The organism is Litoribaculum gwangyangense, from assembly GCF_039543505.1.
Taxonomy (GTDB): domain Bacteria; phylum Bacteroidota; class Bacteroidia; order Flavobacteriales; family Flavobacteriaceae; genus Litoribaculum; species Litoribaculum gwangyangense.
Genome location: NZ_BAABJW010000004.1, coordinates 461372 through 543713 on the forward strand (window position 1 = coordinate 461372; position 82342 = coordinate 543713).

Annotated in this window: 71 protein-coding genes and 1 pseudogene (1 of these 72 only partly in view); 34 read left to right on the top strand and 38 right to left on the bottom strand. The window is 33.2% G+C overall.

Annotated features, from left to right (window positions below):
* From ABD963_RS13315 to ABD963_RS13365, 11 genes are all read right to left on the bottom strand, one after another.
* Positions 1-228 carry the 5' end (the start) of a DUF6090 family protein gene (locus ABD963_RS13315; RefSeq protein WP_345277594.1) on the bottom strand. 534 nt of this gene lie to the left of the window's left edge, so the window shows 228 of its 762 coding nt (coding positions 1-228); it begins with the start codon at positions 226-228; its stop codon lies off the left edge, out of view.
* Between the two features lie 11 nt (positions 229-239).
* Positions 240-995 carry a DUF6090 family protein gene (locus ABD963_RS13320; RefSeq protein WP_345277596.1) on the bottom strand — a complete coding sequence of 252 codons (756 nt, stop codon included), beginning with the start codon at positions 993-995 and terminating at the stop codon, positions 240-242.
* 47 nt (positions 996-1042) lie between these two features.
* Positions 1043-1804 carry a DUF6090 family protein gene (locus ABD963_RS13325; protein WP_345277598.1) on the bottom strand — a complete coding sequence of 254 codons (762 nt, stop codon included), beginning with the start codon at positions 1802-1804 and terminating at the stop codon, positions 1043-1045.
* Positions 1801-2565, bottom strand: coding sequence for a hypothetical protein (locus ABD963_RS13330; protein ID WP_345277600.1), 765 nt, complete (start codon positions 2563-2565; stop codon positions 1801-1803). Before ABD963_RS13330 ends, ABD963_RS13325 begins: the two co-directional genes overlap by 4 nt.
* A complete protein-coding gene (locus ABD963_RS13335) occupies positions 2558-3313 on the bottom strand; it encodes a DUF6090 family protein (protein ID WP_345277602.1) in 756 nt (251 codons plus the stop codon). Before ABD963_RS13335 ends, ABD963_RS13330 begins: the two co-directional genes overlap by 8 nt.
* Positions 3314-3316: 3 nt before the next feature.
* Positions 3317-4612 carry an APC family permease gene (locus ABD963_RS13340; protein WP_345277604.1) on the bottom strand — a complete coding sequence of 432 codons (1296 nt, stop codon included), beginning with the start codon at positions 4610-4612 and terminating at the stop codon, positions 3317-3319.
* On the bottom strand, positions 4609-5856 hold the full coding sequence (locus tag ABD963_RS13345) for a DUF418 domain-containing protein (protein ID WP_345277606.1): 1248 nt from the start codon (positions 5854-5856) through the stop codon (positions 4609-4611). The genes ABD963_RS13340 and ABD963_RS13345 overlap by 4 nt, the downstream gene beginning before the upstream one ends.
* A gap of 23 nt (positions 5857-5879) precedes the next feature.
* Entirely contained in the window at positions 5880-7298 is a 1419-nt protein-coding gene (locus ABD963_RS13350; RefSeq protein ID WP_345277608.1) for an MBOAT family O-acyltransferase, read from the bottom strand.
* Between the two features lie 2 nt (positions 7299-7300).
* Positions 7301-8338 carry a hypothetical protein gene (locus tag ABD963_RS13355; RefSeq protein WP_345277610.1) on the bottom strand — a complete coding sequence of 346 codons (1038 nt, stop codon included), beginning with the start codon at positions 8336-8338 and terminating at the stop codon, positions 7301-7303.
* 95 nt (positions 8339-8433) lie between these two features.
* Positions 8434-9165 carry a hypothetical protein gene (locus tag ABD963_RS13360; protein ID WP_345277612.1) on the bottom strand — a complete coding sequence of 244 codons (732 nt, stop codon included), beginning with the start codon at positions 9163-9165 and terminating at the stop codon, positions 8434-8436.
* A gap of 54 nt (positions 9166-9219) precedes the next feature.
* On the bottom strand, positions 9220-10101 hold the full coding sequence (locus tag ABD963_RS13365) for an ester cyclase (RefSeq protein WP_345277614.1): 882 nt from the start codon (positions 10099-10101) through the stop codon (positions 9220-9222).
* Positions 10102-10686: 585 nt separating this feature from the next.
* On the opposite strand from ABD963_RS13365, the gene ABD963_RS13370 reads away from it, so the two are divergent.
* A complete protein-coding gene (locus tag ABD963_RS13370) occupies positions 10687-11637 on the top strand; it encodes a T9SS type A sorting domain-containing protein (RefSeq protein ID WP_345277616.1) in 951 nt (316 codons plus the stop codon).
* A 53-nt stretch (positions 11638-11690) separates the two neighbouring features.
* Here ABD963_RS13370 and lysA read toward each other — a convergent pair whose 3' ends face one another.
* On the bottom strand, positions 11691-12926 hold the full coding sequence (gene lysA / locus ABD963_RS13375; protein ID WP_345277618.1) for a diaminopimelate decarboxylase: 1236 nt from the start codon (positions 12924-12926) through the stop codon (positions 11691-11693).
* 199 nt (positions 12927-13125) lie between these two features.
* Between lysA and sucC the strand changes: the two genes are divergently transcribed.
* Positions 13126-14316 (top strand): ADP-forming succinate--CoA ligase subunit beta, encoded by a 1191-nt coding sequence (gene sucC / locus ABD963_RS13380; protein ID WP_345277620.1) that lies wholly within the window; start codon positions 13126-13128, stop codon positions 14314-14316.
* 36 nt (positions 14317-14352) lie between these two features.
* Here the strand turns inward: sucC and ABD963_RS13385 are convergent, their stop codons facing one another.
* Complete coding sequence (locus tag ABD963_RS13385; RefSeq protein WP_345277622.1) at positions 14353-14640, bottom strand: DUF1456 family protein; 288 nt, start codon at positions 14638-14640, stop codon at positions 14353-14355.
* Between the two features lie 370 nt (positions 14641-15010).
* Between ABD963_RS13385 and ABD963_RS13390 the strand changes: the two genes are divergently transcribed.
* A complete protein-coding gene (locus ABD963_RS13390) occupies positions 15011-15427 on the top strand; it encodes a TerB family tellurite resistance protein (protein ID WP_345277624.1) in 417 nt (138 codons plus the stop codon).
* Between the two features lie 91 nt (positions 15428-15518).
* Here ABD963_RS13390 and uvrB read toward each other — a convergent pair whose 3' ends face one another.
* The 6 genes from uvrB to ABD963_RS13420 form a co-directional block, all read right to left on the bottom strand.
* Entirely contained in the window at positions 15519-17522 is a 2004-nt protein-coding gene (gene uvrB / locus ABD963_RS13395; RefSeq protein WP_345277626.1) for an excinuclease ABC subunit UvrB, read from the bottom strand.
* 27 nt (positions 17523-17549) lie between these two features.
* Entirely contained in the window at positions 17550-22730 is a 5181-nt protein-coding gene (locus tag ABD963_RS13400; RefSeq protein WP_345277628.1) for a T9SS type B sorting domain-containing protein, read from the bottom strand.
* Between the two features lie 165 nt (positions 22731-22895).
* Positions 22896-27806 (bottom strand): choice-of-anchor L domain-containing protein, encoded by a 4911-nt coding sequence (locus ABD963_RS13405; protein ID WP_345277630.1) that lies wholly within the window; start codon positions 27804-27806, stop codon positions 22896-22898.
* A gap of 138 nt (positions 27807-27944) precedes the next feature.
* A complete protein-coding gene (locus ABD963_RS13410; RefSeq protein ID WP_345277632.1) occupies positions 27945-30665 on the bottom strand; it encodes a T9SS type B sorting domain-containing protein in 2721 nt (906 codons plus the stop codon).
* A 28-nt stretch (positions 30666-30693) separates the two neighbouring features.
* Positions 30694-31521, bottom strand: a complete 828-nt coding sequence (locus tag ABD963_RS13415) for an ABC transporter permease subunit (RefSeq protein ID WP_345277634.1) — start codon at positions 31519-31521, stop codon at positions 30694-30696.
* A gap of 10 nt (positions 31522-31531) precedes the next feature.
* Entirely contained in the window at positions 31532-32434 is a 903-nt protein-coding gene (locus ABD963_RS13420) for an ABC transporter ATP-binding protein (RefSeq protein ID WP_345277636.1), read from the bottom strand.
* 125 nt (positions 32435-32559) lie between these two features.
* Here ABD963_RS13420 and ABD963_RS13425 point away from each other — a divergent pair, with 125 nt between their 5' ends.
* Positions 32560-33621: a hypothetical protein gene (locus ABD963_RS13425; RefSeq protein WP_345277638.1), complete on the top strand. Its 1062-nt coding sequence runs from the start codon at positions 32560-32562 to the stop codon at positions 33619-33621.
* Between the two features lie 2 nt (positions 33622-33623).
* Here the strand turns inward: ABD963_RS13425 and ABD963_RS13430 are convergent, their stop codons facing one another.
* Genes ABD963_RS13430 through ABD963_RS13460 form a run of 7 tightly spaced genes read right to left on the bottom strand, consistent with a single transcriptional unit; the run spans position 33624 to position 39372 of the window.
* Positions 33624-34133, bottom strand: coding sequence for an IS1096 element passenger TnpR family protein (locus tag ABD963_RS13430; protein ID WP_345277640.1), 510 nt, complete (start codon positions 34131-34133; stop codon positions 33624-33626).
* 22 nt (positions 34134-34155) lie between these two features.
* Positions 34156-35190: a COX15/CtaA family protein gene (locus ABD963_RS13435; RefSeq protein ID WP_345277641.1), complete on the bottom strand. Its 1035-nt coding sequence runs from the start codon at positions 35188-35190 to the stop codon at positions 34156-34158.
* Entirely contained in the window at positions 35187-35642 is a 456-nt protein-coding gene (locus ABD963_RS13440) for a GNAT family N-acetyltransferase (RefSeq protein ID WP_345277643.1), read from the bottom strand. The genes ABD963_RS13435 and ABD963_RS13440 overlap by 4 nt, the downstream gene beginning before the upstream one ends.
* Positions 35639-37063 carry a CCA tRNA nucleotidyltransferase gene (locus ABD963_RS13445; protein ID WP_345277645.1) on the bottom strand — a complete coding sequence of 475 codons (1425 nt, stop codon included), beginning with the start codon at positions 37061-37063 and terminating at the stop codon, positions 35639-35641. Before ABD963_RS13445 ends, ABD963_RS13440 begins: the two co-directional genes overlap by 4 nt.
* A gap of 17 nt (positions 37064-37080) precedes the next feature.
* The gene (locus tag ABD963_RS13450; protein ID WP_345277647.1) at positions 37081-37641 is read right to left on the bottom strand and encodes an L-threonylcarbamoyladenylate synthase; all 561 of its coding nucleotides are present in this window, start codon (positions 37639-37641) and stop codon (positions 37081-37083) included.
* Between the two features lies 1 nt (position 37642).
* Positions 37643-38572 (bottom strand): glycosyltransferase family 2 protein, encoded by a 930-nt coding sequence (locus ABD963_RS13455; protein ID WP_345277649.1) that lies wholly within the window; start codon positions 38570-38572, stop codon positions 37643-37645.
* Positions 38572-39372: a glycosyltransferase family 2 protein gene (locus ABD963_RS13460; RefSeq protein WP_345277651.1), complete on the bottom strand. Its 801-nt coding sequence runs from the start codon at positions 39370-39372 to the stop codon at positions 38572-38574. Before ABD963_RS13460 ends, ABD963_RS13455 begins: the two co-directional genes overlap by 1 nt.
* An 87-nt stretch (positions 39373-39459) precedes the next feature.
* On the opposite strand from ABD963_RS13460, the gene ABD963_RS13465 reads away from it, so the two are divergent.
* Positions 39460-40113 carry a class I SAM-dependent methyltransferase gene (locus ABD963_RS13465; protein ID WP_345277653.1) on the top strand — a complete coding sequence of 218 codons (654 nt, stop codon included), beginning with the start codon at positions 39460-39462 and terminating at the stop codon, positions 40111-40113.
* Positions 40103-40870 carry a lipopolysaccharide kinase InaA family protein gene (locus tag ABD963_RS13470; RefSeq protein ID WP_345277655.1) on the top strand — a complete coding sequence of 256 codons (768 nt, stop codon included), beginning with the start codon at positions 40103-40105 and terminating at the stop codon, positions 40868-40870. The genes ABD963_RS13465 and ABD963_RS13470 overlap by 11 nt, the downstream gene beginning before the upstream one ends.
* Here the strand turns inward: ABD963_RS13470 and ABD963_RS13475 are convergent.
* Complete coding sequence (locus ABD963_RS13475) at positions 40847-41620, bottom strand: glycosyltransferase family 2 protein (RefSeq protein WP_345277657.1); 774 nt, start codon at positions 41618-41620, stop codon at positions 40847-40849. The genes ABD963_RS13470 and ABD963_RS13475 overlap by 24 nt on opposite strands.
* Before the next feature lie 54 nt (positions 41621-41674).
* Between ABD963_RS13475 and ABD963_RS13480 the strand changes: the two genes are divergently transcribed.
* On the top strand, positions 41675-42496 hold the full coding sequence (locus ABD963_RS13480) for a glycosyltransferase family 2 protein (protein ID WP_345277659.1): 822 nt from the start codon (positions 41675-41677) through the stop codon (positions 42494-42496).
* A 1-nt stretch (position 42497) separates the two neighbouring features.
* Here the strand turns inward: ABD963_RS13480 and ABD963_RS13485 are convergent, their stop codons facing one another.
* Positions 42498-43556, bottom strand: a complete 1059-nt coding sequence (locus ABD963_RS13485) for a glycosyltransferase family 9 protein (RefSeq protein WP_345277661.1) — start codon at positions 43554-43556, stop codon at positions 42498-42500.
* A 59-nt stretch (positions 43557-43615) separates the two neighbouring features.
* On the bottom strand, positions 43616-44431 hold the full coding sequence (locus ABD963_RS13490; protein ID WP_345277663.1) for a 2,3,4,5-tetrahydropyridine-2,6-dicarboxylate N-succinyltransferase: 816 nt from the start codon (positions 44429-44431) through the stop codon (positions 43616-43618).
* A gap of 376 nt (positions 44432-44807) precedes the next feature.
* Here ABD963_RS13490 and ABD963_RS13495 point away from each other — a divergent pair, with 376 nt between their 5' ends.
* The 6 genes from ABD963_RS13495 to ABD963_RS13520 all read left to right on the top strand — a co-directional run bounded on the left by ABD963_RS13495 (position 44808) and on the right by ABD963_RS13520 (position 49014).
* Positions 44808-45077, top strand: a complete 270-nt coding sequence (locus tag ABD963_RS13495) for a hypothetical protein (RefSeq protein WP_345277665.1) — start codon at positions 44808-44810, stop codon at positions 45075-45077.
* A 103-nt stretch (positions 45078-45180) separates the two neighbouring features.
* Entirely contained in the window at positions 45181-45594 is a 414-nt protein-coding gene (ruvX, locus tag ABD963_RS13500; RefSeq protein WP_345277667.1) for a Holliday junction resolvase RuvX, read from the top strand.
* Positions 45595-45676: 82 nt separating this feature from the next.
* On the top strand, positions 45677-46267 hold the full coding sequence (def, locus tag ABD963_RS13505) for a peptide deformylase (RefSeq protein WP_345277669.1): 591 nt from the start codon (positions 45677-45679) through the stop codon (positions 46265-46267).
* Between the two features lie 55 nt (positions 46268-46322).
* Complete coding sequence (locus tag ABD963_RS13510) at positions 46323-46754, top strand: DUF5606 family protein (protein ID WP_345277672.1); 432 nt, start codon at positions 46323-46325, stop codon at positions 46752-46754.
* Positions 46755-46870: 116 nt separating this feature from the next.
* Positions 46871-47542, top strand: a complete 672-nt coding sequence (locus ABD963_RS13515) for a Crp/Fnr family transcriptional regulator (RefSeq protein WP_345277674.1) — start codon at positions 46871-46873, stop codon at positions 47540-47542.
* A 71-nt stretch (positions 47543-47613) separates the two neighbouring features.
* Positions 47614-49014: a hypothetical protein gene (locus ABD963_RS13520; protein WP_345277676.1), complete on the top strand. Its 1401-nt coding sequence runs from the start codon at positions 47614-47616 to the stop codon at positions 49012-49014.
* Positions 49015-49119: 105 nt separating this feature from the next.
* Here the strand turns inward: ABD963_RS13520 and ABD963_RS13525 are convergent, their stop codons facing one another.
* The 5 genes from ABD963_RS13525 to ABD963_RS13545 are packed head-to-tail and all read right to left on the bottom strand — an operon-like array spanning position 49120 to position 53995.
* Positions 49120-50265, bottom strand: coding sequence for a lycopene cyclase family protein (locus ABD963_RS13525; RefSeq protein ID WP_345277678.1), 1146 nt, complete (start codon positions 50263-50265; stop codon positions 49120-49122).
* Between the two features lie 15 nt (positions 50266-50280).
* The gene (locus tag ABD963_RS13530; protein ID WP_345277680.1) at positions 50281-50730 is read right to left on the bottom strand and encodes a sterol desaturase family protein; all 450 of its coding nucleotides are present in this window, start codon (positions 50728-50730) and stop codon (positions 50281-50283) included.
* A 10-nt stretch (positions 50731-50740) separates the two neighbouring features.
* The gene (locus ABD963_RS13535; protein WP_345277682.1) at positions 50741-51580 is read right to left on the bottom strand and encodes a phytoene/squalene synthase family protein; all 840 of its coding nucleotides are present in this window, start codon (positions 51578-51580) and stop codon (positions 50741-50743) included.
* Positions 51564-53048 carry a phytoene desaturase family protein gene (locus ABD963_RS13540; protein WP_345277684.1) on the bottom strand — a complete coding sequence of 495 codons (1485 nt, stop codon included), beginning with the start codon at positions 53046-53048 and terminating at the stop codon, positions 51564-51566. Before ABD963_RS13540 ends, ABD963_RS13535 begins: the two co-directional genes overlap by 17 nt.
* Positions 53049-53095: 47 nt before the next feature.
* Positions 53096-53995, bottom strand: a complete 900-nt coding sequence (locus tag ABD963_RS13545; RefSeq protein ID WP_345277686.1) for a MerR family transcriptional regulator — start codon at positions 53993-53995, stop codon at positions 53096-53098.
* Between the two features lie 466 nt (positions 53996-54461).
* On the opposite strand from ABD963_RS13545, the gene ABD963_RS13550 reads away from it, so the two are divergent.
* The 21 genes and pseudogenes from ABD963_RS13550 to ABD963_RS13650 all read left to right on the top strand — a co-directional run bounded on the left by ABD963_RS13550 (position 54462) and on the right by ABD963_RS13650 (position 76842).
* Complete coding sequence (locus ABD963_RS13550) at positions 54462-55817, top strand: undecaprenyl-phosphate glucose phosphotransferase (protein ID WP_345277688.1); 1356 nt, start codon at positions 54462-54464, stop codon at positions 55815-55817.
* A 27-nt stretch (positions 55818-55844) separates the two neighbouring features.
* Positions 55845-56315 (top strand): UpxY family transcription antiterminator, encoded by a 471-nt coding sequence (locus tag ABD963_RS13555; RefSeq protein WP_345277690.1) that lies wholly within the window; start codon positions 55845-55847, stop codon positions 56313-56315.
* A gap of 284 nt (positions 56316-56599) precedes the next feature.
* The gene (locus ABD963_RS13560; protein WP_345277692.1) at positions 56600-58873 is read left to right on the top strand and encodes a GumC family protein; all 2274 of its coding nucleotides are present in this window, start codon (positions 56600-56602) and stop codon (positions 58871-58873) included.
* Positions 58874-59006: 133 nt separating this feature from the next.
* Complete coding sequence (locus ABD963_RS13565) at positions 59007-60266, top strand: MATE family efflux transporter (protein ID WP_345277693.1); 1260 nt, start codon at positions 59007-59009, stop codon at positions 60264-60266.
* 3 nt (positions 60267-60269) lie between these two features.
* On the top strand, positions 60270-60515 hold the full coding sequence (locus ABD963_RS13570) for a hypothetical protein (protein WP_345277695.1): 246 nt from the start codon (positions 60270-60272) through the stop codon (positions 60513-60515).
* A gap of 33 nt (positions 60516-60548) precedes the next feature.
* Positions 60549-61883, top strand: a complete 1335-nt coding sequence (locus tag ABD963_RS13575; protein WP_345277697.1) for a UDP-glucose dehydrogenase family protein — start codon at positions 60549-60551, stop codon at positions 61881-61883.
* Positions 61884-61955: 72 nt separating this feature from the next.
* Positions 61956-63122, top strand: coding sequence for a glycosyltransferase family 4 protein (locus ABD963_RS13580; RefSeq protein ID WP_345277699.1), 1167 nt, complete (start codon positions 61956-61958; stop codon positions 63120-63122).
* An 85-nt stretch (positions 63123-63207) separates the two neighbouring features.
* The gene (locus ABD963_RS13585; protein ID WP_345277701.1) at positions 63208-64164 is read left to right on the top strand and encodes a glycosyltransferase family 2 protein; all 957 of its coding nucleotides are present in this window, start codon (positions 63208-63210) and stop codon (positions 64162-64164) included.
* A 1-nt stretch (position 64165) separates the two neighbouring features.
* Positions 64166-64990, top strand: coding sequence for a glycosyltransferase family 32 protein (locus tag ABD963_RS13590; RefSeq protein ID WP_345277703.1), 825 nt, complete (start codon positions 64166-64168; stop codon positions 64988-64990).
* 28 nt (positions 64991-65018) lie between these two features.
* Positions 65019-65993 (top strand): glycosyltransferase family 2 protein, encoded by a 975-nt coding sequence (locus ABD963_RS13595; protein WP_345277705.1) that lies wholly within the window; start codon positions 65019-65021, stop codon positions 65991-65993.
* Positions 65994-66127: 134 nt separating this feature from the next.
* Positions 66128-66628, top strand: a complete 501-nt coding sequence (locus ABD963_RS13600) for an acyltransferase (protein ID WP_345277706.1) — start codon at positions 66128-66130, stop codon at positions 66626-66628.
* 15 nt (positions 66629-66643) lie between these two features.
* On the top strand, positions 66644-67876 hold the full coding sequence (locus ABD963_RS13605; protein WP_345277708.1) for a glycosyltransferase family 4 protein: 1233 nt from the start codon (positions 66644-66646) through the stop codon (positions 67874-67876).
* On the top strand, positions 67877-69205 hold the full coding sequence (locus ABD963_RS13610; RefSeq protein ID WP_345277710.1) for a hypothetical protein: 1329 nt from the start codon (positions 67877-67879) through the stop codon (positions 69203-69205). It abuts the gene before it with no gap.
* A gap of 14 nt (positions 69206-69219) precedes the next feature.
* Positions 69220-70374, top strand: coding sequence for a glycosyltransferase family 4 protein (locus ABD963_RS13615; protein ID WP_345277712.1), 1155 nt, complete (start codon positions 69220-69222; stop codon positions 70372-70374).
* Positions 70371-71033 (top strand): acyltransferase, encoded by a 663-nt coding sequence (locus tag ABD963_RS13620; protein WP_345277714.1) that lies wholly within the window; start codon positions 70371-70373, stop codon positions 71031-71033. Before ABD963_RS13615 ends, ABD963_RS13620 begins: the two co-directional genes overlap by 4 nt.
* A gap of 12 nt (positions 71034-71045) precedes the next feature.
* Positions 71046-72257 (top strand): glycosyltransferase, encoded by a 1212-nt coding sequence (locus tag ABD963_RS13625; RefSeq protein WP_345277716.1) that lies wholly within the window; start codon positions 71046-71048, stop codon positions 72255-72257.
* Between the two features lie 170 nt (positions 72258-72427).
* Positions 72428-73642, top strand: a complete 1215-nt coding sequence (locus tag ABD963_RS13630) for a glycosyltransferase (RefSeq protein WP_345277717.1) — start codon at positions 72428-72430, stop codon at positions 73640-73642.
* A gap of 468 nt (positions 73643-74110) precedes the next feature.
* Positions 74111-74230: pseudogene (locus ABD963_RS15360) on the top strand (putative colanic acid biosynthesis acetyltransferase); the annotation flags it as partial.
* A gap of 111 nt (positions 74231-74341) precedes the next feature.
* Positions 74342-75187, top strand: coding sequence for a glycosyltransferase family 2 protein (locus tag ABD963_RS13640; RefSeq protein ID WP_345277721.1), 846 nt, complete (start codon positions 74342-74344; stop codon positions 75185-75187).
* A 6-nt stretch (positions 75188-75193) separates the two neighbouring features.
* A complete protein-coding gene (locus ABD963_RS13645) occupies positions 75194-75589 on the top strand; it encodes a VanZ family protein (protein WP_345277723.1) in 396 nt (131 codons plus the stop codon).
* Positions 75590-75597: 8 nt separating this feature from the next.
* On the top strand, positions 75598-76842 hold the full coding sequence (locus ABD963_RS13650; protein WP_345277725.1) for a WcaI family glycosyltransferase: 1245 nt from the start codon (positions 75598-75600) through the stop codon (positions 76840-76842).
* Between the two features lie 305 nt (positions 76843-77147).
* Here the strand turns inward: ABD963_RS13650 and ABD963_RS13655 are convergent, their stop codons facing one another.
* The 4 genes from ABD963_RS13655 to ABD963_RS13670 all read right to left on the bottom strand — a co-directional run.
* On the bottom strand, positions 77148-79661 hold the full coding sequence (locus ABD963_RS13655; protein WP_345277727.1) for a fibronectin type III domain-containing protein: 2514 nt from the start codon (positions 79659-79661) through the stop codon (positions 77148-77150).
* On the bottom strand, positions 79658-80395 hold the full coding sequence (locus ABD963_RS13660; protein WP_345277729.1) for a hypothetical protein: 738 nt from the start codon (positions 80393-80395) through the stop codon (positions 79658-79660). The genes ABD963_RS13655 and ABD963_RS13660 overlap by 4 nt, the downstream gene beginning before the upstream one ends.
* A 4-nt stretch (positions 80396-80399) precedes the next feature.
* On the bottom strand, positions 80400-80930 hold the full coding sequence (locus ABD963_RS13665; RefSeq protein ID WP_345277731.1) for a T9SS type A sorting domain-containing protein: 531 nt from the start codon (positions 80928-80930) through the stop codon (positions 80400-80402).
* 729 nt (positions 80931-81659) lie between these two features.
* On the bottom strand, positions 81660-82342 hold a 683-nt coding region (locus ABD963_RS13670), incomplete at its 5' end, for a T9SS type A sorting domain-containing protein (RefSeq protein WP_345277733.1).

Consider the following 82342-nt stretch of genomic DNA (forward strand, 5'->3'; position numbering starts at 1 on the left):
ATTGTATTCAATATCTGATAGATCTGAGGATAAAGACTCTTTAAAGGATTGAAGCATTTCTGTTTCAAAGGCTTTTTCCTTACGTTTTTCGTTCCAATTGTTAATCTGTAAGGCAATGAGAATTCCAATGACAACCAGAATAATTTCACCAAGGGCATATTTCAGATAATTGGCCGTTTTGCCTTCGTTGAGAAGTTTTTGACGTATGTTTCTAAAAAATTTAATCATGCTCTCATGTTTTAGTGTTCAATGTCACAAAATTGATTGATTTCCTGAATTAAGGCATTTCCTATATCCATTAATCTTGGGTAGTTTACTAAATAAGTTCTTTCTGATAAAGTTCTATACATGGCAGATTTGTATGCGTTATTTTGAATATAAGGTAAAACATCTTGAAATTCGTTATAGTCAATATTCTCATTATCTCTCCTCTTTTTTGCTAAATTAAAGTAAGGAGTTTTGTCAATACTTATACTTATCTGAGATTCCATACTTTCAATGAAATTGTTATAACTTAGCTCATCATTATAAGTTTTGTCAACACGACTGTAATAAACAGATAGTAAACTATCTACTTTAGTATTGTTAATTTTACCAAGAAAGGGTGAGTTTTTTAGCGCCTCGAAGCCACTTTTATTTGGTATAAAATAAAATTCAACAAAAACAATGCCTCCTTGTAAAATATTTTCAATATTAGAAAAGTCTTGTTTTAATAGTTCATTTGTGCTTCTAATAGCTCTGGCCCTAACGGTATCTCTTCTAACTTTTAAAACTTCAATTTGTTGGATGTCCTGTTTTACATTGCTTGCAATTTTATATAAATATTGATTAAGCTCTTTGCTTTCTTTTTTGTGTTCATTCCAGTTATTGATTTGTAAGGCAATCAAAATGCCAATAACTACCAGCACAATTTCACCCAAAGCGTAACGGGAATATGCGGCCGTTTTATTTTCAGAAGCCAGTTTTTTTCGAATATTTCTAAATAATTTAATCATCTCAATTTTAGTTGATTGTTAGACCATTGTAATATAAACTGTTAGTTTCAGTTGGAAAGTTCTTTATCAATTTCAGAAATAAGGTCAGTTGCAAATTGATTACGGTTATCAAAAAAATAGATTAATCTAATTTTCCTAAAAACCTCAGATTTCAATAGGTTTCTTCCATCAATGGATGTAATGACTTTAATAATGTTATCCCGCAAGGAAATAGAATCTTGAAAAGTAGGTATGTTTTCCATTTCGGTTATATTGTAGTGCTTTGCATCTATTTCAATATTTCCCAAGCTTAATAAATTTTCATACTCTTGTGATGTTGAATTACGTTCCCAGTTATTCATTTCTTCAGATTTTTCTTTAATTACGCTGTAGTAATGGTAAAGTTTTTTATTAAGTGTATCGTTTTTAGATAGCTTGGTAAAACCTTGATTGGTTAGCTTATTAAAGGCTGCTAAATTAAGGGTATATTGACTCGTTCGTTTTCGCATGATTAAGGTTAAAGTATCAAGTGGTAGTGTGTCAAAGTTTTTAAGCATCAAAATTTGCCTTCTAAAATTTAAATAGGTTTGGTTGAATTTGTTAAGACGAGTAGTTTCTTTAATATCGGTTTGTAAATCTAGTTTTATAGCTTCCAAGATGGAGTTCATGTTTTTTTGTTCTAATCTATTGGAATTCCAATTATTTACTTGTAAAGCAATAAGAATCCCAATAACAACCAGTATAATTTCGCCAATGGCGTAAAGAAAGTATTTCTTGAAACTATTTTTAACCAACAGTTTTTGGCGGATTTTACGAAATAATTTAATCATTTATTAAGGTATTTTTCTATACGGTTTGATAGATAAAGGTTTGATTCCTTATAGGCTTTAAGATTATTAAAAACAAGTTCACTTTGATGTAAGAGGTCTGCAAGGAAGTTTAACACATCTGGTTCTTTTATAAACTCTTTAAAATTGGTTGAAAAATCTGTTCTAATATCCAATCTAAAATTTGGAATAGAATGATAACTTTCATCTGATTTAAGTTTATCAAGCGGATTAAATAAGGCATTGTTGTTAAAATTAAATGCGCCAGCTTTTTGTTGGTAAACCTCTAAAGACCATTCCAAAAATTGTTTAGAGTAGTAGGTAATAATTTCTTCTGAAAGTTTTTTTTCTTCGATTTCTTGGAGAAGCCCACTTCCATATAGGGTTTGGTAGTTGGTATTAAACTTGGAAAATTTTCGAATTTCAAGAGTGTTCAAAAAAAACTTTCCAAGTTCTTTATTGGAATTGTTTTCCTTTTCTTGATAATTCAAAATAATCTGCTGAATGCCGTCTGTAATTTTACTGTAATACGCCACCAAAAAGTCAATACGTTCAGCCTCTAGTTTCAAATCAGTTTGAACACCTATTAAAAGCTTTTCAGCAGCTTTAGTTTCTTTAGAATCTTCTCTTCTAATATTTAGTTGTAACGCAATTAAAATCCCAATCACCACAAGAATAATCTCGCCAATGGCGTACAGGAGGTATTTATTAAAACGGTTTTCAAAAACTAGTCTTTGGCGGATTTTACGGAAGAATTTAATCATTTGATAAATCTGGGTTTAATTGTTTTTCAATAAATTCCAATAAGTCCATAATATGCTTTTCTGTTCGTTTGGCTCTATGTTGAAGGGTTGCGTTTTCAAAGGCAATGGCAGAGGCAAGTTTGAAAAAAGATTCATCCTTCCTCAATTTATCGTAATCTTCTTGAGTAATAAAAAACTTGGCATACCATCTAGAATTGACATCAAAATTTTCATAGAAATATTCCAAAAATTTAGCAGTGCAATTATAGTTCTGAAAATCTAATCTTTCATCTTCATATCTTCTGTAGTAGGTATAAGCACGTTCGTATAGAAGTGAAATATTATTTCTCAGGCTATCGTTTGAAATTACTTCCACTCCTTTAGATTGCAAAAGACCATACCCACTTTTGTTAGGATCAAAATGTGGCCTTACCCTTAAGGCTGTTATTAGATAATTAAATGTAGAATCGGGTTTGTCTTTTGTTTTAAGATAAGTAACAACTTCTTTACATGCTTTGTCTATTAAATCCATAGAGGTTATATCTTCCTGAATACCGAATAAATCAATGTTGAGGTTACTATGCAACTCTTTGAGGATTTTGATTTCTAAATGTTTAGTCTTATTTTCTTCATTCCATGTATTTATTTGAAGCGCAATCAATATTCCAATAACTACCAGTATAATTTCCCCAATAGCGTATTTAAGGTATTTGATGTTTTTGCTCTCAGTCAATAAGTTTTTTCGAATATTTCTAAACAATTTAATCATTCTTTATTTTTTAATAAAAATTTTAATTAGCCAAAAAATTAAACTTAAGATACCAATTACAATTACAGTACCTATCATTTCATTTTTAGATAAACTTGATAAAAAGTAAAGTATGATGACTATAGACAAAATAGGAATTATCCTCCCACCTGGAATTTTAAAACCATTTTTATGTTCTTGGTCAGTCTTTCTAAGTTTAATTACAGATAATGCTACTCCTAAATAAAGAATTAGCATAGCGCTGCTAGCTATAATTGCTAATTGCTCAAAACTACCTGAAATAGCTAAAGAAAAACCAATTGTACCATATGTAATAATAGCTATGTATGGCGTAGCATATGATTTGTGAATTTTTGATAAAGCCTTTATTGGAATAACATGATCTCTAGATAAGGCATAAACTATTCTTGGGCTGTTTAATATCGTGCCACTCATGTATCCAAACATTGAGATAATAGCTCCTAAAATTAAAAGCGTATATCCAAAATTTCCCATAACCACTTTGGCAGTTTCTGCCAAAGGAGCTGCTTTAAAATTAGTTAATTCGATTCCCAATACACCTTGAGAAACCGTTTGAATTAAAACATAGATTACCAAAACAGTAGATATGCTAACCAAAATGGCTTTGGGAATCGTGCGTTTAGGGTTAATAACTTCACCACCAACAATAATACCTGTTTCGCATCCTTGAAAAGCGAAAAACAAAATCAGTGATGTTTCACCTAGTGTTTTGAAAGTGGGCAAGTTTTCAAAATACAAATTATGAATAGAAACATCTTTAAATCCTACAATGATGAGCAAAAGCAATGGTATAAGTTTAATAAGCGTGTTGAATTTAACCAAACCAATGCCTTGTTTTAATCCAATGACATTAATGTAAACCATACCATAAAAAAGAACAAATAAAAACAAAAACCGTAACCAGCCAGTCTCAAAAACGGGGTATGCAGAAGCTATAATATTTATTAAGGCATTAGATACGGCAGCATCAGCAAACAAGTTACTACCAATAGCAAAAAAACCAGCTACAAAACCAGCATAATCACCAAAAGCAGTTTCAATATAGGTATAAGGACCACCGGTGTTGGTTACTTTGCTGCCCGCTTCTGCAAAACAAAGCATTATCATAGCCATTAATAATCCGCAAAAAAGATAGGCAATAATACTAGAGGCTCCCATATAACCGGCTACTACAGCAGGTAACACAAAAATACCCGAACCAATAATAATATTAATAATGTTAGCAGATAAGCCTAAAACACCAACATGTCTTTTTAAGCCTTCCTCTTTTTGAATCATTTTTTAATTTTTATGGTGATGCCATAGGTGAGTTTTCTCCATAACCATTCCATGGGCCCGTATTTGAAATGATTTAACCAAAATCTGCTCAATATAATTTGTAAAGCAAATATGATTACTGCTATTCCCATAACAATCGTAAAACCAAATTTTCCAACAAAATTGAAACCAATACCGTAAAAAAGTGTAATTGAAATAATAGTTTGAAGGAGGTAATTAGTTAAAGCCATTTTGCCAATGGGTTTAAACCAATTCAAAAATGATACATTTTTTTTGCACAATAAGGCGATTCCAGCAGCGTAACCCAAAGCCAAGGGCACGGTGCCCAATGCATACGCTATGATATTGTAAAGATACGTTTCGGATGTTTCAGTATAAAATTCCAAATAGGTTCTTATTAAGTTCATTGGTAATCCTACTACCAAACCTATTATGAATACTTTTTTAAGAAACTCACTATTATCTAATAAGTTATCTTTCAATATGTTTCGCCCAGCCCAAATTCCAATTAAAAACACGCCAAAAACCTTAAATTCTCGTCCCTCATCTAAAATTCTGGCGATTCTAACGAAACCATTACCAAGTCCCATTTTAAAATAATCGGAAAGATTTGTGTTTAGCAAAAAGGATGAAAAGTCAGGTTGTAAATTCCCGTTAAATTCGGTAAGCGGCATACCAAAATATTGATAGATTTCATTACTTTTTTGGTAAAAATAACCTGGATAAAATATCCCAGTGAGGTGAACAAAAATCCAATTAATTATTGGAAATAGAATGAGTATGGTAGCTGTAAAAAGGAGTGTCTTGTTGGATTTATTTACAAACCATATTAATAAAAAGCCTAAAAAAGCATACAATGTTAAAATATCCCCAGGCCAAAGTAGGAAAAGATGAATAAGGCCTATTACTAAAAGCCAGAACATTCTTTTTCTAAAAAAGGGAGCGAAGGCCTTACCATGGGAGGTTAAGTTGTTATATTGTATAACACAGCCAATTCCAAAAAGTAAGGAGAATATTGAATAGAATTTCCCATCTACGAGCGCATACATAATAAAGTCAAAAACTTCATCTGTTGGTAGGTTCAGTTCTCTTAAACTACTATCGTTTGGAAAAAACCAAATCCCTGAAAAAAAAGGAATATTGGCTGTGAAAATAAAAAAAATGGCTAAACCTCTTAAAATATCAAGATAATCTATGCGATTCGCCTTTTGAATAGGAGCAATATTTGTGGTTTCTGATGTCATGAAATGGTTTCTATTTACTTATGCTAAAACTGAAAGTATATGAATTGTTCACCGCTTCCTTGAGCTATTACAATCAGGAAAAGCATGATGGCCCAAACCACTCCCAAAACCCAGGAGGGTATTTTTAAGGATACCTCTTTCATAGAAGTATTTCTCATGAACCAATGACATAAAAACATAAAGCCTATAACAACGCTTACTTTGATGATTGCGAATGTATCTAAAATTTTAACACCTTCTGTTTGCATATAGAACATCGATTTAATCATATTCCACGCCGTTTTGAATTCTCTAGCTCTAAAGAACACCCAAGTAATATTAACACATGAGAAAGTAATAAAAGCAAGAAAGATACCATTCCAGGCAGTGATTTTAAAGGGTAAATACCTTCGCTGTAAACGCTCCAATATTAAATAAGTACCATGCAATCCACCCCAAACAATAAAAGTCCAGGCAGCACCATGCCATAAACCACCTAAGAGCATTGTTACCATTAATGCAACATAAAGCCTCAAAATACCATGTCTATTACCTCCTAATGGAATATAGAGATAATCTCTTAACCAACTTGATAAAGAGATATGCCACCGTTTCCATAAATCTGAAAATCCTAATGATGCATATGGATATTTGAAGTTATCTGGAAGTATAATACCTAGCATTAAAGCTATTCCAATGGCACAAGTTGAGTAGCCTGCAAAATCAAAAAATATCTGTCCAGAAAACGCCAAGGTACCAATCCATGCATCTACACCATGCAATAATTCATTTGAACCAAATACAGAATCGGCTGTTTGAGAAAGTAACGTATCGGCCATGACTACTTTTTGGAACAAACCAATGGTTAGTAAAAACAATCCCCAAATAAACTGATTGATAGTAGCCTTTTTTTCTTCATAAAATTGGGTAATCAAATCTTGAGCTCTTACGATAGGACCGGCCACTAGCTGGGGAAAGAAGGTAACATATAAGGCGAAATCTAAAAAGGTTTTTGCCCTTTCTGTTTTACGTTTATACATATCAATAGTGTAAGACATGGTTTGAAATGTATAGAAGGATATTCCCATAGGCAGTATGATATCCATTGGTTGCGACTTATAGCCGTATCCATAAGCTGTATTGACAACAGTTGTGAAATTATCCAGAAGGAAATCGCGATATTTGAAGAATGCCAAAAAACCTAAATTTACCACCATGCTCAATATGAGCCACCATTTTCTTTTTCTTTCATTTTCTTCAATGGCCAAATTTTTACCAGCAACCCAATCAACCACTGTTGAAATCCATAATAAAATTACTAGTGGAGGATTCCAAATGCCATAGAACACATAACTTGCTAGCAATAGCATACGTTTTTTACCCGTCCAACTAAAAATTCTTGAATAATAAAGTGCTAAAACGATAACCAAGAATAGAACAAAACTTAATGAATTAAATAACATACTTAGTTAGTTTTAGAATTAGACAAAACACCATCTTGTATCATAATCTTGCACAATTCAGTAGTAAAATATTGTGCATCTTTTAATGATAAATGCGATTCTTCCGGACAAACCAAATCCTTGAATTGTTCATAATCCTCAAAATGGTAACTAGGCACATTGGCTTGTTTTACCAAATCGTCCCAAAATTCATTTCGTGGCATTACCATTTTTTCACCCATTCTTACTCCACCAGATGAAGGGCATCTCACTAAAATGGCCTTACCTCCTTTTGCTTTAAATTTTTTTAAGTCTTCTAAAAAGAAAGACATCGTGGATTCTTTGTCTGGAGGAGGGGATCCCTTTCCAAAAAAATGCCAAACCTTAATAATAGTATTCGCAAATGCGGTATCTGTTACGGTCCGAGAGGTCATCGCCATATTTCTGCGAATGGAGGTATCACCAAAATAATAAAAAGGTGGCATAATGGGCCCTCCTGTTCTGTTTCCAATTTGAATATTTCTTAATAGGGATTTTAAATCAATATCATCGGCCCATTCTTCTTCGTCGGCAGACATTAGAACTAGATTATTCTGTAATGGAATGGATAACTGATAATTCAATTTTTGTGCGTAAGTTTCGTTTTCATAATAGTCTACCTTAGATTGCGGCCTTCTCCACGGAAAGGCTCCCGGAAACGTTGTAGAAAAGAATAGACCAGGGGCAACCCCAATCACTACGGTTCCATTAAAATCAGTATTTACTACTATGTCATGAAAGGTAGGTAAGGGAGAAGATCCTGTAGATGCCAGTTGTATGGGTTCTTTCCCTGTAGATTCTTTCCATTCGTTTCTTTGAAAATCAAAAAATGTCCTAGAAGAACCCAAGAGTACGATTTCTCCTTTTGATGCATTTTCAACTTTGCCCCTTTCTAAGGCCCAAAGCGCTTTTTCGTCGTTTAGTGTTGGATAATAGCCTTGAGAACGCCAATAAAGTTCCCAACCAGCAATAAAAATTAATCCGATAGTTATTCCAATAATGAGAGATTGTTTGAGATACATTTTCGAGATGTTGATTTATTTAATAGTTTCAAATAAATTAAACTCGGATACTAAAATTATAATACCCGAGTTTATTTAATAGCTATGTAATTAGATTACTGATTTGAAAGGGATTTACTTAAAGAATACATATAAGACCATTCGTTTGATAGGCTATTTCTAAATTTAGCTCTAATCGCTTTGGCTTTTTCCTTACCATTAACTTTTTCATAAATGTCCCAAACATTATCTCGCTCTATATCAAGTTCTGCGAAGTTTTTAAAAGGTACGCTCACAAAATAATCAGCTACCTCTGGTGCTCCACCCACCACACTATACCAAACAGCTCTGGTATCTCCTTCACTTTTTTTCATGGCAGAGGTTAAAGCACCAACCACTTCTCTAAAATCGGATGAATTTGAAGTTTTAAAGTTGAAAACATTTACCAATTCTGTATCGCTGGGCCAAGGTGTTGATCGGCTCATTTCCGGTATTGATCTTGCTATATTGCGATGAATACTTTTTACATGTGGCATGATTAAATTTACAATAATCATTCGGCATTCTTTTCCAGCAGCATCACCACTTTCATCCATTTCTGCCCAATTGGCCATATTACTTGTCATAGTAAATACGGATCCTTCTCCTTGAACTCTGCGCCAAACATTCCATTTATCTTCCCCATTATTTTCTAAGTAACATTCCTTCCATGTTTTAAATCCTTCAATGAATTGTGCAGTATGCCCTTGTTTTACAGTAATTTCTGTTAAGTTCAATAAAAAACTTTCTGTTTCTTGTGAAATTACTACTAGTGGTAATAACAATAATAAATACATTAATTTTCTCATAATTTTCGATTTTTGTTAGTAATGGTTGTTAATTTTGATTATTAAATTTTTAAATTATTTATTCATGGCATCTGCTATGCCTTTAGTATCGGCAAATTGCTGAAATTGAATAACTTTACCATTTTCAAGGGTCCACAAATGTGCCATTTGAAGATTTATTTCAGCGCCATTTTTTTTGTATTTAGCTTGGTAACGACCAGTAGCTAATATTTTGTTATTGGTCATTTCTTGTAAGTTTAGGTCTGTTAATTTCCAATATTCCCATTCACTGCCAATTCTTGCAAAAACCCCATTTAAAATAGCTTCAAAACCAATGTATGGATTTCCATCTGCAAGTGGGAAATTTTCAGCTTCATTCCATATGGCATTCTCTGCAATTGCCTCACCAACCGCTGGTATATCACCTTTTTCAAAATCATTATAAATCTTTTGAATGACCATGATGTTATTTGGATTCAAATACGGGTCTATTCCCAATTGTTCCATAAAAATGAGATTATCCATAAAATCCTGTTCTTGCAAAATCTTTCCATCTTTCATTTTAGCGATTGTAGCTCCTTCTACATTAACCGATTTCCCTGTAGCGGGTATTCCAAAAAAATCACCAGTATGTTTGCCCTCAAATTTCCAATGCTTAACAACCTGATCACCTTGGCCTAAAACGTCTAAAACCGTAAATTTAATATCAGAAAAGCCTGTTATGAAATTTGAATAGTACGCTTTAAAATCCTCAATACCTACTATGTTTTCGGGTTGAGAAATCATGGTGATATCGGTAGAAAAATTACTCTCATTAATTAAGTCTAACTTACCTTGATTTACAATTTCGTCCCATGTATTTGTATATACTTTGATGTTTTTTTCTACCGTAGGATCTTTGCATGAAGTTAGGAAAAGGGTAGTAGCAATAAATAAAAGGGTAATAAAGTGTTTCATAATATAGTGTTTAAGTTAGGTTGTTATTTTAGTTTTTGCAAAATAATTTATGCACCCTTTAAAATGAATGAAGGGTAAATAAGGAATTATAATACCATTGAAAAGTCTATGAAATTGATTTATAAAATCAAAACTCAAATAAATCATATCGTCTTTTTATCATTATAGCGCTAATAAAAAAGACTTAGGGAACTCTTGTAATATTAGATAATTTACAGGGAATTAACAAATATTTTATTGAAAATAAACTTAAATAGAATAAAAACCAATAATTGCTTAACATTTGTTAAGGAAATATTGAAGTTTAAAATTCAAATAAATTTTTCTTTTAGCTATTCCTCTTTTATGCTCAAAAGTCTCAATGAATTTGGTCTTTTGAATATTTCGTGAAAAGTATTTTTTTACTTATTAATTAACTTTGTCATTTCACCTTAAACCAGAAAGGTTTTATTCAGCTTTTTCATTTTTGTAAAAAAACAATAAATAATTTGTTTTTTAAATTTTCTTTATTGTGCTGAATATCAACGATATCAGGCAGCTATTTTTTTATAAATTTGAATTAAATAATTGATTAAAAAATCATAAATGAAAACAAAACTACTCTCACTATTTTTTATATCAACTTTATTGGGTTTTTCTCAAGCAAACATTGAACAACTACAAAGTGCCACGGGATCCCAATATCTAGTTTTAAGCGGTTCTATTGATCAGTCTATTGATGGTGCTAACATATCGTGGGATTTTACAAACTTAACTAATACAACCATTTTATTAACAGACACCTATTCGGTAACGGGTCCTAATTCTACTATTCAAACGAATGAGGGTTCAACCATTATAAGCACCATTGGTCTTAATAATAATGGTGGTGAAATAGCGGTGACTTCTGCGTTATCATCAGGTATTCAACTAAATTATACAAATTTTGCCATTATTGGAACCTTTCCTTTAAGTTTTGGTTATTCCAATACTGATTCTGTTGAAGGTGTTTTTAGTGGTGCGGTTTCGGGAAACGTTTTAAATACGAGTACCATTAATGTTAGTGTTGATGCTTGGGGCAATTTAAAAGTAGGTACTTTTGATGGACCAGTAACAAGGTTAAAAATAATTCAAAATTTAAATTTATTAGTGGGTGGCATTGTTCCGGGAACAGCAACCCAAACTTCGTATTTTTATTATGATGCAAATAGTGATGATTTGATTTTTAGATCAACACGTCTACAAGTACCAGTAGCTGGTATTGATGATACCACTTTGGAAAGTTTATCATCTTATACCTTAAGTACAACTAACAATCAAAAAAATGATTTTGATTTAAAACTTTCAAACAATCCAGTTGAAGATGTTCTTCACTTTGTTGTTACAGATCTAGTTGAAATAAAGGCTATAACCATTTCCGATATGGCTGGAAGGATTGTTTATAAAACAGATACTAGTGCAACTTCATTAAATATTAGTCAATTAGAAACAGGACTGTTTATGGTTTCAGTATCTACAAATAAAGGTTTAGTAACTAAGAAATTTTTAAAGAAATAAATAACAAAGAGTTATGAATAAAAAAGGGTTTCAAAATTTGAAACCCTTTTTTATTAGTTTACCATAGGTTTTTCTTTTTTGATAGAAAAATCAACTTCAATTTGATTGTTTAAAATGTCTTCAAAGGTTTCTCTTTTTCTTATTAAATGAGCTTTGTTATTAAACCATAACACTTCCGCAGGACGGAAACGTGAGTTATAGTTACTTGCCATAGAGAAGCAATAAGCCCCAGCATTTTTAAAACATAAAACATCACCTTCGTTAATTTCATTGATGCGTCTATTGTTTCCAAAAGTATCGGTTTCACATATATAGCCTACAACAGTATAAAAACGCTCACGACCTTTAGGATTTGAAATGTTGGTTATCTCATGATGCGATCCGTAAAACATCGGTCGAATTAAATGGTTAAAACCAGAATCTACCTGAGCAAAAACCGTTGAGGTAGTTTGTTTGATGGCATTTACTTTGGTTAAGAAATATCCAGATTCACTAACTAAAAACTTTCCTGGTTCAAATGCCAGAGTTAAATCCTTGCCATATTCTTTACAAAAGGCATTGAATTTTGTAGATAGTTTTTCACCTAATTCTTCTATATTGGTTTCAATATCACCAACTTTATAAGGAACTTTAAAACCAGAACCAAAATCAATAAAGTCTAAATTTTTAAATTGTTTGGCAGTTTCAAATAAAATTTCGCTGGCGTACAAAAAAACTTCTATATCCAAAATATCACTTCCCGTATGCATATGAATACCATTTATGGTCATTTTGGTGTTTTCAACAATGCGAAGAATATGAGGAATTTGATGTATCGATATGCCAAATTTAGAATCGATATGACCTACAGAAATATTTGCATTTCCTCCAGCCATCACATGTGGATTAATTCGAATACATACTGGCACTTTTGGGTGTTTGGTTCCAAACTGTTCTAAAATGGAAAGATTGTCAATATTTATTTTTACACCAAGTTTGGCAGCCTCTTCAATTTCATCTAATGAAACCCCATTGGGAGTGAAAATAATTTGATCTGCTTTAAAGCCAGCTGCTAAACCTAATTGAACTTCTTGAATTGAAACTGTATCAATACCCGAACCAAAAGAATTAAATAATTTTAAGATGGAAATATTTGATAAGGCTTTTACAGCATAATTAATTTTTAAATGCTTTACAGTTTTAAAAGCATTCGTAAGTCTTTTATATTGAGATTCAATTTTATCAGCATCATAAACATATACTGGGCTACCAAATTCCTCTACAGTCTGAAGCAATTGACTTTCTGTCATAATTTCTAATTTTTTGTCAAATATATTTCTTTAAAGTATATAAATAATAAATCGATTAAAAATTTATTAAAATTAAACAAAATGTTAAATAAATAACATTAAATAGATATTAACTTTAATTGTAAGTTTTAATAATTAAATATTAGGGTAAGTTAACATGATTATTTACTTTTGTGCCTATTAAACTTTTAGGCAAATTATGAATTTACACGAATATCAAGGTAAAGAAATATTAAGCAGTTTTGGTGTACGTATTCAACGTGGTATTGTTGCACAAAATGCTCAAGAAGCGGTGGCAGCTGCTAAACAATTAACTAGTGAAACAGGAACCAGTTGGTATGTTATTAAGGCTCAAATACACGCTGGTGGTCGTGGAAAAGGTGGTGGTGTTAAGCTTGCCAAAAATCTTCAGGAGGTTGAGGAAATTGCAGGAAAGATTATAGGCATGGATTTGATTACGCCGCAAACTGCAGCTACAGGGAAGCGTGTACACCAAGTTTTGGTTGCTGAAGATGTTTATTATCCTGGTGAAAGCGAAACGGATGAGTTTTATATGTCTGTCTTATTAAACAGAGGTACAGGTCGTAATATGATTATGTATTCTACCGAAGGCGGTATGGATATTGAAACAGTAGCCGAAGAAACACCACATTTAATATTTACAGAAGAAATCGATCCAACTGTAGGTTTAATGCCTTTTCAGGCCAGACGTATTGCATTCAACTTAGGCTTGTCAGGAAATGCTTTTAAAGAAATGACAAAGTTTGTTTCTGCTCTATATACTGCCTATGTAAAATCGGACGCTTCTTTATTTGAAATAAATCCTGTATTAAAAACGAGCGACAATAAAATTATGGCGGTTGATGCTAAAGTGACCATAGATGATAATGCTCTTTTTAGACATAAAGATTATGTGAATCTACGTGATATTAGAGAAGAAAGCGCTATTGAAGTTGAAGCCGGAGAAAAAGGTTTGAATTATGTAGATCTTGATGGTAATGTGGGTTGTATGGTAAATGGTGCAGGTTTAGCTATGGCAACCATGGATTTAATTAAACAAGCAGGGGGCGAGCCAGCAAACTTTTTAGACGTTGGGGGAACAGCTGATGCTGCTAGGGTAGAAGCTGCTTTTAAGATTATATTAAAAGATCCAGCTGTAAAAGCCATTTTGATTAATATTTTTGGTGGAATAGTTCGTTGCGATAGAGTAGCACAAGGGGTTATAGATGCTTACAAAAATATGGGTAACATTAATGTTCCCATTATTGTGCGGTTACAAGGAACTAATGCGGATATTGCTAAAGAGTTAATAGATAATTCAGGCTTAGCTGTTTTAAGTGCTACTGAATTTCAAGAAGCTGCTGACAAAGTACAACAAGTATTAGCATAATTACTAAATAGGAAATAAATAAAAAGAGCAACTTTTTTAGTTGCTCTTTTTTTGTTCTTTATAATTCGATTTTGGTTTTTCCTGCTTTTTAATGGTTTCTTTTTTAGGCATAGGTCCTCGTAGATGAATAACCAAACCGTTTAAAAAGTTACGTAATATTTGATCACCACATTCCATATATTTTGGGTGATCTTCTCTTCTAAAAAAGGCTCCAAGTTCACTTTTGGAAATTCTAAAATCAACAAGCTCCAAAATTTTCACAATATCATCATCACGAAACTTCAAAGCAACCCGTAATTTTTTTAAAATATCATTATTTGTCATTATCTTAATTTAAGTCCTTATTTAAGTATGCATTTTATCGATTTTTAAAAATTGATATATCGAAACTAGCGTTTTTATGTTCTTGGTAAAGATACTCTATTTACAATTTTTTTATGGCATCAATTTTACAACGAAATTTTAATTTTAATTAATTGAAAATCAATATTTTATTATTTTATTTATGTGTATAAAACTTTTGGTTTAAAATGATGAAATGCTATTTTATTAGCTGAATAATAATCTTTCAGTGATGAAATAGATAAAATCTACGACCAAATACTATCTACTTTTCGATAAGTTACATTATATCTACGATTATTAAAAGCCTTTTCTGCTTAACTTTATATTGTAATTAATTAATCCCTTAGAAATGGTTAATAGAGTAGAAAAATTGAGTCTTTTATCTGAAATGATTGCTTTTGCTAAATATGATAAAGATATTATAAAAATCGAATATAATTTTTTGTTAGGCGTAGCAAAACAATTAGATATATCTCGAGAGGATTTTGAATATTTATTGGAAAATCCAGTTTCATACACACATTTAAAATCTCATAGTGAGCGAATTGTTCAGTTTCATAGATTGGTTTTGTTAATGAATATTGAGCAAGAATATGGTGAGGAAAACAACAATTCAGCAGGCGCTATAAAATTATATAATTTTGGATTACGAATGGGGCTAAGCCATGAATCTATTACTAAGGTATTGTACTTAATGGAAAGTTTTCCAAATAAAATCGTACCACCTGATGTTTTAATAGATATTTTTAAAACACAATATAATTAGTATATCTATTTTATTGTTGAGTATTTTCAATAATAAAAATTTAAGTGTTGATTTTTGAAATTAGATACTACTATTTTAGAAAAGCTAAAGGTTAAACCTTTAGCTTTTCTAGTTTATTTTGGTAACTTTTAATTTCATCACGTAATTTAGCAGCAACAATAAAATCCAATGCTTTAGCTGCTTCTTCCATGAGTTTTCGCTTATCGCGAATTTTCTTTTCCAGTTCTCCTTTGCTTAAATACTCACTTTCAGGTTCAGCGGCTTTGGCGGCTTCTAATTCATAACTATAGGTGCTTACTGAATTTTTTGATAAGGCATTATCTAAACTTTTATTTAGTGCCTTCGGAATTAAATTATGTTTGGTGTTGTAATCTATTTGCTTTTCACGCCTATAATTGGTCTCATCAATGGTTTTTTGCATGCTGTTGGTTATTTTATCGGCATACATTATGGCTTTTCCATTTAGGTTTCTTGCAGCTCTACCAACGGTTTGGGTTAATGAACGCGCTGAACGTAAAAATCCCTCCTTATCAGCATCTAAAATTGCAACTAATGAAACCTCAGGTAAATCCAATCCTTCGCGCAATAAGTTAACGCCAACCAATACATCAAATAGCCCTTTACGCAAATCTTGCATGATTTCAACTCGTTCCAAGGTATCCACATCACTGTGTATATAGCGACAACGAATTTGAATTCTATCTAAATATTTGGTTAATTCTTCTGCCATCCGTTTTGTTAGGGTAGTAACCAATGTGCGTTCGTCTTTTTCAACACGCTGTTGAATTTCTTCTATTAAATCATCAATTTGATTTAAACTTGGACGCACCTCAATAATGGGATCCAATAAACCTGTGGGACGAATAACTTGCTCCACATAAACACCATCAGTTTTTTGTAATTCGTAATCCGCAGGCGTTGCACTCACATAAATAACTTGGTTTTGTAAGGCTTCAAACTCTTCAAATTTTAAAGGCCGGTTATCCATGGCCGCTGGAAGTCGAAAACCATATTCTACGAGATTTTCTTTTCGGCTTCTATCGCCACCATACATGGCGTGCACTTGCGAAATGGTTACGTGACTTTCATCAACCACCATAAGATAATCATCTGGAAAATAATCTAATAAACAGAAAGGACGTGTTCCTGGAGCTCTTCCGTCAAGGTATCTAGAATAGTTTTCAATTCCAGAACAGTAGCCTAATTCTCGAATCATCTCTAGATCAAACTCCGTCCGTTCTTTTAAACGTTTAGCTTCTAAATGTTTACCTATTTCTTTAAAATAATCGTGCTGTTTTACCAAATCGTCTTGGATATCTTTTATAGCATTTTGCAATACTTCAGGAGACGTCACAAACATATTGGCAGGATAAATATTAAGGCGATCGTATTTTTCAATGACTTCATTAGTTTGAATATTAAAGGCTTCTATATCTTCAATTTCATCACCAAAGAAATGAATGCGAAAGGCATCATCAGCATAACTCGGGAAAATATCAACCGTATCACCTTTAATTCTAAAGTTTCCATGATTGAACTCACCTTCTGTTCTTGCGTATAAACTTTGTACCAATTGATGCAACAATTTTGTTCTTGAAATGACTTGATCACGTTCTAATGTAATGACGTTTTTTTGAAATTCAACAGGGTTTCCAATACCGTATAAGCAAGAAACAGAGGCTACCACCAAAACATCACGACGACCCGAAAGGAGTGAAGAGGTGGTACTCAATCGCATTTTTTCTATTTCTTCATTAATGGACAAATCTTTCTCAATGTAAACACCAGAAACAGGAATGTAAGCCTCGGGTTGGTAGTAATCGTAATACGATACAAAATATTCCACTGCATTATTTGGGAAAAACTGTTTGAACTCAGAGTATAATTGGGCGGCCAGGGTTTTATTGTGTGCTAAAACTAAAGTGGGTTTTTGAACTTTCTCAATAACATTAGCAACTGTAAAGGTTTTGCCAGACCCTGTAACACCAAGCAGAGTTTGATACCTTTCCTTGGAATTCAAAGCATGAACTAATTGTTTTATGGCTTCAGGTTGATCACCAGTTGGACTAAATTCTGATTCTATTTTGAATTTCATCTTGCAAAATTACGCAAAATATAGGAGTTAGCGTTTTAAAGTGAAGTGCCCTGAAAACTCCCTGCCATCTTCTAAATTGAGTTTAAACCAATAATCGTCAGTTGGTAATAGAGCGCCATTATATGTTCCATCCCAACCATTTGATCGTACCGATAATTGTTTTATCAATTTGCCATATCGATCATATATTAAAACACTACTACTAGGTTGTACATTTTGGTTGAGTCCTTTTATTTGCCAAAAGTCATTAATGCCATCCCCATTTGGGGTAAAGTATTTTGGGTGTCCAATAACCGAAATATCTAAGGTCACAAAACCACAAATAGCATCTTTAACATACAAGGTATAAAACCCTGCTCTTACATTATCGAAGAAAGGTTCTTCTTTATAAACTATGAAATTAGAGCCATCCTCTCTTAAGGCAAATTCATAATCACCTCGACCAAGATTTGTTGTGTCAACTGTAACAGAATTATTCTCGGAAAGATCTACAATAGTTATATCATCTTGAGTGATAGTTGCCAATTCTGAAGCGTCAACAAAAACCTCCCTGGTTCTTGAGCATCCTGTACCATCAGTTTTTGTTAACGTAATGGTATAGGTTCCTGGATTTGAAATGGTAATGTTTGAATCGTTTGATAAAAATTGATTTGAAATGGTACCATCTGAACTAGAAAATAGCCATTGGTAGTCAAAATTTTCCGTGGTATTAGTCTCAATAGGATCTAAAACAATTGAAAAAGTGGGGTCTGATGAACATACAATTAGCGGAGTTGCTATGCTAAATTCTGGTAATGGGTTCACTATAAAGTCGATATTGGTTACTGCTCTACAATTTGTATTTATTGGATTTACTACTTCAACCACAATAGTTTGGTTTTCTGAGTTAAGGGGGTTTGGTAAAGTTGAGCTATCTACCACACTATTCCCATTTTCATCGATGTAATTATAATAAATTTCCATACCCGTTTGCGAACCTAAAATAGTACTTGTGAAAGTTGAAGTGTTGAAAGGATAAAATCCATCATCGTCAATATCGCCTGCATCACCATCACAAACTATTTGCTGTGCTACTGGATTGGCGGCAGGTTGCTCATCAACAATAAATTCCAGTGTTGTTTCATCATAACATGGCCCATCTGGAGCTAGAGTAGCATTGTTAGTTACCCGAATGGTTATGGTTTGACTGCCGGTTAAAAATGGATTTGGCAGCGGACTTGGTAAAGCGTTTCCATTTTCATCAAAATAAGTTATAGTAAAGTCAGTTGGGTTTTGAGAACCTAATAAATCGCTTTCAACTTGCGAAGTATCAAAAGGAAAATTACCATCATTATCATCATCACATTGCCTTGGCATATTTATGGGGTTTAAAATAGGTAAGGGTTCAACGGTTAATAAAATATGTGTACCCAAACCAAGACAATCATTGGCAATGGCACTATCAACCCGAACATAGATAAGTTGTGAATTAGGATATCCTATATTTCGATAATTTGAAGTATTGGTTATTTCATTGACTTCAGCTAAAGCATCGGCTTCATTTCTATAATAGCGCGGTGGTAATGGGTTTTGCCCTGACGGGATAAAACTTAAAATAGTAGCTGTTACATTACTAAAATCAAACGTCGCTATACCATCTCTGTTGTTATTATTTGCTGTATTATTTCCATCAATATCTAAAAAGTCATCACATTGATTGAAAGTAGCCAAAAAGTTTGAGGGAATAGCGGTGGTAGAAACATTCAATTGAATTTGTGCAACGCTGGAACAACCAAATGAAGATTCTATTCTTGCCCAAACCACATCAGAATTAATAGTCCTATTTTTAAATACCGTTATATTACTAATATAATCAGGACTTGTAATATCACCAGAAATTGCCGCAACTTCCTCTAAAAAATAAGTGAAAGTTTCATTCGTTGCATTGGTTGAAATTTCATTATTAGCTTCTGTTAAATTAAAGAAACTGAAACCTAAAGTGGCTAAATCGTCATCATCACATTGTATTAAAACAATTGGAGAGTTCACTACAGGTAATGGATTTACTGTAATTTGAATTTCATCAGAATACAATCCACAACTATTACCATTTCTGTTTAAAAAGGCACGATATAAGTTTCCATTGAATGCTAAGGGTGTATTGGTGATTAATAAACTGTTGGTTTGGGAATCACTATAAACCGCATTATCAATTATGTTATTCCAATTTACACCATCTGTAGATACTTGCCATTGTATGGTATCAAAGGTTGAAGAAATCAGCGAAATATTATGGTCTGAACCTTCACAAATTTCAACACTTATAGGTTGGGTTGTTATTATGATGGGTGCAGCGGTAATAAAGTTGTTATTTGGTAACAGTGTGTAACCATCAGTTGCCCCAGCCCCAATAACTTTACCATTCATATCCACATCAGAGAGTGTTGGAGTATTTCCCAATAATCCATTATTATTCAAATCTGTAAAACCAGCTTCAATAACATCATTACAACCATCACCATCACTATCTAAATCTAAATAAGAAAATATACCATCACCATCGATATCATCCGGAGTGTAGGCTATAAGATTACTGTCAGGAGTAGTTTCTGCTCTGTCCGTCCAACCATTCACCCCAAACACTGGACCATCATCTATGCCTAATGTACCAGTATCTGATAAGAAACTAAATAATGGGTCGGCTTCGTTAATATCATAAATTCCATCATTATCACTATCTAAATCATAAAAATCTAAAACACCGTCAGTATCGGTATCAATAGGCAATGCATTAATATCAAAAATATCGTCTAATCCATTACCATCTGCATCAATTCCAGATAAAGCTACCAATGTAGCTTGGTTTTCAATGATATCAGGAATACCATCGTTGTCACTGTCTAGGTCTAGTTCATCTTTTATACCGTCACCATCCTTATCATTTTTGAAACAAGTAAGAGAAACATTAGCTTGAAAATTTGAGGTATCAGTGATGTTCTCCAATCTATGTATGAATGAAAACCCATCCACTTGATTTGCAAAAAAAGCAAAAGGTGTTGTGCCTAATGGTGAAGGGTTATATTTAAAACGAATTTCTGAACCTGAAATTTGTGTGATACCGGTTTCAAAATCATTTTTAAAATTAGAATCAACCAACAGACGGTTATCCGGGTCTATCAAAGTAATATTTTTATTAACAGGGAACACTCTCACAATGAAATATTCACCATCAACCGATGTATGGGTGTATGCAGTATCCTCGGATAGTTTAACGTTTACAGATTCATTAAAAACCAAAGAATAATTCCCTTCAGCACTTGTGGCTGGTGCAACATTGCTGGTGAAGGTTCCAACTGCATTACCAACAAGGGAGACATTTCCACCTGAACTGCTAGTGGGTGTATAAGTTCCTGATGTTATTAATGCATTGGTAGTTGCATCTTGAAATTCGAGGATTGGATTGATTAAATTATTTAGATTAACAACTACATCACCTCTGGACTCTGTACAGTTTAAAATACCATCATTGTCATTGTCTATATCCAAATTATCAATAATACCATCGTTATCAATATCATCTGGACAAATACTAACTGGAACTTCAACAGATTCAAGTGTTTCTCCTGTGCAGGTTATGGTACCCACCAATTTATATCGCGCAGGAATTGTAGGCGTTATAGATGCTACATTTAATGATCCTGGAACGGATTGAAAACCAGAGCCGCTTCCGTCATCAAAAAACCATTCAAAGATATCAAAGTTTTGTGCGTTTGCTGCTTCTAGTGTGATGTTAGGAATACAATTGCCTAAGGCCGCAAGTTGTGCATCGAAGTTTATTTCTGGATTTGTGGGGAATCCAGAGTAGAAACTTCCTGATGTAGCGGCACCATTTTGGTTAAAATAAGCCACATACAATTCGTCATTTCCTTGAACAGAGATATTTCCACTCAATCCAGTAATTCTGTAAGTCACATAATCATTTTTTCCATCTACGTTATTAGGACCAGTAGTACTATAGTTGGATAAAGGTAAATTGTTAATTGTTACCGATGCACCCACTTTTGTAACAACAGAAACACCTCCACTATAAATTGTATTACCAATTAAATCGATATTTGCGATATTGTCAATATTACCTCTGGTTTCACAACTTAAAGGTGGTACAAATAGCATTTCCTGATTCGCTTCACTATTCCCACCAATTCCTTGGTAAGCAAATACGTCTTCAGAGGTGGCTACATACATATTGCCACTTGCATTGTAGTTATTTCCTTCAATGAGGTAATAATCTCCTGCATTTATTGTTGCTATCGGGGCATTACCATTAATGCTAATTGAAGTGTTGTTTGAGTGTGCAACAATGAGTACGTTTTCCCAACCGTCTGCTCCTCCACCTCTAACAAAAATATATTCTCTTCCTACTTTTGATAATCCAGCAATTTGATCTATACCATAGTCCCTTGCTCCTCCATTATGAAAACTTCCATTTGCAGAACCGCAGTTTACAACGATTGGTTTATCTGAAGACACTAAACAACCAATTAAACCATCTCGGTTTACAGGTGTGGCAAAACTATTGGTGGCAATTGTATAACTCTCTCCTTCATTCAAAGAGATATTATTTATAGGAGTTGTACCAGTGTAGTTTAAAATGTTTAAACCAGCAGGTAAATCATTAAAATTAACTACTGTATTGTCTTCTGTAGCCATAACAGAAACAAAATTCAAGTAATTGTCTTGAGGGTTTTCATTAGTAAACGATCCAACTCTAAATGCTGTTCCTAATGCAGAAAGACCTTTACTAACCAAAGCCCCTGCCTGAGCACCAGAAGTGGCACCATTCATTCGTATAGATACATATATAGGGGCTTCTGCTTCAATAATATACCCTCTGTTTGATGTTACCACGCTTGTTTGACCAGAAGGTATAAATAGTTGGTTGTCACCACTGTTATTTCCTGTTATTTCAATTATAGTTGGTATGGCATTAGAAACCGTTCCAGTAATATTTGAAGATATTGGTTGTCCTAATTGCCTTATTACAAAAGGCACATTTTGGCTGGAAGGTGTTGAAATATAAATATATTGATCTTGAGGTAATGAACTGTTAGAATCTGCATAGGTTAGTGGTGGTATATAATGTGTTTTACTTAATTGAGAAAACCCGAAAAAAGTAATAAAAAATGTTATGATAAAGAATACTCTTTTTTTAACTAAAAGTTTTCCCATTGTTGTTGATGTTTCTCTCTGTATTAAACTAAAAATAATCTCTAAAATATGCTAATTAAACATATTAGACTGAAAAAATACTTCATGGTTTATTCTTTTTAGATGAAAGCATAAAAAAGGTAGTTTATAAGTATTTTAGAGAGAAATTTTAGAGTTAAAAAGTATTTATCTTTTTAAGGCAAAATGTCCCTTTACCTCAAAAGATTCTCCATTTTGAATCACATTAGCAACAAACCAATAATCATCTGAAGGCATATTTTGCCCATTAAAAGTACCATCCCAACCAACGGATGTATGCGGTAATGTTTTTAAGAGTTTTCCATACCTGTTATAAATATACACAATGGTTCCCGGTATTTCGCTTATGCCAACTATATGCCATGTATCAAAAATGGCATCATTATTTGGTGTGAAAAATTTAGGGATATCTATCACAACGACTTCGGTGGTAACATCTTTACAACCATTTAAGTCTCTAATTGTAATGATGTGAAGACCATATGTTACATTTTCAAAAACATTGGAAGTTTGTGGTTCACCATCATCTAAAATAAACACATAATCACCTATGCCACTAATATCTATGGTGATGCTATTTGGGTCGGCAAAATCAACTTTAGTCGTAAAGTTTATATTGGCATTTTCCGATTCAATAACGGTAAAGTTTTTTGTATAAGAACAGTCGTTAGAATTACTATTGGGTGTTGTTGCCGTAACAAAATAATCCCCAATTTGGTTTGGATTATCTAATTGAATTTGTGATGTGGTAGCTCCAGTTGACCATAAATACGTGTCATCTGGATTTCCTGTGTAAGCATCAATAATTAAGGGTAAATCGTTGATACATAATGGCACAAAATCGTCTATAGGAATAATTGGTAAGGGGTTTACATAAATTGTAAATTGAGTTACATCGAAGCAACCTGTATTGTTGTTTTCCAATCTAGCAAAAATAATTTCCTCATTGAAACCGGAATGGGTAAGTGACAAGGGATTCGTTTTAGTATTAGCGTCATTAATATCGCTATAGTAAGTGATGGTATAATCTAAAGGACTTAATGAACCTAAAATTGCACTGTTTTGAGATAACAAATTAAAGTCTAAAAAACCATCAAAATCGTCATCGCAATCTATTAAGTCAAAAGGTGTATTAGAAACTGGATTTGGATTTATTTGTAAATTGAAAGAAGTCGTAATATGGCAACCTGTTGAAATATCTGAGACTCTAATATAAATAGTGTGGTTATTTAATGTATAGTTATAAATATTATTTAATGGTGATAAATTGTCATCTGCATCATTAAAAGCATTATGGAACGATATGTTTACTGAAGACGTATCATCTACAACCAAAGCGTTTATTAATGATAAATTATATGTATCTGTTTCATTATCACATATTTCAATGGTTCCTATGGTGTTAATTGGTGGAGGTAAATTGACGATAAGATCGAGGGAGTTAATACTATAACAACCAGTTAATAAATTCACTACTTTAATATAAACTGTTTGGGTATTTGAAATGAATGCCGTTGGATTTGGAATTTCATTTGTATTATCCCTGCCATCGTTTGGGTTGATATCTGATAAATTTTCAAAATAATTGACACTCAAATTACTTTGAACTCTATCTAGAATCTGAAAATCGGCGGTTGTTAAATCAAAAGTTGTAAAACCATCATAATCTGCATCGCATTCAATTAATGGAGCGGTAACTTCAGTTATATCAGGAGTTGCAATAATGTTGATTCCAAGCTCCTCTACTATATAGCATAATGAATCGTCACTTTCTATCCTAACATAAAGACTTTGAGGATTGGTAACATTGGTATAGGTAGCTGGTAAAGGGTTGGAATTATTTCCAGCATCTATGGGATTTAAATGAAAAGAAATATTCAACTCATCAGGCGAGGTTAGTTTTATTTCTTCAGCTTTTGCCGCTAAATCGAATTCATTTCTACCATCATTACTATCATCATCACAAACAAGATAATCTATAATAGGGTCGTAAATAGGGTCTGGAGCTACTTGTATGATTATGGAAGAGGTGTTAAAACAACTTGGATCCGTTGTGTTTTCAACTCGAACATAGATGGTTTGAGGACTGGAAATGTTCTGGTACAAACTATTTTTATCAATAGCATTTGCTAAATTACCATTGGTAGCATCTATTGGATCTTCAAAATAATAAACTTCTTTTCCTGTTTGTCCATTTAAAATTGCAGGGTCATTCTCTACTAGTAAGAAGTCTGCAAAAGAATCTCCATCATCTTCACAAACTTTAAATTCTATACCTGAAGGTATTACAGGTGATGTATTTATAATGGCTTCAAAAAACTCAATAGCATAACATCCAGTACCACTAACAATATCCTCAATACGAATATATATGGTTTGAGTATTCGTGTTATAGGCGTCTCTGTTTGATGTAGGAATCATATTGGTATTATTGTTGGCGTCATCGAGTGAGGTGAAAAAATCAATTTGTAAGCCTGAGGTGCTAGGAACTATCTCAGGTATTTTATCATTAAGGTTTATAATTGAAAAACCATCTGGGTTGCCATCAGTTGTATCACAAATAATGATATCGCTTGGTGTGGTGGTTGATGGTGCAACTAATACTTCAATTTGAAATGGATTAACTGTTGCACATCCAGAATTGATACTTTCTATTCTAGCGTAAAGGGTTTCAATTGAGTTTGTGTTATTATAAAAAGGCGGTAATTGGTTTGCAATGTTATTGATGTCTGCGTCTGTTGGATTATCAAAATAGGTTACAGTAAAGTTTATGTTACCATTTGTTATGATATCATCCAATGAATGTAAATCAATGCTGGCAATACCGTCGTCATCGTTATCACAATAAGGTAAAACAACATTATCAAATAACAATATGGGGTTTACCAATAAAGTTATTTCCGTGTTTTCAATACACTCACCATTATCAATTCTTATATATAAAACTTGTGGACTAACCGCTGGATATAATTGTGATTTATCTAATGCATTTGTATTGCTATCTCTATCGGCCTCAGTTTCAAAAAATGTCACGGTAATTGTACCGGGTAAATCATTTGCTATATTGTTTTGTACAACAAATAAATCAAATAATAATGTGTCATTTACATCATCATTATCATCACAAAGTGCAAAGTCACCTGTATCTGTTCCTGTCAATAATAAATTGGTATGTATTTCAAAAGGAACAATCGAGTAGCAACCAGAGGCATTATCAACAATTCTTAGATAAAGTGTTGCAGAACCAGGTTCATTAATGGCATTGGTGTACTGGTAATTTGATTCGTCAGCAATGATGTTATCACCAGTTTCGGCATCTGCAAAACTAATGTGAAATGTTGTAGTAACACCTGTTAAACCATTTAAGATATCATCAATCACTTCAGTTAAATCAAATGTAGCATTTCCATCAAGGTCGCGATCACAAGCATCAAGGTATTGTGTATCTCTATTTACGATGGGGCTTATGGTAACATTAACATTTAATACGGTGGTAGTTACACAGCCAGTAACAGTATCTACTATTCTTACGTAAACTAAATCTGTAGGGCTATTGGAATTGATATATGGGATAGGTATAGGGTTGTTACCAGAATTGGCATCTAACATATTGTAGTGGTAGGTAACAAATAAGTTGTTGTTTCCATTTGTTATTTCGTCATTCTTTTCAGATAAATATATAACTGCAAAACCATCAGGGAAATCATCAGTATCACAAACTTCCAAAGGGGTTGGGTTTACTATATTGGGTATTGGGTTTACTATTAAATTAAATGTAGTGTATGAATAGCAATTACTGTCCAGATCATCTATTCTAACATAAATGGTTTGAGGATTTGTGGTATTGGCAATTGGTGTAAGTATGGGATTAGTATTGCTCCTTGCATCAGCATCAGAAAAATGATAGGAAAAATCATAATTGGTAAAGGGAATATTAGCAATTAATTCGGAATCTTTTAAGCTAAGGTCAAATATTTCAATTTCATCAGTAGAGTCATCACATAATTCAAAATTACTAATAGCACTTATAGGTTCTTCAGTATTTAAAACAACAATAATTTCATCTTCCTCTAAACAATTTGAACCATTAACTGGCACTGAAACTTCAACTCTATATGTGCCGTCCTGAACAGCATTAAATGTCGCATTAGTTGCTCCAGAAATTAAAATACCATTTCTGTACCAAGCATATGATGCTAAAGGATTTTGTAAATCAGCATTTAATGTCACAGAGCCTGCACAAGTTTCAATATCTGGACCCAAGTCTAGAATCCTAAAACTATCTCCTTCTATAAATACCGCTGAATCAAAAGTCCCATCTGTTTGGTCGGCAATAATTAATTTGATGTGATATGTTACATTAGGGACAATGCTTCCAGAAGCAGTTAACACGGTTGTTCTCCCATTGTAATTGGTATCTCCAATATTGTAACCATCAAAATATTGATCGTTCTCAGCAGCACAAACTCCAAAAATTTCATCGTGAATGGTGTTGGTGTTTACCGGTGTAGTGGTTCCAGGAACTAATGCAATGTTTTGGTAAGGATTTGTAGTACCTGCTTCTCTTATAAGAAAGACAAAACCATCGGAGAATTGGCATGGATTTATACCAAAATATTCTTCAGAAGCCAATAGATAATTGAACTGAAATTGATTTGAGATCGATACAAAATCAAATTCAATAGATGTCGCATTCACCGTATTGGTTATACCTAGGGCGGTTTCCAAATCAGGGTCTGTTCCCCAAGTGGAAGAACCTTCACTTAAAGTTGGTGTTCTAACTGCATTACCTCCAGATGCTGCAGCGCCTGTAGAAAGCATGATACCATTTTCAAAAGGAAAATTGGAGCCAGCTCTTTCAAAATAGGCGTAACTGTTTAATCCTGTTGAATTACCATTAACCGATGAACTAATATTTGAAATATCGACACAACCATCAACCAAATTATTCTGGATAAGAGCCTCTAAACCCACACTATCATCTACAGAAATTTGTTGAGAAAAAGCAAAATTACTACTGCATATACATATAATTAAGATGTAGTAAAAAAATCTCATAGATTGTAGGCTTTTCTATTTGGGTTTATTTGGTGAAAATTAATCCTTTATTAAAGGAAAAATTTAAACGAAATGTAGATTTTTTTTTATTTAAACCCAAAAATATTAGGGTAAATACAATTTAATTGGTTGTTTCGTTTAATATTTAAGAGTAAAATGGTTTTTAAAAATTCGTCCATCTTGCAATTTTACTGAAAACCAATAGTCATCACTGGGCAGTTTACCACCGTTGAAAGTACCATCCCAACCATTTCCAATGGGGTCTAATTCCTTAACCAACTTACCAAACCTATTAAAAATGAGTATTTTGGTGTTAGGTTGAAACATTTCTGAGACTCCATAAACTTGCCAAGTATCATTGTAGCCATCATCATTTGGAGTGAAAAATTTAGGGAAACCAATTACCGAAACACCAGTATTTACCTCTCCACAATCATTTTTAATATCTCTAACATAAATTGTGTAGATGCCTGGAGATACGTTTTCAAAAACATTGCTTTCTTGGTAAGGAGCCACTAATATGTTATTACTATCAACCAAACTGTACTCATAAAGCCCCTCACCCGAGACGAATACGGTAATCGTATTATTAGTGGTAACATCCAAAACTTCTATAGATTCAAAGGAGGCTAGGTTTGATGGCTCAACGTTTATGGTTCTTATTTTGGAGCAACCATTGGCATTGGTTACAGTGACATTAAAAGCACCAGCTTGGTTCACTTGAATTTCATAAGTATTCTCACCGGATGACCAATTGTAACTGTAATTATTTGGTGAATCATTTAATAACGCTGCATTAATGGCAATACTTTCAGGGAATTTGTTTAAACAATAATATACAACATCCTGGGTTGCAATATCGGGCAATTCCAAAACAGTAAGAGTTAATTCGCTAATGCCATAACAATTATTGTCGTTTTCTACTCGGGCAAAAATGGTTTGGCTAAATGGTTTGGTATTGGTGTATGATGTATTTAAGACATTCTGCTCCAGAAGGGCATCATCATAGGTTTCATAATATGAAATATCCAATCCAGTTATAGGTAGGCTATTCAGAATTAAATTATCGGCATCATTTAAATTAAATTCATATAGTCCATCTTCAATACCATCATCATCACATAAAGGAGGAAAAGCAACATCATTTACGTCTGTAACACTTACATCCAGTGTTAATTCAGAATAGCTGCTGCATCCAGTTTCATTATTTATAACTTCAACATATATTATTTGGGGGTTTATGGTATTCCTAAAAAAAGTATCATTGATAGGAATGGTTCTACTGGGGTCTGTATAAAATCTGGTATTTAAACCAGAAACTCCACCATTCAAACTGTTATTGGCCTCAGTGAGATTGAACAAGGTGCGTCCATCAGGAACACCATCTTCATCACATTGTAATAATGTAAAATTAAAAGCTTCGGGATTTGGATTGAATTCAACAAATGCTTGTCCTTCAATAGCACAATCCCCATTGTTTGGATCGATGTATACTTCATATCTACCTGCTTCAAAAACCTCTAAATCAAAATCTGTATCCCCCAAAACTACATTGTCTTTTGTCCATATGTAGGTGGCTCCAGGAATAATTTCTGAACTTAAGATGTAAGTATCCCCATCACAAATTGCTAGGTTGCTAGAGCTTTCACCATTTTTAATAATATCAATTTCTGTGTTGAAAAATGAAGCAATAAATGGTGGTAATCCCTGTGAAGATCTAAAAGGAGACAAATTGATGGCATTATGGATATAATTACACCCCAACCCAACGGTATTTGGGTTTTGTATAACCCCTAAATTTGGTAAGCCTTGATTATAGGTGGCACTCAGAGCTCTATAAATTTTACCATCGGGACCTAATTGCAATCCGCCACGGTAAAGGTCACGATTTTCTAAAGTAATTTGAGTTCCTTGGATATCGGCTTCATTCAAATTAAACTGTGTTAACGTGGATTTATGATTGTTTGGATTTTCTGAACTTTGAGGGTTTTCTCTATCAAAAAAATCATTGGAAGCATGAATATAAAGCAATTGACTATTAGGTGAGAATTCAACACCATAAGGAAATATACCCCCATTACCGGAGTTAATGGTTAATTGTTGCTGATTTAATAATTTACCAGTAGACACGTCAAAATCATAAATATATAATCCACCACCAACATTGGCACTCGCAACTTTAGTGCCATCTGGAGATAATTTTAAATAGCCTCTGGCATCTGTTATAAATAAATTAAAATTTGATTTTACAGAGGAGGTATTTACCCCTTTACTGGTAACCTCGAAAGCGTGGTACGTGTTAAAAGAATCTGTATTACCATTTTCTGAGGCCAAAGTAACTACCCAAATAGATTTAGTAATACAATCTTTTAAAACAGCAGTAATTTTTTCTGAACAGATAGGTAATAGGTTGGTATTTTTAACAACCACAGCACCTAAGCCACCATCTAAAGTCATATCTATTTCAGAATAATTTAGCCCAAAATCAAATCCATCCAAACGATTGTCAACTGTAAAAACGTAATAAATATTTTCGGCTTGTGGTTTCGGAACAATAATAGCAGATTGCGTACTTGAAGAATCGCCATTAAGCCCAAAGCCATTTTGCATTATACTATGGTTTTGGTTCCAAATGGTTATACCGTCAGTGTAGAACAATAAATTACCAAAATCATCAGATATGGAAGCACACCCTTCACGTGTGTTTAATTGGCCATCTTGTGGTCTTGTAATGGTGTTATTTCCAAGATTGAATTTAATGCTTGCATTTTCTCCAAAATACCAGTTTGAAGCTTCGAATTGTCCAAAAACACTCAGGCCTATAATACTAAAAACGGCAAGTAATATTCCTTTTTTCATCTTTACATAGCAAATGCCTGTAAAGATATTACAAATCCCGCTTTTTTAATAATCTGTACGATAAAAAGATAAATACGGCAGTCCAACCTAAAACAATAGCAATTTCATACCAATGAACTGTATAGTCATAAGATAATTCAGCCTTATCAGGAAATTTGGTCATTGCGATTCTTTGAAAAGGTTGATCTATGAGTTTATACATGGATTCCAAAGGCATGAAGTTTTTAATTTTAAAAGCATCACTGGCATTTCCAAAAATTTCATAAGCACCCCAAAATACCAACCATTCTACTAAGTAGAGAATGAACAAGAATGCCAATGCAAAAGCGGAACGTTTCACAAGCATTCCAAAAAACAAACACAAACTAAAAAAACCAACTAGTTTAACCAAATAGGCCACTAGGAAGTTAGTTTCCCTTAGTATGATATTAAATTCATTATAACTGGAATAATAGAGACCAATACATAGTGAAATTAACCCTATTAAAATGGTTGATAACATTGAAAAGAAAACAATAGTATAGAATTTTGACAAAATGAATTCTCTTTTGCTTAACCCATCTATTAAGTTTTGCTTCAGGGTTTTGTTACTATATTCATTACCAATCATGCTTACTACAACAATGGCAAAAAAGAATTTGAATTGGGCCGCAAAAAAGGTAGTTAAATGCCAAATAATTGGAAAGTTAAAAACACCCAATTCACCCAATTCTAAGGTAAAAAAACCAAAAACATTTATTTTTAATGAGGATAGAAGGATTACAAAAAATGGTAATATGAAAGATACAAAAATTAGTATTTTACTAGTTCTATTAAGTAATAGTTTTTGTAATTCTAAATTTAAAAGTCTTAGCATGAGGTTGGGTTTAGTTATTTTGGTTATCGGTTAATTGTAAAAATTGCTCTTCCAAACTTTCTTTGCGTTGTACTAAATGGGTAAGTATAATACCTTTTTCAAATAGAAATTTATTAAAATCATCCGATTTCATAGGTTCATTCAAAAAGGCGGTCACCAAATGGTCGTGTACTTTGATTTTTCCAAAGCTTTTGTTATTTTCTAATAACTTAACTAACTCATCTTGTTTATCACATTTCAATTCAAAAAATCCGTGACTGGAAATCATTTCATCAACGCGTCCAGAATATAATTTCACACCTTTTCTAAGTACTACCACATGAGAACAAACTTTTTCAACTTCATCTAATAAATGTGAAGCCAATAAAATAGTGGTACCTTGCCTAGCAATTTGCTTAATAATTTCCCTAATTTGGTGGATTCCTTGGGGATCTAGCCCGTTGGTAGGTTCATCAAGAATTAAAATTTCGGGGTCATTCAATAGGGCAGATGCAATCGCTAAACGCTGTTTCATACCTAACGAGTAGGTTCTGAATTTGCTATCTTTTCGTTCTAAAAGGCCGACAATTTCAAGTTTTTCATCAATCTTACTCTTGTTTACACCTTTTATTTTGCAAACCAACTTTAAGTTTTGTGAAGCCGTCATGTATGGATAAAAATTGGGACGTTCTATAATGGCTCCAACCTTTTTTAAGGCATTATGTGTGGTAGTATTTCCGTCAAACCAATGAAAACTGCCTTCAGTTTTATTAATCACATTTAAAACAATACCAAGCGTGGTGGATTTTCCACTTCCATTAGGTCCTAAAATACCATATACATTACCTTTGTTTATAGTGAAAGAGAGATCTTTTACTGCGGTTAAATAGCCAAATTTTTTAGTGAGATTGTTAATTGTAAGAATAGGTTCCAAGCTATAATGGTTTTAATGCCAATGGTTAAATTAGCAGTGGTTAGTTACAAAAGTATGACGATGGTCTTCAATTTTTGTTACAATGATATTAATAAAAGCTTTAAATTTGAATAAGTTACAAGTGTATGCAAGATTTAAAAATATCTAAAAAAAAGCCGTCGTTTCCTATATCATCAAAGTTACACGATTATTTAACGGAGTATAACAGAAATATAAAAATACCTATTTTTTATGATGATTTGTTACGTTTTCAAGGGTCCATTGTAGTGTATGATAAAGAGGATAACGACACGCTTTGGATACGGGTTTACTATAGTGATTTTGAAAGGGAAGAAATTGATTTGTCCCTAAAAAAAGTATATACCATTTTACATTCTGACGGAAATGAAGACACCATACCTTTTTTAAATGTGGATGCTATTGATTACTGTACTTTCGGGAATTCTAAACCTTTCCGCATCAAAATCAGAAATATTTTAAACGATAATTACACCTATTTTTATGTAAAAACGGCTGATGCTTCAAGGGTTTATGGGCTGGAATTGGAACATATGCTGTCGCCTTATAACTTGAATTTTTTAGTTTACAAAAATACGTTGATTGAAGAGCATATTGCGGGTATTCCAGGAGACGACTTCATTAAGAATTTTTTGGATAAATGCGATAAATCTGAAAAATCTCAAATAGCGAAAGAGTTTGTTAAGTTTAACGAGCGATGTATGATTCGGCTTTTGGGCGATATGCGATCTTACAATTATGTGATTGTTCCCACGCATGATTTTGACCATGTGGTTTATAAGATTCGTCCTATTGATTTTGATCAGCAGTCCTACGAAGGGAAGTTCAATATTTACCGTCCTCAGTTTTTTAAAGAGAATTTAAAAATGGTGGAGTTGGTTACAGAAAGTATGCAAAAACTATCCATACACCAATATAAAACTGAAGAACGTTCTATTTTGGTAAAACGCTTAAAAAGTTTTCACGATAGAATAGACGAACTCTTGGCCTGTATGTTGGAAGATTCTATTTCTAAAGAAGAAAATATTGATTTACTCAAGACTACCATTTTTGAATACACCCAAGATATCAATTTTAAAAATTGCAAGAATATGGGTGAAATTTTAAAGTTTTCCTTGGAGTTTTTAACGCGTAATTATGAGAATGTTAATTTGGAGAATTTGAAATGAAATTAATTCCAGTTTTCGTCAAAGTCTAGATTATCATAGTCATCCAAATCCAAACCATCTTCAAATTCATCAAAATCGTCATCGTCTGCTTCAAATAATTTTTCGGGAGCATTATCGGGCACTTGCCCTTGAACAAACATGAGGTTAGGGTAGTCATGCCCTTCAGTTTCGTCAACAATTTCAGCAAGTTCTACAAAGAAAGTCCACATGCTTAAAAAGTCGTAAACATATATAAGTTTTGGTGAAATTTCATGAACTACATCATTAATCGCCGTTTCATTCATTAATCGTGCAGAAGCATCTTCACTTAAATCGAATAATGAAATTTCTTCTCCTTGGTTCCATTGATCGTCACTAATATAAAAGGATGCCATTTCGGTGCCATCAAATCCAAAAGACTGTGTGATGATGTTATGTAAATCTTCAAGAGTATCCGTTTCACGAATTTCTAAATCACGAAAAATATCTTCATCGGTGTCATTATCTAAAATAACTCTAAATCTGTAGATCATAATGAAAAATTAAAATGCAAATTTACAAAGTTTGAGGTATGTTTTTGGCATTAAATGTTTCTAAAACAAGATAAAATTGAACACCAAATAAAATACTTGCCAATACTAAATGAACGGTTTGTGACCCAAAAGGGAAATGAAGATAAACCATGGAAATACCTGATACTACCTCTAAAATTAAAATGGAAACAACCCAGTTTAGCTTTTTTAAGTTAAGTTTTGCTCTTTTGAGTAAGTAGAATAAATAGCCATTTACCAACAACACAATTATGGAAAACGATCGATGAATATAAAATGTAATAGTTGGATTGTTTAACCAAAGACTTGTGTTTTCTTCTCCTAAAATTTTAGCCTGTTCATCTACAAATTGTCTTACATGGGTACCTAAAATTATTTGAATCAATGTTAAAAACGATGCAAAAATTAATATGTTTTTAAAAGTTGAGTTGTATTTATAGTTATTGATTTTATTATTTGTTTTGTGGATAATAAATAAAATGGCTGCTACAATAACCAAAGCCATAACCATATGTATGGTTATTTTTAATGGCGCTAGGTTTGAATCTACTACAGTTTTTCCCAACCATGCTTGAAAACCCATACCCAATACTACAAAAACAGATAACAGTGTAATGACTTTGTTTTTTTTCCAATAATTAATGGATGCTATGGCCATAATTAGAGTTGCTAAACCAGCTAAGGCACCCAATAAGCGATTAACATATTCAACCCACGTGTGCCATGGATTAAAAACAGCATAATCATGTTTGGAGTAGGTTTCCCAATTGGATTTTGTAAAAACATCAGATGTTATAAAATCTGTTTTGGCAACTTGTAAAGATTCATCTAAGATGATGACTTGCCCTTTTTTGTATTCATGATTTGGTTTCCATTTGAGTTGCTCATGTTCTGTGGGAGGAATATAATATCCAAAGCATTTTGGCCAGTCTGGGCATCCCATGCCACTTCCGGTCATTCTAACAAAAGCTCCGGCTATAATAACCAAATATGTTAAGACGAGTGTTATTTTTGCTATGTTTCGAAAGTTATTTTTCATTTAATAAGGCATTTTTTAAAACACAAACTATTGTCCATATTTTTATACTGACCAAAATTTGGTATTACTTGGTAATGATTCTTTTTATAGAAATTAACCGCTTCAATTTGTCTTTTACCCGTTTCTAAAATGGTTGAATTGTAACCTATTTCTTTTGCCCAAACTTCAAGTTCTTTTAAAATTTTTGATGCAATCCCCATACTTCTAGCTTCAGGAGATGTAAACATCCGTTTGATTTCTACACAATTTTTATCAAACTTTTTAAAAGCTCCACAACCTACCGGTTTGTTGTTTAAGTAAGCTATTATAGTATGTTTTAAAACATCAATATTGTTATATAGATTGTAAAAATCATGCTCGTCCTCATCAATTATAGTTAAATACTCATCGAGTTGTTTAACTAGATAAACAAAATCAATATTTTCAGAGTTAGCTCTAATAATTTTTATCATTGCGAAACACTTACTTTTAAACCTAAACGCTTTCCTTCTTTAAGCATGAGTTCATAAGCTGCTTCATATTCATTTGGAATATCGCCTTCTAATATAGCTTCTTTAATGGTTTCTTTTATGTTTCCAATTTCCCTAGATGGTTTAATATTGAAGGTCTTCATAATTTCTTCTCCAGAAATAGGAGGTTGAAAATTACGGATGTGATCACGTTCTTCAACTTCTACAATTTTTTCACGAACAATTTTAAAGTTATTATGATATTTATTGAACTTTTTAGCATTTTTTGTAGTGATATCTGCTTCGCAAAGTGTCATTAAATCATCCACAAACTCTCCAGCATCAAACATCAAACGGCGAACTGCGGAATCCGTTACTTCTTCATTAACTAAAGCAATGGGACGAGAACTCATCAAAACCATTTTTTGAACAAATTTCATTTTGTCATTCAATGGCATTTTTAAGCGTTTAAATAAATGAAATACCATTTTAGACCCTTCAAATTCATGCCCATGAAACGTCCAACCTACTTTTTTACTAAACTTTTTAGTTGGTGCTTTTCCAATATCGTGTAGTAAAGCGGCCCAACGTAGCCATAAATTATCGGTATTCTCAGAGATGTTATCTAATACCTCTAAGGTATGATAAAAATTATCTTTATGACGCTGACCTTCAACTTCATCAATCCCTTTTAAAGCGGTAAGTTCTGGAAGTATATAATTCAATAACCCCGTTTTTTCTAATAACAAAAAGCCAATAGAGGGCTTTTTACTTTCAAGAATTTTATTTAATTCGGTAACAATGCGCTCATTGGTGATGATTTTAATTCGATCACTATTTTTTGAAATGGCTTTGAGTGACTGTTCTTCAATTATAAAATCCAATTGAGTGGCAAACCTTATGGCGCGCATCATTCTTAAAGGATCATCACTATAGGTGATATCAGGGTCTAGGGGTGTTCTAATGATTTTGTTTTCTAAATCTTTCACACCTGCAAATGAATCAAGTAAATCACCAAATTGGGCTTCATTTAAATTGAGAGCTAAGGTATTTATGGTAAAATCACGTCGGTTTTGATCATCTTGAAGCGTGCCATTTTTAACAGATGGGTTTCTACTGTTTTCAGTGTAAGATTCTTTTCTGGCACCAACAAATTCAATTTCAATATCATCATACCTTAACATGGCAGTACCATAAGTTTTAAAAACCTGTACTTGAGGATTATTGGGTAGGTTTTTAGCCACCTGTTCAGCCAATTTAATGCCATCTCCAACAGCTACAATATCTATGTCTTTTACTTGTCCACGTTTTAGAATAAAATCACGAACATAACCTCCAATCACATAGCTTTCAAAACCTAATTGAGAGGCTGATTTTGAAATGATTTTAAAGATATTATGTTGAAGTGCTTCTTTGTAATTCATTGATAATTTTTGAGACTTTACTCTCGAATAATCTTAACAATTCCATTGTTACTCAACTTGATGATAGACGATGGTTTGTTACAGATTTTTTCATGGTGCAAATTTACGACATAGTCCACACCTTTTAAAACCTCTGGAGAGATTTCTTTGAATGATTTTGGAGATGGTAGTCCACTGATATTGGCAGAAGTTGAAACCATGGCACCATTAAATTTTCTAGAAAGCCAATAACAAAATTCATCATCAGGTATCCGAATAGCTACACTGCCATCTTCCGCAACTACATTGTATGCTAAATTTTGCCCATCATCATATATAATGGTGGTTGGCTTATCGGTAACTTCAATAATATTTAGGGCAGTTTCAGGTATATGTTTTACATATTTCTTCAACATTCTTTCATCAGCCACTAAACAAATTAGCACTCTTCTATTATCACGTTTCTTTAGTTCATAAACTTTGTTAACAGCTTCAGTATTACTGGCATCACAACCTATAGCCCAAACAGTATCGGTGGGATAAAGTATAAGGCCACCTTCTTTTAATACTTTTAATGCATTGGTAATTTCTTTCTGCATCTTATAGGGGATGAATCTTTTGTTTATGTTTTAGTGACATTGATAATGGTGCTTGTTTAAATAAAGCCATAAAAACAGGCCAGTTTTTTAGTTTTATCAAGCTACTAAAAAAATATTTTATTTGTAAATAGGTTAATAAAATGTAAAAGGAGACTAACCCGTAGTGCTTTCTTATAACGTATAGCAAAGAAATTTTTAGTTCTATTTTTAAATCAACCGATTTGGGTGTGCTAGCACCATGAAAATGTAAAAATTGACCTTCGGGGACTAAATACGCAAACTTGTTTATTTTGCTGAGTCTTTTACAAATATCAGTTTCTTCATGATACAAAAAGATGTTGGTGTCAAAACCGCCAACTTGATTAAAATCTTGCGAAGAAAAAAACATAAAGCTGCCAGCAACATATTGACCTATTTGAGGTTTTTTATAAAGGATTTTACGTTTTGGATATTTTTTTGGATTAACTTTTTCTAATACTTTTCGTCCAAAAAGCTCTCTTCCCAATGATGCAAAATGATCAATTGTAGGAAGTAAATCATGGTTTTCTTTAAAAGCTTGAGGGCCACAAACACCAACATGCTTATGGGTATCCATAAATTTTTTAAGAATAGTTAAACAATCATTTATAAATAACACATCGTTATTTATAAATGCTATATAGTTTCCCCTGGCTTTATTTACCCCAATCATATTGCCTGCTCCAAAACCAGTATTTATATGGCTTCTAATTAGTTTTACTGAAACAGATTTTTCAATTGAGGTTATATAATTTTTTAGAGCAAAGTAGCTTTTCGATTCAGAACCATTGTCAACTATTATATATTCGCATTTTAAATTTTTAGAAGTGAACTTTAAAATGGATTCAAAACAATTAATTGTGTATTGTTCGGTATTGTAATTTATGATTATTACTGAAATATCAATGGCCATTAATTGAGATATTGGTTAACACCTTTTTCAATAAAAGTAATTTTCTTTTCGGTAGTCTCTCTTTCAATAATTTCATTGATATTTATATGACTTTTATCTTGCTCTTTATGATATATATGATATGCCAGTCCAGCAAATTTTAATCGTTTTCCTTTAACGCCAATATTCAATAAACGTTGAATCATTTCGCTATCGTCAATTCCCCAACCAATAAGGTTTTCATTAAATCCATTCACTTTAATGAAGTCATCTTTCCAAAATGACATATTGCAACCTCTTAATTTTGGAGATCTTGTATTTTCTTCTTTATATAGTTTTGAAAGAAACGGAATATGTAAAGTTCTACCCCGTTTTTTAATTCCCTTGGAAAAAAAGTTAAAAGTTATTTGTTTATTGTAGAACAAATCATCCAAATGTTTTTCTTGAATATTTACTCTACTTCCATATAAAAAAGTATTCTTCTTTGCCATTTTTATGTGGTCTTTAACAAAATCTTTGTGCATGATAATGTCACCATCAATCTCAATAATATAATCATATTTTGCCATGGCGATAGCTTTGTTCATGATGGCTGGTTTCTGGTTTTTATTATCTTCATGCCAAACATGATGGAGAGGGACAGGGAAATCATTTTGAAAGCGTTTAATTAAATGTTCTGTTTCTTTTTTTGATCCATCATCTGCAATAATAACTTCATTAGGTAAATAAGTTTGGTTTTTTATACTTAATAATAAAAGTTCTAAAGCTTCTGGCCAGTTATAGGTTGGCGTTACTAAAGAGCACTTAGGAAACGGTGGCATGTGATTATTTTTGTATGCAAATTAATGTATTTTTTATTAAATAGAAATTGTTTAAAATAGGAGTTTGAATTTTTATACTTTTGAAAAATGGATTACGAAAATAAACCTGAAGGCTATTACGACAATGTGCGTTCAGAAATGCTTGAGTTTTTACCTGCTGGAGCGAAACGGATTTTAGATGTTGGTTGTGGTAACGGTGCTTTTGCACAAATAATTAAAGAAAAGAATCAGGCTGAAGTTTGGGGTATTGAGTATATTAATGAGCATGGTTTAGAGGCACACAAAAAACTGGATACCGTGTACATAGGCAAATGTGAAGATTTTATTGAGGGCCTTCCCAATAATTATTTTGACGTTATTTATTGCAACGATGTCTTGGAGCATTTGGTAGACCCTTATTGGGTGCTTAGCATTTTAAAGAATAAATTATCAGAAAATGGTAAAATAATTAGTTCATTGCCCAATGTTAGATTTTATAAAAGTTTTATTAAAGTTTTACTTTATAAAAATTGGGAGTATGAAGATTACGGTATTATGGATAGGACCCATTTAAGATTCTTTACAAAGAAAAGCATAAAAAAAATGTATGAAGATTTGGGGTTTGAGATAGTAACACACAAGGGCATCAATAAAAGTAAATCTCTAAAACCTTATTTATTTTATGCATTGACTCTTTTTACGCAACTCGATATGCGTTATGTTCAATTTGCAACAGTTGCCAAAGTAGCGAATGAAAATTAAAAAGGCGATTCATAACAGTTTTAAAATACATTCTAATTTTTTAGATAATATAATTTTAAATTTTGATACCAAAGGTGAAACCTATGGAAATCAAGATAGGAACTCTTTAAAGTTATTTGATTTAGAGGGGAAATCTATAAATGTAAAGTCATTCCGGGTTCCAAATATCATTAATCAAATAGCCTACAAATTTTTTAGAAAAAGTAAGGCGCATCGTTCTTTTGAATATGCAAATAAATTGTTAGAATTGGGTGTAGAGACACCACAACCCATTGCCTATTATGAGTTTACAACTCCTTTTTTATTTAAAAACAGTTTTTATATAAGCGAACAACAAGACTGCGATTTAACATATAGAGAGCTTACAATCAATTTAAATTATCCAGATCACGAGTCAATACTTCGCGCATTTACCAGATTTACATTTGAACTTCATGAAAAAAGCATTCATTTTTTAGACCATTCACCAGGAAATACCTTAATCGAATTAAATAAAGGCGATTATAAATTTTATTTAGTGGATTTGAATAGAATGGCATTTAAACCTTTAGATTTTAAAACACGCGTTAAAAACTTTGCCAAATTAACCATACATAAATCTATGATTGAAGTGATGAGTGATGAATATGCTAAATGTACTGGTAAAGATTATAATGAAATTTTTAATGTAATGTGGGAGGAAACGCAAGCTTTTCAAGCAAAATATCATAATAAGCAAAGGCTAAAGAAGAGGCTAAAGTTTTGGAAGCGAATGTAATCTTTTTAATTCCTTATATCTAAAAAAAACGCCATACGCATTTAGTCTGCAAACAGTATATCCTGCTTTTCCATCTAAAAAACCAAGCCTTAAAGCATAGTTTGTCAAAAATTTATAAGCTGGTCTAATATAAAAATGAAAGTAATTTGGTTTTTTTCCTCTTTTATAGAGCTCTAATGCTTTTAAAGATGCGTAATGCTCGGTTTTTTTCCTATAGTGTTGTATACTTGAAAAAGAATAGTGTAACATATCATGTTTTAAAACGCCCGTTTTTCCCTTAACATCCAATTGTTCGTGAACAATTTTATTTTCAAAATAGCTAGCATATCCTTTCTTAAATAACCTAAATACCTTATCTGTTTGTAAGCCGCTAAAGCGCAGTATTTTATTTTTAAATACAAACTTTCTTGAAAACTTATAAGCAACTTCATTATTTCTACTTTTTATGACATCAAAAATTTCTTTTTTAAGTTTTGGAGAAATACGTTCATCGGCATCAATAAATAAAATCCAATCCTTTGATGCCTGTTTAATGGCAAAATTTCTCTGGTCTGCAAAATTTAAAAATTCCCGTTGAATAATTTTTATGTTTTGGTAGGTTTTTAATTTTTCAAAAGTGCCATCAGTACTAAAAGAATCAATAACAATAATTTCATCAACAAAGTTTAAATGTCTTATCAATTCATCGATATGATTAATTTCATTAAATGTTATTATTAAAGCTGATATTTTTGATTGAATTTCTTCCAAAATATTATTAAAACAAGTGATTTTCGGTTAGTAAAAATAGTTATTTTTGTTTCAATGAGCGCATTAGATATATCAGTAATCATTAGCACTTACAATAATCCAGAGTGGTTGGAAAAAGTGTTATGGAGTTATGAGTTTCAAACTTTTAAAAATTTTGAAGTTGTTATAGCTGATGATGGCTCTGATGAAAAAACTAATTTATTAATAAAAACCATTAAGTCGCAGGTTAGTTATCCCATTCAACATATTTGGCATGAAGATAATGGTTTTCAAAAAACGATCATTTTAAACAAAGCTACTATAGCTGCAAAAGCTGATTATTTGCTTTACACAGACGGCGACTGTATTGCCAGAAAGGATTTTCTTCAAACACATATTGATTATAGAGAAAGCGGGTATTTTTTATCAGGAGGCTATTTTAAGTTGCCTATGAATGTTAGTGAGCTCATTTCTATCGATGATATTAAAAGCCAACGTTGTTTTGATATTCATTGGTTGAGGAAACATGGTCTAAAAGAATCGTTTAAGAATAATAAAATTACATCTAAAGGCTTTAAGCAGAAACTTTTAAACACTTTAACGCCAACCGCAGCAACATGGAATGGCCATAATGCTTCTGGTTGGAAAACAGATATTATCAAAGCTAATGGTTATGATGAACGTATGCAATATGGTGGAGAGGATAGGGAATTAGGAGAGCGTCTTTTTAATAATGGAATTAGAGCAAAACAAATAAGATATAGTGCTATTTGTTTGCATTTAGATCATGAACGAGGTTATGTAAAACCAGATATGATTGAGAAAAATAAAAAAATAAGAGCTACTACTAAAAGGGAAAAAATAATGAGAACACCTTTTGGTATTGATAAATATTAAATTACTTATTTTTTAAGAAGGCTTTTAACTTTGGAATAATTAATTCTGGTAAAAACATTTTATAAAGTTTATCTGCTTCTTTTTTCATGTTCTTTAAAGGTTTATTAAAGTAAATATTAGGATTTACATCTTTTAAGTGAATAGAAACGTGCATTTTTCCATCTTCAAACATGTTCCAGGCTTCTTTTAAAATCCATGGCGAAAATATGGTAAATGTTGAAATATTGAGCGCTTTTGCCATATTTACAGCACCTCCCTCGTTACCAATTAAAGCATCGCAATGTTTTGTAATGGCAAGAAACGATCTTAAATTTTTCCCAAATACATTAAAATAGATGTGCTTTTGGGTTTCAGGTTTGCATAAATTATATACGTCTTTAGCTTCGGGTTCTTGATTTGGAATGTAATTAAATAAAATTTGTACTTGAGTTTCTTTTACGATGGCATCAATAATTTTGGCCATATAATCCAAAGGATAGGTCTTGTTTTTACCACTTCCTAATACACTAATCATGAATAAAGGCGCACTCAAATTTATTTTATGAGACAACAAGAATTGTTTTGAATCTTCAATTTCTTGTTCTGTTAGATATATTTTAGGTTGAATAATTGGCGGTTGTTTTTCTAAAATAGGTTCCAATAACTGTAAGCGGTTTTCGATGGCTAAACCAGCAATAGTTTTGGGTGTTTTTCCTTCTTTTAACGTGTTAGTGTAGATAAAGGAAGTGTACCATTTGTACTTAGATATTTTCGTTTTTGCTCCGCTTAAGGCAGAAATAAGATTGCTTGAGAATTTTGAATAAACATCTATTACAACATCGTATTGATGTGTTTTAATTAATTTTGCAAGGTTGAAAAGTGCTATTTTACTAGATTCTTCCTTTTTATTAAATAAAATAAAATTATCTATAAACGGATTATTTTCTACAACAGAATAGGTGTGCTCGTTGATTAAAAAATCTAATTGGGCATTTATATACTGTTGGCGAAGTACTTCAAACAGAATACTGCTTGTAAGCACGTCGCCAATCATTTTTTGTTGTATAATAAGGATTTTCAAACTCCAAGAGTTATTATGTTGTTTAGTAAGTTTTTGAAAAACTTAAGAGTGTTTATTATTTAAACAGCTACACTATGCTCTCGAAGGGCATCATTAAGTGATGTTTTTTTATTGGTACTCTCTTTACGTTTTCCAATAATTAAGGCACAAGGTACATTGTAAGTTCCGGAAGGGAATTCTTTAGCATAACTACCTGGAATTACTACAGAACGCGCAGGAACTAAACCTTTATATTCCTTAGGTGTATCTCCAGTAACATCAATAATTTTGGTGCTCATAGTTAGAGTTACTCCAGCGCCTAAAACAGCTTCTTTTTCTACCCTAACACCTTCAACAACAATACATCTACTTCCAATAAAGGCATCATCTTCAATAATAACAGGAGCTGCTTGTAAGGGTTCTAAAACACCACCAATGCCAACACCTCCTGACAAATGGACATTTTTGCCAATTTGAGCACAACTACCAACAGTAGCCCAGGTATCTACCATAGTGCCTTCATCTACATAGGCCCCAATATTTACATAACTAGGCATTAAAATAGTGCCAGCTGAAATATAAGCGCCATGCCTAGCTACAGCATGCGGAACCACTCGAATACCCTTTTCGGCATAACCGCGCTTTAATGGGATTTTATCATGAAACTCTAAAGGACCACACTCGATAGTTTCCATTTTTTGAATAGGAAAGTATAAAACAACGGCTTTTTTAACCCATTCGTTTACTTGCCATCCGTTTTCAATAGGTTGTGCAACTCTTAATTTGCCTTTATCTAATAAATCTATTACTTCTCTTATTGCAGCAATTGTAGTTTCTTCAGTTAAAAGGGCTCTGTTTTCCCAAGCATTTTCTATGGTTTTCTGTAATTCTGTCATCTATATAAAAATTTTGAGCAAATATAAAGCTATCATTTAAAAAATTAAAGTATCCAAACTTTATTCTATCATTTAAAAAAGTCTTTAAAATGTGCTAATGACCACCAAAAAGTTCCTAGTGTTACTTGATTTATTCCTTTAAGTGAATTATTTATATCGATGAAATACATTTTTATTGTATTTCACCCTAAAAAACACACCTTTTAACTATTTATCGATATAAATAAGTCGCTTCTCTAATAATCGAAAATACGCGGTATACAACTAATTTATTGTGCGTTAGCCTTCATCTGGATATATATTTGAATCATCAAACAATAAAACAGAAATGAAAACAAAATTTTACATATTATTAGTCTTATTACTTTCTTTCTCTATGGGAAATGCTCAGAGCAATTCTAAAACAGTAGAAGTTGAAGTAGCTGATACTATTTCTGTTTCCAAATATGATTTAAATTCAACTGACGCGAGTAATGTTAAGGTTAATACAGTTAAGGAAAATGAAAATTTATTGATTGATACTATCCAATTAAGAGCTTCTATAGCGCGTAGTTCAAGTGATATTAGAATTTACCTAATCCGTAAAAGAAATGAAGGAAATATCAGTTTAGTATTTCCTAAAATAAATAAAGCTGTTAAAGCTTAAAAAATAATGTTCAAATATTAATAATTTAAGGTTAACTATTGTTTAAAGGCTATCTGTAAATGGATAGCCTTTTTTTTATTACTATTTTTGCATAAATAAAAATATGGGAAGAATATTAGCAATTGATTTTGGTACTAAAAGAACGGGGATTGCCATTACTGATGAATTACAAATTATAGCCTCTGGCCTTACAACAGTAAACACTAATGATTTGTTGAAATTTTTAAAGGATTACACAAAAAAAGAATCCGTTGAGTTATTTTTAATTGGTGAACCCAAACAAATGAATAATACAGCTTCTGAAAGTGAAATGCACATCGCTACTTTTATCAGTAAATTAGAAAAAGAAATACCAAACATTCCTATTACAAGAGTTGACGAGCGATTTACTTCAAAAATAGCTTTTCAAACGATGATTGATAGTGGCTTAAAAAAAAACCAACGAAAAAATAAAGCATTAATTGATGAAATTAGTGCAACACTTATTCTTCAGAGTTATCTATATTCAAAAAAATAGATTCTAGATAAAGAATAAATGTGATACAAATACTTTCAATAAATTATAAGTTAGTATTTTTGCATTTAACAATAAAAGTATAATGATATTACCGATTGTTGCCTACGGCGATCCTGTTCTAAAAAAGAAAGCTACAGACATAAATAAAGATTATCCACAGTTTGATGACCTTTTAAAAAACATGTTTGAAACCATGTATAATGCTTATGGGGTAGGTCTAGCGGCACCACAAATTGGCTTACCAATAAGAATATTTTTAGTAGATACATCTCCGTTTTCTGAAGACGAGGATTTAACTGATGAAGAACAAAGGGAGTTGAAAGAATTTAAACGTGTTTTTATTAATGCCAAGATAATCCATGAGGAGGGCGATGAATGGGCATTTAACGAAGGTTGTTTGAGTATACCAGATGTTAGGGAAGATGTATTTAGGAAACCAACCATTACCATTGAATATTTGGATGAAAACTTTAAACCACATACCGAAACTTTTAATGGATTGATAGCTAGGGTTATACAACATGAATATGACCATATAGAAGGTATTTTGTTTACAGATAAGTTATCAAGTTTTAAAAAGCGCTTAATTAAAGGAAGGTTGTCCAACATATCAAAGGGAAAGATTAATGTAGATTATAGAATGCGATTCCCAGAGCAAAAAAAGAAACGATAAATTGTTGCATGGCTTGAATAAAGAATTGATATTTGCCTCTTTATAAAAATAATGTATGAGTTTAGATAAAGTATTATCAATATCCGGTAAACCTGGTTTATATAAATTAATAGCACAAACCAGGGGTGGTTTTGTTGCAGAATCGTTAATTGACAACAAACGTATATCGGTAAGTGTTCAAAGTAATGTAAGTGTATTAAGTGAAATCGCCATATATACACTTACGGAAGAAGTTCCTTTAAAACAGGTTTTTCAAAACATAAAGAAGAAGGAAAATGGAAATGAAACCTCAATCAAATCTAATGACAGTAAAGATAAACTTGAAGAATATTTCTTTGATGTATTACCAAATTATGATGAAGATAGGGTTTATGCGAGCGATATAAAAAAAGTTATGCAATGGTATAACTTACTGCAAAAACATAATATGTTAGACTTATTGGATATAGAGGATGAGAAAGTTAATTCTATTGACGAAGAAGAGTAATTAAAAGTTAGATAACTTAAAAAAAACCTCCTACATAGGGGGTTTTTTTATACTTTTTTTTGAAAGTTAAAGCAATAATCATCGACTATTTTCTTACTAACAAAAAATTATTAACCATGAATACACTTTGGTTTTTTGAAGATGTAAATCTTTTTCAAATGCTTTGTCCACACAAATTCAAAGAATATAAAGAGAATCATGATTTTGATTCCTATAAAAAACAAGATTATATATATTTTGAAGAAGACTCATCAAATAAAGTATTTCTTATTGAAAAAGGAAAAGTAAAAATTGGTTATTATAATGAAGATGGGACCGAAGTTACCAAAGCCATTTTATCACGCGGTCAATTATTTGGGGAAAAAGCCATTCTCGGCGAAAGAAAACGCGAAGAGTTTGCACAATCCATAGATAGTTCTACAAGAATATGTCCAATTAGTGTTGATACCATGTACGATTTAATGCGAAAAAATGAAACATTTAGTTTTAGAGTATACAAGTTTATAGGTTTTAAACTTCAAAAACTTGAAAGACAATTACAACTTTTAATGTTTAAAGATACAAAAACCAGACTTTTAGAATTTCTTGATGAGTTATGTTCAGAGTATGGATACGATTGTAATAAAACAGGTGATAAAATTATACAACATCCATACACTCAAAAAGATATAGCAAGTTTAATAGGAACTTCACGACCAACATTAAACATTCTTTTAAATGAATTGAAAGACGAAAAAGTTATTCAATTTAATAGAAAAGAAATTAGAATTCATAAAAATATTGCTTAGTGTTAGCTAGCTAACATTTTAAAAAATTGTCAGATTGTAATTTTGAAGTATGAAACTTAAAAATAATAATTATGATGATTCGAAAAATGACATTAGCTCTATTAACACTGTGTGTTTTTGCTTTATCCTGTAGTGATGATGAAACTTCACCAATAATACCAGATGCAGGGATTATAACAGGAGGCCCTTTTACCTTTTTTGTTGATGGAATTCCTGATTATGTGAGTGGAATTTCTACCGATGCTAACGCTATTGGCACCAATAGTACGTTTGTAATAACAGATGATTTAGGAAATATTCTAGGATTACCACCTACATTAACAGCACTTGAAGGTGTGAATTTTGACGACGCTGGTGAAGGTGTCTGTCTTATCTGGTATTTAAGATATGAAGATGGCTTAACAGGTGCTGAAGTTGGAATGAATGCAAACAATTTAGAGGGCAGTTTTGATTTATCTAACTCCATTTCTGTCTTTAGAAATCCCGAACCAAATGCCGGAGTGCTATCTGGTGGTCCTTTCACATTTATAGTCGATGGAATGCCCGATAATGTAACAGGTATCTCTACCGATATGAATGCGATTGGAACCAATAGTACATTTGTTGTAACAGACGAATCTGGAAATATTTTAGGCTTACCACCAACAGTAACTGCCCTTGAAGGCGTTAATTTCGATGAGGCAGGGGTAGGCGTATGTCTTATTTGGTATTTAAGATTTGAAGACGGATTAATTGGGGCAGAAGTTGGTATGAATGCCAATAATTTACAAGGTATTTTTAATTTATCAAATCCCATAACAGTGAACAGAATAGCCAAGCCAGAGGCTGGTGTTTTATCTGGAGGACCTTTTACTTTCTGCATTGACGGACAAGTAGATAACGTGAGTGGAATAACAACAGATCCCAACGCTGTTGGAACGAATAGTACATTCGTTGTCACAGATGATTTGGGAATTATTTTAGGGTTGCCACCAACGTTATCGGATTTAGAAGGAGTAAATTTTGATGGAGCAGGAGCTGGTGTTTGTTTAATATGGTATTTACGATTTGAAGATGGACTACAAGGAGCAGCGGTAGGGATGAATGCCAATAATTTACAAGGATATTTTAGTCTTTCAAATTCAATAACTGTAACAAGAAATGAGGTTACGGCTGGTACGATTTCTGGAGGACCATTTACTTTTAATGTTGATGGAACACCTGATTTTGTGAGTGGGATCACTTTAGATGGAACGGCATCTGGTACTAATAGCACATGGGTAATTACTGATGATTTGGGTAATATATTAGGCTTACCACCAACTCTGGCAGATGTAGAGGGTGTTAATTTTGATGGGGCAGGAACTGGTGTTTGTTTAATATGGTATTTGCGTTTTGAAGATGGACTACAAGGAGCAGCGGTAGGTATGAATGCCAATAACTTACAGGGTTGTTTCGATTTATCAAACCCAATTACAGTAAATCGAATTTAAAAAAGTTAAGGTTTATTTGTATTTTAATTAAGAAGAAAAATGTTTTAAATTAATTGAAGCGTGTCATCCATATGAGATGATACGCTTTTTAATTTTAATGGAATATTAGAGTGTTTTAAAGAAAGCTTTAATGAAAGTCCATGAAAAAAGGGAATACATTATTTTTAATTCTTCCCAAAAAGTAGATTCCTCATCCAAAAACCTAAACATAGTTTGTGTGGAGTTCTTGCTATAAAATTGTTCAAAAATCCATTCACCTTGGTGGTTTTCATCTTTTAAAACTTTAAGGAAAACGGTGTCATAAAACTTGTATTTTCTTTTGTATAAGTCTTTTGAAGGTCTTTGGTTTGCTTTTAAATTTTCGATAATTTTTGAGACATTTCTCTCTGTATGTTTAAAAGAATAGCCTGTGGAACCTTTTACCCAACCACCGCCAGTGCCTATTTTAGTGATGTTTTGGGTGTTTGATTTTTCAAAAGGATAATTGGTCATAGGTATGTTTCCTTTTTCAGTTTCAATAATCGTATAATCCTCAATGCTTAAGTACTCTTTTATATAGGTTTTTAAGTAGGTGTCATAAGTATTTTCATTCACTAAATTTTCGGTAAAGTAAGTGAACTCCACTAAGGCCTCTGTCTTAGAAAAAGGCAGCACATAAGTGAATGTGGTTTGGTGGCCATCTTTTAAACGATAATCCATCATTATGATTTTATCTTCATTAAAAGCATCATATTTAGTTTTGATGATGTAACCTTTAAAGTGTTGATTTATAAGAAGATATTCTTTGGAATCTTTTGAAAATCCTTCAGGAATTCTACTATCAAAAACATGGGAAGCTTTGAAGGATTGTTTGTTTGTTTTAACAATTATTTCTGGATTTTCTTCAACAGATAATACTTCCTCCAAAAAAAAATGGATGTTGTTATATGCTTTTAATTTTGATTTGGCATCATTGTAAAAGTCAATCGATCTAATGGTTTTGTAAGAATAAGGTTTTAACTCTAAATCAATGTTTTTTTCTAGCGTAATTATGGACGCTTTTTCCCAATTTTTATGAGTAATATCATTCCATTGAGACGGTTCAGTTTCCCAAAAACTCCAAGTTTTATCGTTGGTTTTCTTTTCAGAAGGATCAATTAAGGCTATTTGCTTTTTATCAAAAAAAGAATCCGAAGCCATTTTTAAAGCCAGTTGTAAACCCGCTAAACCATTTCCAATAATGATGTAATCGAAATGGGAACTATGGGTCATGGAAAGCTTTAAGTGTTATTTTTTAAAGTATTTAAAAGGCACAAATAGCATTCCGAAGCATTCACCATCATCTTTTCCTAAATGTTTATGATGTATTTTGTGGGCACGTCTTACACCCCTGGCATACCAATTATTGGCATTTCTAAATAGCTTAAAACGCTGGTGTATAAAGATATCATGAACCAAAAAATACGATAGTCCGTATGCAAAAATACCTGCTCCTATGGGTAAACCCGCCCAAAAAATATCATATTTCCATAATAAAAAACAACCTATACTCACTACGGCATAAAAAATAAAAAAAGCATCGTTGCGCTCAAACCAACTATCGTGGTCTTTATGATGATGGTCTTTATGTAAACTCCATAAAAAACCATGCATAATGTATTTATGTGTAAACCACGCCATGAATTCCATAAAACAATAGGTGGCAATAAAAATGAGTATCCAATATAAGGTTTGCATTATTTGAGATTTACATTAAATTTAATTGATACTTAACATAGCTACGTGCCAATAACTCAATTTTTTTTGGGTTAGAAACGCGTATTCTAGAATCTTTTATTTTTAAAGCTGGTGTTTTCTTTAATTTTTTAAGTAGTTGGCTATAATATCTATAGGCCATAAAAACCCCGAACTTAGCTTCAATGGGTAATTTTTTAATACCACTTAAACCTTTTTCGAAATCTTTCTCAATATCATCTATGATATCTTGTTTAGACAATTCATCAAGATTATTCAAATCGGTATTTGGGAAATAGGTTCTGTTTAAACCATCATAATCCGCTTTTAAATCACGTAAAAAATTTACTTTTTGAAAAGCTGATCCCAATGCCATAGCGGTATCTTTAAGTTCTTCATACTTCTCATCATCGCCTTTAACAAAAACTTTTAAGCACATCAGGCCAACAACATCTGCTGAACCATATATATAGGCTTTAAATTCTTCCTCGGTTAAATAAGTGCTTTTATATAAATCTGTTTGCATACTCTTCATAAAAGCATCTACAAGTGATTTGTCAATGTTGTATTTATGATAAGTGTATTGAAAAGCATTTAAAATGGGATTTAAACTGATTTTATCTTTTAAAGCCAGTTCTAAATCTTCACTGAATCTGTTAAAAAGAGAATTTTTATCAAAATCATGAAACGAATCAACAATTTCATCAGCAAATCTCACAAATCCATAAATGTTGTAAATATCACTTCTTATAGATTTGTATAACATTTTGGTAGCCAAAGAAAAAGAAGTACTGTAAGTTTTCGTTACAATTTTGCTGCAACTAAAAGATACGTTGTCAAATAATACTTTCATGAGTAATATCGTGATGTTTTGTTACTAAATCGGCTACTAATTTTCCAGATATCAGTGATGGCGGAACACCAGGACCTGGAACGGTTAATTGCCCAGTGAAAAATAAACTTTCAACAAGTTTACTTTTCAATTTTGGTCTTAAAAAAGCTGTTTGCAACAAGGTGTTCGCCATTCCGTAGGCATTACCTTTATATGAATTATAATCTTTTATAAAATCGTTTATGCAAAAACTTTCTTTAAATATAATATGTTTTTTGACATTGTGTGATGTTAAATCTTCAAAACGTGTTATTATTTTATCAAAATATAGATTACGTAACTCTGGGGTATCCTCTATACCTGGGGCTAATGGTATTAAAAAAATACCAGCTTCTTTGCCTTCAGGAGCGGCATTAGCATCCGTAATACTAGGAAAACTGGCGTAAAAAAGAGGGTTTTCAGGCCATTGAGGTTTATCATAAATGGCTTCGGCATGTATATCAAAATCAACATCAAAAAATAAGGTGTGATGGTTAACATGTATTAATTTTTTATCAAAACCGACATAGAATAGTAGTGAAGAGGGCGCAAAGGTTTTCTTTTTCCAATAATTTTCAGAGTATTGTCTGTATGGTGAATCTAAAAGAGTTTCAGTGTGGTGATAATCAGCACCACTTACCACAACATCTGATTTATAAATCTCTCCATTGGCTACAACACCTGTTGCTGTGCCATTTTCCACCATTATTTTATCAATGTTAACATTGGTTTTTATGGTAACACCAAGCTCTTTGGCCAAACTTTCCATGGCTAGTATCACTTGATACATGCCTTTTTTAGGATGAAAAGTGCCCAAGCCAAAATCGGCATAATTCATAAAACTGTAAAAAGAAGGTGTGTCGCTTGGTTTTGCACCTAAAAAGAGTACGGGGAATTCAAGGATTTTAACAAGGCGTTCATTTTTAAACTCTTTTCTAACATCTTTCTTTATCGTACTGAAAAATTGGTTTATTTTCTTTATGGTTGCTGGAGTAATCAATTCTAGAGGTGAGACTCCTGGGTTGTAAACCAAGTCTTTTATAGCAATGTCGTAATTGTTTTTTGCGCTGTTAATAAACTTATTAAGCTTTTTGGAACTGCCAGCTTCTTCTTTTTCAAAAGCCAATTTGATTTTCTCTAAAGTGTCTTCTATCGTTATAAAGTCATCTTTCCCAAAATATACGCTATAGGCAGGATTTAATTTTTCCAATGTGTAATAATCAGAAGGCTTTTTGTTGAAATCTGCAAAAAATCGCTCAAAAACATCAGGCATCCAGTACCAAGTTGGACCAATATCAAACGTGAAACCATCTTTTTTAAGTTGTCTGGCACGACCGCCAATGGTCTTGTTTTTTTCAAATACGGTAACTTGATATCCAGCTTTTGCTAAATAGCAAGAAGCTGCTAATGATGAAAACCCTGAACCAATGATGCTTATAGATGACTTCATATTGTTTAACATATATAGTTAAAGACTAAACAAAAAAGAAAATAGTTCTATAATTGTTCAACTAGTTTTTGTATGGAATTATATATACTTACCTTTTTTGGTAGAGTTTTAACGTCAAAGTTAGCTAATTTAGGACCCAGAAGCATAAAACGTGTGTTACTTTTTTGTAAGAGTAATTCATTAAATTTATTAATGTATCCTGGTATGTTTTCTTCTTCAGGATAAACCGTAAAATAAGATAAGAAGGTAACTTCCTCAAAAAAATCAAGAAGATCTGTTAAACTTTCCATAGGGACGCTCTCACCAAGAAATATAGTATGATAGCCTTTACTTCGTAATTGATAATTCACGAATAGCAATCCAATATCGTGTATTTCTGCATCTGGTAAAAACAGTACAAAGGTTTTAGAAACTGGTTTAGGTTCTAGAAGTTGCAATCTTTCTGTATTAAGAAGAATTTTCTGTTTGATATGCACCGACAAAAAATGCTCATGAGCAGGCGTGATGGTATTCGTTTGCCACAGCAATCCTATTTCATTTAGCAATGGTAAAAATACCGAGTAAAAAATTTCACTAAAAGTTTTATTTTCAAGAAGGCTATTGTAAGTACTGTAAAAAAGAACTTGATCAAAATTAATCATAGCCATTTTCAAGGAATTTATGGCATGGTCTTCAACTTTGGCTCTTGAGGCAATTTCTCTAACTTTTATAGGTATTTCTTCTTCTTTGAGACTCGCTATTTTAGAAATTTTAATCCCGTTATTATTTAAATAGGATATATTTAAAAGCTTTTGGAAACTTGCTAGACTGTAGTTTCTAATATTAGTATCACTCCTCTCCGGATTCAGTAAATTATAACGTTTTTCCCATATTCTAATGGTATGGGCCTTGATACCTGTTAAATTTTCTAGATCTTTAATACTAAAGTTTACTTGAATATTGTTCATCAATATTTAATTTAAGTTAAACAAAAGTAGTTATAAATTTTAATTAATTCTTAAAATTCGCAAAGTTTTTTTCTTTTATTCGGGATTTAAAAATGTTTTTTGAATTCAATTACATTTTGTGAAAATTAAATTATTCTCAAAGAGTTTTATCAATCACGATATTTTAACCAAAAAAATCGACGAAATGAAAGAAAAAATTCAATAAATATTTTAATTGGTATTTTAACGATTATTATAGCTATGTACAGAAATTATGATAAAATTTAATTAATTCTGTGTTTTTTTGTATCTGTAAATTGAATTGAACACTCTCATGCCTCAAGATTTGATTAATAGCAAGAATAAAAATCTAAGAGTTGCATTTTATAACATGAGTAAAATATGTTTAAAATGTTAAGGATTTAAATAGAAACTTTTAATGTAGGTTTTAAAGTCTATAAAGTTTTTAAAATTAACTAATTGCTATATGAAAACAAGGAGTTACTCTCATTTAATTATACCTTTCTCTATAATTATCCATTTAACGATAATAAACGGTACACTGTTTATTATGACTCCTGATACGTATTATAATATCCCTAGCATTTTATATTATAATATATCCTGGTTAATAATCACTTACAGTTTAAATTTTTACCCTACCGCTCGTAAGGAAAAATTTATGACCAACATTAAAAAAGTGTTATATCTGTATGTTATTTACGGAATGGCTTACTTTTCATGGTTTGGGATAAGAGCAATTCAACCAAAAGATATTCAATATCATGTTTTGATATTTTTGATAATATGTGCATTGCTTACCATATATCGAGTGATTTTTTATGCGTTCATTCGAAATTACAGGTTAAGTGGTGGAAATTATGTGAATGTTGTGGTTATTGGGCGTGATAAAAACCTAAAGAAAATACGTAAAGTTTTTGATAACCCATATTATGGCTATCGCTATTGTGGTTTTTTCGATGACAGTCAATCAGAAAGCCCTACGTATTTAGGTAATATCATTGATTGTTTTAAGTATATCATAGATAATAGGGTGGACGAGGTATATTGTACGGCTGCTAAGCTATCGAGGTCTGACTTGCAAAATTTAATAAATTTTGCAGATAACAATTTGATTAAGCTCAAAATAATTCCAGATAACAAAGATATTTATACGGCAGCAATGACTGTTCAAAAGTATGATAAAATACCTGTTTTAGATCTCAGAACGGTGCCTTTGGAAGCTGATTTTGGTAGAATGGCAAAACGTGTCTTTGATGTGGTGTTTTCATCTGTAGTTATCATAACCTTGTTATCTTGGTTAGTTCCGTTACTTTATGTGCTAATAAAATTGGAATCACCAGGACCTTTGTTTTTTACACAAAAGCGGCATGGTCTTAAACGACAAACATTCAATTGTATCAAGTTTAGGTCTATGACTTGTAATGGCGAAGCGAATTTAAAAATGGCAACTAAAAATGATAGACGCGTTACTAAAATAGGTAGGATATTACGAAAAACGAGTATTGATGAGTTGCCTCAGTTTTTCAACGTGTTTATGGGCGATATGAGTGTTGTTGGCCCCAGACCACATATGGAGCAGCATACCTCTGATTATGAAATATCTGTTGACAAATATTTAGTACGTCATTTTGTTAAACCAGGTATTACGGGTCTAGCACAAATTAAAGGCTATAGAGGAGAAATTCTTAAGCCTTCAGATATATTAAATCGAATTAGGTTAGATATTTTATATGTAGAGAAGTGGTCATTTTTATTAGATTTTAAAATTATTTTTTTAACAATTTTCAACGCTTTCAGAGGCGAAGAAAAAGCTTATTAAATATTATTGAATAAAAAATTAGAAATTATGAGTTGGTTTGTACTATCAGTAAAAAGAAACAAAGAAAAAAAAGTTGCAGACATATTAAATAAGATGAATATTCAAGTATTTAATCCATTAATTAAGGAAGTTAAATATTGGAGTGATCGTCATAAAGTGGTGGAAACCCCACTATTCAAATCTTATGTATTTGTTAATATTTGCGAAAAGTACAGAGGGATTGTTTTTGGAATATCAGGTGTTAATGGCTACTTGTTTTTGGATGGAAAACCTGCTATGGTGGGTGATGATGAAATCAATATTATAAAAAACTGGATTAAAGAAGATACCTATGATTTAGTGATGCTTTCTAAACTAATTTCTAGAAATGAAATTGGTATTCAAGAGTGGTTAATGAAAAATAATTCTGGTGTTAAATGGATTGGAAAAAGCAACGTATCCGTATTACTTGACGAAATGAATACCATTGTGAAACAAAAACTAAGAGAAGTAGTTTAATTGACTCAAATTAATAGACCCTAAATCAAATACCTATGACTAATCATTTAACGTAATTGAGAAATTTGTATTTAATCGATAAAGATATTATTGATTATATAATTTATTACGCATATTCATCTTAAGCGAACTACATTGCTTTGAATTTTTAAAAAAAAGATGTTCCTTTACTCTAATTTATTGAAATTAAATAATTAAAAGCAATCGTAGCTTTCATTAAAAAATGATTATTAGGTCAAAATGCAATTTGACATAAGTAATCAACCTCATTGTTATTTATAAATATGGAAAAAGATATTTTCAAAATTCTGTTAAATTATTTACGGTATTGGTACTTGTTTTTAATATCAAGTATTATTTGCCTAGTAGGTGCTTATTTCTACGTAAGATACAATGTTACTCCAGAGTATTATGCAAGCGGTAAAATTTTACTAAATGATAAAGAGGAAGGAGAAGGTTTGCAGTCATTTAGTAATTTAGGATTGATAAAGAATTCAAAAAATATTAATGATGAGATTGGTGTTTTGGCATCTTACGATTTGATGCTAAAAACCGTGAAAGAGTTAGAGTATGATGTTTCGTATTATGTTAAGGGCAGATTTAGTGAAATAGAACTTTATGATAAATCGGTTCCCTTTAAAGTTGTTATAAATGACAGCATGCCAATTTTGAAGTATGGAACCTTGGGAACAGTTTCCATTATTGATGAATTTACCTTTCAGATAGAAACCTTTGCGGATGAAGAAAGTGTTAGCAAAGCCACATACAATTTTGGAGAACAACTAAGTACCGAATTTGGAAAATTTCGCATTGACTTAATATCTGATAAATTTAAAACGCAGGACCCCATTTTTGTTAGGTTTAGAAATATTAATAACATAGCTTCCGTTTACAATAATAAAGTTAGAATTAGTAACGTGTATGAAAGTGGTGGAGGACTTTTGAGAATATCTTTAACAGATCCTATTCCAGACAGAGCGGTGGATGTCATCAATAAACTAATTGAAGTGTATGCTAAGAGTTCTGCAGAAAATAAAAACTTCCTTGCGCAATCAACTTTAAAATTAATAGATGAGCGGTTGGATTTATTAACTGGTGAACTTAACGTAGCCGAGAAGGATGTGGAAACCTATAAGCAAAGAAATGATTTGATTAATGTGGAATCTGACGCTTCTCGTTTTGTAAGTTTAGCTGATGAGGTAGAACGTGAGTTGGCTGAATTACGCTCAGAAATTAATACAATAAATGCTCTGGAGAACAGTCTAATACAATCCTCCGATCAATCTTTTTCGCCAATTAGTTCCTATAATATCAATAGTTCTGTACTTGCTGGTTCAATTTTAGCATACAATACCGAGGTTCAAAGACGAAAAAACCTAATTAGTGCCTCGGGTATTGGGAATCCCATGTTGCCAGAACTTGACAGGCAACTCATTGAAAGTAAAAATCTGATATTACAAAATGTAAGAAATATCAAAGCCCAACTTTTAAGAACACAAAGCGAATTAGCCAGTAAATCATCTCAATACCGGTCAAAAATATCCTCAGTTCCAACGGCTGAGCGAGCCCTTTTAGAAATTAATAGGGATCAGGGTATTAAACAAAGCTTGTACCTTTACCTATTACAAAAACGTGAGGAGGAAGCCTTGTCTATCAGCGTGCCCTTTTCCGATACGCGAATCATAGAAACCCCACAGGCCACCAGTTATCCCGTTTCTGGTGCTAAGACCCCCATATACATGGGTGCTTTAATATTTGGATTGTTTATTCCTTTTGTTTGGGTGTTTTTAAAAGATAAACTAAACACTAAAATTTTAGAAAAAGAAGATATTGAAGCCATTACCAATACGCCGATTTTAGGTAAAATTCCTAGTAGTATGGAAAAAGATGTGGTAGTTGTAACGGGACATAAGGCATCAGCTGTTGCAGAACTTTTTAGATTGATGAGACATAATTTAAAATTTCTTTCACAAGGTAAAAATAATCAAGTGATCATGGTTACTTCAGGAAAACCGGGTGAAGGAAAAACATTTGTCTCCATTAATATTGGGGCAAGTTTGGCTATAACTGGTAAAAAAGTGGTTGTTTTAGGATTTGATTTACGCCTTCCCAAACTTATGAAAAATATGAATTTAGATTACGAATATGGTCTTTCCGATTTTATTGTGGATTCCAAAAAAAGTGTTGATGATCTTATCGTACCCTATGAAAAAGAGAAAAACCTCTTTTTTATTGGATCTGGGCCCATTCCACCCAACCCGGGGGAATTAATGCTTCATGAACGTGTAGGTGAATTATTAGAAGATCTGAAAGATAAATTTGATTATGTCATCATTGATACACCACCCATTGGAAAAGTAGCCGATGCCTATTCGTTAAACCCCTATATCGATTCAACTTTGTTTGTAGTTCGGTTTAATTATACCAAAAAAGAGGAATTAAATGTGATTAATGAAATTACAGAAAACAAAAGATTAAAACAGCCTATGATAGTATTTAATGATGTAAAAATGGAAAAATCAGGTGTTTATAGTTATGGTTATGGAAAACCCGTTTAATTGCATATCATGACCTGAATTTAAAAAATAAATTTACGCTAGAACCTACACTATGAAAGATTATTGATTCATAGAAAGCGCTTAAAAATAATTAAAACTGAACCAAATCAAAAATCAAATAAAAAGAATACAATTGCTACCCTATGGTGATAAAATCATGTATTGGGGGAAAGCGGTTTTTATTACTGGATTTGCCCAAATGGTTGTGCAAGTTGTTGGTTTTTTGAGTGGTATTTTAGTAATACGGCTTTTGCCCATTCAGGAATATGCACTATATACATTAGCCAATACAATGTTGGGTACTATGGCTATTCTTTCTGATGGTGGCATTTCTACTGGAGTTACGGCAGAAGGTGGCAAAGTATGGAAGGACCCGGAAAAGTTAGGTGTTGTATTAGCAACAGGACTAGACTTAAGACGTAAGTTTGCTATTGGAAGCCTTATGATATCTATCCCCATATTGTTTTATTTATTAGTTGATAATGGTGCCAGTTGGTTATCATCCGTATTAATCGTTTTGTCCCTTATTCCTGCTTTTTACGCGGCACTTTCCAATTCGTTACTTGAAATAGCGCCTACATTGCATCAATCTATTTTGCCATTGCAAAAAAACGAAATGGTAGTTGGTTTGGGTCGCCTTGGTCTCACAGCTTTAACCTTGTTTATTTTTCCTTGGACATTTGTCGCTATATTAGCCAGTGGCATCCCCGGGATATATGGAAATATTCAGTTGAAGAAGATTTCGCGAAATTTTGTTGATAAAACAGCATTGCCAGATGCACTGATAAGAAAAAAAATTTTAAAAGTGGTTAGTGGAGTGCTTCCAGGTGCCATTTATTATTCCTTATCCGGACAAATAACCATTTGGTTAATTTCTGTTTTTGGAAATGTTACCTCTGTCGCTCAATTAGGTGCTATAGGGCGTTTAGTCGTAGTGCTTACATTATTTAGTTCTGTATTTTTTACTTTATTGGTGCCAAGATTTACCAGATTAGAGGCAGATGCCAACTTGTTGATGAAAAGGTTTTTAATAACACTTGGCTTACTTATTTTAGTATGTATTACAGTAACTGCTTTATTTTGGATTTTCTCCTATCAAATACTTTGGGTATTGGGCGATAGTTATTCAAATTTGAATGAAGAACTAATTCTTTTTATCGTTGGTAGTTGTGCTGGATTGCTTACAGGTATTATTTTTTCTATGAGTTCCAGTAGAGGTTGGATATTAAATCCCTATCTATACATTTCATTAAGTATAGTTACTATCATTACAGGAATCATGTTTTTTAATATAGCGACCCTTAAAGGCATATTAATATTCAATATTTATGTCAATGCAGTTCAGGCAGTGATTTATTTGATATATACTTTTTTAAAAATTCAAAAACAGTAATGCATGAAAGTTATATCAATACAACTTTGTTCCATAAATCAAACCTCTGTTGTAATTAACATGAAAAACCAGTTAGATCAAGAAAAGAAAATGCCCATTATTTTAACCCATTCAGAACCCTATATGAGGTATGTTAATAAAGATATTAAAGATTTTAATATGAACCACAAATTAAATGGTGCTTTTGAGAAAAGAGAAAGAACGCATTTTACTTGTAAAAATTTAAAATATAATAATATTATAAATTAATAGATAAATCGTAAAAATAAAAAATACTTCAATATGAAAATTACAGTTATAGGAACTGGTTATGTTGGCCTAGTAAGTGGCACCTGTTTTGCAGAAATGGGAAACAAGGTAACCTGTATAGACATCGATCAAAGTAAAATCAATAAGTTAAAGCAGGGCGTTATTCCAATTTATGAGCCGGGGCTTGAAGCCATGGTAATAAGAAATTATGACAGAAATACACTTAAGTTTAGCACAAAACTTTCTGAAAATCTGGATGGCTGCGATATCGCGTTTATCGCCGTCGGAACTCCAACAGGTGATGATGGATCTGCCGATCTGAAATATGTTCTGCAAGTAGCCAAAGAGATAGGTGAAAGCATGACAACCCCGCTCATTGTAGTCGATAAATCAACAGTGCCCGTTGGAACTGCCGATAAAGTGAGAGCTACTATTTCTCAGGAGTTGGAAAATCGTCAAGTAACCATTGATTTTGATGTGGTTTCCAATCCAGAGTTCTTGAAAGAAGGGGATGCCATCAGTGATTTTATGAAACCAGATCGTGTGGTCGTTGGCGCTGATAATCCGGCTTCTGCTGAAAAAATGAAGCAACTGTATGCCACCTTTTTTAGAAGTGGTTCAGCGCGTTTCATTGCCATGGATGTACGTTCAGCAGAAATGACCAAATATGTAGCCAATGCCATGTTGGCAACCAAAATTTCGTTTATGAATGAAGTCGCCAATATATGCGAACGCGTTGGTGCTGATGTCAATGATGTTCGTATTGGTATAGGCTCGGATAGCAGAATAGGTTATAGCTTTATTTATCCAGGCTGCGGCTATGGAGGGTCTTGTTTTCCTAAGGATGTGAAAGCATTACATCGCACTGCCAAAGAACACGGATACGAAGCATCATTAATTGGTGCCGTTGAAACGGTTAATGATGCCCAAAAATTGGTTATTGCCAAAAAAGTAGTGAAGCGCTTTGGGGAAGACCTAACGGGTAAAACGTTTGCCGTTTGGGGACTGTCCTTTAAACCTGATACCGACGATATGCGGGAAGCACCAGCCATTTACATTATTAAGGATTTGGTAGCTCGAGGGGCCAGTATAAAGGCTTACGACCCCAAGGCCATGCACGAAGCACAGTCTTTTTATTTAAAAGGCGTATCCAAAGTAACCTATCATAATTCAAAATATGAAACGCTCCCGGGGTCTGATGCCATGATGTTATTAACCGATTGGAAGGAATTTAGAATTCCAGATTTTGAGGAATTGAAAACGCAATTAAAACAACCGGTTGTGTTTGATGGTCGTAATCAATATGATGATAAAGCCATGAAAGATATGGGTTTTGAATATTTCCAGATAGGCAAACAACCCATATAGTTCATGTCATTAAAAGGCAAAATATTTAGTGTTTAAAAATAAATATTTAGATCTCAAATTTAATAAATAAATATGTCAAAATTCAAGATATTATTGGTAATGGGACATCATGCATGGGGAAATACCATGGGTATACCAAAAGTCTTTTTTGACTTAAAAAGAGAATATGAACGCATCGGGCATCATGTTGACACATTATCTTATTATGATTTATATCCTAAAGGGCAAAATAAATTAGCTAGGATATTCGGGCCTACCTTTCCTGAATTAATTTTGAAATATCTAAAAAAGAATGCTTATAAATATGATGTTATTGATGCTAATTTTGAATGCGTTCCATATCCAAAAAAAGCTTTTAATTATGATGGACTTCTTTTATTCCGCTCTCATGGGCTTCCCCAAGTATATGAAATTTATGAAAACAGGCCACCTTACAAAACAATAAATGATAGACTTATAAAAAACATTAAAATAAAAACAAGGTTTGGGAATCTTTACAGATTCTTGGACAGAAAGGTAGGATTAAAAGAACTAAATGCTTCCATAGAGTATGCCGATATTGTACATGTTCTTAATAGTCATGAATATGACTTTTTGTCAAGTGAAGGCGTGCCGAAAGAAAAGCTTGTATTACTCCCTAATGGATTACAAGACACATATATAGAGAAGGCTTCTTCACAAGAGTTGAATAACAAAAAAAATAACATATCGTTCTTGGCATCTTGGACTATTAGAAAAGGCATAACTGAGTTGAATCAAATTTTAAACGAAATTAATTCCCAATTACCCATAGATGAGTTTCATTTGTTAGGTGGAGATCAGCCAGAAAAAGTCGTCTTAAAAGAATTTGAAGCAAACAATTATTCTAAGCTCAAAATCACTCCAAAATTCGAGCAAGATGAATTGATTTCTTTACTATCACCTTCAAAAGTTGGCATTTTTCCTAGTTACGTTGAAGGTTTTGGGTTGGCAGTGGTGGAACAATTAGCCTGTGGCATTCCGGTGGTTGCCTATAATGTTCCTGGTCCTGCTGATATTTTAGGACCCTTAGACTCCTCTTTACTAATTGAATCTGGGGATACTAAGAGTTTGTGTAAAAAAGTTGTGGAGATATTAAATATGACTGATGAAGCATATGAAAAATTAGCACGTCGTTGCAAGGAACGTGCTCAATTTTACAGTATGACTAAAGTTGCTGAAAGTTTTTTGAATGTATACAAAAAACATTTAAAGAATTAGAACATTTTGTTTCAAAGGCTTATTGAGGAGATAATTGATATAACAGGTAAGAATAAAAATGTGTTTATAATATATTTTAAGTTAAATGGTTGAATCAAATTACAGTAGTCCACTAGTTTCTGTGTGTATTCCTATGTATAATGTCTCTGAATACATCGAAGAGACATTGCAAAAAATTTTAAAGCAATCCTACCAAAATATTGAAGTGGTTATAGTGGATGACCACTCCACAGATGATTCTTATCAAAAAGCTCAAAAATTTGAATCAAAAAAAGTAAAGGTATTCAAAAATAAAAAAAAAGGAGGTAATGCCGCCCGTAATTTGGCTTTTGAAAAGTCGAGTGGCGACTATATAAAATTCATGGATTCAGATGATTATTGTTCTGAAACGATGATAGAAAGGCAATTGGAGCGCATGTTAAAAGATGGCACTGAAGAGACGTTGATACACTCACCGTTAAAAATGTTAGAACCAGACGGTCGTATTTATTCGCTTCCCAGATTTATAGATCAAGATTTTGTTCCCGGTATTGAGTTACTAGTGGCTATATGGAACCAAGAAGGATGGAATGTGCCTCATTGTCATTTAATGCATCGTCATCTTATTGTTAAATCGGGTGGTTGGGATGAAACGGTTCTTAAAAACCAAGATGCGGAGTTTTTTGCAAGGGTGGCGGCAGTGGCTGATATGGCATTGTCAGTTGATGACGTTTTTGCCATTTGGAGGCAAACCAAAAAAGGCGTGAGCACACAAATTTCGGTAAAAGCGTTTGCAACTGTAATAGATACATTTGAGATTATAATTAGGCTTTTGTTGAATTACAAAGATACTCCCGAAATGCGTGAAATATGTTCAAAATATGTCGGCGTTTATGTTTTTACAAACTATCCACTAATAAAACCATTAATGCCAAGGATAAACAGGATGTTAACAAAAAACGGTATTAAATTGATTTTACCCGATCGGAAAGCACTTAATGTATTAAGATGGTTGTTCGGTTGGAAATTGTCCATTAGGATAATAAAAGCATTAAATTTATAGCATGATTCCAAAAATAATACACTACTGTTGGTTTGGAGGTGGGGAAAAATCTGCCTTTATAAAAAAGTGCATTAGCACTTGGGAAAAGTATTTACCAGAATATGAGATTAAGTGTTGGTCTGAAAAAAATTTTGATGTTAGGGCTAATGCATTTGTAGAGCAGGCTTATCTTCAAAAGAAATGGGCCTTTGTTTCAGATTATGCGAGATTCTATGTGCTTTACAAAGAAGGGGGGGTTTACATGGATACAGATGTTAAATTGCTAAAACCATTTCCTGATTTATGGTTTCAGCATGGGTTTTTTAGTGCACATGAATATCATCCAGGTTTGTTTGAGCAGGAGGGAATTAAGTATTTAAATGAAGAATTTTTACCCATAGATAAGGAACAATACATTGATGGATTTTGTATTTTATCAGCCATTATGGCCGCTAAAGCAAATCATCCTTTTTTAAAAGACTGTTTGGAAGAATATCATAATATGTCTTTTTTGAATAAGGAAGGTGGTATGAAAGATACCAACGAAGTTATAATAGCCGCCATATTGGGTAGGGTAGCAGTAAAATATGGCTATAGATATATTGATAAAGAACAAATTTTAAGTGAGGATATGCTGATATTGCCTTCCAATGTTTTGGTGGGTAATTTGACGCTTTTAGACAATAATTCGTATGCCATCCATCTAATAAATGGGAGTTGGTTGGAAAAAAAAGGTTTTGATAAGTTTATGCATAATATAAGAAATAATCATCCTAAGTTGTTTCCAATATTAAATATTATCAATAAGATAAGACTCAAGTTTAAAGGAGTAATAAAAGGAAAGTAATGAATGTTTTATAAGATACCACTTAACCATGAGCGGCATTAGCTTGATAATCCCCACATACAAACGGAAAATAGACTTTGAAAGAACGCTTCATTCTGTAAACAAGCAAATTGAAGATATCAATGAGGTGATTACCATCATTGGTCCTAATGATCTTGAAAGTTTCAATTTAGCTAGTTCGTTTAAAAGTAAATTAAGGAATATGAAGGTCATTCAAAGTGAAAAAGCCAGTGTGGTGCATGCTTTAAATCTGGGATTGCAAGCGAGTACACAAGATATTTTGTGTTTGACGGATGATGATATTGAGTTGCCCGAAGGATGGGCCAAAAGAATAAAAAAAGCATTTAAGGAAAATACAGACATGGGTGCCTACGGAGGACCCGATAAACTTATTTCGGAGGAGCTTAAAGACTTGGCCTATAATCCAGTGAAAGAAGTTGGTTTATTTAGATGGTATGGCATGGTAGGGAATCATCATTTAGGAGTTAAGGAGTCACCCGCGGTGGTGGATGTGTTAAAAGGCGTCAATTTTTCTTTTAGAAGAGACTCATTGGAAGATTTATCCATTGATATGTTTTTAAAAGATCGCGGTGCCGAACAATGTTGGGAAATCGATTTGGTTCAAAAAATCCAAGGCAACGGCTATAAGGTCATTTACGATAATGAAAACTACCTGTTCCATTATATTAGTCAACGTCAACAATATGACCAAAGAAGAGATGTTTTTTCAGTTATAAATTATACCAATATAAAAAATATGGCTTATGTATATGCCAAGTTCAGACCTTTTAATGAAATTTTATTTATCATTTTTTATGGGCTATTTATAGGTACAAAAGTTCAACCAGGTATCGTTAGAGCTTTTACCATGATTAAAAACTATGGTTTAAAAGTTGTATTGGTGCCTTTTAAAAATGTGAAAGCTGTAGGGCTAGGAGTGTTTAACGGATTTAGATTTAGAATAAAAAGAAACGTGTTTGCTAAACATAAAAAAAGGTTTTAACGCTAATAATCCTATTAATTAATTTAAAAGTTGTTATAAGAATGGCAAGTTTAAGATATTTATGGAAAAATCGAGCAAAGTTCTCGGTTACGAGCAAAGCTTTTTACCGGGCGTGGGGCAAACGTTTGTTTCTTATGAACGATTTGTTAAAAAAAAATAGGAGGTATAATCATTTGTTAAAGAGAGGAGCCAATATCAGTAAAATGGCTGAAATTGGTGAAGCAGAATTTAAGGGAAACAAAAGTTTGCTGACTATCGGTTCATTTTCATTCATCGGAAAAGCTAATATAGCATTGCATGATAAAGTAATTATTGGTGATAATGTTTGTATTAATGATGGAGTAATAATACTCACGGCATCCCATGATGTATTTGATCCAAAGTGGCCACACAAGAAAGCTGAAATAACCATAGAAGATTACGTTTGGATTGGCACCGATGCCATGATTCTTCCTGGTGTTCGTCTCGGAAGAGGTTGTGTAGTAGGGGCTAGGGCTGTAGTATCAAAGTCGGTAAACCCTGGTGAAATTGTTGTAGGAAATCCGGCTAAAGTATTAAATAAGAATAGAAACATAGCATTTGATTACAACCCGTGTGAGTTTCTAGCAACTAACAGAGCTTGGTTAATTGGTTAAAATAATAATTAAATAATGAAGATACTCGTCAGTCATCCAACCAGCAATCAAAACAATAGGGCGGTTTTAAGAGGTTTAAAAGACCAGAAGCTACTTTATAAGTTTTATACCTGTATTGCTGTTTTTTCTGGAGGCTTTTTAGACAAACTAAAAACTATAGGCCCTTTAAAAGAATTGTCCAGAAGAACTTTTGATGAAGACTTGAAGAAGGTCACCAAGATGCTGCCATTCAAAGAAACGATGCGATTATTAAGCACCAAGTTTAGGCTAAAAAGTTTAGTAAAGCATGAAACAGGACTATTTTCCATTGATGCTGTGTATCATGATATTGATAAAAAAGTAGCAGATAGTTTAAAAAAACATGCCAAAAACCACCTAGATGCTGTGTATGCCTATGAGGATGGGGCGTATTACTCCTTTCAAGAGGCAAAAAAGCACCATATAACATGTTTATACGATTTACCCATTGGGTATTGGCGTTATGCAAGACAGTTATTAGCTAAGGAACGGGAAGCATGGCCCGATTGGGCGGCGACTTTAACCGGCTTTAAAGACTCCGAACAAAAACTCCAACGCAAAGATGAAGAGTTGGCCTTAGCCGATAAAATATTGGTTGCCAGTACCTTTACAGCCAAAAGCTTAAGGGTCTATCCGGGAAAGTTAGCACCGGTACAAGTGATACCTTATGGGTTTCCAACACCGGTATCCAATAGAGTGTATGATATCAGTAATCGCCCTTTAAAGTTATTATTTGTGGGTGGGCTGTCGCAACGCAAAGGCATTGCCAATATGCTTGCAGCTGTTGATTATTTCGTTCCTAAAGTACAATTAACCATTATAGGAAATAAAAGTACTAACGATTGTGAGGCACTGGATAAGGCCTTGTCAAAACATACCTGGATTCCTAGTTTGCCACACTCTGAAATACTTACACAAATGCTAGCACATGATGTTTTGTTATTTCCATCGCTTTTTGAGGGTTTTGGATTGGTCATCACCGAAGCGATGTCTCAAGGAACGCCCGTTATAACAACCGATAGAACGGCAGGCCCCGATCTTATAGAGCATGGAGTGAATGGTTGGTTGGTGGAGGCAGGCTCTACAATGGCCTTGCAAAGCTGTATAGAGTCCTTAGTTGCCAATCCTGAAAAAATCATCGCTGCTGGAAAAGCCGCTCTGGAAACGGCGAAGAAAAGGCCTTGGTCTGTTTATGGAAAAGAATTAGCAGAAGCCCTATTAAAAACCTAAATGAATACCGAATTATCCACACATAAAGACAGTATTTCAAAGGAAGAAGCCCTATTGAACCTCATTAAAAAAGGGATTTGGCTCTACTTTTTCTTGTTGATTTTTGAAGGGGCGCTTCGTAAGTGGTTTTTACCTTTTTTGTCCACCCCACTTTTAATAGTCAGGGACCCTGTGGCTTTGTGGTTAATTTTTATCTGTTGGAAGCACAACATTATAAAGGCGAATGCTTATGTGTTGGTCATTACATTCATTACCATGCTGTCTTTTGCGGCCTCTTTGATGTTTGGCCACGGAAGCCTAACGGTGGCTGTTTTTGGAGCTCGTATTTTAATCCTTCATTTTCCGGTTATGTTTATCATAGGCAAGGTATTTCATTTGGAAGATGTAATTAAAATGGGCAAGGTGCTTTTAGTTATTGCCATAGGCATGGCAGTGCTCATAGGCTTGCAGTTTTACAGTCCCCAAACCGCTTGGGTCAATCGGGGTATTGGTGGTGATACAGAAGGGGCTGGATTTAGTGGGGCCATGGGGTATTTCAGACCTCCTGGTACCTTTTCGTTTACCACGGGCAATGTCATGTTTTTTAATATGGCGGCCTGTTATATCTTTTATTTTTGGATGGCCAAGGTAAAAACCAACCGCGGACTATTAATCTTGGCTACAGTGGCATTATTGGCAGCGGTACCTTTGTCCATAAGTCGAACTTTGATGTTCTCGATAGCGGTTACGTTTATTTTTACGATTATTTCGGTAACCAGTAAGCCAAAGTTAATCCTCCGTATGGTCATTTTTGCCATATTTGTTATGTTAATTTTAGTTGTACTGAGTAATGCTGAATTTTTTGGAACCGCCACGGAAGCGTTTACCGATAGGTTTGAAACGGCCAATAAAGTGGAGGGGGGTATGTCGAACACCTTGTTTGAGCGTTTTTTTGGCCATATGATTCATGCTATCTCGGGTGGTGATTTGCCCTTTTTTGGTTATGGTTTGGGCATGGGTACCAATGCGGGAAGTGCTTTATTAACAGGAAAATCAGCCTTTTTAATAGCTGAGGCAGAGTGGTTAAGACTTATTGGTGAGATGGGCTTTGTTTTGGGTGTTTTGGTATTATTAATAAGGGCTATTTTTTGTGCCGATATTAGCATAAAAAGTTATCAAAACATCAAGATGGATAACATTTTACCATGGTTATTGCTTAGCTTTGGCATCACGGTTATATTACAAGGACAATGGGCGCAACCGACCATCCTTGGTTTTAGTACCTTGATGGGAGGCTTAATATTGGCTTCCTCCAAAAAAGCGGATGCCAAACCCAATCAGGAAATTTAAATGCATTATTAAACATGACAATCATATTTATAGGCAATTACAAACCCGATAAACAAGAAAGTATGGAGCGTTTTACGCTCATGTTATCAGAGGGCTTTACCAATGCTGGTATGGAAATAAAAATTTGGAGACCTTATGTTTTTTTTGGTATAAAATCCCTAGATCCTTACAAGGGACTTGGTAAATATTTGGGTTATCTGGATAAATGGCTCGTGTTTCCTTTAGTATTAAAATTCCGGATCTTAACAAAAGTGAACAAAGCAAACTCTGTTTTTTATCATGTGTGCGATCATTCCAATGCACCTTATTTAAAATATTTACCCAAAAACAATTCAGGAATTACCTGTCATGATGTATTGGCCATTCGTGGAGCTTTGGGCTATGCCGATGCTTATTGTCCGGCAACAAAAATGGGACAGATTCTTCAAAAGTGGATTTTAAAAAATTTATCCAAAGCCCATAAAATGGCCTGCGTATCCCACCATACAATGTTTCAGCTCAAAGAATTATCTCCATCTGCCTCCTGGAAGAATAAAGAATGGCGCGTGATACATAATGCGTTTAATGCGCCTTTTTACCCCATGCTGCCCGAAGAGTATGGTACATTACTCAAACCTTTTGGTATGGACAAAGCGGATGAATTCATATTACATGTAGGATCTTCGCTACCCAGAAAAAATAGAAAGCTTTTAATAGATATGCTTAAAAAATTGGAAGGTAAATGGCATGGTTATGTTTGTTTTGCTGGTGATGTTTTAGAGAAGGAGCTCATGGATTATGCGACACATTTGGGGTTAAGTCACAGAGTCATGTCTATGGAGCGACCAGAACATACGGTGTTGGTTGCTTTGTTTAGTGCTTGTAAGGCATTTGTGTTTCCCTCATTGTCCGAAGGTTTTGGATGGCCACTGATAGAAGCCCAAGCTTGTGGCGCTCCCGTAATTGCCAGTAATTTAAATCCTATGCCAGAGGTGAGCGGTGGCGCCGCGATACATGCAGATCCTCTGAATCCTCAATTGTTTGCAGAAGCGTTTCTAAAGTTGCAAAACGAGTCTTTTAGAAATGAACTTATCGAAAAGGGTTTTGAAAACATTCAAAGGTTTTCAAACGAGCAAATGATACACGGCTATTTAGATTTATTTGATTTAAAAAAACAAGAGCAGTCATGATATTAAAAATTATAACAACTTTAATGCCATGGAAAATACGGCGGTTTTTGCTTCAACGATTATATGGTTTTGAAATAAACCCAACCGCTCGCATAGGCCTGTCATGGATATTCCCAAAAAAATTGGTGATGGGACCGCACACCAACATTGGTCATTTTACTGTAGCCGTAAATTTGGATTATATACAAATGGATGCCAATGCAACCATAGGGAGAACCAATTGGATTACAGGGTTTCCAACACATACCGATTCGGCACATTTTAAGCATCAACCAAATAGAAAAGCAGAATTGTGTTTAGGAGAATCATCGGCCATTACAAAAAACCATCATTTAGATTGTACGAATTCAATTAAAATTGGAAAATTCACGACTATAGCAGGTTATAATACCCAATTTTTAACCCATTCCATCAACGTTTTAGAAAACAGACAAGATAGTGCGCCCATAACCATAGGCGATTATACATTTGTAGGGACTAATTCCGTCATTCTTAATGGGGCCGTTTTACCCTCGTATTCTGTTTTGGGTGCTAAATCCTTATTGAATAAGAAGTTTAACACCGAATGGCGGTTATATGGAGGCGTGCCTGCCAAAGAAATAAGTGACATACCAAAAACGGCAAAATATTTTTCAAGAAAAGACGGATTTGTAAATTAGAAGTAAAAAGCCATGACCAGCAAAAAGATTTTACATGTTGTAAGTAGTATGGATCCCGTTTTAGGAGGCGTTTGTAAAGCAGTACGCATCATTGCAACGAGCTTAATACAACAAGGCATTGTAAATGAAGTGGTGTGTCTAGACCATCCTAATGATGATTTTGTTACAAAGGAAACCTTTAAATTGTATGCTCTAGGTAAGCATAACAATCCTTGGGGTTATCATCCTAAGTTACTGCCATGGCTCCAAGACCATATTCATAATTATGACTATGTGATTGTTCATGGGCTCTGGTTATATAATTCGTTCGCGGTTTATAAGGCGTTTAAAAGAAACCAACGGGCTTTAGGGTTAAAGCATCAAAAACACCCCAAATATTATGTGATGCCCCATGGGATGTTAGACCCCTATTTTCAAAAGGCATCGGGCAGACGACTAAAAGCTATTAGAAACTGGCTGTATTGGAAAGGCATTGAAAATAAGGTAGTAAATTATGGAGAAGGCTTACTATTCACTTGTGAAGAAGAGCGGCTATTGGCCAGAAAACCCTTCCATCCTTACCATCCTAAAAGCGAATTGGTCGTAGGCTTGGGGGTAGAGGCACCACCCATGTATCAACCGCCAATGGATGCTGCCTTTTTCAATAAATGTCAAGGTTTGGAAAAGAGACCCTACCTATTGTTTTTAAGTCGGATACATGAAAAAAAGGGGGTGGACCTATTGTTAGAAGCTTATAAAAAGATAAGGGATAATCCATCGAATAACACCATTCTGCCTGCATTAGTCATTGCCGGACCGGGAGGTGATTCTGAATATGGAAAGAAAATGATGAAGTTTGTTTCGGATGATGAGAAATTAAAAGATAGTATTTTTTTTCCAGGCATGCTTGCCGGAGATGCCAAATGGGGTGCCTTTTACAATTGTGTGGCTTTTGTACTACCAAGCCATCAGGAAAATTTCGGAATTGCCATAGTGGAAGCTTTAGCATGTAAAAAACCCGTTTTAATTTCTAATCAAATCAATATTTGGAAAGAAATTGTGGAAGGAAAAGCAGGCTTTGTGAACGATGATACCTTAAATGGAACCATAACACTGTTAAATAGGTGGATGGATGGATCATTTAATGATAAAAGTGTGATGGCACAACAAGCAGAACATTGTTATAAAACATGTTTTTCAATTGAAGCCTTGATTGATAATTGGACAACCAAAGTCTTAACATAAGAATAACTGTTGATGCTATTAAATTTTAAAAAGTAAAAATAAATGACCAATACAGACACCTTTTCCGGACCCTCATTCAGCCTTAAAAACCGCTTGGCGCGTGTTTGATTCACCAATTGAATATTTGGGATGAGCATAAATAAAAGTAGTGTTAGAATAAAATTTAAATTATGAGAAATATTTTGTTTATTATTGGAACTTACCCGTCCTATGGTGGGACAGAAAAGGTTACTACGGTTCTAGCAAACGCTTTTGCAAAAAGAGGCCATTCGGTTTCAATTGTTTCTTTTGTACAACCAAATCCGGAATTAGGAGAAGAAGAATTGGAACCATCCATTCAATTGTTTGCATTAAATTATCCATTACGCAAAAAATCAAATATCCCATTACTTGAAGAAATTATTATAGACAAAAATATTGACGTCATCATAAATCAATGGTGTTTACCCTATTATGTTACGTTGTTAATTAACAGGGCTAGAAAGCAAAAGAATTGTATTTTAATATCTGCACTACATGGTGTACCTGATCAAAATAAGCGTTTATTGAAAATTCTTCATTATAAAAATAATACTAATAATTTAATATTAAAGCAATTTTATACCTCTTTACATGCTGCCATGCTATTCTTAACAGGACTAAATCTTAAATATGTATATATGCAAAGTGATTTATATATTGTTTTGTCAAAAAGTTTCATAGACATTTTTATTAAACTATCTAAAATTAAGAATAACAATAAATTGATATCAATAGCCAACCCTATTACAATAGAAGCTCCTTTAACTTTTAATAAGAATTGTCAAGAATCTAAAAAGAATGAAATATTATTCTTAGGCCGTATGGATTATGTTAATAAAAGGGTACATCGCGTTGTTGAAGCTTGGGAACAGATATACAAAAAGTATCCTGATTGGAAATTGGTGTTAGTTGGAGATGGTCCTGAGAAAAATACATTAGAGTCTTATGTAAAAAGTGAAAATATAGAAAGGATATTTTTTGAAGGTTTTAAAAAAGAGGCTCCTATAGAATTTTATAAACGTGCAAAAATTTTGATGTTAACTTCCGATTTGGAAGGGTTTGGGTTAGTTGTTATAGAGGGAATGACATATGGGGTAGTACCTATTGTCTACGGTAGTTATTCTGCAATATATGATATAATTGAAAATGGTAAATCTGGTTTTATAACCACTACGCCTTACAGTAAAGATAAAACAGTAGAGTATCTGAATAAATTAATATCGAATGAAGAATTATACCGAAAAATGTCTGAGGAAGCTTATGATAAATCTCAGCATTTTGCTTTAGATAGAATTGTTGCGGAATGGGAAGGTGTTATTGAAAAGGTTTATAATACAAAAATACGCCATTTAAGTTTTAAATAAAAATACTGACTATTTGAAGAAATAATTAAACTTTATTAACATAAAAAATATTTGATTATGAGTGATTTTGATTTGTCCACCTATAAAGAAGATAAACCATTTTTTGTAAAGAGAATTATATGGATGGTAATAAATAGAACCATTTTCAGATGTATACCAGGAGTTAAACTTTCTTTCGTTAGAAATGGTATTTTAAAACTTTTTGGAGCAACATTTAAGGGATCTGCTCTGATTTATCCATCCGTAAAAATATTTGCACCATGGAATCTTGAGGTAGGGCAACACTCTTGCGTAGGCCCGAGAGTTGAGCTTTATAGTAAAGATAAAATTATTATTGGGAAAAATACAGTGATATCACAAGGCAGCTATATTTGTACGGGCTCTCATGATATATCTAAGTATTTACTTCCTTTAGTAACGAAACCTATTACTATTGAAAGTGGTTCATGGGTTGCAGCTGATGTCTTTATTGGTCCAGGTGTAACAGTTGGTGAGGGAGCTATTGTAGGAGCTAGATCGGCTGTTTTTAAAGATGTCAAACCTTGGACTGTTGTAGGAGGAAACCCTGCTAAATTTATAAAAATGAGAGAAATGAAAAATTAGTTTTTTATGAAATTATTTAAAATGTCTATAAATATTTTAAAAAAAATAACTTGAGAATGTGCCCTAGTAAAGTTTATTATTTATAAGTATTAGAATATGAGGAAAATTTTAGATTTAACCATAGCGATTCCTGTTAAAAATGAAGAAAAAAACCTATTGGGCTGTTTAGAGGCCATTGGGAGCGATTTCGTTAAACATATCGTCATTATTGACTCTGGTAGTACAGATAAGACTCTTGATATTGCAGACTCAAAAGGGGTTTCCATTGTTAATTTTGTTTGGGATGGTAAGTTTCCTAAAAAACGTAATTGGTTTTTACGAAATTATAAGTTGGAAACAAAATGGGTTTTATTTTTAGATGCAGATGAATATTTAACACCAGAGTTTAAAAAGGAATTAAAAGAAACCTTGGAAACCCAGGAAGGAAAGGTTGGTTTTTGGCTTAATTATACCATTTATTTTATGGGAAAAAAGTTGAAGGGGGGGTATCCACTTAATAAATTAGCACTTTTTAAGGTGGGTGCTGGTGAATATGAAAAAATTGATGAAGATACATGGAGTAACTTAGATATGGAAATTCATGAACACCCCATTTTAGTTGGCGAAATAGGCTATATTAAAAGTAAAATAGACCATCGCGATTTTAGGGGGGTGTCACATTACATGACTAAGCATAATGAGTATGCTTCTTGGGAAGCTTACAGATTTATAAAAACCTTTAGCGATGTTGAAGCTAAAGCCAAATGGACTTGGAAACAAAAAGTAAAATATAAACTGATACGAAGCCCATTCATCGGTCCTGTTTATTTTTTGGGGAGTTACTTTTTTTATGGGGGTTGGAAAGATGGCGCTACGGGTTTTGCATTTGCGATACTGAAAATGTCTTATTTTACACAAATTTATTGTAAAATTGTTGAATTAAACCAAACCAAATCTTTTTAAAACTTAATGCGTTATTTATTATGGTTTTTGATAGCTGTTGGATTAATATTGATTGTCTATTTTAGTTGGATAAGCAGTCCCAGACTGGCTTGGAATGCGTATGTGCCAGATTGGATTGCCTATTGGGCCGATAAACAGGAAAACTATAATTTTAGAACAGCCATTCCTTTTGTTTTTTTGGGATGTATCTCTGGAATGTTAATAGTGATGACAGAAGCATACTATTTATGGTGGCTCCGTTCTTGGTTGATGCAGGTTTTATTGGTGTTGATTGTAGAATTGGGACAACTATTCAGGCCTTTAAGGTCTTTTGATATCATGGATATTATTTGGGGTATGGTGGGGTCTGGTTTGGGTTTATTATTCATGTACGCTGTTTCTAAATTATTAAAAAACACATAATAAAAAAAATGGGTAAAAGAATATTATTGATAGGGTATAACTTCTCACCAGAACCCACGGGTATTGGGAAGTATAGTGGTGAAATGATCCATTGGCTAGCCAATGCAGGCTATGATTGTATAGTGGTAACTACGTACCCCTATTACCCCTTTTGGAAAGTGCAAGAGCCTTATCATAAAAATCGATTTTGGTACCTCAAAGAAACTAAAAGTTTTGAATCAGGTGGCAAAATAACGGTGTATCGTTGTCCCATGTATGTGCCTTCAGAACCTACGGGTAAAAAACGCATGCTTTTAGATGTGTCTTTTATGGTTTCCGCATTTTTTCAATTAGTCATGTTATTGTTTAAAAAAAAGTGTCACACGGTTATCACAGTCGTGCCCTCTTTTCAGTTCGGTTTACTGGGCTATTTCTATAAAGTATTTAAAAACTCTAAAACGGTGTATCATATCCAAGATATGCAAATTGAAGCCGCACAGGATTTGAATATGATTACTTCGAAGAAAGTCATTAATATATTATATAAACTAGAACAATTTATTTTTGACAAAACAGATGTGATTAGTAGTATTTCCGAAAAAATGGTCTCCAAAATTGAAGAAAAAGCACAAAAAGGGGTCGTCTTGTTCCCAAACTGGTCAGACACCTCATTTTTTTCTCCAATTTCTGAAAAAGCAATGCTGAAAAAGGACTTTGGTTTTGATGAAAGGGACCAAGTGGTACTGTATTCTGGAGCCATAGGAGAAAAACAAGGTTTGGAGGCTATTATTTATGCGGCCGAGACGTTTAAAGATAGGGCAGAAGTCAAGTTTGTGATATGTGGCACGGGACCCTATAAAAAGAAGCTGGAAGCCTTAGCAAAAACCCTGAATCTAGAAAATGTACTGTTTTTTCCCTTACAACCCATGGAAAAGTTTAATGAATTTTTGAACATGGCTGATATGCATTTAGTCATTCAAAAAGCCAAAGCGAGTGATTTGGTCATGCCCTCTAAATTGACTACCATTCTTTCTGTGGGCGGATTAGTTCTCATAACCGCTAATGAGGATTCTGGAATATATGCAGTAACCAAAAAATACCACATGGGGTTTTTAGTGGATGCTGAAAATCAAAGTGCTCTTAATAAGGGTATTGAAGAAGCCTTAACAAGCCCGGAACGTCTAAAAATTATGAAAAATGCCCGACGCTATGCTGAAAATTATTTGGATATTGATAATGTAATGAAGACTTTTTTGGAAAACATAGCATCATAGGAAAATGTTAAAGCGATCCTGGTCTGCTATTGATTTGCTTGATATAAAAAAAGTCTGTTTTTGTGCTACAACTTAAGAACAGGGTATAATGAACCTTGTCCCTTACATATTTAAACCTAGAATTTATTGGTTTGTCATTTCTACGGATCCATTCCTATTATAAACAGGAGAGTAATGATTAGGTGCGGTAAAAGCTAAATAATATATAATTTTTTTCGTGTCATAGTCCGAATGACATGCTTTTTAAAGGTAGCATGTCATTCTTTTATTTTAAGACTTTGGATTTCAATGCCACAATGGTTTAATTAATGTTTAACTAAAAACTGTGGATACGGGTTTGGGGCTTCATCAATAATAGTGGTTATCACATTGTCTTTCATGGTTACCATAAGCTTGTTCAAGGCAGGAATGTTTGTAAAACTGCTATTGATGTACTGTCCTTGGTTATTGCCCCAGCCACCACCTAAACTTGTAGCTGTAATGATACTGTTTACAATATATTGACTCTGGTTAAAATGTACCTCACTACTCATCAGTTGGTTGCTATCCAAAAAGCTACAGCCCTCTGCCAATAACCCTGTAGTGTTAAAGGTGTATTGTGAAGTGTTTCCTGAAAAATCGCAATTATATAAACTTACACCGTTACCATTAAAAAGGGCTTTATCGGTAGCGTTGCCCCTATTGTTTGTAAAGTCGCAGTTTACAAACTTTGCAAAGTTTTGTCCGCCCATAGTACCCACTAAACCATTAGAGTTAAAGTTACATTCTATCCAAGCGTTTAAGTTGCTTCCTCTAAAAGATTTTATTTGCATTGCGGTGTTGCAGTTTATAAATTGATTCTTATAGAATACCACTTTATCAATGTATCCAGCATCTTGCATCATGTTAAAATCGGGGTCATTTATGTTTTTTGGGTCATTATATATCCCTATACCACAATTCACAAAGCTTAGGTGGTTGAAAAAACAGTTGTCCATGCCAAAAATCTGCTCCAAATGAATCCCAATATTTTGGTTTCTGAATATCACGTAACGCCAATTATTTAAAGCGGTTAATCCCATATAGGTTGGAAAAAACAGGCCTGTACTACCACCCTGTAAAGTTAGGTGCGCTAAATTGATACGGCTTTGTTGGTTTTGTTCAAATTTGTTCACCGTAATCAAAGGAAAATCATCGGTAAGCCCACAAATAACGGTTTTACCCGTACCTGCTCCTATGATACCTCCTTTAAAAGCATCATCACCATTAATGTTGAGTGTACCACTGATGTAAAAAACGCCTTCTGGCAATTGCGCAATGGTATCGGTATCTATTAAATTTTGGATATACGCCCTACTATCGGGTTTACCCACACGCTCTGTTGCCCAATTGGGTCCTAAGGGGTCTGGCAGGGTTTCATGTACGGGTCTGTCTATTGGTTTTAGTTTAGGTTGTAAGATGTTAGCCTTGATTTTATCAATGGTAGTTGGGTCTGTAATGGTGGTACTCACAAGATTGTCATTGATGTAGATGGAGTGGTCATCATAAATACCCAACCCGTATTCTGTGGAAAGTTTCACGTCGTAAACCCCTGATTCTTTTCGGTAAGGGTCTCTTTGGTGATTTTCTTCCAACACAAAAACATTAGTATCAGTTCTGGCAATACTTTTTTCAACGGAGTTATCGGTTATTTTTTTGTTAAAAATAAATAGGTTATCCGCTTGTATGTCCCAGGCAGGTTGTTCACACCCCGCACAATAATCATTACCACCACCGAAATCTGTTATTTTGATGTTGCCGATGTTTTCGGCTTTAAACATGGCGTTTCTAGTGGTTTGGTTTCTTAAATTCCAACCCTCGCTATCAAAGCCTATAAAACTTATATCTTGTATAGCATTTATGTAAGCAGCATCGCCGTTTGGTGTTAAAAAGTTGTTCCAGACATGAAGGTTGCCATAACTTGGGGTTGATGAGTTACCTGATAGTTCTAAAAAACCGCCTTGTGTCATGTGGCGATACACCCTGTTGTTCCTGTAATAGCCACTGGCACTAAAATCTAATTGAATGCCAGAACGAGCAATATTTAAAAAGAGGTTGTCCTCAAGTTGACCACCCGTTGAGCGTATGGTGGAGTTGGACATACAGCTTATAAGTATATTTCTAATGGGCGCACCTTCCAAAAGGTTGACCTTAAAAGGATTAATATTATCAATTACCACATAACTACTTCCTGGCAATACATTAATTTCAGGAGTATTGGTTTCGGTCGGAAACCCGTATATACTTTGGTTGGTTGATAAATTAATAGGGGTACCACTAATCCTGCCATAATCGCCTTTTTCAAGGCGCACGTGGTCATACAAATCTATATAGGCTTGTAAACTGTCTTTTTTGGATAATGGCAATAAAACGGCATCAAAGTATAGTTGTTCGCTCAACATATTAGGTCCATGTGATTTGGTAGTAAAAGCTACTTTGTTACTGTCTTCAGATTCATTAAAAGCGGCATCCAGAGCGCGAACACTCACGAAATAAGGGGTGTCGGGCTGTAAATCAATTTCAGTATAGTTGTTGTAATTGGTAATAGTGTTCGTCTTTACTAACACATCATTGGAATCGTAAATCAAAATCTTGTAATTAGTAACAGCCACATTATCGGTAGCCAATGACCACGACAAATCTACAGTGGTATAGGCTACATTATTGACCACCAAATCAAGGGGTGCCGAAGGGGCTTCAGTATCTGGTGCTTTTGGCTCTTCATCCAATGCATAAAAATAGTTTTGCGAAAAAACGGTTGATGCCGCCAATAAAAAGCATATAATTACGTAATTTTTCATTGTCCTGAAATTATATAAGCATTTGTTGCAGATTTACGTAACAATCCAAAGCGGACGTTTCCAACACGACTGGTAAATACGGCTGTGCCTCCATCAGTATAATTTAAACGAACACCAGCACCCGCCGTAACCGTTAAAATGGCACCATCATGAGCTTCTAGATTTACTGTATCGCCAATTTCCATGGCTGAAAAGTTGGAGGTTAGGGTTAAGGTAGAAGAATTGGTGCAGGCTATGGTATTGTTAATGTCCAAATTTGCTATATTTCGTGAGTTAGTCAAAGGAATAATTGCTGCCCTGTAAGGGGATGCTACGATGTTTCCTGTAAAGCTTTCAGCCGATTTGGCGTGAAGGGCATAAGGCACACTCAGCAGTTGGCTAACACCCGTAATGGTGTAATTGGAACTGCCCGTTACATCTACCTGGGTCTCAACAAAATAGGGACCTTGTTCCCATGGAATGCTGCTAAAATTTCCTTGAACACTATTTCCAGTGCCTATTTCCAAAGATACCAAACCATTACTATTGGTTCTTTCGGAATGGGTCTCTTCATAAACTACGTTGCCAGTGGTGCTTCCTTGGCGAATGAGAATTTTAAGGCTTACATTAGAGCTTGCCAATAAAGTGTTGTCACTTGCTCTAATGATGGCTTGATAGCTCATTTTTTCAGGCGTTTGTGCCAAAACGGATAAGGTGCAAATGAAGCATACAAAAAGTGTGAATAGGTATTTCATGGTGTTATTTTTTTACAATTTTGATGGTTTTGAATAGTTTTTCTTGACTATATACTTGAAGTAAATATATGGAAGCGCTTAAAGGGCTTAAGTCTATAGAGGTGTTGGTTTGTGTTATGACCTGTTGTTTTAATAATTTGCCCTGATAATCATAAAGTTGGTACGAGTTTAAATCGTTATTGAAATTAAAACCATTCGATACTAATGTCACATGATTATTCGTAGGATTTGGATAAACAAGAATATTAGCATTGGGAGCCATGGGGTCTTCAGGAACATCAATATCTTCATTATTGGGGCGTTCTTCTATCAGGCTTTGTTGTATTCCTTCTGTAACAATGTGCGTTGCGTCATCGATTTGGGAGTAAAAAACCTGACCGATGGAGTAATTGAAAATTCCATCATTTCCAGATAAATCTTTGCCAGAGGTATTTATGGAATACATAAAAGCATTGTTTTGTGCAAAACTACCCATTGTAAAAAACATGAGTAATAGAATGATTGAGGTGTTCTTTTTAAAGTAGGTATGCTTCAAAATTATTTTGGGTTAAGTAGGTTTTGGAGCGAAATTATTGAAACACAAAATAAAATCGATGAAATAATATTTATTTTCGACGAAATACAAATATAAATTCGATGAATGGCATTTTTATGAGAAAGCACACTATTAATTTATGGGGTTAATGTAAATACGATATCCATTATCATATGGATGTTATCGATTTTAAACTTTATCATTAATGTATGGCTTAAATGGTCTAGTGCTGTTGGATTTGCAAATATAAAGTTTTGCTAAAGGATTACCTATTTATGTGTAAACTTGTTGATAAGTAAATATTTTGTTTATAAATATTTTTATTTAAAAATCTGAATATCAAATTTTTAAATAAACTTAAAACATAAATTTATACCATATTGTTAGTAAATTATGCTAAATTCAAAATAGAATGAAGTAAAAATTAAGTACTTGGAACCTGAGATTTATTGGTTTGTCATTTCAACAGAGTGATCACTTTATTATCGTGAGATACTGGACGTCCTATAATGAGGATTCCTCATATTTCGATTGGAAAGACAAAAAAATTTTTAATGATAATCAATTTTTAGCAAAGCTTTTAAATCGTCTTTAGGTTAAATTATGTTGTTTGAGGACTATCTAGTTTCGTCATGTTGAAATTAAAAAATGCGCTGCCTAAAATTTATAATTTTAATCCAGCGCATCAAAGTCTTTTTTTAATAGCTACATAGAGTTTATTTTTTTAAGTTATTTCACAACAAACCGTTCAATACGTGTCCAATCAGAGCCTTTAACTTCCAAAATATAAAGACCACTATCCAGTTCAGATACTTTGAATTGTTCGAAAGCCTGAAGTTCATTCATTCGTTTTGTTTTGGTAGAAATAAGTTTACCTTCTATGCTGTAAATACTAATATTTAAATTCCCCTTGTGCTCCTCATCTACAAATATATCGGCCGTCAACATTTGGTTTTTTCTCACGGGGTTTGGATACACCATCACTTTGGTTTTGAAAATATCAAAGTCCACTTCAACATCGTATGAATACATCTTTTCACCCTCTGTTGTGATGGCTACTACTCTATAAAATGATTTTCCAATTACTGGATTGTAATCATTACCTGAGTATCCTACCTTTTTGTTCGATTTAATACTGGGTTGGTCGCTAACAATCGTATAATGGTGTCCATCTACCGAGCGTTCTATAACATACATATCAATGCCCATGTCGTTGGAAGTTTCCCATAGAATATCAATCATATGGGTGCTATTAATAGTTGTAACATCCATAAAATTAAAGACTTCTTTAGTGGTATTTGTTTTTAACGCTACTGTGTTTGTTGTGTTGCCACACGTGTTCAGTACGGCGCCAGCCCAGTCGGCATGGTCGAATGAATCGGAACCCATATCGTGGACGACAAGGGTAAGGG

Excerpts from the sequence above, each read along its gene's own strand:
- ABD963_RS13320 (WP_345277596.1), bottom strand. The coding sequence starts at position 995 with ATGATTAAATTATTTAGAAATATTCGAAAAAAACTGGCTTCTGAAAAT.
- ABD963_RS13325 (WP_345277598.1), bottom strand. The coding sequence starts at position 1,804 with ATGATTAAATTATTTCGTAAAATCCGCCAAAAACTGTTGGTTAAAAAT.
- ABD963_RS13330 (WP_345277600.1), bottom strand. The coding sequence starts at position 2,565 with ATGATTAAATTCTTCCGTAAAATCCGCCAAAGACTAGTTTTTGAAAAC.
- ABD963_RS13335 (WP_345277602.1), bottom strand. The coding sequence starts at position 3,313 with ATGATTAAATTGTTTAGAAATATTCGAAAAAACTTATTGACTGAGAGC.
- ABD963_RS13340 (WP_345277604.1), bottom strand. The coding sequence starts at position 4,612 with ATGATTCAAAAAGAGGAAGGCTTAAAAAGACATGTTGGTGTTTTAGGC.
- ABD963_RS13345 (WP_345277606.1), bottom strand. The coding sequence starts at position 5,856 with ATGACATCAGAAACCACAAATATTGCTCCTATTCAAAAGGCGAATCGC.
- ABD963_RS13350 (WP_345277608.1), bottom strand. The coding sequence starts at position 7,298 with ATGTTATTTAATTCATTAAGTTTTGTTCTATTCTTGGTTATCGTTTTA.
- ABD963_RS13355 (WP_345277610.1), bottom strand. The coding sequence starts at position 8,338 with ATGTATCTCAAACAATCTCTCATTATTGGAATAACTATCGGATTAATT.
- ABD963_RS13360 (WP_345277612.1), bottom strand. The coding sequence starts at position 9,165 with ATGAGAAAATTAATGTATTTATTATTGTTATTACCACTAGTAGTAATT.
- ABD963_RS13365 (WP_345277614.1), bottom strand. The coding sequence starts at position 10,101 with ATGAAACACTTTATTACCCTTTTATTTATTGCTACTACCCTTTTCCTA.
- ABD963_RS13370 (WP_345277616.1), top strand. The coding sequence starts at position 10,687 with ATGAAAACAAAACTACTCTCACTATTTTTTATATCAACTTTATTGGGT.
- lysA (WP_345277618.1), bottom strand. The coding sequence starts at position 12,926 with ATGACAGAAAGTCAATTGCTTCAGACTGTAGAGGAATTTGGTAGCCCA.
- sucC (WP_345277620.1), top strand. The coding sequence starts at position 13,126 with ATGAATTTACACGAATATCAAGGTAAAGAAATATTAAGCAGTTTTGGT.
- ABD963_RS13385 (WP_345277622.1), bottom strand. The coding sequence starts at position 14,640 with ATGACAAATAATGATATTTTAAAAAAATTACGGGTTGCTTTGAAGTTT.
- ABD963_RS13390 (WP_345277624.1), top strand. The coding sequence starts at position 15,011 with ATGGTTAATAGAGTAGAAAAATTGAGTCTTTTATCTGAAATGATTGCT.
- uvrB (WP_345277626.1), bottom strand. The coding sequence starts at position 17,522 with ATGAAATTCAAAATAGAATCAGAATTTAGTCCAACTGGTGATCAACCT.
- ABD963_RS13400 (WP_345277628.1), bottom strand. The coding sequence starts at position 22,730 with ATGGGAAAACTTTTAGTTAAAAAAAGAGTATTCTTTATCATAACATTT.
- ABD963_RS13405 (WP_345277630.1), bottom strand. The coding sequence starts at position 27,806 with ATGAGATTTTTTTACTACATCTTAATTATATGTATATGCAGTAGTAAT.
- ABD963_RS13410 (WP_345277632.1), bottom strand. The coding sequence starts at position 30,665 with ATGAAAAAAGGAATATTACTTGCCGTTTTTAGTATTATAGGCCTGAGT.
- ABD963_RS13415 (WP_345277634.1), bottom strand. The coding sequence starts at position 31,521 with ATGCTAAGACTTTTAAATTTAGAATTACAAAAACTATTACTTAATAGA.
- ABD963_RS13425 (WP_345277638.1), top strand. The coding sequence starts at position 32,560 with ATGCAAGATTTAAAAATATCTAAAAAAAAGCCGTCGTTTCCTATATCA.
- ABD963_RS13430 (WP_345277640.1), bottom strand. The coding sequence starts at position 34,133 with ATGATCTACAGATTTAGAGTTATTTTAGATAATGACACCGATGAAGAT.
- ABD963_RS13435 (WP_345277641.1), bottom strand. The coding sequence starts at position 35,190 with ATGAAAAATAACTTTCGAAACATAGCAAAAATAACACTCGTCTTAACA.
- ABD963_RS13440 (WP_345277643.1), bottom strand. The coding sequence starts at position 35,642 with ATGATAAAAATTATTAGAGCTAACTCTGAAAATATTGATTTTGTTTAT.
- ABD963_RS13445 (WP_345277645.1), bottom strand. The coding sequence starts at position 37,063 with ATGAATTACAAAGAAGCACTTCAACATAATATCTTTAAAATCATTTCA.
- ABD963_RS13450 (WP_345277647.1), bottom strand. The coding sequence starts at position 37,641 with ATGCAGAAAGAAATTACCAATGCATTAAAAGTATTAAAAGAAGGTGGC.
- ABD963_RS13455 (WP_345277649.1), bottom strand. The coding sequence starts at position 38,572 with ATGGCCATTGATATTTCAGTAATAATCATAAATTACAATACCGAACAA.
- ABD963_RS13460 (WP_345277651.1), bottom strand. The coding sequence starts at position 39,372 with ATGCCACCGTTTCCTAAGTGCTCTTTAGTAACGCCAACCTATAACTGG.
- ABD963_RS13465 (WP_345277653.1), top strand. The coding sequence starts at position 39,460 with ATGGATTACGAAAATAAACCTGAAGGCTATTACGACAATGTGCGTTCA.
- ABD963_RS13470 (WP_345277655.1), top strand. The coding sequence starts at position 40,103 with ATGAAAATTAAAAAGGCGATTCATAACAGTTTTAAAATACATTCTAAT.
- ABD963_RS13480 (WP_345277659.1), top strand. The coding sequence starts at position 41,675 with ATGAGCGCATTAGATATATCAGTAATCATTAGCACTTACAATAATCCA.
- ABD963_RS13490 (WP_345277663.1), bottom strand. The coding sequence starts at position 44,431 with ATGACAGAATTACAGAAAACCATAGAAAATGCTTGGGAAAACAGAGCC.
- ABD963_RS13495 (WP_345277665.1), top strand. The coding sequence starts at position 44,808 with ATGGGAAATGCTCAGAGCAATTCTAAAACAGTAGAAGTTGAAGTAGCT.
- ruvX (WP_345277667.1), top strand. The coding sequence starts at position 45,181 with ATGGGAAGAATATTAGCAATTGATTTTGGTACTAAAAGAACGGGGATT.
- def (WP_345277669.1), top strand. The coding sequence starts at position 45,677 with ATGATATTACCGATTGTTGCCTACGGCGATCCTGTTCTAAAAAAGAAA.
- ABD963_RS13510 (WP_345277672.1), top strand. The coding sequence starts at position 46,323 with ATGAGTTTAGATAAAGTATTATCAATATCCGGTAAACCTGGTTTATAT.
- ABD963_RS13515 (WP_345277674.1), top strand. The coding sequence starts at position 46,871 with ATGAATACACTTTGGTTTTTTGAAGATGTAAATCTTTTTCAAATGCTT.
- ABD963_RS13520 (WP_345277676.1), top strand. The coding sequence starts at position 47,614 with ATGATGATTCGAAAAATGACATTAGCTCTATTAACACTGTGTGTTTTT.
- ABD963_RS13525 (WP_345277678.1), bottom strand. The coding sequence starts at position 50,265 with ATGACCCATAGTTCCCATTTCGATTACATCATTATTGGAAATGGTTTA.
- ABD963_RS13530 (WP_345277680.1), bottom strand. The coding sequence starts at position 50,730 with ATGCAAACCTTATATTGGATACTCATTTTTATTGCCACCTATTGTTTT.
- ABD963_RS13535 (WP_345277682.1), bottom strand. The coding sequence starts at position 51,580 with ATGAAAGTATTATTTGACAACGTATCTTTTAGTTGCAGCAAAATTGTA.
- ABD963_RS13540 (WP_345277684.1), bottom strand. The coding sequence starts at position 53,048 with ATGAAGTCATCTATAAGCATCATTGGTTCAGGGTTTTCATCATTAGCA.
- ABD963_RS13545 (WP_345277686.1), bottom strand. The coding sequence starts at position 53,995 with ATGAACAATATTCAAGTAAACTTTAGTATTAAAGATCTAGAAAATTTA.
- ABD963_RS13550 (WP_345277688.1), top strand. The coding sequence starts at position 54,462 with ATGAAAACAAGGAGTTACTCTCATTTAATTATACCTTTCTCTATAATT.
- ABD963_RS13555 (WP_345277690.1), top strand. The coding sequence starts at position 55,845 with ATGAGTTGGTTTGTACTATCAGTAAAAAGAAACAAAGAAAAAAAAGTT.
- ABD963_RS13560 (WP_345277692.1), top strand. The coding sequence starts at position 56,600 with ATGGAAAAAGATATTTTCAAAATTCTGTTAAATTATTTACGGTATTGG.
- ABD963_RS13570 (WP_345277695.1), top strand. The coding sequence starts at position 60,270 with ATGAAAGTTATATCAATACAACTTTGTTCCATAAATCAAACCTCTGTT.
- ABD963_RS13575 (WP_345277697.1), top strand. The coding sequence starts at position 60,549 with ATGAAAATTACAGTTATAGGAACTGGTTATGTTGGCCTAGTAAGTGGC.
- ABD963_RS13580 (WP_345277699.1), top strand. The coding sequence starts at position 61,956 with ATGTCAAAATTCAAGATATTATTGGTAATGGGACATCATGCATGGGGA.
- ABD963_RS13585 (WP_345277701.1), top strand. The coding sequence starts at position 63,208 with ATGGTTGAATCAAATTACAGTAGTCCACTAGTTTCTGTGTGTATTCCT.
- ABD963_RS13590 (WP_345277703.1), top strand. The coding sequence starts at position 64,166 with ATGATTCCAAAAATAATACACTACTGTTGGTTTGGAGGTGGGGAAAAA.
- ABD963_RS13595 (WP_345277705.1), top strand. The coding sequence starts at position 65,019 with ATGAGCGGCATTAGCTTGATAATCCCCACATACAAACGGAAAATAGAC.
- ABD963_RS13600 (WP_345277706.1), top strand. The coding sequence starts at position 66,128 with ATGAACGATTTGTTAAAAAAAAATAGGAGGTATAATCATTTGTTAAAG.
- ABD963_RS13605 (WP_345277708.1), top strand. The coding sequence starts at position 66,644 with ATGAAGATACTCGTCAGTCATCCAACCAGCAATCAAAACAATAGGGCG.
- ABD963_RS13610 (WP_345277710.1), top strand. The coding sequence starts at position 67,877 with ATGAATACCGAATTATCCACACATAAAGACAGTATTTCAAAGGAAGAA.
- ABD963_RS13615 (WP_345277712.1), top strand. The coding sequence starts at position 69,220 with ATGACAATCATATTTATAGGCAATTACAAACCCGATAAACAAGAAAGT.
- ABD963_RS13620 (WP_345277714.1), top strand. The coding sequence starts at position 70,371 with ATGATATTAAAAATTATAACAACTTTAATGCCATGGAAAATACGGCGG.
- ABD963_RS13625 (WP_345277716.1), top strand. The coding sequence starts at position 71,046 with ATGACCAGCAAAAAGATTTTACATGTTGTAAGTAGTATGGATCCCGTT.
- ABD963_RS13630 (WP_345277717.1), top strand. The coding sequence starts at position 72,428 with ATGAGAAATATTTTGTTTATTATTGGAACTTACCCGTCCTATGGTGGG.
- ABD963_RS13640 (WP_345277721.1), top strand. The coding sequence starts at position 74,342 with ATGAGGAAAATTTTAGATTTAACCATAGCGATTCCTGTTAAAAATGAA.
- ABD963_RS13645 (WP_345277723.1), top strand. The coding sequence starts at position 75,194 with ATGCGTTATTTATTATGGTTTTTGATAGCTGTTGGATTAATATTGATT.
- ABD963_RS13650 (WP_345277725.1), top strand. The coding sequence starts at position 75,598 with ATGGGTAAAAGAATATTATTGATAGGGTATAACTTCTCACCAGAACCC.
- ABD963_RS13655 (WP_345277727.1), bottom strand. The coding sequence starts at position 79,661 with ATGAAAAATTACGTAATTATATGCTTTTTATTGGCGGCATCAACCGTT.
- ABD963_RS13660 (WP_345277729.1), bottom strand. The coding sequence starts at position 80,395 with ATGAAATACCTATTCACACTTTTTGTATGCTTCATTTGCACCTTATCC.